Here is a 113,731-nt window from a genome sequence, read left to right as displayed (position 1 = left end):
TCGACCGTTGGAGAAGAAGAAAAACCCGGCAGAGACACAAAATCTGAAATTCCGAGCACACGAGCCTTATCCTGCAAGACGCCCCTAAGACCTCCTTCTCCGACTATGCGTAGGTTGGCTTTCACCCCTTTTCGCAGCACAAATGCAAAGGCTTCCAGCAGGACATCATACCCCTTTTGATAATCTAGACGCCCAAGGCTGAGAATGTTCGCTGTAGCTGACACGTTTTCCTTTGGTGGGCAATCTAAAGCAGCTATGGGCACTCCATTATTTATAGTCACCGTAGGCAACCCAGGCATAGCGGCGTCGACAAGCCCACGTACGGTACTGGATACGCAAACCACCGAACTGCAGTATTTATTTAAGGACCGGTATTCCAGATACAGCTTAAGTTGCTCCCGTAGCGTTCTTGGTTTGAAATGAGGATATTCGTTATGGATCGTTGCGACATGGACTTCATCTGGCAGAAAATGTCTGCTCAGGATGCCCGGAAAAAAACTGTGTGAATGAAGCAGTTCGGGTTTTAGATCATTTAGTTTCCGTTTGAATCCTGAAATAGATGACAGCGGGCTGATGTCGAAAGCAAAATTGGTGACTGACGCAGCACATTCAATCATGGTGTCGTTCTGATCACATGAATTGAGAATAAGCACGTGATGCTCGCTTCCCCGGCTGAAGTTTTGAATCAGCGAGTCGACAAATTTCAAGATACCACCATTGCAATAGTGCAAAGTATGAACGACCCTCATGGGAACCTCAGCCTAAAAGTTTGTGAAATAAGAAGCTCGCCTTTGCTCTCGTATTCCCCTTAAAAAAATTGCGTACGAAAAAACCTGTTTTCCTGATCTGAAATTCCTTTTCGAGATTGCGTTCAGCCCGATCGTGAGCAGCGTCAATACCCTCTAGGGACTCAGCGTCCATGAACTTTTTCAGCTCATCCAACCGCTCAACTGCGGCCTTGTTATCTGCCGAATTCAGCACGTGTATCTTTCCACCTCTGCATCTGCAGAAATGCAGATCCCAACTGGCCCTACTTCCCTTGGGCCCCAACCGGATTTCGGCAACCACCCCGAGTGAATATTGCGGTGACCATTCAAGGTCGAAAAGGAGGTTCCCCAAACTGTAGAAAATAAGGCCGTTTTCCCAGCGTTCTACCGGCCTGACGACATGAGAATGATGGCCAAGGATGACACTGGCCCCGCTTTCTATCAAATGACGTCCTAGGCTAATTTCTGCAGATGATGGAATGGATGGTCCTTCGGCCCCCCAGTGAATGGATACGATCAAATGATCCACGGTCGCAGCAACGCTGCTCACACAATCTGCAAGCTGTGCCACTTCTGGTTTGTCGTAGGTGAGCTCGACCGTGTTATGCCGTCTATCGGGAACAAGAGATACGGCGATGAAGCCAAGGTGCAAATTTGCAATATTGTGAAACGAAGGGTTTATGGCCTGTCCTTCAACCGAGTGTCCGACTGGCTGTATCCCCGCCTTTAACAGATTGTCCAACGTTTCCTCAAAAGCAGCTCTTCCATGCTGGAGGACATGGTTGTTTGCAACATGCAGCACCCCCACCCCCACCCTCTTGATAATGGGAGCAGCGGCTGGCGACCCAAGAAAAGCTTTTTGTTCATATATTTCCCTGGCTACGGTGCCCTTGGTTAGAGGGCATTCTAAATTGGCTATTGCAATATCCGCGCGCTGTAACAAGGGCGCAAGAGCCCCTAACCCTTCTTCGACTCTTGCTGGATCGGCAAAACCGTGCCCAAGCGTGAAGTAGTGATCAGCAGGGCAAAGGTCACCCGCTGCCATGAGTGTTACGGTTCGCCCCGTTGTGCCCGGCTTAGTCGCGTACATGGGAGATGACGGCTCTGAACTTTCCATTGGGCTCTCTTGGAATTGCATCTACTTTCTCAATTTTGATGGATAATTGCCCCCCCACCCTCGCCTTAAGCGCCAGGAGCAGTTTATCCTCGTCCTTTGCACAAAAATTCTTCGCCGGCACAAGGCGGACAAGCAAAGTGTCTTTCTGTGTTTGGACAACTTGTGTTTCTATGATATTGCTCAGCCCTTTAAAAAGGGGATCCATCCGGCCAACGATGCGCCCGTCGAGCGTACGAATGGCATCGTCTTTCCTGCCGAAAATTTGCTCGATCACGGGGAAATGCAGACCACATCCACAGGAGGATGGTTCGGGAGCTGTCACTAGGTCCCCCAGGCGGTACCGCAGCAGAGGCATTATTTTATTGACAAAGACGGTGCAAACAACTTCACCAAGCTGGCCAGATGGCGCTGCCTCACCTTGGGAATCCAAAACTTCGAGCAGACTGTAGTCCGAATTGAGGTGATATGAGCCGTAAGGACATTGGCTGACGAAGATGGCCATTTCGGTACAGCCATACTGGTCAGCCACTGGAACCTTAAATGCCTCTTCCATTGCAGACCGTTGGTCAGGCAACAGGGTTTCGGCGGACGTGAACACTGCATGAAGGCTTGGTAACGGAGGTAGACCGTGCTCTAGAATATACCGAGCAATCACCGCAATTGTCGAGGGATAGCCATCAAGGTATGCCGGCTGGTAACGGCGCAATCTCTCGAGGTAAAAGGGAATATTTGCATCGCAGATGTGATAAGAAGAAAATAGCAGATTATTCTGAACCGGGTCGTGACGCCAAAATGGGGCGGTGTTGTGCATTTGAGGGACGACCAGCCTGCCACAGAATGTCGCTCGGCGTGAGTTGCTTCCAACACCGTACCATTTGAGAAACCGTTCCCAGTAGGCATAATGGCGGCGACGGGACTCTGCGTCGCAAAAAATGGTCAGGGGCTTTCCAGTGGTGCCGCTTGTATGCAACTGGAACGTCCCCCGCTTTTTCAGAGATCCGTTCGCGCAGTAGATTTCGGGGTCGGTCCTTATAGCGTCCTTGTCGATGATAGGCAGGCATGCTATATCCCGGACGTGTTTCAGATCAGCGGGGTTGAGGTGGTTTCTTGAATTCCAGTCTCGGTAAAAAGGGACTGCGTGCAGGCAATAACCTACCAGGTCCCTCAGCAGTCTAAGCTGCAGCTCCTCTAAAAGCACAGCAGTGAGTTTCTCGGCCTCCAAAGCTTGTGCCAGATAGCGTTGGTACCCGCCTCCTTTGCGTTGCAAATGCAGGCGCAGCCCAGCCGCTGAAACGAGAACGTGCTGCAACCATACAGGTGAACCGTTATAGATGGCCTCTAACATAAGCTCCTCAGCTCAGCAAGACGCACCGAGAACAGTGCGATAAAGATGCTGGTACTTTTGCATCATGGTGGCAGATGAAAATGTTGACTTAGCGACATCCAACGCGTTCGCAGCACAGGTTCTGGCCTTGGAGCCGGCGCCATAAACGTCAACGATTGCAGTTGCCAGGGCCTGCGCATCACAGGGATCCACGAGAAATCCAGTTTCACCATCGTGGATGATTTCTTCCGGCCCCCCGCTCCGAGTCGCTATGACTGGGACCCCGCACGCCATTGCTTCGAGAGTTGATATGGAAAAGCCTTCTGTAACCGACGGCAACACGAAGATGTCCAGATTATTCAAAAAGGTAGCTACATCCGGTTGGTAGTCCAAGAAGAAGAAGTTTTTTTCAAGCATCAGGTCCTTTCTAAGCTGAAGCAGTTTGTCCCTTAGTCCTCCCCCTCCGCCCCCGGCTACTGCGAAATAGAATCTGGGGTTACTATCGACCACCCTTCTTGCGGCATTCAGCAGGTACTCATACCCTTTAGCAGTTCGGATGTTGCCGACCGACCCGACCAGAACGTCATCTGCGGATAAACCGATTGAAGTTCTGACACTGCTGTCGATGCATGGGCAGTACCTCGAAGTGTCGACACCGTTATATATGGTCACTGATTTCTCACGTCGGAATCCCTTCCGATCAATATAAAAGGCTCTCAGGTTGTCGGAAACGTAGACCAAAAAAGAAGCTCCGTTGTTGATGATAAATAATTTGACCCGTGCAAAGCGCTCGTTGGACTGGACATCTACAAAACCGTGAAAAGTCGCCACTACCGGAACACGGCACAGCAAGCCAGCCAGACTCGAATATAGGTTAGTCCCCAGCAGGTGGGACTGTACAACGTCTATCTTGTACTCACGTATGCACCGGACCAGTTGCCAGAGGTAAGAGAAACTCAGGGAACCTTTGGAGTTAATATATATTGGGGACACTCCTAATTTAAGCAACTCATCGTTGACCCAACCCGCCCCCCGTATCGCGACGAAACTGCGGAATTGCTTTGCATCGAGTCTTTTGACGAGATCGAGGAAAACCGTCTCCGCTCCGCCCGGACCCGTCGTATCTATGGTATGTAGTATGTTAATCACAGGTTTCACCTCAACAGGCTGCGGACGTATGCTCTGGTTTCAGCCATGATTGGGCCAAGATCGTCCAAGGCAAAGACGTCTGACGACCGGTCCTTACCCCACACGTTGAAAAGTTCATGCAGTACGTATCCATATGACGGCAGGGTCGCGTCATGGAAAAGGTTCCTGTTTTTAAGCCTGATGATCAAGTGATCCAATAGGCCTAAAAACCACTTCAACTTGTGGCCAGTCTTGTACATGGCTGAAGGGTTCAGACCATTTTTATGGAGGTAGTACTCAAGACAAAGAGCGGGGAAATCGACACCGGAGGCGATGGCTAATTGCAGCGATCCCCAGAACCGGCCGTTGATTTCCATCAGTTTGGGTTTGCCGTCCCTGCGGTCCCTCTTAAACTCAACCATGGCAACGCCCGTCCACCCTACCGAGGTTAACAGCTTGCTTGCTGCGTCAACCATCACGCCATCCAGGGGTATGCTTTCGCAAAGCACGCTCACCCCGCCAGATGGGGGCTTCTCAAGCAGCCTGCGATGGGAAAACAAGGCGAGATGATGGTCCCTGGAAAACAGGGTGAACAAGCCGCTCCCCTCCCCCTGAATCCTTTCCTGGATCACTGACGGAAATTTAAGCGCGGGGTTAGTGGAATAAAGCTCCATGAGCTGATCTTTGTCGTCGGCGTATGCCACGCCTGCGGCAAGGACTGTGTCTCCGTCCACAGTTTTTGAAAACGCGGGTTTTACCACGACCGGAAAAGATGGCAGTTTTTCTACTGCTTCATCTATATGCCCGGCCCCATCGACGTAGACGGTGAGCGGAATGTCTACTCCCAATCGATCCGCAAGCTTGTACAGCTCATACTTGTTTCTTATCGCCTCTATCTGGCTGTTCATTGGAGAGGCGATGATGACATTTCCGCCGACTTGACCTCTTATATTATTGATGCAATATGTTGATTCTTCAGTTATTGGGAAAACTACTGCTATCTTGTTGTTATTAATTATTTCCAGAATCACGTCAGTGTAGGAGGTCATTCCATAAAGGGGGCTTGGAGTGCATAGTGCCTTGTGGCAGAATTTCGAGGCGGCAGAGAGATTGCAGTTGCTTTTCCCACTTACATAAACTGCGTGCCCGAGCCTGCCAAGCGATCTCGTGACGGCAAGTGCGGCTCTGTTTTCCCCATCAGTAACTAATATATTCATTTAAAACTTCCCCAATAACAATCTCGACCGAAACCTGGGAATTGTGCTGGTGACATCCTGGTGTATGGCAACTCTGGGTATGGCAAACGGGTTGGTCGCCGAGGTCACAAAGCCCCTTGTTGTAGTTACAGCCGCGCTGTAACCGCTTGTGGCAACAACATCCTGCAGCCGCACATTGTTGTTGCCATTGGGAAAGGCGAAAATGTTCGAAACACAGCAGCACTTGGCGCGTAAAGCCGAACCTGAACCGGCAATTTCTTCCGCTGCGTGAATCGCATCTATTGAGTCAAGGATCCGGTGGTTGACAGAGTGAGCACCGAATCTCACCAGTCCAGTTTTACCCATTGCATCGACCTCTTCCCAATTCAGCATCAACCTGCCCGCATCACATGGTCCCAGCATCCGTCGAAAATCGGCAAGAGTATCCTTTCGTATTTGCTCCGGAGCCAGCTTCATATGCTCGATGAACCCCGCACAGAAGCTGTCGTCAAAGGCGGCACCGCTTGCTCCGAAATCATAAAACCAAGCGGCAAGTGAGGGCGGCATTTCGTCACGGCTCACCTTCTTCCCGGACAACCGCTTGAGATGGTACCAAAGTTCTTCCGGCCAGAAGATCGAATAGGTACCGATAAAGCCGGTGGCCAGAAAAATCGTGGCGGGGGCCCTGTGTCTCTCTAGCACAGGTAGCGCGTGTGTGTAGTTGTCAAGCCATCCATCATCAAACGTGACCGCACAGCAGTTGGCAACACTTTCATTTCTCAGAAGTTTGGCAACCAACTCATCGAGAAACAATACGTGAAAGTTATTCTTTAGATATCGGACATGCATATCAAAGGTGCCGACATTAACGTACATGCCTGGATGCACCTCCCCATCGTTGGTGTCACGATCAAGCACACGATGATACATGAGCACCAGGGCGCTTTCCTTAAGGCGCATGCGCTCCAGAAGGTAAAGCATGCCCGACTTCGAAAGAAAATCCGATACGATCTGCTTGCCCACGCATTTTACAGAATCAAACGATGGCTTCTGCATACAGCCTCTTCACCGTATCAGTCAGTTTGCTGATATGCTGTTCCAGCGAAAAGCTCTCCACGACCCTCTGCCGGGCGGCCCTCCCCATCCGGTCGCGCAATTCCTTGTCATCAAGCAAAACTTCGATCTTATCTGCCAGGGCCATGTGATCACCAGGCGTGACGAGAAAGCCGGTGCTTCCAGGTTCGACTGTTTCCTTCAGACCCTGCAAATCTGAAACGACAAGCGGCAGTCCGGAGGAAGCCATTTCCATAGAAGACATGGTGAAGGAATCCCATCCCGTCGATGCTATAACACCCGCGTAACAGGACGAATGGATGTGACTCACGTCGTTACGGTAACCACCAAAGGTTATGAAACCTTCCGCCTTGGTTCCAAGGTACAGCGATTCAAACCGTTTCTCCTGCCCGCTGACATTGCCGAGGATGAGAAAATGAACATCCTTTCTGTTTCTCGCTTCAACCAGTTCTTTGGCGCATTTGATAATTACTTGAACACCTTTTCGTTCCTCCATATGCCCTGAATAAAATAATATTTTGCGATCAGTGGGAATCTTGAAGCGATGGTAGGCATAATTCCATAGATGCACATCCGGCTTGTAAACGTTGGTGTCGACCGCGTTGTGAATAACACTCACGTTTTCAGCACTGATACCTCTGCCGAACACAGCAGAATCAGCCATGGCTTTCGACTGGAAGATGTAATGGTCAGGCTTGTAGCGCGTAAGACGGACCTGAAGGCGCTTCAACATCAGTTTCACACCACGATTGATACTGCTCATTGGCGCGCCCCAATAAGCTATTATCAATTTTACTCCTGCTCTTTTCATAACTTTATAGGACATGGACTCGACAGGCTGGTCAAATCCAAAGGCAATTTCTATGTTGTTTTGTTTAATGTACTGGTGAATAGTACCTAGATCCCGAACATCGCTAGGATCAAACTTTATTACGTTGCCGAATGAGTGAGGCAAGTATGTTGGAAACCCGCCATCAAGGCTTGTGTACCCGACATGAACACGACTCAGGTCCCCCGTCAACTGCTCCGCCATGGTCAAAAAATCCGGTTCATGTCGGCTTATGGCGTAGCCCGTATTTGACTTACAGTGATAATAAATCAATATGCCTGAGGGTCTCATCGCGCCCCCGCCTGCTGCAGCGACACCCCTGCATCGTGAGCGACGACCGGCACCGTTTCGACTCTGGATACTGCTACATTCCTCAGCGCCACGGTCATTGACAAGTTGATCCAGAAGTAGGGGTAGTAAAGTACCGTGACAAAGAAACCGCTGACAAGATATCCGACTAAAGCTGCATCGAGACCATCGGCCATCAGGGATAAAAATCTCCCGTCCGCGGAGGAACCGAGCAATTTTCTGCTTTGGTAGTTATTGTAAAAGGTGTAGCCGATTAAGAGGACAAAGCAGAGAAACCCGGAGAGGCCAAGTTCGGCCGCACACTCTATGAACACGTTGTGCGGCAACAATTGATTCTGCACTCCGTAAACCTCGGTCTGTGCAACTCCCCAATTCCTGTAGCCCACTCCCAGTACTGGATGGCGTCGTACCATATCAAGACCTACCCCCCATAGCTGCAACCGGCTGACAGAAGTGTTGTCTTGACCTGAGGCGACGAGTCTCTCTTTTTGTTTGTCTGGCAGCAAAACGTACACGAGGCAAATCGTTGTTATTACAATAAATAACACTTTGAGTTTATTTTTTGTCTTGAACAGCATGAACAAAAGAATGCTGACCACTCCGACTAAAGCACCACGAGAGGAACAGGAGATCGCCCCCGTAAGCGCTGTAAGCGGGAAAAGCAGAAAAAACCCTTTTTTCAGCCTTGACCAGTATTGGTGCAGTGCATAATAAAAGCATGACGCAAGCGGCAAAAATATACACATCTGTATGCCGAATTCACCGGAGTTGTTGAACCATCCGGGTCCGCCCCCCGTTCCCTCTCTGCGGAAACTGAAACCGGTCGCCACCCAGTTTAGAAAGGAAAACTGGGACATCTTGAAACTGTAGAGCAAAAATGCCAGCATGAAAATCAGAAACCTGTCCTCTGTATTAATGGCATTGACAATTATGAAATAAATAAATATCCATGAGATGAAATCGGAAACTTTGCTAAAAGCAATGCCTGGTGATAGAGCGTTGGCTGATGAAATCAATATTACCAATAACATCATAATCATTAACTTGTTTACCGGATTTTTTACGAACCTGTTAAGGTTGCCGAGTAAAAGAAAAAGCATACCTAAAGCGATTGTTATCCTTGCAAAAGGGATCACCGCAATCGAAGGGTAAAGCGTCTGTGGGCGCACATATTCGAGAAAGAGATATATGTTAGCCAACCAGAACAAAGTATCCTGGGCAGATACTGATTGCCATATATCCTTCATCCGGATGAAGTATAACTTACTCATATCCTTTGCCTTTCATTATGAGTTGCCTGTTCAGACTGTCCACCGCCCTCGCCACCTGCGAAAAGCAACTGGCCAATTCAGCCTCACCCAACCCAAAAGGGTCATAGATATTGCAGGTCAGCCGATACGGCAAAGGTGCAAAAGCTGACAACAAATATATCTTTTGGGCAAGTTCGGGAAACATGTTTCTAAGCCTGACAACGTGCTGATATTCCATGGCTATGACCATGTCCGCAGTTTGTATTCCAGTCGACAGGATTCCTTTGGAACGGTGTGTTTTCAGGTCCACACCAAAGAACTTGGCAACCTGGACAGCATCAGGAGGAGAAAGGGTCTCCCGCGTGACGTCCAGGCCGCAGGATTCAACCAAGATGGACATGTTAGACATGTTAGATATGACGGACTTGAGGTAGTACTCTGCAAACGCGCTCCGGCAGACGTTTCCTTGGCAAACGAACACGATGTGCTCCATCTTGCCTAAGTGAGGCATCTTCCGATTAACATGGTACCTGGCGAAATCCTTCAGGCTCAAGGCGGACCGACGCAAAAGACGCTTTATCTTAGGCACCCGTTGCGGGTTTGATATGTTTGGAAGCCTGAACATGTAGTTCCCCAACGCATTACCATAGAATTCACAACGTATTTCTAAAACCTTGCACGTCGGACTTGGCCATTGCATTGAAAATAGCAGACCCCGCTCGAAGTTCCTCGTAGGTGCCTGACTCGACAATGCGCCCTTTGTCAATGACGAATATGACGTCGCAGTCTCTCAGGGTCGTCAGCCTGTGAGCTATAGTGATGATGGTTTTTCTCCCGGCAAGGTTACGGATAGCTTGAATGACTGCCTCCTCAGTTATCCCGTCCAAGGCACTTGTCGCTTCATCCATGACAAGAACCGGAGGATCGTGATACAGTGCACGAGCAATGCCGATCCGCTGACGCTGCCCACCACTTAAGCGTATTCCCCGCTCACCGATTACCGTCTCATACCCCTCAGGGAGATCAGAAATGACGAAATCGTGCAGATTTGCAGTCCTGGCGGCGATTTCAACGGCCCGGTAGTCGATGTCTTCGCGGGGGACGCCCAACGCTATGTTGGCGGCAAGAGAATCATCGGAAAGGAACACGGATTGGGACACAAAGCCGATGTTTCTTTGCCACATAAGCCTGTTTCCCGGAGTGACCGCGATATCGTCCACGGTAAAAAGGCCCTTTTCCGGCGGCAACAATCCCAGAATAAGATCGACTAAGGTAGATTTCCCAGCCCCTGTTGGCCCCATCAACCCGATGCTCTGGTTTTTCTCGATAGTGAGAGACAGATCCTGGATCGTAGGGCACTCAGCGGAGGGATAGGTGAAAAAGACGGAAGACAACTGTATCTTCCTCTCGAAGGGAAGAGCATTTACTTCAGAGGTATTCCACTCACAGGGTACGTCCGCAACACCACAGAGACTCTCCTGGAGTGAATCAACCACCGCCACGTTGAAACGCAGCAGCGTGACTGCTGAAAATACGCCCTGCAGCGCCGGCATGAGCCGGTAGCCGGAAAAGGCATAAAGAGCAATGACGGCAAGGGTATTGCCGAGACTTTGTTTAACCAAAAGGAAATAAAGGACGATTATCAGGATTCCGCCAAACGTCAGACATTCCATGATGTAGCTTGGCAGATTCGAGACCAGGTTGCTGGTGGCCATGTTGTTTTCGATCTTGTAGGCATTGGCCGAAAAAACGTCGAAAAATGCCCGCTCACGGTTCAGCACCTTGAGCTCTTTTATCGCCCCGAAAACCTCTGTAACCACTTTGGATCTTATGACATTCGCCGCGAACCTTTCGCTGCCTAGTTTTGCGAGTCTGCTTTGAAACAAAAGGTATATAGCAAGATAGGAGCCGCCGAGTGTTGTTGTTATTATTACAGCTAAAATTGGATCTATAAAGAAAAGGAAACCTACAATGAAAACAACAACAAATAACCTTGAAAGTATTTGGGTCAACGGCATCAACACGTGATGGCAGAATAATGATACCTCTTGCAGTATGTTTTTGCAGAGGATTGCTGCATTCTGGTTCATGTAAAAAGTATAAGGTTGAAGAAGGTATGAGTATAAAAGTCTTCTTGAAACAGAATAAAGCCTAAAATGAACGAATTTTAACTGGTATTTCAACACCAATGCTTTGACTGAGTTACTGAATATTATCACTACAAAAACCAGTCCACCTAGAATCAGCAGGAAATCGTTGGTCGTCTTGGCTCCGGTAAACTTGTACAACTTAAAAAGCTTATCATTGCTGTTTATAACTTCTGGATTACCAACAACAGCCATGAAAGGCATAATAGACGCTACACCGGCTACGTCTATCAACGAAACAACCGCCATTGACAGAATCAGCCAACACAGTAACGTCCTGTCGTGCTTCGTCAACAACGACAATATTTTATGACAGGTTGAAAACATCGGGGCCGTATCCTTACATTCAGTCACTGTTCAATGGGCCAGTGTTGAGGCAAGAGATTTAGAACTTTCGCAGCAAATTTTTCAACCCGCTGTTTCTCCGCTGGAAAGGGTTTGTCAGACACCAGGGCACTTACCCGAACGAAGGCGCCGTCATTGCGATTGTCTATCACCCTGCCAAGGAAGCGCTCCAAATTCTGACGCAGCCCCGAGGAGACCACCTTGTCACCGGCGGTCTGGTACCAGTGCAGCATCATGATATTGAACTCGTTGCGCGCCAATATGTAGTTGACCTTCACCGGCGCCACGCCCGGTTTGACCGCAAGGAAGGCGTCCTTCGCCTCAAGAATCGTTATCCCGGCACCGGGAAGGCAGGCGTAGGGGTTGTGGCCGGTCCTTCCTCCCTTTGCCGTACCGTAATAGCCGATGTAGAGATCGATGACGCTGCCGTCGGCAGAGCGGTAGTGGCGATAAAGGTGCTTGTCGGCGTTCAACTCCTTGTACACCGACTCGGGAAACGTGTCTTCGACCGCTCGGTAACCGTCGATCTCCATCGGTAACTTTTCCAGGTTGGTAGCAACCACCACCGGGACGGGACGGTAGGTCATGAGGGTGCTGGCTGTGCCCGTCAGGAGAAGCAGGATCAACGCGGTCATGAAACTGGCGTTTCGCATCAGGCCACCTTTTTCGTGTTCAGCAGGGTGTACAAAAGCCCGAGAGCGGCCAGGCCGAAGGCGAAAACCACCAGACCGGAGAACTCGTGGAGAAAACCGCGGGCGACCCGGTCCCCGAAGAAGTTGGCCAAAACGCCGGTTCCGGTGATCCTCAGTATGTTGGCGATCATCGCGATCGGTACGGCGGCAAGCACAAGGGCGATGCGCCTGCCCCACCCCGTGCTGGACATATAGGCGAAGATTGTCCCCAGCATGGTGAGCGACATGATGGAACGGACCCCGCTGCAGGCCTCGGCAACCTCCAACTGGGTGCCCACGAAATAGAGCATATTCCCTTCGCGGTACACCGGGATGGAAAGGTGCTGAATGATCTGGGCGGAGAGTTTGGTGGCCATGAGTTGCATCGGCATGGAAACCAGGCCGACAACCGAGACCGGCACCGGGATCATAAAGAGCAGGAACAGGACCGGAAAAACGAGCAACCGCATCCATGCTCCCCCCAGGCAGTACCAGAGGAGGCCGAAAAGTGAAAACACCATGGCGACCCGCGCCGGGAAGCCCCCCCCGCCGGCAAAGCTCAAGAGAAAGATGACCAACCCCGCGACGAGAACCACCGCACCCCACTTCGAAGTATCAATCTGCAAGGAAAGTAGTTCGTCCTTTTTCTGCCGGATGAGGTACACCGTTATCAATGGGACCAAAAATCCATGGTTGTTGTCGGAATGTCCTGCCCACTCCCGCACCATCTCCGGCAGTATGGGATAGAAGACCAAGAACCACAGCGTGAGCAGCAGCGACAATTTGTATTTGTCCGTATGTCCTAAAGCCATGGCAGGTTCTCACTCTGTATGGACCGTCTAGACGGCTCTTTTAAGCATTTTAGACAACTGGTTCGACGGCCTCTCGATAAATTTCCAAAGGAGGTGAGCAGCAAAAAGTGACACGGATAGACCGGCAGCAAACAGCAGTAAAAATCCAGGCACATTAATTTTATACGGCAGAAAACGCTTTCCGACCGAAATCGCTTTCCAACCGATATCAGCATGAATTATGTATAGGCTGTAAGAAATAGACCCCAAATATTGAACCGGTCTGAAGTTGAAACCAGTTTGCAGCTTCCGCAGTTTAATAGCCGAATAGCAGAGTGCTGCAGTCATACAGCCGGCAACAACGTTTGCGTTTGTGTCAGATACAAGAAGTATCAGTGCTTCATAGCCAAGAAACAGAAACAACAATGGTGAAAACTTCTGATCAACAAACACCATGTATGAAAGAACACCCAGCAAAAAAAAGTGATAATACTGGATAAAAAGACCATGAATGCCGGTAGGCACCAATTGCGAGTACGCTGCAGCCGAGTACAAGCCAACAACTACATGCACAGTAAAATAAATGTAATTGTAATTGACTTTACATATCCTGGTAAGCCACAAAGCAATACCACTAAACAATATATATGCCAGATACAGTTGTATCTCCAAACACAACGTCCAATACACGGCAGACAACGGTTTGTAATGCAAAAGGTCTTGTGCATAGAACAGATGTGCCAGGATATTGTTTTTATCAGGCCAAACCTCGTTGCTGGAAAGACCAACGGAGCATGCCTTTAAATTTAGCAGCAGCAATGAAACAGCTATCGTGAACCAATAGGGAGGGTCTAAGCGAACCGCCCGTCTCAAGGCAAATCTTCCGGTATAGCCGGGGCTTATTTTTTGACAGTCGACGCTATGCGTGATGACGAACCCACTGATCACGAAGAATACTGGAACTCCCAAGTATCCATGCGTAAAGACCACATGCGCCGAGACCGGAAACCAGTCTTCAACATTTATGCTGAGATTCGCATACAGATGCTGAAAGACGACGGCTAAAGCAGCTATGCCGCGCAAGGCGTCAAGCATTAAAAACCTGCTACTTGGAGTCCCGACAGGAACGGAATGTTCCATATTGCCCTCAGAACATGGCAGCGCTTCAATCAACAAATGATTAAGCGGAATACCGTTTACAAAGTTCGTATATCCGTTTTATATCTGATGATGTGACGTAAGGATTAACCGGTAATGTCACGATCCTTTTTGCTACATATTCTGCGTGAGGAAACTCTGTTCCGACGCACCTGCCGTTAAGTTCGGGAATTTTAGACACCGTGCCGGGGTAAACCGCCGATATTCCGAGCCCCTGCAGTTCGCTTTGCGACAGCAGCCTATCTCGAGCATCAAAATCGTTAATCAGAACAGGAAATTTGATTATGTTAGCGGCACAAGGACCTGAAACAACCGGCCCGCAGATACCAGCTGTTATCATTGCGCTGACGCTCTTTGAACGTGCCTCACGCAGCGCGACTATCTTTTCCTGCCAGCCTTTGGAAAGGCCTGCCTGAAAGCCCCCAAGCCGCTTGAGTTCGAAACGGGCGTCGAAGATGGTTTCGCCCAGCTTCAAAAAAGGAACGGCTTTCGGTAGCCAGAAAAAACACGGTCTGACCAGCACAAGCAAGGCCAAGGCGTAGCAGATATTCTTCAAAGTCTCGCGGCAGCCTTCCACTGGAAGAGTCCGCACCACCCCTTCGATGGCCCCACCCAGTTCGTCGCTGCCGGTAAGGATTATCCCGCCGGATACGGTGCAAAGCGCCTTGCCTCTACCCAGGCTAAACAGTGCGACATCTCCCATGGTGCCGATCTTCCTTGAGCCGACCTCCCCCCCCATGGCCTGGGCAGCGTCCTCAATGACCGTCACGCCATGCCCGGCCGCCATCTGCTTCAGCCGTTCGACGTCGGCCGGCAGTCCGAAGAGATGGGTGGAGACGGCGCCTAAAAGCCGCCCACCCGCCATCGCCTCCTCGACCCGGTCCCAGTCGAAATCAAGCGTCTGCGGATCGATGTCGCAGGGGCGCACCTTGAGCCCGGCCCGGATGATTGCGGCCGGCACCGAGTAGCACGTGTAGGCCGGAACCAGCACCTCGTCACGGTCGGGGGTCAGTTCCTTCAGTGCCAAAAGAATCACCGCAAGTGCCGCCTTCCCTGATGAAAGTAGAAAGACGTGCGGCACCCGGTAGTATTCCCTGAGCTCCGCCTGGAACCTCTCCTGGGAGGCAGTGCCGGGAACGAGTGCTGCCAGGCCGGAGAGGATCTCCTTCAACGACAAAGGCGCCGCCGCCGGGGGGAGTGTTCTGCCGATGCGCATCGCTTCTCCTCTAGGGTATGTTCCTGACGATGGCCGGCCCAATAAACCTCGTGAGCGCCACGGGAAGCCTGCGCCATCCCTCGACCGCCAGGCGGAACTTGGGGTTCGAGGGGTTCAGCTCGGGGAGATGCGCCCCCGGTGCCAAGAGGTACTGCCAGTGCAGCGCGACGGCGCGGGCGCCCCACTGCTTCTTGAAGTGGTAGGTCCCTCCGCCGGGGGTGGAGCGCCCGAAGTCGAACGAGGCCGCCCCCTCCCCGATGGCGAGCCGGATCGCCTCCCAGTAGAGCAGGTTGTTGGGGCAGAGTTCCCGGTAGTCCCGGACCGAGGAGGCCCAGGGGACCTCGACCGTGTCCCGGAACCGGGTCATGATGCCGGAGGCCACGGTCTCGCCATCCAGAAAAACGGAGATTACCCGCGCCCGGAGCTCCCGCGCCTGCAGCACGTTTTCGAAGAACCCACGACCGTACACCGGTGTCCCGAGATCCCGCATGTTACGGGCGAAGACCCGGTAAAAGCCTTCCAGGAATTCACCTCCTCCGACGGCCACCTCTAGCCCGCTTTTCTGGGCCTTGCGCACCTGGTTGCGCAGCTTCGGGTTGAAGCCGCGCCACTGGCTGTCCGGGTCCTTCGCGAGGTCGAGGATCATGGTGACCTTGTGGCTGCGCGTGGCGAGCCCGGGGAGCGGTTCCCCGCGGTGGCGCAACTCCAGGTGCGCGGCGCCGCAGCGCGCCATGACCTTTCCCCCCTCATCCAGCAGGGGCTGCACCGCCGCCGGGTCCCCGGCCAGCACTCCGCCGTAGTTGAAGAAGGGGACCGAGACCAGGAAGTTGCCAAAGAGCACGCTTTTCATGTGGATGAGCGGCAGCACCCCGACCGGCTCGCCCCCCCGGCGGGCCATGAGGTAGTAGCCCGCGTGCCCGAAACTTTCCTGCACCACATCCTTCCAGAGGTGGCGGTGGTAGCTGGTCGCCCCGGGTTGGGTGGCGACGAAGCGGTCCCACTCCGCGCCGTCCCCCCGGTAGATTTCCACGGCGACCCCGCTCACGGGTACGCCCCGCATGGCGCCGCCGGCAGCGCGTCCTCCCCGTAGCGCGCCGCCATGGCCTCGCTCATGGTGCCAAACTCGAGAGCGCCGAGAAGGCGCCTCAACTTCCCCTCGGTATGCTTCAGGTTCAGGTAGTGCCTGAAGCGGCTCCTGGCACCGGCCCGGATGCGGGGCTGGTCCGGGTCGAACTCCCAGGGGTGGAAGTAGAGCACCGCGGGCTCCCCTTCCCTGCCGTTGATCGAGCCGATGCAGCGGGCCAGGAAGGAGGCGGGGAAGAGCCTCAGGTACCCCCCCCCCGCCACGGGAAGCCGGTACTCCCGCCCCGCAAGCCGCAGCGGGTACGTGGTGAGCGGGAACTCCCGGATCACCCCGGCCGGGCGCCGGATCAGGTGCGGAAAGCGCGGCGCGCCGGGGATGCCGTAGATGTCGTGGTAGACCGGGAACACGCTGGAATCGAATTCGAATCCCTCCTCGATGAGGACGTCCAGGGCCCACAGCGACCGCGCCGTGATCGAATAACTGGGGGCGCGGTAGCCGCGCACCCGGCAGCCGGCGGTGTCCTCCAAAAGGGCCTTGGCGCTGCGCACGTCCTCCCTGAAGGCCTGCGCATCGAGGTCGTAGATCAGCTGATGCCCATAGCCGTGGCAGGCGATCTCGTGCCCCCGCTCACCGATCCTGCGCACCAGGGCGGGGCAGCGCCTGGCCACCCACCCGAGCACGAAGAAGGTCCCCTTGACGCCGAAGCTGTCGAAGAGGTCGAGCACCCGGGCGGTGTTGTGCTCCACCCGCAGCGGGTAGTTGTCCCAGCCGCCGGGGTCCACGTGGCGCGCGAAGGCGGAGACCTGGAAATAGTCCTCTACGTCGACGGTGAGGGCGTTTAAAAGCGTCACCGCGACAGCCTCAGTTCGACGATGACGCGGTTCACGTCGATCCCCCCACGGCTGCTCCCCAGGTCGCTGCGGTAGCTGATGTAGCTGTAGTTCGCCCCCAAAACGGCGTGGCTCCCCAGGGTGTAGTCGACCCCGGCGCCGGCGTTTAAGTGGTAGGGAAAGTCGCTGCCGACGGTGCGGCTCAACCGGTCCCCCGAGACGCCCAGGTTGAGCCCGAGGTCGGGGCGCAGCTCGTAGCGCCCGTTCAGGGCGAGGAGCACCTTGTGCTGGACGTCGCGCACGGCAACCCCGTCCTTGTCGTACTTGCCGTAGGAGGCGTTGAAGCTCGCCGTGCCGCGCGAAAAGACCCGGCTCAGGGTGAGGTAGTGGTTCACGTTCCTGGTCGAGATGGTCTGCGGGTCCTCGGTGTACTGCACCCGCGTCCCTGCGGTCGCGGTCAGGAAGCCGAAGTCCCGGCTCACCCCGGCGTCCCAGAAGGGGTCGTTCCTGTTCCTGCCGTTGTCGATGCGCTGCCAGTCGTACCCCAGGTTGCCGTAGACGAAGCTTGCCGCGCTCCAGTCGTAGCGAAGTCCCGCGTAGGCCTCGTGGCGGGTCAGGGTATCGAGCTCCGAGGCGATGCGGGCATAGCTGTAGGAGGCCTTCAAGACGAGCCCGGCGGTCAGTTCGCGGCTCCACAGGGCGTAGCCGTCGTGCTCGGTCTTGTCGACCCCGCTGCCGCTCCAGTAGCGCACGTCCCGGTAGCGGTAGCCGGTGGTAAGCGTGGAGGCGCCGGGGAGGCGCCAGGTCAGGTAAGGGGAGACGAGGGCGCTGTTTTGCAGGGTCTGGTTCACGACGAGGCTCTCCGAGGTCACGTCGCGGGCGACGTTGGCGGAGACGCGGCTGTAGGTGTCGGAGAGGTCCAGGTGCAAAAAGTCCCCCGGCGCGCCAAAACCGGCCACCAGGGCCGCGCGGTGGTCAAACTGGTCGGCGCGGCTGTTTTTCGCGAAATAGCGGTAGTCGAACCCGTAGGAGAGGTCGGCGTTGAACCCTCCCCCCTTGGCGTTGAGGGCGAGGTTCGGCTGCACCCGGGTCACGTACTCGGTAACCGGGCGGGTCGAACTCTGGAACAGGTTGTCGTTATACTCCTCCCCGATCACGATCGATGGGGTGAAGCGGAATTCGGCGGCGCAGGCTGCGCCTTGGGCGAAAAGCGGCAGTGCGGCCGCCGCGAGGAGCGTGGTCAGGGGCGAGGGCTTCATTTCTTCGCCCCCATACCGAACCCCATGAGGCGCCGCGCGAAACCCACCGCCGCGGGACGGGCGGGGGGGGAGAGCACCAGGCTCTCGATGGCGCAGGAAACGGTCTCCACCTTCTCCCCGAGTTCGGCGACCTGCCGGTCCTGTTGCCCGATCCGGCCGGAGAACTCCGCCTGCATCCGCTGCATACCCTGTTCGACCCCGCTTAAAGCGCCTTCAAGCCGCGCGCCCAGTTCGCCGTCGATGGCGTCCAGACGCCGCTCGATCCGCTCCAGCGCGTCCCCCCCCGCCGCGGGGCCTGGCGCGTCCGGCTCCCGGGGCGACGCCGGCGCAGCCGTCCCCCAGTAGGTCCTTTCGAAGTCGAGGTCCTGCGCCACCTCGCGGGTCATCTCCTCGGTGATGACCCGGGTCTCGTCGGCGAAGGCGGCAAGCATGAGGAAGTCGCAGATGATGTTCACCAGGCGCGGGATGCCGCGGCTGAAGCGAAAGATCTGGTCCAGCGCCTGCTCGGCGAAGCTGACCGCGTCCCGGTTTCCCGCCACCGCGAGCCGGTGCCGGATGTAGGCCGCGGTCTCCGCCCGCCCCAGGGCGTGCAGGTGGCAGCTCACGCTGATGCGCTGGCGCAGTTGCATGAGCCCCGGGCTCGCCATGGTCTCGCGCAGCTCCGGCTGCCCCACCAGGATGATCTGCAACAGCTTGTTGTGCGAGCTCTCCAGGTTGGAGAGCAGGCGCACCTCCTCCAAAAGCCCCGCCTCGAGGTTCTGGGCCTCGTCGATGATCAGGATGGGGTGGTTGCCCGCGGCGTACTGTTCCAGCAGGAAGTCGTTCAGGTCGCGCAACAGCGCCACCTTGTCCTTGCCGTCGGCCTTGAGGCCGAAGTCGTCGTTGATCATGCTCAGAAGCTGCTCGACGCTGACGCGCGTGTTGAACACCTTGGCGAGCACCGCCCGCTCGTACTTCTTCCCGATCAGGTCCCGGATCAGGGTGGTCTTGCCGCTGCCCACGTCGCCGGTGAGCAGCAGAAAGCCCGCCCGCTCCCGGATGCCGTAGTCGAGGTAGGTGATCGCCTTCTTGTGCGAGCGGGAGAGGTAGATGAAGTCCGGGTCCGGAACCAGCTCGAACGGCTTTTTCTTGAAACTGAAGAACTCTTCGTACATGTCCGTTGGTCCCCCCCGGCTAGGACTGCGCCTGGGCCTCGTAGTACCTCGCATAGCTGTAGCGCTGGTCCTTCAGGGCGGATTGGGCCGCGTTGTAGACCACCCCGAGCACCGCCCCCTTCAGGTGATCGTAGGCCTCCTTGATCTGGGCCTGGCTGGCCAGGCGCTCCATGACCACGAAAACGACGCCGTCGACGACCGAGGTGAGCGCGCGGCTCTCCGCGAAGGGGAGCACCGGGGAGGTGTCGAAGATGAGGTAGCGGTCCGGGTAGCGGCTCTTCAACTCGTCGACGATGGCGCGCATCTTCTGCGAGGTGAAGAGCTCCACCGGGTTCTCGACCGGCGCGCCGCTGCCGATGACGGCGAGCTTGCCGATGCCGGTCTGGATGATGGTGTCCTCGATGGCCGCCTCCCCCTTGAGGACGTCGGCGAGCCCCGCCCGCGGTTCGAAGCCGAGGTAGCGGTGCAGGGAGGGTCGGCGCAGGTCGGCCTCCACGAGGAGCACCGTGTGGTCGAACCCCTGCGCGAGGCTGACCGCGAGGTTCAGCGCGGTGAGCGATTTCCCCTCGCCGGGGACGGAACTGGTGACCATGATGGCGTTTTTGAAGGGGTCGCCGTCGGTCAGATGCACCAGCACGCTCTTGAGCTTTCTGTACTCCTCGGCCGCCTGGCTGTGCGGCTCGTGGATGGTGACCAGGAAGGGGTTTTTCGGGGACAGCGCCTGCGCCGCGGGGACCTGCGGGGGAACCGCCTGCGCGCCGGTGGTCCGGGGTGCCTGCCGCGCGGGCTCCCCCTCCCCCTCCTGCCTCAGACGCGCCGCCTTTTCCATTGCCATTTCGATTCTGCTCATATCACCCTCGCTTTGTTGAGCTGCAACTCGTCAGGTCAGCGCACCAGCCCCCGGACCAGCTGGGGGGACACCGCCTGGGTCGCCCGGTCCAGGACCCGGTCCATGTAGGGAAGCCCCATGAGCTCCATGGCTGGAAAGGCCAGAAGGAGCAGGAAGTAGAGCGCGGCCACGGCGAACACCCCCTGGCTCTTCCTGCGCGCCCGGGCCACGTCCTCGCTCACCTGCATGCGTGGCACCACCGCGAGCAGCGGCGCCCCCAGCGACTTGGCGAAATCCACGTCCTTCGCCGAGGCGTCGAACTGGTCCAGCATGACCAGCAGGAACAGGCTTCCCGCCACCCCGCCGGCGATGCCCAAGAGCATGATCGCCAGGCGGTTGGGGCTCGCGGGGCGGGTGGGGAGCACCGCCGGGTCGACGACACGGAAGGTGGTGGACTTGTCCTGCACCTCCATCTGCTTGCTGACCTCGGACTGGCCGTGCCGGGAGTAGAGCTCGTCGTAGATCTTCTTCTGGTTTTCCCGCTCCACCTCGAGCTTGGCGAGCCCCGCCTTCGCCTCGGGGATGCGCTGCAGGGTGGCCCGGTTGGCGGCGATGTGGCGCCTGAGCCCCTCCTCGGTCACCCTGAGGGCGGCGATCTCGGAGTCGATCTTGGCCATCTCCTGCGGGTCCAGGGGCTGGGCCTCGGCGGCCCCGCGCGCCTTCATCTGCTCCCGGACCGCCTCGATGTCACCCTTCACGGTAACGACCTCGGGGTAGCCGTCGGTGTACTGCACCCGCAGGTCGTCCAGCCTCTTCTGCAGCGCGCCGAGCTTGGCCTGCAGCGGGTCGTTGGCCTTCCTGGTGACCTGCCGCATCCCCTCCAGCTGGCGGCGCCGCAGTTCCAGATCGTAGAGCTTTTGCTGGGCCACGTTGATCTCCTCGAAGAGCTTCCCCTCGTCGATGGAGATCACCCCCCCCTGGGACCTCTTGTAGCTGTTCACCTCGTCCTCGGCCTTTTGCAGCTTCTGGTTGAAGCTCTGGATCTGCTCGGAGAGGAACCTGGTGGCGTCGTAGGACTCGCCCCTTTTGGAGGAGGTCTTCTCCTCGATGTAGAACCGGACCAGCGTGTTCACCAGGTCGCGCGCGATGCGCGGGTCGTTGTGCACGAAGGAGATGGTGAAGAGGTTGTTCTTCTCCTTCACCTTGACGGTCAGGTTCTTCTGCAGGTCCTTGATGAGCTCCTCGTTCCCCTCCCTGCCGAGGTTCATGTCCATGCTGTCCACCACCCTGGTGAGCAGGGTGCGGCTGGTGATGGCGTAGGTGAGGACGTTGATGGTGTCGTCCATGGAGGGGGTCACCGTGAGCCCCTTCACCAGGTCGGAGATCACGTTCTTCTCGATGAATACGGTGCTCGACGACTCGTACTTTCTCGGCAAGAGGTAGCTCACCAGGAAGACCACGGTCATGATGACCAGGGCGCAGACGACGAAGAGCTCCTTGCGCCTGGCCACGAGCTGCATGTACTTGCTGTATTCCGATTCCTGCACGGCTTACCTCCTGTCCGCTAGAAAAACGCTTCCTTGACCATCACGTAGTCGCCGGCCTTCAACTCGATGTTCTGGGACAGGTCGCCCTCCTTGAAGAGCCTCTTCGCCTTCACCTCCAGGGCCTGGGCCTTGTCCCCGTCCTTTCTGCGCACCACCACGTCGTTTTGGTCCGCGAACCTCGTGAAGCCCCCCGCTTCGAGGATCGCCTCCATCACCTTCATCCCCTCGCGGTACTCGATCGCCTTGGGCACGGCCACCGCCCCCATGATGTAGACGCTGCGGTCCTGCAAAAGCGGCACGAAGAGCGAGTCGTTGGTCTCAAGCGGCAGGTCCTGGGTGGTGTCCCCCTGGATGAACAGGCGGTGCAGGTCGGTCTTCACCTTCTTGCCGTCGCGCAACAGGTAGGCGTTTCTCAGGTCGGCCGCCTTCACCTCGGGGAGGGTGCACAGAAGCTGGAGCAAGGTGGTGCGCCGGGACAGGTCGTAGACCGCGGCCTTCACCCCCGAGCCGAAGACGTAGACCTTGGAGTTGGTGATCTCCCGTACCGTCACGGTGACGATGGGGTTTTTCACCAGTTCCTTAAGGCGCCCCCCCAGCATGGTCTGGAGCTGGCTCGGGGTGGAACCGCTGGCCACCACCTCCCCCAGCCCCGGCACCGTGATCTTGCCGTCGGGGCGGACCTTCACCGGGAAGTTCAACTCCTTCACCCCCCACACGGAGATGTCGAGGCTGTCCCCTTCCCCGATCACGTAGTCCGCGCCCCTCACGCTCACGGGGGCGAGGGACACAAGGAGCAGCAAAAGCAAAAGCACGACTTTCATGACGTCCTCCCGATGCGGCACGCCGGCCGCCTTGTCAACCCAAACCTACCTGCCGCGTCCGAACAGGACCACCTTCACCGTCTCGAAGAGGATCTCCATGTCCAGGAGAAAGGAGAGGTTCTTGATGTAGTACAGGTCGTAGCGCAGCTTTTCGATGGCGTCCTCTACCGTGGCGCCGTAGGGGTAGCGCACCTGGGCCCAGCCGGTGAGGCCGGGCTTTATGGTGTGGCGCTTGGAGTAGTAGGAGATGCTGCGCTTCAGGTCCTCCACGAACTCGGGGCGCTCGGGGCGCGGGCCGATGAAGCTCATGTCCCCCTTGAGCACGTTGTAGAGCTGGGGGAGTTCGTCGATGCGCGAGTTCCTCAAGAAGGAGCCCACCCGCGTGATGCGCGGGTCGTTTCTGACTGCCCATACCGCCCCTTCGCGCTCGGCGTCCACCCGCATGGAGCGGAACTTGTAAAGGGTGAAGTGGCGCTCCCCACGCCCCACCCGGACCTGCTTGAAAAGTAGCGGCCCCGGCGAGTCCAGCTTGATGGCCAGGGCGATGAACGGGAACAGCGGCGCGGCCAGGATGAGACCGGCAAGCGCCAGGACGACGTCCATGGCGGGCTTGTACACCTTGGCGAAGGCGCTTCGGTGAAAACCGCTGGAGAAGATGATGAAGGAGGGGGTCATCTCCTCCAGAAGGAGCTTCCCCTGGACCATCTCGTAGAAAGCGGGGGCATCCAGCACCTCGACGCCGTTTAGCTTGCAGCGCATCATCTCCTGCAGGGGAAGGACGCCGCGCCTTTCCGCGAGCGCCACCACGATGGCCGAGGCCTTGTACTCGCCTGCGGTCTGCAAAAGATCCCCGCACCTGGGGACGACCTGGGAGCCGAAGAGCTCCTTTTGGTGCACCGTCTGCACCGGGCGCCCCTCTCCCTGGCACTCGAGGTACCCCGCCAGGGTGAAGCGACCCGGCTGGGAGGCCAGAAGCCCCCCCAGCTGGCAGGCAAGGTCGCCCGAGCCGAGGATCAGGACCCGCTTGGAGAAGGGGACCCTGCGCGCCCCGATCCCCGAGGCGGCGTACCAGCCGAACTGGAACAGCACGAAGAAGCCCAGCGCGAAGAAGAGCACCCCGCGCCCGAGCATCAGCTCCGGGGCGAGGTAGTACACCACGGAGAGGAAGAAGAAGGCGGCGCACCCCCCCTGGACGCAGGTGGCCAGGATGTCGCGCTTTCTGCTGTCCCTGGGGAGGGTGTACACCTCCATCAGGTACGAGGAGAACAGCGCCACCAGGACGAAGATGGCGCTGGCTTTTACGCCGGTGGTGAGATCCCACTCCCCGCGGGGGGTGAACCGACCGAAGCGGACCCCGGCTGCCAGCACCAGCGACATCAGGGCCAGCACAGCGTCGGTGCAGATGTAAAAGGGAACGCGCAGATCCATGGCTTCTCTAAAACGGCTAGCGCTTCAACTGGGCCAGGAGGGTCCTCGCCGCCGTGCTGTCCGGGTATTCCCCCAGGGAAAGGGAGTCCTGCAGCGCCTTCTGGGAACGGGCGCGGTCTCCTGCCTGGTGGTAGGCAAGCCCCAGGTGATAGCGCACCGTCGGGTCCTTGGGCAGAAGCGCCGCCGCCCGCTCCAGGACCTTGACCGCGTCCTGGCTGCGCCCGTTTTTGTACAGGGCGTACCCCACGGTGTCGGTGACGCTTGCGTTGCCCGGCTCGAGGCGGTAGGCATCGATGGCGTAGCGCAGCGCCTGCTCCCTGCTGCCGTAGCCGTCGGCGCTCAGGTAGGCCAGGTTGTTGAGCGCCGGCACGTACCTGGGGTTCAGCTCCAGGATGGCCCGGTAGCGCTGCGCGGCCTCCCGCTTCTTGCCGTTTCCCTCCAGGAGCGAGGCCAGGGCGAAGCGTGCCGGCACCGAGTCCGGCTGCACCTTGAGCGCACCCTGGAAACAGTCCTGGGCGGCCGGAAAGTCCCTCCTGGCGCGGTGCAGCTCCCCCTTGAGGATGCGGGCCTGGACGCTTGCCGGGTCGACCTCCACGGCGCGCGCGGCCTGGGCGAGGGCCGAGGCGGTGTCGCCGGTCCCCTGGTACACGCTGGCCAAAAGGAGATAGCCCCGCACCGAGTCGGGACGGCGCGCGATGTACCCCTTGGCCTGCTCCACGGCCTTGCCCCCCTGCTTCATGGCGAGGTAGGCGGCGACCCTCAGGAAGGCGCCCCGTTCCTCATCTATGGCCGAGAGATCCTCGAAGGCCCTGAGCGCCTTCTGGGGCTCCCCCTGGGAGAGCAGCAGGCGCCCCTTCGCCTCGACCGGTGCCGCGGAGCGCGGCTCGCGCTTGATCGCCTCCTCCAGGGTGGCGAGCGCCTTTTGCGGCGTTTTCTTCTGCTGGTAGGCGGCAAGGGCCAGGTAGCCGTCGAGCTTGCCGGTCGCCGCCCCCTTCTGGTACCAGGCCAGGGCCTCGGCGTCCCTGCCGGCGACCTCGTTCAGCGAAGCGAGCCCGAGCAGCGCCTGGAGGTTGCCGGGGACCCTCGACTGCAGCAGGGTGAGCTCGGCTATCGCCTTCTGGTAGTCGGCCTGGGAGGCGTAGACGCCGGCGAGGTTGTGGTAGCTCGCGGCAAGGAGCGGGTCCGCCTTCTTGGCCGCCTCGAGGCTTGCCACCGCCTCGTCCTTTTTCCCGGCGGAGAGCTGCAGCGCGGCAAGCGCGTTGTACAGGGGGGCGTCCCCCTTCCCCCCGGTGAGCCCCGCCTGCAACAGGGCGGCAGCCTTGTCGCTTTTGCCCAGGCGCCGGTAGTGCGAGGCAAGGAGGAGCCTGCCGGTCTGCGCGTCGGGGGAGGCCTTCACCGCGCTCAAAAGCTCGCTCTCACCCTGGGCTTCCTTCCCCTTGCTGAAGTAGAGGGCCCCCTTCCTCAGGTACGCGCTCACCTGCTTCGGGTCGAGCCTGGTCGCCCGGTCCAGTTCGCGCATCCCTTCCTCGAATTCCCCCTGGAGCACGTAGGCGCTCCCCAGAAGGTTGTGCGCCGTCGCGTCCGCGTCGTTGGCGGCGAGGACCTTCTTCACCTCGGCTGCGGCATCCTCGGTCCGCTTCTGCATCAGCAGGATCTGGGCGGTCATGAGCCGGGCGCGCCGGGAGTCGGGCATCCGGTCGAGGATGACGCGGAACTGTGACAGCGCGGTCTCCAGTTCCCCCTTGCTGTAGTAGCAAAGCCCCAGGAAGTGGTAGGCCTCGAGGGTGGGGGCGAGCTTGTTGGACTGCTGCAGCTGCGCGATGGCGTCGGTGTAGTTCTTGCGGTAGTAGCCGACCATCCCCTTCAGGAGATAGCCGTCCCCCCGCGTCGGGTAATCCTTGATGAGCTCGTCGGCTGCGGCGTCAGCCTTGCCCGGCTCCCCCTGCTCGAGCCAGATGGCCCCCAGCCTGAAGCGTGCGGGAACCTGGTTGCGGTCCTGCTTGATGATGCGCTCGTAGACCGCGGCGGCCCGGTCCCGGCGCCCCGCGGCGAGCTCGAGGTTCGCCTGCATGTAGAGCGCCTTCAGGTTGCGCGGGTCCGCTGCCAGCAACTGGCCCAGCTCCTGCCCCGCCGCATCGCTTCGCCCCATGGAGAGTTGCACCGTGGCGAGGGCGAGCCGCGCCGACGCGCGCCCGGGATCCGCCTTCACGGCGCGGGTCAGAAACGAGAGGGCCTCCTGGTACCTTTTGCCCACGGCGTGCGCCTCACCGGCTACCTCGAGTCCCTCGGGGCTCTCGGGATGCCGGGCAAGGTATTGTTGCGACAACTCCGCGGCGCGCTCTCCCTTGCCGGTGGTACTGGCAAGCCTGGCGAGTTCCAGGACCACCTCGTCCCGGGAGGGGTTCTGGGTGAGGACCTTGTTGAATTCCTTTTCCGCCTGCTCCGCCTTCCCCAGCGCAGCGTAGGCCTTGCCGAGCTGGAAGCGTGCCTCGAAGAAGTTGGCGTCCTTTTCCAGCGCGTTTTTAAGATAAACCACCGCCGCGCCCGGGTTGGACTGCATCTGTTTCACCCCCTCCTCATAGAGGGTCTCTTTGGTCTTGCTGCCACAGGCAGCACACGTTGCGACTACAACCAGAAGCAGGAGCGATATTCTCACAGCGGGACCTCCACTAAGGCAGCAGGTGTTGCCAAACAGTGAGCCGAAAAACATTAAAATCTATGTCGGAAAATTCAACACTTAATGGCAAAAACGCAAGCAAAATATTTGACGACCTGAGTGACAAGGGGGCGCAGATATGAGCAAACCTGTTCAATCACCGTACTTTTTAATACAGACTAAGAAATGCACAACCAGAGGGTTACACCGTCAGGCGCCTCCTTCCGGCACCCGCATCGATAAATTTTTTAACATTAATTTATCTCAATATTACGGACAGACCTCCCCCTCCCCACTATCTGTCGGGAATCTTTACATCCGCCTCGGCGCCGCTTCCCCGGCCCGGTGGCAAACGGCGCAGTTTCAGCAGGGTGCGCCGCATGGCACGCCCGTTGCTTTATTGGTGTTCGCACATTAACCCACGCAAAGGAGGACAACAATGAAACGGATAGCAGCAACACTCGCCGCCGTGCTCTGTTTGGCAGCAAACAGCGCAACAGCGACGGCCATCAATCCCTCAGGGGGGGGAGACGGCTCGGAATTCAACATGCAGCAGATCCTCGACGGCATCACCACAGGAGGCGTAAGCCGCGTCAACGCCTTCTCCGACTACATGCCGGACCGGCACGACGCCCTGTGGACCACCGGGGGGTGCGGCACGTCATCGGCGACCATGATCCTCGAGATCGCCGGCAACGCCCACGTGAACAGCTTCGGGATCTACGACGCAAGCAACGTCAACAACAGGGCCGAGCTCTTCAGCGGCAGGGCCGGCGCGGGGACCAGGGTCTCCTTCAGCTTCGACCGGGACCTCACCCTGACCGTGGCCGACTACGCGCGCAAAACCTTCACCGATCACCGCTTCGACTCCAACGTATTCGGCTTTTATTTCGACAACGGCGCCAACATCTTCTACAGCGACACCGCCCGCAACGCCGACGGGTTCGACCACATGGTGGCCTACGCGAGCCAAGGGGGGGCCGTGAGCCTCCCCGGCAGCCCGGCCTATACGCCCTGGCTCCCCAACGAGTACGTGCTCGGCTTCGAGGACACCTATGGCGGCGGCGACGGGGACTACAACGACATGGTGCTCATGGTTGAGTCGGTGGCGCCGGTTCCGGAGCCGGGGACCATGCTCCTGCTGGGGTGCGGCTTCCTCGGCCTGGCCGTCTACGGCAAGCGGCGCAAAAACGCCTGATGCACCCGGGCGAGACGGCCGCGGAGGGGGATCCCCCTTACCTCCCGCCGCGGCGCGGCAGGTCCCAGGGCGCCGGGGACCCTTCCCCGGCGCCCGCTCCCCGCGCCGCACGGACAGCGGCGCTGTCGGCGTCGAAGATGCCGGACCTGGTCCCGTTCAGAAGGAGCCGCGAGGCGCCCCGGCACTCCTGCTGCTCCCGGCCGCAAGGGCAGAAGTCCCCCAAGCGCACCTCCTTCAGGGTGCAGCACTCGATCCCGGTATCCCGGGCATAGCAAAGAAACTGCTCGAGGCTGTGGAAGAAACGCTCGGTATCGCCGTCGCGCTTGTTGAAGGGGGAGAGCCCCTTGACCAGCGTGTTCGAGTGGAAGAACAGGTTCAGGTAACCGATGCGCAGGGCCCGGAAGCGCTCGGCCAGCTTGACCATCATCGTTCCGGTCGCGGTCTCGGGGGAGAGCGCCACCTTGTTCAACAGCCTCAACCGGTCCAGGATGCCGCACAGCCGCATCTTCCTGAGCGGCGGTTGCTTCAGCAGTTCGTGCGCGCGGCGGCAGATCTCGAAGTCGTGCTGCAGGAAACCGACCGAGGCCGGGAACTGCAGGAGCTCGCCGCTGTCGTCGCTGAGAAAGATGTCACGGGAGGAGAAGCGGTAGGGGTGGGGGGGGACCCTGCTGTAGTCGACGCCGTTGGAGTCGGCCCAGCTGGTGTAGGAGGTGACCGAGGTATCTATCCTGAGGCCGAGCCTTTGGATCGAGCGCGCGGTGGCGCTGCCAAAGGCCCAGCGCCCGGCGCGAAACGATGCCGGGGCAATGCCCAGGTTGTCGCAGATGGCGTTTCTGAGCGTTTCCAGCTTGCGGAACTGCAACTGCTCGGGGAGGTTGCACAGCATGCTGTTGTAGGAGCACAGCGACTCCTCGAAGGGGGGGGTGTTCCAGGGGTGGCAGTGCATGCCGACCTCGCACCTGCCGCGGTCCAGCAGGTCGGAGAAGAGCTCGATGGCCATCGGGTCGGTGGCGACCGGGTAGTTGATCAGGTAGGTGGGGCGCACGCCGTAACGGTCGAAGAGGGCCTGAAGGTCGTGGATGCACTTCAGGTTCTCCAGCGAGTAGCTCCGGTCCGTGTAACCGCCCCAGTTGTCCTCTTCCGTGTCGATGGTGATGACCAGCACCATGATCCACCTCCCCTTCGGGGCCCAGCAGTTGTGGCGACGAGGAATGCCTCAGGGCGCGTCCGCTGCGCAGGCGCCCTTACTCCTGACCCGGTCGAGCCCGTAGCGGACCGGGGGTAATTTTTTCAGGAACTCCTTCCACCCGTAACGGGTCAGGTAGCTGAGCGTGCCCGAAAAGGAGGCGGGAAAGATCCTGACCGTCCCGCTCGCCCCGGTCCGGTCGGTCCATTCCATCTTCCAGGGCTCGCAGACCCCGCGCAGGTCGCAGACCCGGTACCCCCCCGCCTCCCGGCACCAGGTGAGCACCTCGGCCAGCAGCAAAAGCCCCGGGGCGAGATGCCGGTACCGCTGGTCGTAGCCGGTTTTCAGGATGAAGAGGGTGCCGCCCCGGGCCAGGCAGAAGCAGGCCGCGGTGACGCGCTCCTCCAGCCTGAGCAGGAACAAGACCAGCGCCCCGCTCTCCCCGGCCCACCGGGCCAGGGCACGGTAGTAGCTCTCCGCGTCGGCCCGGCACTTGATCGCCGTCCCCGCCTCCCCCTTCCAGCTGCGGTACTCGGCCTCGAACAGCTCGGAAAGGGTGGCGTCGAGGGCGTCGCCGCCGGTCACCGCCTGCAGGTGCACCCCTCCCTCCCGGGCGGCCCGCTTCCGGCTTTGCTTGAGCGATTTCTGCACCCTGCCCGACAGGCGCGCCAACAGCTCCGCCTCGCTTGCAGGCACCTCCAGGAAGGGGGCGCTGGGGTGGAAGCCATGCTGGGAACAGCCGCTTCTGCGCGAGAGCAGTTCCAGCAAGGGGGCCGTGTTCGGTCCGTCCGCGGGGAGCTTGTCGATCGTGATGGTCTCTCCCGGAAAAAGCCGCGCCGCCGCCAAAAGAAAGCCCGACAGCGCCGCGCTGCGCTCCTCGCCGGCCACCAGGAAGTCGTAACAGTGGGTCTCGCTGTTGGCGAGGGACCGGATGCCGTTGTCAAGCCCCTTGCCGTCGGTCACCAGGCGACAGGGGAATATCCCCTTCACCTCGCCCTCTCTCGCAAGGACGGTCACCAGGGGGCGCGCGGCGCCGCCGAAGGAGCGCCACCAGCAGGAGAAACTCTCGAAGGTGAGGAAGACACCGAGGTCGCCGTAGCCGTGCGCCAGGTCGTTCCAGCGGGGGGGCAGTTCCCGCGGGAAGGACCACTGCCGGTAGGCGGTCGCCTCCCAGCCGCCGGCAAGCGTGACGGTGAGCGGGGTGGAGTCCGTGGCCATGGTCAGCGTACCCTGCGCAGCCAGTCGGTCTTCCAGAAGTAGTAACAGCAGCGGTCGCACCCCTCCTTGTCATAGAGCTCGACGCCGTCGCAGATCACGTCCCGCAACACCACCGTATCCTTCACCCGGACCATCTTCCAGGCGCGCTCGTCGAACATGGTCCGCACCGGCTTCAAGACGGTGCACCGCTTCCCGGCGTAGCGCGCCATCCCCGGCATGAACTGCAGCCTGCCGCAGCAGCCGTTGCCGTCCAGGGTGCGCCGGATCTCCTCCATGGTGAGCACTTCGACCTCATCCCCGGGCTGGTAGCAGGCGCCGGGGGGGGAAAGGAGGCGGTTTGCGGCCCGGTTTATGGCGCTCGCCCCTGCCGCGCTCGCCTCTTCCATCGCGCTGAAGTGGTGCACCAGGCGCCTTTTAAGCGCGCTGTTCAGACGCAGCAGGAAGGTCCTCACCCGGTCGGAAAGGGTGAGGGGACCGCCCGAGTGGTACACCACCTGCAGCTGGCACCTGTCGTCCCCTTGCATGACACGCCTCCTTCCACGCTCCCTACCTGAGGAGCAGCTTTCCCGCCTGGCGGGCCATCCTTGCCAAGCCCGCGGCCAGGCCCAGGGGGGTCTTGCGCCACAACCTGACCTGCAGGCTGCGCCGCCCGCCTGCGGCCCAGTGGAACTTGTACGGCTCGCCTCCTTTTAAAAAATCGTAGCGGCGGTACCCCTTTTGCCCCGCGTCCAGGATGCACTTGCCCAGAAGGAGGTGTCCGATGCTGACCTTGGGGTTGAACGTCTTGTCCACCGCCACCAGGTACAGGAACAGGGAGTCCCGATACCGGAAATGAAGCAGGGAGGCGATCTCCTTTCCCTGCACGGCCAGGGTGTCGATCCTCACCCCCTCCCGGGGACCACGGCGCTCCAGGTATCCCTGGAGCAGGGAGATAAGCCTCGTGCCCGGCCTGCCGCTGACGGCACGGTAGAGGCGGAAGAAGCGCTCAAGCGACGCCGCACCGGCCTCTTCCTCCGCCAGGTGAACCACCTCCCCCTCCCGCTGCAAGAGGGCGAGTTCCTTTTCGTATTTCTTTTTACAGCCGGCGGAAGCCCGCCGCGGCCACCCGTCCTCCCGGCTCTCCTCCAACTCCAGCGCCGGACAGTAGGCGCCGGGGGCAAGCTCCAGGTACCGTCCCGCCTCGTCCACCCGTTCCAGGAAGCGGAGCAGGAAGACGGAGTCAGCGGGGATATCCTGCAGATGAAGGAGGTCCCACTCCCCCCTCCCCTCTTCCAAGAGGAACCGGTACAGCGCCCCGGCCACCTGCTCCTCGCATCCCCTGCGGCAGATCACGTCGAGGTAGTCGCTCCCCCCCTCCGGCGCCCCGAGAAAGCGGATGGTGCGCACCCCGAACGCCCCCTTGCGACGTTCCCGGTAAAAAGGGGCGATGCCGGCGGGGCGCTCCCGCTGCGAGAAGAAGAGGACGAAGAGCTCGCGCCCCTCTTTGAGGCAGCAGCCAAGCCAGGCCGACATCCACTCCCAGGTCAGGAACACGCCGTCGGCCGCAGACGCGGCCAGCAGTTCGTTCCACTGAGGCGCCAGCCCCTGCAGTTGCTCCGGCGTGTCGATGACGGTGACGGACAGCTCGCTCATTGCCTCTCGCGGTGATAGAACCTGTGCCTAAGGGTGCACTCTCGGGGACAAGGGCCGTTGTCTCAGAAAAATTCACTGAATGGATGGTGCTAATTCTACAACGCAGCTTGCTAAGATCAAGTTAACTAAATAACTATTTAATTACACCAATGAGAGCGGCCGTGTCATGGCGTTATCTATCACATATAGTGCAGGATTCAAACAGACAGTATTGGTAAATTCTTATTACCTATAAATAGTGAATCACTGCTTATTCTGCACTTTAAATTCATCCTGTTCCTGCTACAATTACTCCCGCGCTTTTGCCGACACCACGCTCTGAGGGAGAATCATGCCCCATTCCCCATTCCGGACACGGCTTCACGGAGAGGCGCTCTGCCGCGTCCTCCCCTTTGCGCTGTACATGGGGTTCATCGCCGTCCAGGAGGCGCTCGGCATGGCACAAAAGGCGGGGGTAGTGCACCTTCCCGCCGCGGCCCATCTTTACCTATACCCGGTCAAGATCCTGTCCGTGGCGGCGCTCCTCGTCGCCTGCCGGCACACGTACCGTGAACTATGCCTGGACGATCTGCGCAACGTAAAAAGCGGCGCCGCGGTCATTGCCGTCGGGGTGGCCACCTTCATCGCCTGGATCTTCATCACCTGGACCATGCCAATGGCCCCGCCTCCCCCTCCCTTTGCGCCGGGCCTTCTCCCGGAGGGTTGGGTGCGTGTCGTGATGACCGGCCTGCGCGTGGCCGGGGCCGTGCTGGTCGTCCCGGTCATGGAGGAGCTTTTCTGGCGCTCGTTCCTGCTGCGCTACCTGGTGCGTGTGCAGTTCAGCTCGGTGCGCGTGGGCGATTTCACCCTCTCCTCCTTTCTGATCACCACCTTGCTGTTCGGCCTGGAGCACCACCAGGTCCTGTCCGGCATCCTGGCCGGCGCCGTCTACAACCTCGTCTGCTACAAGACCCGCAGCATCACCCTGTGCGTCCTGGCACACGCCACCACCAACCTCGCCCTCGCCTGCTACATCCTTTGCACCGGCAACTGGCATCTCTGGTAAGGCTCTCTGTCGGAATCCATTACACCCCCGACCGGTACCCCCTGCGTCAAGTGGCCGGTTTAACAATCTTTTTGCTGGCCGGACCGTGACACGCTGTCGGTCACCTTTACACCTTGCCGGCGCAATCCAGCGCACATACTGTGATAACGGCGAGTTAGGTGATGGCCCGCAATTTGCTGCGACGTGGACACGTGGCCAAGCTTCATAAAAAGGAAAAGGAGGGTGTCATGAAAAAACTGCTTGTTCTGATCGGCATCGTGGCGATGTTCGGAACGTCCGCAGCTTTCGCTGTTTCGGTCCCCGACCCATTGGATCCTTCCGTCATGCACATCGGCAATCCCCCCGGCACCGGGGGGTATCTTTACAACGGCTCTGAACTCAGACCGATATCGAACACCCATCTGGGTATCCAGGAGAACGGCAACGGTCAGCCCGCGCTCGCCGACCCGCTTTTGATGATCATTGGGGTACCCGGGGCCGATAGCGGGTATCAGGCCCCCTCCATCACCCTCTCGACCGGGACGGGTGCCGCCGGCGGCGCCAACGCCTACTCGGGCACCTGGAACGTCACCACGGGCTATGCCGGCTCCTTCGGCCCCGCCAGCGACGATCTTTACGACTGGCTCGGCCTCAAGCCGAGCGGCAACGCGTCCAACAACTTCGGCAACTGGCATGACGCGGACCTCGCGGTGAACAACATCGACGCGGCCTTCTTCGGCATCTTCGTCTACACCCTGAACGACACCTTGATCACCGGCGGAAGCACCATCGGCGTCACCTTCGGCGCTCCGTTGGACAACGGGACCTTCGTGGTCGCCTACGGGCAGGATCTGCGCGAACGCCCGCACTCCTACACCACGCCGTTCACCGAGGCGGGGCTCACCACCACCACGCCGCCGGTCCCCGAACCGGGTACCATGATCCTGCTCGGCGCCGGGTTCCTGGGGCTCGCCGTCTGGGGCAAACGCCGCAGGAACGCATAAGTTGCAGCAGGACCAGGAAAGGCAGCGGGGGCGCCGCTAGGCGCCCCTTTCTTCGAAAGGGCCACTTTGCAGCCAAGGCTTAAGCGAATTCTCCACCAAAAACAAAAGGCGACGCCTTCCAGGCATCGCCTTTTGTTTGCACCTAAATGTGGAATGTTCGATTCACTTCCCACTGTTGTCAAGTATCTCGACACGGCTTACGGGTCGTGTCAAGGTATCCGACACTTGCCGTTACGCCGCGGCTCCCCCCATGTGCCTTCGTTCGGGGCCGCGATACCCCGCCTTGTTTTTCACCGACCGGATCGGGTCGACCCCCACCGTTACCCACCCGGAAGAGCGCAGAAACCTGGCGACGACGCCGGACTCGATCAGGCTGTCCAGCATGTAGTCCTTTACGTAGTCATACCTCTTGTTTGTCCAGTTCACTTGAACCAGCATAACCGCCCCCTCGTGCTGCGGCTTAAGCTACCTCAGCCAGTTTTTGGTGATGCCCCCTCAGGCTGAAGCGTCTGCAATTTTCAGACCCCCCTTAGTAAAAAAAACGCGCAGTTGTCGGCGAGTTACCGCCCCCCTAGAACTGTCCCAGGACCAACTGTGCCTGTCGCGACGAACTGGCCAAAGGCGTCTGCGCCTCTTGCTGGGACTGGACCAGGCGCAGCATGTTGGCCCCTTCCTCCCTGAGATCCACGGGGACCCCGCACTCTCCCCCGGGAGCTGTTGCCGCAGCACGCGCCCCGGGCTCACTCCCGGGTGGCGCGCTGCCCTGGGACAGGCGGCATGCCGGCATAAGCTGTGATTTTTTCATACCCGCTCCTTATCCCACGGTCTGCGTGGGAGCGGGATGGCTGGCGCCATCCCGCCCTGGAGAGACTAGAACAGCTTGAGGATGGACTGCGCGGCCGACGACGAGAGGCTGAGCGAGGTGGTGCCCAGCGACTGGCGGGTCTGCAGCATGAGCATGTTGGCACCCTCCTCGTTCATGTCAGCGAGGGTCAGGTTGTCGGCGCCGGTCTGCAGGGTGTTGATCATCTCGTCGGTGAAGCTTTGGCGCGTGGTGATGATGTTGAGGTTGGCGGCCAGGGCCTGGGTGTTGACCCTGAGGGTCGAGATGGCGGTATCCATCTTCGCCGTGTCGGTGGTGATATCGGAGACGGTCTGCCAGTTACCGCTGGCCTCGGAGAGGCTCAGGCCGCCCGAACTGGCGAGGAAGCCCACCACGTCCAGGGTGGAACTGGCGTCCTCGTTGAAGTTGACCGTGAGGGTGTTGATGGTGCTCAGAAGGTTCAGTCCGCGATACCCCGAGTCCGAGGAGATGTTGTCGATCTGGCTGCGGATGGTGTTGTACTGGCTGGCCAGCTTGGACTGGACGTTGGTGTCGCTGGTGGAGAGGGCGGACTGGGCCACACCCTTGGCGGCGTTGATCAAACCGGTGATGGCGGTGATGCCTGCGTTGGTAGCCTGTACCGTCTGCACCGCTTCCGACATGCCGTCCTTGCGGTCGGACAGGTCGCTGGCGCGCTGGTTGGCGTTTTGGGCCGCGAAGTAGTTGGTCGGGTTGTCCAGGGCGCTGTTGACCTTCTTGCCCGACGACAGCCTCTGCTGGGTACGGTTCAGCAGCTGGCTGGTGTTCTGCAGGTACAGAAGGTTGGTCCTCATGCCGGCGGTCAAAGAGATATCACTAACTGTCATGGCGTAGCTCCTTTTCTGGGCGACCCGGCGTTCTGCCGGTGGTTTTCCAACCGTTGGTGCTGTCTCGCACGGGAAAAAGGTCGCAGAGTGGCCAGTTCGGCGCCCCCTCCGCACGCACGATAGTCTGCTTATCGACGTCGGGAAGTATAACTTAAGCGATTTTTAATTCAAAAAATCAAACTTTTTTAGAGGGAAATGTGACGCGGGGACGATGGGAGCCTGCGGAGGGGGGGAACCGGCGCCCCCCGTGCAGGGAGGCGCCGGCAAGCGCTAGGGGGCGTACCCGGGGAAACGGACCACCGCCCCACCATCGGCGGGAGGAGCGGTGGCCTTGCGGCGGTTGGCGCCGCCGGAGAAGAGGAGGTAGCCGTATTTGCCGTAGTGGGTCACCTTGGGGCCGTACTGGACCGCTGCCGCGGGCGACCCCGGCTCGAACAGGGCGACCACGCCCTGCTCCGGGGCGCTGCGCTGCAGCACCGTGAAGGTTAGCGTGTCCCCCTGCTCCGTCGCTCCGCCCCGGCTGATGGTCTCGGCGCCGGCCGGCAGCAGCGCAGGGTCGCCGGGTAAGCCGCAAAAGAGGAGGTCGTGTCGCGCCGCCTGCCCGGGTTTCAGGTCCGCCTCGTCGACCACCGCAGCCTTGCCCTGGGACAGGGAAGCGAGAAAGGCGCGGAAGCTCCCCCGCTCCACTCGGCAGTTCCGGGTAATCACCCCGATCAGGTTGCCGGCCCCCTTGATGCTGTTGACGGTAGCCGGTATCTCCCCGGGTGAGAGGACGCGGAAGATTTCCGCATCAGGGTCGAGCAGCAGGCGCTGCGGCTGTCCCGGTGCGGCGAGGTCGAAGCTGGCGGCACCCTGCGCCGGGACAGGAACCGGCCGGGTGAGCGCCCCCGCCGCGGTCTCCAACCGCAGGGGAACGTCCTGCCCGAAATACGGCGGGGACTGCCTGAGCGTTCCGGTCACCTGCCATCCCGTTGCCAGGCGCCGGCTCTGCGCGCCGCTGAGGGCAAGCCGTGCCCCCCCCTTGCGCTCGATGAGGGGCCTGATCGGGGCAAGGTCTTGGCCCGAGGCACGCACGAAGGCAGCCAGCAGGTCGCTCCAGGAAGCGGAGCGGTACATGCGCTGCCGCGCCAGCTCCCGCAGCGCGCTGAAGAAGGCCTCATCGCCGATCCGGGACCGGATCATGTGGAACACCATGGCAGCCTTGCCGTAGCCGATGGCCCGGGAGGCGGGATCGTTGCGGCTCACGAAGGCGGTGAGCGGGAAGTCGTTTTCCGTGGTGACCAGGGAGGCGTAATCAATGAGGAGCTGCCTGCGGTATTCGGCGGCTTCAGCCTGCGAGCGGCGCTCCTTTAAGAGGTAGTCGGCCAGGTAGGTGACCAGTCCCTCGCACCAGTTGCCTTCACTGAGGTCGACATCGATGCCGTTACCCCACCATGAATGGGCGATCTCGTGGGGAAGGCTGGTGTCGACGATGAAGGGAAGCTTGATCACGGAGCCCCCCAGCAGCGTGAAGGAGGGAAAGCCGTAGCCGGTGGGGAAGAAGTTCTCCACCACCGCGAACTTCTCGAAGGGATAGGGGCCGAAGAGTTCCTGGTACAGGGTGAGGTACTTCGCGGCGGCGTCCAGGTAGCGTGGCGCGAGTTGGGCGTTGTCACGGTAGAAGTAGCTGTAGAGCGTGATGCCGGCCGCCTTGCGCTCCTCGACCAGGTACGGTCCGGCGCACAGCGACAGCCCCCCCACCGGCCTGGTCTCCTGCCACACCGAGCGGGTGACGCCGGCCGAGGTCTCCCGTGCCAGCCGGGCGCCGAAGGTGATCGCTTCGGTTCCGGCCGGTGCCGAGACGGTGACCTTGCGGCTGGCCGGGACCTGCTCCGGCACCGGGTACCAGTAGGCGCCCCCCCCGAGGAAGGTCCCCTCGCTGCCGATGGTAGCGTTGACGCCGTAGCTTGGGTCCTCGCCCGCGGCCGGATGCCGCGCCACCTGGTCGTTGAAGCTGGCGTGATAGGCGAGTGCCACGCTGGTTTCCCCCTGCGGAAGTTCCAGCTCGATGGCGCCGGAGCGGAAGGTGAAGGGAAGGTCGCGGCCTGCGCAACGCACCGAGTCTACTCGGGCCTGCTTCGCGAGCCTCAAGCGGACCTTGCGGCTGCCCGGGGCGAAGGCGATGCGGCTTTCGCCCCCCAACTCGTGCCGGGGTGGATCGAGGGTTACGGCGATGTCCTGGCTGAGGACGGCCGCAGCCCCGCTTGCGGCGGCCGGCTCGGCAGAAAACGCCAGTAGCAGCATGAAAAGAAGCGATGACAACATGGCAAACACCTGCACGCGCACCTCCAGCAAGCGCGGCACCCCGCGCCTTGGGCCTGTGGCAGGCAAGCCAGCAGGCAATTAAAGTTGTGATCTTACCGCCGTTGGTGTAGGCTGCAGCTTCCAAAACCAAACGGACCCAGGACCTTAGATGACCATGCCCAAGACCATCGCCCTGCTGTTAGTCGCCCTCTGCACCTTGGCTCTTCCCTTCAGCGCACGCGCCGGCCAGGCCATCACCCGCGTCAGCGACCGCCAGGCGGTCACCCTACAGCAACTGTGCGCCAAGGCCGAGGCCGCCGACCTGGTCATGATCGGCGAGGTGCACGATGCCGCCCCCCACCACGACCTGCAGCTGGAGGTGATCCGCCAGCTCAAGGCCCGCCAGCTCCCGTTGGCCATCGGGGTGGAGGTTATGCAGTCGGACAGCCAGAAGGAGTTGGACGCTTTCATAGCGGGAACCATGTCCGAAGCCGATTTCCGACAGGTGTTCGCCAGGAACTGGTCCTACGACTGGCGCCTTTACCGCGACATCTTCATGTTCGCCCGCGACAACAAGATCCCGATGATCGCCCTGAACGTCCCCAAGGAGGTGGTGATCAAGGTGTCGCGCCAGGGGTACGCCTCCCTCACTCCCGAGGAACGTAAAAACCTCCCTCAGGGGACCATGTGCGATCTCAACAACCCACACACCGAGTTCCTGAAGCAGTCCTTCGGCGAGGTCTTCAAGCACGTGGCCAAGGGGCGCGTCTTCGAGTACTTCTGCGAGGCGCAGACCCTGCGCAATTCCGGCATGGCCATGAACATCAGCCAGTACCTGAAGAAGTCCCCCAAAACCAAGATCGTCGCCCTGACCGGTGTCTGGCACGGGGTAAAGAACGCGGTCCCCGAGCAGCTCGCGCGCAACGGCGCCAAGCTTGCCAGCCTGGTGCTCATGCCCGAGATAAAGGAATTCAGCGGCGGCAAGGCTTCGCCCGATGCCATCGACTACCTGGTCAGCTTCCCCTCCCCTTGAGGGGAAGCGCTGCCACATTAAGGCCATTCCCCCCCGATTGCAAGCGTTCCCTCAGAAAAGCTTGTTCCAGATCAAGGTGACGCCGTTGCCCGAACGACCGTTGCGCATCACCCCCGACTCCCAACTCCAGGCCAGGTAAAGCGACGAATCCCAGACGAAGGCAGTGTCAACCGCGACCGTGGCGGCGGCGCCGTGCATCTCGTCGAAATCGACCCGGTTGTTGCCGACGGCGCTGGAGCGGTCCGCCCAGATGTAGGAGCCGAGCGTGCTCAGGTAGAGGAAAAAGGCAAGCTCGCGCCGGTAGCCGGCGCTGGCCGTGGCGTAACCGCGCGCGAGCACCCGGTCGTAGATGACGCCGGAGTAGTGCGGCCATGCGAGGTCGTACTGCTCGCTCGGGAAGGGGGCGCCGTCCAGGCGAAAGGCGTTGAAGCGGTCCCCCCTCCCCTGCGCGGTCATGCCGCCGTAGAGGCTGAACAGCAGCCGGTTGCGCTCGGAAAGCCCGGGCACCCCGCCCGCCGCTACCAAGTGTCCCTCAACCTGAGTGTAGTCGCGGTTGCCCCGGTCGCCCGCCCCCCTCTCCCCCTGCCACCGGTCCCGATGCAGGTAGTCGACGTCGAAGCCGGCCGCCACCCCCTGGTGCGGCAATTCCAGCAGGTTGCGCCGCAGCCCGTCGTAGCGGCAACGCAGCCGCGCCCCGTAGAGGGGGGTGTTGGGAGGAACCCACAGCCCCGGTGCCGTATCCTTCTCGGGGTGGGCGTAGAAGTACCCCCCCCGCCCCACCAGTTGCACCCTGAGGTCGTTGTCGACTTGGAACGGGTAGACAGGGGTGCGCCAGCCGACCCCGAGCGAGCCGAGCAGGACCCCGTGATAGAGCGCGGTGCCGCGGATCTCCTCGCCGTTACGCAGTTCCCGTCCCGCCACCGGGAGCGTGTCGTTTTCGAACTGGGCCACCACGTCCCATCCCCCCAGGTCGCGCAGGTAATCGAGCTCGTTGACGAAAACCGAAACCATGGCCCGGCGGTAGCTGTGGTCGGTAATGCGCCGGTGGTACAGGGCGGCCACCGGGATGATCGGGCTCTGCCCCTGGGCCGGCGCCAGCAACGAGGCCCCTACCGTGATCGAGGTCATATCGGCGCGGTCCACCGCCGGTATGTCCACGAGCTCGCCCATGAAGGTAACCCGTTTCGCCTCGCCGGCCAGCGGGGTGCGGTATACCGGCTCTTCGGCGGCCAGGCAGCACAGGCACGGCACCAGGGTGAGCCATGCCCCAAGCACGTAAAGAGCGAGAGCCGCCCTTGCACCGCGTCTCTTCCCTGCCGCCGGGCCAGTAGCGCTCCGACCATTCCCGCCCCCCCCCTGGGTGCCCCTTTTCTCCCCCCACGTTGCGCCCTTTGGTCGCCCCATCTCGTTTGCCATGGCTGCCTCCCTTTCAGTTGGACTGGCGCTGCAATTCCGGGAACAACGCTTCACTATAATTGGAAATCGCTAATACTCAAGAAGCCAGGCAACGCGCCATTTTGCAGTTGACAGCCAATGGTTACCACCTGGTAAGGTTGTCAACAGGTAACCAGGAGGTGGTTTTCATGGAGCAACTGACGTCACGACAACAGCAGGTGCTGGAGATCGTTTCCCGGCACATCGAGGCCTACGGCTACCCCCCCACCCTGCGCGAGATCGGCGCCAAGCTCGGGGTGAGCGGCACGCTGGGGGTACTGAAGCACCTGGAGGCCCTTGAGAAGAAGGGGTATCTGCGCCGCCAGGAAGGGAGCACCCGGGGGATTACCCTGAACCGGCAGGGACAGGGGGCGAGCCTCCCCATCGTGGGGACGGTGCGTGCCGGGGCGCTGCACCCGGCCATAGAGGACATCGAGGGGCACTTCACCATCGACCGCTCGCAACTGGACAAGGGGGGGACCTTCTTCCTGCGCGTGAAGGGGGACTCCATGATCCACGCCCACATCAAGGAGGGGGACCTCGCCCTGGTGCGCCCGCAACCCGACGCCCACAACAAGGACATCGTGGTCGCCATGGTGGCGGGCGAGGCGACCTTGAAGCGTTTTTACCGCGAGGCGAACCGGATCAGGCTGCAGCCGGAAAACCCCAACTACGATCCCATCTTCGTGCACGAGGGGGACGGTGAGGTCTCCATCGTGGGGAAAGTTGTTGGCATCTACCGGCAGATGGAGTAATTTCATGCAGCGCTTGTGCGACAGTGTCAGGGTCGCGGCCATCTTCGCCCCCGGCGCCGGGATCCGGCCGGTCTGGTTCGAGTGGCGCCGGCAAAAGTGCTGCGTCACCCGCCTTGCCTACTGCTGGCAGGACTCGTTGGGGGGAGCGACCCGGTTGCACTTCGCGGTCTGCGACGACTGCAACCTCTATGAACTTATGTACGACACCTCCGACCAGAACTGGACCCTCGTTGGGGTCGAGGAGCAGTAGCACTTGGCAGAGAACCGGATCATCCTGCACATCGACATGAACGCATTTTTCGCCTCGGTCGAGCAGCAGTCGAACCCCGCCCTGCAGGGGAAACCGGTGGCGGTGATCGGCGCGGCCAAGCGCACCATCATCACCACCTGCTCCTACGAGGCGCGCGCCTTCGGGGTCAGGACCGGGATGAACAGCTGGGAGGCGCGCCAGAAGTGCCCGGAGCTGATCTTCGTGGTCGGCAACAACAAGAAATACAGCTACACCTCGAAGCAGATCATCGGCATCATGCGCGAGTACACGCCGCTGGTGGAGGTATTCTCCATCGACGAAGCCTTCCTGGACGTGACCGGGAGCCTGAGCCTCTTCGGGGCGCCCGAGGAGATCGCCCGCATGATCAAGGAGCGCATCAGGGAACGCTTCGGCCTCACCTGCTCGGTGGGCATCGCACCAAACAAGCTCCTGGCGAAGCTCGCCTCCGACATGCAAAAACCCGACGGCCTCACCGTCATCGCGCCGGACCAGGTGGCCCGGGTCATGGAACGGCTGCCGATCCAGGAACTGTGCGGCATCGGGGCCAAGACCCAGCAGCGGCTGGCGGCCTTCGGCATCAGGACCTGCGGCGAACTGGCGCGGTTCCCGGTCGAGATCCTCAGGAAGAAGTTCGGGGTCACCGGAGAACGGCTGCACTACATGGGGCTCGGGGTGGACGATAGTCCGGTGGTCCCCGAGGAGGAGGCCGAGGAGGTGAAGAGCGTCGGTCACAGCACCACGCTGGACACCGACCTTTGCCAGCGCTCGGAGATACTTGCGGTGCTGCTGCAACTGTCCGAAATGGTGGGCAGACGCGCCCGAAAATACCGCGTCACCGGCAAGACGGTGACCCTTACCGTCCGCTATCCGGACTTCACCACGTTTTCGCGGCAGATGAGCCGTTCCGCCCCCACCAACAACAGCGACGAGATCTACCGCGATGCCGTGCAGCTGCTGGACCAGCTGGAACTGGCCCAGCCGGTGCGCCTTTTGGGCGTGCGCATCACCAACCTCACCCACCAGGCCGAACAGCTGCCCCTATTCGAAAGCGAGCGCAAAAAGGCGCTCCTGGCGAGCGCCATGGATCACGTCAACAACAGGTTCGGGGATTTCTCGGTTACCTTCGGCACCCTGCTCGGCAAGGAGTGCGGCGCCAAGGTGATTTCACCGGCCTGGAAGCCGGAGGGGGTGCGCAACGTGGACGCGGACTGAAGGCGTCCCCCTGCGCGTGAGCGGGTAAAGAGGGAAGGTCGCGGAAGCGGCGTGGACGCCGTCCAGGTTCCGGCGCCGGGTCAAAGCCTCCGGATCAGTTGCATCAGCAGGTTGCCGTTGGCGTTCGGGTCGAAGTAGCGCTTGCACTTGTCTGCCCCGCTCCGGCCGATCTTGGCCGCCGTCTCGGGATGGTCGAGGCAGTACTCGAGGGCGCCGGCAATGGCGGAGACGTTCCCCGGCTCGACGATGATGGCGTCCTCCATGTGACTGAGGTAGCGGCGCACGTCCCCCACGTCCGAGACGATGACCGGGTTGCCGGTGGCAAGGTACTCACCCAACTTGAAGGGGAAACCGGCGTTGGCGTAGGTTGAGCCGGTCCGGGTCACGCAGAGGACGTCCGCCCCCAGTAGGAAGCGATAGAAGGCGCGGTCTTCCAGGTAGCCGATGTACTGTATGGCGGGGTTGGCGGCGATGCGCGGCTGGTACAGCTTGACGCTCGCCCCGGTGCCGCAGAGCATGAGGGTGCAGTTGCCTTTCTTTTCCTGTACCTTCTCGAAGGCGTCCAGCAGTTGCTCGACACCGTCCTTCTTGGCGAAGGACCCCGCGTAGACGATCTTCATCGGCCCCGGCTCCCGCCCGGGGCGGTCCTCCTCCGCACACCGCGCCGAAATCGGGATCAACACCAGCGGCACCGACGCAGCCACCTTCTTTCCGTAGAGTTGTTTCAGGTAGTTGGAGATCACGACGACGCCGTCGGCAAGACCCAGGAAGAACCGGTCCAGGATCTCCCCCGCGGCCCACCTGATCTTTCCCGGTAGGCTCAGCTTGTCGTCGATGAAGGTGTTGTCCTCGACGATATCGAAGATGACCAGGTATCCCAGGCGCTTGGCGGCCAGGATGAAGAGAACGCTTTCCAGGGTAACGCCACCGTAACTGTACAAAACGTTTCTTCCGCCGGGAATGCGCCACCGCTTCAGTGCCCCGACCCCATCCTTCAGGTAGCGCAACAGTGCCGGAACCAGAAACAGGTTTAACTTCAGATCGGTGCCGATGCGCCGGTACTCAGTGCCCAGATAATGCCCCGCCTGCTCTTCGCCCGCGCCCTCACCCATCGTCCTGAACTGCAGCACCCTGGTCGTCGTCGACAAGCCGTTCAGGTAGTCCAGGAAGTGCTGGATCCGCTTGGTCGATGCCATGCCGGAGGGGTAACCGAATTTTCCCATGAAGACCACGTTGATGTCGTTTCCCATGACGAGCTCTCCCCTTTCCCCTTAGAACCCCGGCACACCGGTCGGGACCTGGTCCCAATAGGTGACCGAGCCGTTGTGCCAGCGCACGATCTGGACGCTTTCGTCCTGCGAGATGACGATGGCTATGGCCTGGTGCAGCCGCTGGCAGAGGCGGTAGGCTGCCCGGTGCCGGGTCCCCACCCCCTCGCTCAGTACCGACTCGCACTGCCCGCCTTCAGTGTCCAGGGCGTGCGCCACCATCCCCACGCTGTCCAGGTCCCCGGAAATGACCCCGCCGAAACCAAGCAGTTCCTGACGCTTGGTGATGACCACCGCACCGTCCACGGCGGAAAGGGCCGCGATGAAGTGGGCGACGTCGAAGATCGCCTCGTCGAGCAGGGCGATGTTCTCGTTCTTGCTGTTCACGTACTCGTGCCACCCCACCATCCTCCCCTCGGCAGCCGCGCTGCCGTTGATCACGGCCAGGGTGTTCATGATGCGCAGGGTGAGCGACAGGAAGCGCTGCCGCGAATCGAACTCCAGGAACTGGTACTTCAGGGTCAGGTACGGGTTCTGCTCCATGATCTCGTCGGCCATCTCGGCCGGCAGGTAGACCAGCAGCCCGCCGTGGTTGGAGTTCCTGATCACGCTGATGATGCGGCGGATCGCCTGCTGACCTATCTTGCTGCCGAATTCGGCGTCGAGGTCGGCCCAGGGGCCTTCCGCGCGCTGACGGGCCTTGCGGTGCAGGGCGAAGGTCTCGTCGTTGAGGGGGGAGAGGCTCTTTCTCATCCAGTCGGAGTTGAAGACGTCCAGGGTCGGACAGTTGATCTGTCCCCCGTTCAGCGACGCGATGATCTCGTCGCCGATGCAGACCGAGATCTGTCCCGGCCCGGTGACGTAGACCACCAGGCTCGGCGGCATGGGCGGCGAGGTCTTGCGGCCGCCGTAGACGGCATGCATCCAGCGGGTTCCTGAATGGAGCAGCCCCCAGATCTGGGCCCCGAGAGCGGGATCGATGAAGATGCCGATCAGGGTGCGGTAGAAGTCGGCAGCGGGGGCCAGGCGGTGCAGTTCATACTCGTTGAACGGGCGGGTCCTGGAGAAGATGAGGCGGTGCATCCCGGTAGGGGGGCCCTCCTGGGCCGCAAACAGGTAGGAGTCGCGGATGATGAGCCGGAACATGACCGGGCGCTCCTCCTCGCGCAAGAGGCTTGCCTGGTAGCAGGTGGAGATGACCTGCTCCAGCACTCCGCGCTCGGGAAGCTGCAGGCTCCCCTGCTCCCGCTCCGGGCAAACCCGGTCCAAGAAGGCCTCGTCCCGCCACCTGGCGTAGATGAAGGCGACCAGTTCCCTTGGGTAGCTGTGCCCCTCTCTCATCCCCTCCCCCCCATCGTTACAGGCACCAGACCCTGATCCCGGCGGCTGCCATCTGCCGGGTGTCGTAGATCCCCTTGACGTCGATGAGGACCGGGTTCTCCACCATGAGGCTGGCGAACTTGGCCGGGCTCCACTGCCGGTAGGCCTCGTGTGCCACGGCGGCGATCACCGCGACTGCCGGTTGCAGCCGGTCCGGGTCCTTGAGCGTCACCCCATAGGCGCTCCTCGCCTCGTGGGGATCAGCCATCGGGTCGCAGACCTGGACCTTGAGGCCGTAGTCGCCCAGCTCGGTCAGGATATCCACCACCTTGGAGTTCCTGAGGTCCGGGCAGTTCTCCTTGAAGGTGAGCCCCAGTACCGTGACGTAGGAGCCGAGCACGTGGTGCCCGGCCCTGATGATCTCCTTGACCGCGCGCTGGGCCACGAATTTCCCCATGCCGTCGTTGATGCGCCGCCCGGCCAGGATCACCTGCGGGATGTAGCCGATCTTCTCCGCCTGATAGGTCAGGTAGTAGGGGTCGACGCCGATGCAATGCCCGCCGACCAGCCCCGGCTTGAAGTTCAAGAAGTTCCACTTGCTCCCCGCCGCCGCCAGCACCTCGCTGGTATCGATGCCGAGACGATCGAAGATGAGGGCCAGCTCGTTCATGAGGGCGATGTTCAGGTCGCGCTGGGTATTCTCGATCACCTTGGCCGCTTCCGCGACCTTGATGGAGGGTGCCCGGTGCACCCCCGGGACCACCACCTCGGAGTAGACCGACGCGACTACGTCGAGGGTGCGGGGATCCTGGCCCGAGACCACCTTGAGGATGCTGGTGAAGGTGTGCTCCTTGTCGCCGGGGTTGATCCGCTCCGGACTGTACCCCACGGTGAAGTCGTCCGGGCTCTTCATCCCCGAGACCCGCTCGAGTATCGGCAGGCAGATCTCCTCGGTGACCCCGGGGTACACGGTGGACTCGTAGACCACGATATCCCCCTTCTTGAGCGCCTTGCCGACGGTCTCGGAGGCGCTGCACAACAGGGTGAGGTCCGGCTGGTTAGCCGGGTCGACCGGCGTCGGGACCGCCACCACATGGAAGTCGGCTTCGCGCAGGTCCTCGATCCTGTTGGTGTAACTGATGTCGGCGCTCACCAGCTCCTCGGAAGCCACCTCGCCGGTCCGGTCACACCCCGCGCGCAACTCGTCGATCCTCCTCGTGCTGATGTCGAAGCCGATGGTGCTGCGCACCTTGCCGAAGGCAACCGCCACCGGCAGCCCAACGTAGCCAAGGCCCACCACCGAGATCTTACGTCCGTGCCCCATGCTGCACCTCCCTTTGCCGGCATCCCTGGTGGTGCCGGTCCGCTATCGTCTGCGTCACCCTACGCCCTTGGCCGGCAGCCGAAACCGGTGGCCGCAGGGCGGGCGCCGCCCAGAAAAAACATTGGACAATTTTAAGGTATTTGTCGCAAAGCTCCAGAGAGCGAGTGTAAAAAAAGCTTTTTGGGGTTGCCGCACCCCGAAAGCTCGCCCGCGCCCTCACCGTCGGCTGTTTCCGCGCCGGTCCGGGCGGGGAAGCTTTACATGGACCGGCTATTTTGCTAAGATGCCGGCGTTTCTCTTCCCCCGAAAAGGTTTCCAAATGTCTGAAATGACGCCCATGATGCGGCAGTTCCTCGAGATTAAGGCAGAACACCCCGACGCCATCCTCTTTTTCCGATGCGGCGACTTCTACGAGATGTTCCTGGACGATGCGGTGAAGGCCTCCCGCATACTCGGTATCACCCTCACCTCGCGCAACAAAAATGCCGACGGTTCCGAGGTTCCCCTGTGCGGAGTCCCCTACCACTCCTGCGCCCCCTACATCGCCAAGCTGGTCGAGGCGGGCGAGAAGGTCGCCATCTGCGAGCAGGCAGAGGACCCCAAACTCGCCAAGGGGATCGTGAAGCGCGAGGTGGTCAAGGTGATCACACCGGGCCTCGTGGTCGAGGACGCCTCCCTTTCCCCCAAGGAAAACAACTACCTCCTGGCCCTTTGCTGCGACGGTGACTGCTACGGCCTCTCCTACCTGGACCTCTCCACCGGCGAGTTCCGGGTCACCGAGCTCTCCGGGCTGCAGGCCGCGCTGGCCGAGGTGGCGTGCATTGCGCCGCGCGAGATCATCCTCCCCTCCTCCTTCCGTGAGCCGCAACGCGCGAAAGAAATGGCAACCGCCGCCACCGACCGCAGCGTCACCTACTTCGAGGAGTGGGTCTACGACAGCGACTACTGCAACCGCCTGATCGGCAACCAGTTCAAGGGTGCCACCGCCGAAACCCTGGGATGCCATGCCCTGCCGGTCGCGCTCCTCGCCGCGGGCGCCGTGCTGCACTATCTGGTGGACACCCAGAAGGGGAACGCCCCGCACGTCACCGGGATCACCCCCTACAACCAGAATCAGCACCTACTCCTGGACGAGTCGACCCGGCGCAACCTGGAGCTGACCCAGACCATCTCCGACGGCAAGCGCAAGGGATCGCTCCTGGGCCTAATGGACCGGACCGTCACCGCCATGGGGGGGAGAAAGCTCAAGCAGTGGATCAACTACCCGCTCATGGACCAGGACAAAATCCGCGGGCGCCAGGACGCGCTGCAGGAACTGATCGAGTTCCCCGGGGTGCGCGCGGAGCTGAAGACCCTCCTCTCCGGGGTCTACGACCTGGAGCGGCTGAACGGGCGCATCAGCCTCGCCTCTGCCTCGGCCAAGGACCTGGCGGCGCTGAAGGCGTCGCTGTCCAGGCTGCCGGCCATCAAGGACCAGGTGGCGGCCTGCGCGGCGCCCCTTTTGAAGGAGTTGAACGACGGCATCGATCCCCTGGCCGAGATCTGCGACCTGATCACCCGTGCCATCGTCGAGGATCCACCCTTCGTGCTGCGCGACGGCGGCATCATCGCCGACGGCTACAATCAGGAGCTGGACGAACTGCGCGCCATCAGCCGCGAGGGTAAAGGGTTCATCGCCCGCCTGGAAGCCCAGGAGAAGGGGCGTACCGGGATCTCCTCGCTCAAGATCCGCTACAACAAGGTGTTCGGCTACTACATCGAGGTGACCAAGGCCAACGTTTCCGCCATCCCCGAGGACTACATCAGGCGGCAGACCCTGGCCAATGCCGAGCGCTACATCACCCCGGAACTCAAGGAATACGAGGAGAAGGTGCTGGGGGCCGAGGACCGCATCAAGGACCTCGAGTTCAACCTGTTCCAGGAGGTCCGCGAGGCCGCCGCGGCCCAGGGGGAGCGTATCGCCAGAAGCGCCGACCGCCTGGCCTGCCTGGACGTCTTGACCTCCCTCGCCGAACTGGCCCACGACAAGGGGTACTGCCGCCCGGAGGTGCACGAGGGGAGCGAGCTCTCCATCACCGAGGGGAGGCACCCGGTCATCGAGGACATGTACTCGTCCGAGCGTTTCGTCCCCAACGACACCCTGCTCGACAATGGCGAAAACCAGCTCATCATCATCACCGGCCCCAACATGGCCGGTAAGTCGACCTTCATGCGCCAGGTGGCCCTGATCACCCTGATGGCGCAGATGGGGAGCTTCGTCCCGGCGGAGAAGGCGCGCATCCCGCTGGTGGACCGCATCTTCACCCGCGTCGGGGCATCGGACAACCTGGCCCGCGGCCACTCCACCTTCATGGTGGAGATGATGGAGAGCGCCGCCATCTTAAGGGGGGCCACCGCCAAGAGCCTGGTGATCCTGGACGAGATCGGCCGCGGCACCTCGACCTTCGACGGGGTCTCCATCGCCTGGGCCGTCGCCGAATTCCTGCATGACAACAAGGCACACGCGGCCAAGACGCTTTTCGCCACCCACTACCACGAGTTGACCGAGCTCGCCGTCACCCGTCCCGGCATCAAGAACTTCAACATCGCCGTGCGCGAGTGGAACGAGCGCATCATCTTCCTGAGGAAGATCGTCCCGGGCGGCGCCTCGCACTCCTACGGCATCCAGGTGGCACGCCTGGCCGGCCTCCCCCAGGCGGTGATCGACCGGGCCAAGGAGATCCTCGCCAACCTTGAGAAGGGTGAGTACGGCGAGGGGGGCGTGCCGCGGCTGGCACGGGGCAAGAAGAACCCACCCCCCTCCCCCCAACTCTCGCTCTTCGGCGGGGGCGACGACCAGATCAGGGAAAGGCTGAAAGGCGTGGAAGTGGCGCTGTTGACGCCGCTCGAGGCGTTGAACCTGGTGGACGAACTGAAGAGGATGATCTAGATGGCACCAACGAGAGGTCAAGGCGCATGAAGCGTAGGGAGTTCGTCAAATACCTTGGGCTGGCCGCCCCCTACTGCCGCTGGCTCGCCTGCCAGGCGGTTGCGGCACAGGGCTCTTTGCTGCTCGCACCGCTTTGGAACGGTTCTGCTCAAGCAGCCCCCGGTGCCCCGCTGGTGCCGGTCACCGAGTTGAAGCACTGGTCCACCCCGGACTACACCAGGGTATCGATCACCCTCGACCAGGAGGTGCGTTTCGAGCACCACAAGCTCCCCAACCGGCTCTACCTCGACCTGCAGGGGGCCCACCTCAACCCCGGCGTCAAGGATCTCAACATCGGTGACGGGTTGTTGAAAAGCGTGCGCATCGCCCAGTTCGCTGCCTCCACCGTGCGCGTGGTGCTCGACCTGGACAGCATCAAGGAATACAAGGTCTTCACCTTTTCCGAGCCCTTTCGCGTCATCGTGGACGTGAAGGGTGACCGCCGGCAGGAGATCTCGGCGTCCAAGGAGGTCATCGAAAGCGCCCCTGCCGAGCCCAAGAGCGTGGAAAAGGTCAACCCGCCGGAGAAGGCCAAGCCGGTGGAGAAAGGGAAACAGGCGAAGTTCAAGCCGGGGCGGATCCGCAGGATCGTGATCGACCCGGGGCACGGCGGACACGACCCGGGGGCGGTGAGCCCGTCGGGGACACGTGAGAAGGACATCGTGCTGCAGATCGGTCTGGACCTGGCCCAGAAGATACGGGAGGAGTTGGGCATCGACGTGGTCATGACCCGCTCCACCGACGTCTTCATCGAGCTGCAGGAGCGGACCGCCATCGCCAACAAGGTGGGGGCGGACCTCTTCGTCTCCATCCACGCCAACGCCTCGTTGAACCGCAACGCTAACGGGATCGAGACCTATTACCTGAACCTCGCCAAGACCGAGAAGGTGGCCCAGCTGGCGGCCAAGGAGAACGGGACCTCCCTGGAAAAGGTCAGCACGCTGCAGGCGATCCTCTTCGACCTGATGGCCAACTACAAGCTGAACGACTCCGCCCATTTAGCCGACGAGGTACAGAAGGCGCTCTACAAGAAGGCGCAGACCGGCTACCCCGGCGTGAAGAACCTGGGGGTGAAGCAGGGGCCCTTCTACGTGCTGGTCGGCGCCACCATGCCGAGTATCCTGGTGGAGACCGCATTTTTGAGCAACGAAAAGGACGAGCAGAAGCTCAAGGACCCGCACTACCAGGCTCTCACGGCGGACGGCATCCTCGCCGGGATCAAGGGGTACATCACCAGCCTCAACAAGGCGTGAGCACCCAGCGCCCGTGTTCCCCTTCACGGGGAAGGCGATGCTATTGCGCTCCCGCTTGGCGCAGTCTGTCATCCCACCTCAAGCACCAGTAAGGCAAATCCCCCCTGTCCCCCCTTCGCAAAGGGAGGAACGTTGATTCAAGATGTTAGATAAACGTTGGCGGAGGGAAACAAGAAGTTCCAGAACGCAAAAAAGGCCGGCATATTGCCGGCCTTTTTTATTGTCGCATGGGATGGCTGTCCGGTTACTGTCCTGAGGCCACCGTGGAACCGACCACCTCGACGCCGAAATCGGCAGCCTCCTTGGGCACGTTGGCGATAGCCACCACGAAACCGATGGACTGGTCCGGCTTCACACCGAGGTTGGAGAGCGAGTCGCCGAACTGGTTGTTCATGATGGACTCGATCTTGGTCATGGGGAGCGTGCTCAGCTGCTCCGCCGACAGTCGGTTGCCGCAGTAGGCGGTCTTTTGCACCAGCACCTTGCCGGCCTTGTCGAAGATGCTCACCTTGACCTGGATGGAGGCACGCGCCTTGCGGTAGGAATTGACCGCTTCGCCGTTGACGACGAACAGCTCACCGGCCTCCTTGTTCTGGTGGAAGGATGCCAGGGCGTTCTTGATGGTGATGCGCCCCTCCTCCGGGACCTCCATGCCGAACCACTTGGCGACAAAACCGATGCCGTACTGGTCCAGCTTCTTCATCGCCTCGGGCCCGCTTTGCAGCAGGTACAGCCCGGCTCCGCTCAGCGCCAGCACCACGACCACGCAGATGGCAACGATGGCGATGGTGACCACGGAACGCCCCTTGCGCCGGGAGGAAATCGACAGCGGCGGCAGTTCCTCCTCGAACCCTTCCTCAGGAACGGCAGCCGCGAAGGACTTGTCGCCGAAGCTGAAGTCGAGGGAAGACTTTGCGGCCGGCTTCGCCTCGGGGCTTGCGCCGGGCGCGGCTGTCTCCTCGTGAGCGGCAGCGACTGCAGCCGCAGCGCCTGCCAGTCCCGCCGCAGCGCCTGCCAGTCCCGCCGCGGCAACAGCCGCCGGAGCAACATCCTGGCTTTCGGGCTCGGATTTGGGCGCTTCGGAAAAGGAGAAGTCACCGAAGCTGAATTCCTCGTCCTTGGCCGGGGCAGCCGGCTCCTCCTGATCGCTTACTTTGTCGAAAGCCGAACTTTCACCCGCATCCTCGCTGGGTGCTTCGGCCAGGGTGTCATCGAAGGAGAAGGTTCCGGTCTTCGGTCCGGCAGGCTCTTCCTCGGCCGGAGGTGCCGGCTCCTCGAAAGAGAAATCACCGAAATCAAAAGAATCTGCGCCAGCCGCAGGGGCAGGCTCTTCCTGGGGAGCCGCGGCGGGTGCCTCGAAGGAGAAGTCGCCAAACTCCGGGGCTTCAGCGGCAGGCGCCGCTTCCTCCTGGGCAGGTGCAGGTGCCTCATCAAAGGAGAATTCCCCGAAATCCGCGGCTGCGGCAGGCGCTTCCGATGGCGCCGCCTCGGCGGGGGCAGAGCTGTCCTCGAAGGAGAACTCGCCGAAGTCGAAGGCGTCGGCCGCGGGCCCGGCTGGGGCAGCTGCCTCCTCCTTGGCCGCAGGAGCAGTTCCTTCGAAGGACAATTCGCCAAACTCCAGCGCATCCGCTGCTGCCGGAGCGGCCTCCTCCTTGCTGGCTGCCGGGGCAGGCTCATCGAAGGAAAGCTCGCCGAAGTCGAGGGAAGCCCCTGCGGCCGCCGGCGCGGGTTCCTCTTTAGTCGCCGGGGATTCGTCGAAGGAAAACTCGCCGAAATCAAGGTCTGCCGCTGGCGCGGCCGGGGCCTTGGGTGCGGCAGTCACCGGCTCCTCGTTGAACTCGAACTCGCCGAAATCGCTCTCCGCGGGGGCGGCCGGAGCATCTTTCCCGGCCGGCATGCCGGTCTCGAAGTTGATGTCACCGAAATCGATATCGCCAGCGGCGGCTGCGGGCGCTGCCGGTGCGGCTGCTGGCGCGGGTGCCGCTGTGGGTGCGGGTGCGGGCTCGGGCTCAAAGCCGAAACCGGCAAGGTCGTCCTGCTCCGGCTTGGGAGCTTCAGCACCGAACCCGGGAGTAGGCGTCTCCTCGTCGGGCTGAGCGGCAGCCGGTTCCTGCCCGGCCTGTGCCGGGGCCTGTGCCCCGAGTCCGGACAAAAGGGCGTCGAAGTCCGACTCTTCCGCCTTCTGCTCGGCACCGGCCACAAAGACGTGACGGCACTTGGAGCAACGGACCTTGACACCGCCCGGCTTCAGCTTGGAATCGTCCAGCCTGAACTTCGTGTTGCACTGGTCGCATTGGAGAATCATCGACCCCTCCGGATTGTTTTGGATCTTCCATTAATTTTCTCAACGGTTTCCTATAACAGAAGCAAATTATAGTGTCAATGATTCTGGTCGCCCCGACACCTTTGTGGTATAAATAGCCGGTGTGCCGCATCCCAGCAATATCTCAAGAGGAACACCATGACCCAGCTCCGCTTTGCATACCTTTTGTTCTTGTTGATAACCGTGTGCAGCGCCACCATCGCCCTGGCGGCACCCGAACTGGTCGTCGATCGAGGCAGTTTCAACTTCGGCACGGTTGCCCAGGGCAAGAAAGTACAACATACCTTCACCATCAGGAACAACGGCGACGCCCCCCTTCAGATCAAGAAACTCGAGGCATCCTGCGGCTGTACCGCTGCCAAACCCTCCACGTCGGTCGTCTCCCCCGGCAAAAGCGCCGAGATAGAGGTGACTTTCGACTCCGGTTCGTTCTCGGGCAAGGTGGAGAAGACCGTGACCCTCACCAGCAATGCCGGCAAGACCCCGGCTTACACTTTTAAAATCGAGGGGACGGTACTGGAGCAACTCCAGGTAACGCCGCGACAGGTAAGTCTCGGCACCGTGAGCAGCAGCAGCGCCACCCAGGCCAAGGTAAGCGTCACCAACAACAGCAACGTGGCGGTAAAGCTCCTGAACGTGAGCGTCACCTCCGCCTCGTTGCAGATCAAGCCCACCATCAGGAAAGCAGAATTGAAACCGGGAGAGAGCGGCGTTATCGAGATTTCGGTGCTCGCCAAACCTGAGGCCAAGATCCTGAGCGGGTATCTGCATATCGGCACCAGCCATCCGCAGAAGAAAGAAATCACCGTGCCGGTGTACGGGTCCATCCAGAAGTGATTTTTTAAAAGTTTCATCTTGAGTTGGTTCTCAAAATAGTGTAGTAATGAGTTCTTTCCCGGGCGGGTAGCTCAGTTGGATAGAGTACTGGCCTCCGAAGCCAGGGGTCACGGGTTCGAATCCCGTCTCGCCCACCAGCTTAATTTCAGACATACAGTCTAGACAAAAGGCCCTGAGAGATCAGGGCCTTTTTGTTTATCGCCGGCAGCGTCAGACAGATTTGAATTGGTGGGCGAGACGGGAACACCCACCATTGAGCAAGGCCCCCTTTTCAAAGCAGGCCCGGCCCGAGTAACTAGGGTAGCATCGCGCTGAACTGCCGTTCGACCTCGTCCGGTGCATGCAGCAGGGCACGATGCACGTCCTGTGACATGGCATCGGGGAAAATGTACTCTTCGTCCCTGGCAATGCCATCCAGGATCATCGTGGCCACCTGCCCCGGGGTCGCCTTGGCCATCTCCTGGCCGGCGGTCATCCTGGTGTCGACGGGTCCCGGATAGACTCCGTACACCTTGACGCCGCGCGACGCCAGTTCGGCGCGCACCCCCTGCAGCAAGGAGTGACCGGCGGCCTTGGAGGCGGAATAGGTCCCGTTAACGGGGAGGTTCACGAGCCCGAGGATGGAGCAGACGTTGGCTATTGCGCCGCCCCGAGCGGTCAGTATGGGTGCGAAGGCGCGGCACATGGAGAGTGTGCCGAGATAGTTGACCTTGATCTCCTGCCGTGCGCTGTCGAGGCCATCAGCCGCGAGCAGGCTTTGGCACTGGTTGACACCTGCGTTGTTGATGAGCAAGTCGACATCCTGGCATTGCGCCGCCGCAGAGGCCACGCTCGTCTCGTGTGTCACGTCAACCCTCAGTGCGATCACTCGCCCCGGTTCGAATTTCGCCATTTCGGCCACTGCCTGGACGTTGCGGGCCGCTGCGTACACCTTGGCAGCCCCACGCTCCAGCAACTCCTGCACCAGCGCCCACCCGATGCCGCCGTTGGCACCGGTAACCAAAACCACCTTCCCAGCTACGTCCATTGTCCTTCTCCTTTACGTGTTACTGCATCTCCGTGCAAACCAGCAGTTCTTGGCGCAACTGCCGATCCCGGTTACGCTCCGCCCCCGGAACTGCTGTCTGCACCGGTCCTTTCGTCAGAGTGCTTACTTGCAAAACCTTGTACAAGGCGGATGCCGCCCGAGTGAGCAGCTCTTCGCCCTCCTGCTGCGGAGCGAGCGCCGCTAGCACCATCAACACCTCCCGGATGACCCGGTCGGAGGCGGGGGGAAGATCGTTGCCGGAGACTTTTTCCCTCAATGCTTTGATGCCAGCCGCAACGCCAAGCGCTGTCACCCCACCATCCACTGTCTTCTGATGCGCCGGGTCGTGCTGCACGGCCATGCCGACCAATCGGATCACCCTGTGCTGCAACCGCGCCTGTATCCGGCCCAGATCCCGGGATGAACCAGTCCGGGCCATGCGCCCCAGGTCACGGGATACTGCCGCAAGCACCGATTGCATCCGCCGAGCCGGGTTGATGGGGACCAGCAGGGCGTAAGATGCCCAGGCCATACCGACACCCGCCACCGCGGCTACCGCACCGAGAGCAAGATCGACAGGGGTCGCGTTGATGGCAGTTGCCGGCTGAACCACGAAGAGAAAGAAAAGGGTCGCGTCGGTCGCGGCCATAACGGTGGCAGGGTACTGCATGGCAATGAACCCCAGCAGTACGAAGGGAGCGATGGCGGCAACGGCAAGGTACGGGTCGCCCACGGCGGAGAGAAGAAAGATCCTGCATAAAACGGCGGTGGCCGAGCCGATCGCAGCACCCACGAAAATATTGCCGACAAAATGGGCCGGATGATCCTTGGTGGAGAATATGGTGATCATGATGGACAGTGCCATCAGCATGAGCGGTCCTTTGCTCCAGCCGGTGACACTCCAGACAAAGCCGACCACTGCGATAACGAGGCCGGAGCGGAAGGCTGCCCGGCCGGCTTCCATCCAGTCCCGGTGCCTGATGAGCCGATGCGGAGGCATCTGTTCACAACCGCCGGCACTCACCTGGTATCCCCCCAGGACATCCCCCAGCGCGTCAACCACCCCCCCGAGGGTTTCGCCCAGCAGAGGCAGGTGGGAGCGCGCGTGAGCGGTGATGCCCTCAAGCTCTGCATAAAAACTGTCGGCGGAGGTTCCAACTCTCCCGACAGCCTCACTCAGGCGGCGGGACAGCAGTTCGCGCCACCGTTGGTGGCTGCCATCGACATCTCTGTGGCAATTAAGGTGCTCCGCAGCGAGACGTCCTGCGGCAAGCAGGGAAAGCAAAGCAGAGATGAGAGCCTTCACCTGCCGCTTGCGTTTCCTGAAGCCTGGAGAGGCGGCCCCCACCGGATCCAGACACGCCTCAAGATCCGCCAACTCCATGAGCAGGGCGTGCTCGAGCCTGGCGACCTTCTCGTTGCGTCCCTGACCAAGCAGCGCCGCCAGCCAGAGCACGGCATCCGTGGTCACCGTCTCAAGGCGCCGCTCCACCTCCTGGCGGGGCGAGCGCGGTGTGAAGAGTGCGGTTACGACCGTGGTCACGAGGATACCGATCACAATGCAGGCGATTCGCCCGAAGACGATTTCGTGCACGCGCAACGGGTTCATGACCCCACTCATGACGAGGACGCCACAGGTGCAGGCGGCCATGAGGAAGGCGTAGGAGCGCAGGCCATAGAGGAGGTTGCCTATCCCGACACAGCCGGAGATCCAGATAACAAGGGCCAGCGTGAGCAGAAATGGGGAGGAGGTGGATTCTAGCAACAGCAGCGCGGCCAGAGAGCCTAAGACGGTGCCGACCAAACGGTAGAAGCTCTTTTCGAAAATGAGTCCGCGCGTCGGCTGGATGACGATCAAGGCCGTCATGGCAGCCCAGTATGGATTCTCGATCTCCAGAAACCGGGCCACGACCAGGGCGGTGAGCGCTGCCAGCGTACCGCGCAGGGCAAGGACGATCTTTTTGTTGTGGTGGGTACTCATGATTTAAGTGCGGAGCGCGTTTCCTGCAATCTCTTTTCCAGCCGCTCAACAAACCCGAACATGAGGTCGAGTTCCGGGTCAGTGAGCTCGCTGAGCAGGTCGTGCTCCAGGGCGGTGACCTCTTTGGTTATCCTGCTCACCATCTCGCGACCCGGGGGGGTGAGCGTGAGCAACTTGGCCCGGCGGTCGCTGGCGTCTTCATTGCGTTCGATGAGCCCTTTCGCGATCAACTGGTCCAGAATGCGCGTGAGCGAAGGTCCTTCGATGCCAAGCGATGCCGCCAGGTCCTTCTGCCTGATACCGTCACCCATGTGATGCAGGTGCAAAAGCGGACGCCACGCGGCATCGGTTAAGCCCAGCGACTGGAAAGCGCTGTCCAGCATCTGCCGCCAGCGCCTGGTCAGGAACCCCATGCGGTAGAGGAGGTTCTGCTTATCTATTTTCTTGTTTAGGATCGCCATAGATAATAGATAGCATGCTATTTATTATTACGCTATCTATTTTTTCGGTTCGGGCGGAGATTGTTGCCGAGCCCCCCCACGACGCCCGGCCGTAATCGTTGTTCATGAACATTTCCGCCAACTGTAACGAAGCTGTAACATCGATTCCCCAAACTGTGGGCGTATCAGAAGCGGTCCCCCAGGCAGACCAGGGAGACCATTCCCCTGGAGGAAAGTACGTGGAGTTAGAGATGGGTTCCTGCTGCACACATGAGACGGACCAGGCAGCCGCGACAGGCAAAAAGAGCGAGCCGGCCCAGGCCAGGAAGCTGGGCGGCGACGCCGTCTTCCGCTACCTGACCACCTTTTTCGCCTTCAGCATCCTCGCCATACTGGCGCTCATGCTGTACGAGATGGCCGGAGAGAGCCTGCCGGCGATCAAGGAGTTTGGCTGGAAGTTCGTGAGTTCGGAGGAATGGGACGCGGTGCAGGGACACTTCGGCGCCCTCCCCTACCTGTACGGGTCGGTGGTCTCTTCGGTGCTGGCCTTGCTGCTCGCCACCCCCCTGAGCATCGGCGCGGCGCTCTTCATAACGGAGGTAGCCCCAGGGCGACTGGGCTCCCTGGTGGCGCCGCTGGTGGAACTACTTGCCGCCATCCCCTCGGTCATCTACGGCCTTTGGGGCGTGCTGGTCATGGCGCCCTGGCTGCAGAGTACGGTCCAGCCGTTCCTGATCGAACATTTCGGCTTCCTGCCGTTCTTCGAAGGGGCGCCCTACGGCGTCAGCATGCTGGCCGCCATCTTCATCCTGATGATCATGGTGGTGCCCATCATCACCTCCATCACCCGCGAGGTGCTGCTGGCGGTGCCGCAGAGCCAGAAAGAGGCGGCAATCGCGCTGGGGGCCACCCGCTGGGAGACCATCAGGGTTGCCATCCTCCCCTACGGCAAGTCCGGCATACTGGGCGCCGCCATCCTCGGTCTGGGTCGGGCCATCGGTGAAACCATGGCGGTCACCATGGTGATCGGCAACGCGCCCAACATATCGCTCTCGCTGCTGTCGCCGGCCTACACCATGCCCAGCGTGATCGCCAACGAGTTCGCCGAAACGACCTCAAAGTTGCACGCCTCCGCGCTCATGGAGATCGGACTGATCCTGATGGTGGTCACCCTGGTCGTGAACGCAATGGCGCGGCTCTTGATCTGGAGCGTGTCCAGAAGCGCCAAGGGAGGTGCGGCATGATGCAGAGCGTTACCTACCGCAAGATAAAGAACCACCTGATGAGCGGGCTCATGCTGGCCTGCACGCTGGCCGTGCTGATTCCGCTGGGGCTCATCTTCTTCCACATCCTGAAGATGGGGGTGAGTTCGCTCTCCCTGGACTTCTTCACCCATGTGCCCGCGCCGACCGGCGAACCGGGCGGGGGCATGGCCAACGGCATGTTGGGTTCGGCTATCATGATCGGCGGAGCCTCCCTGATCGGGCTGCCCATCGGCATCCTCGGCGCCATCTACCTGTCCGAGTTCGGCGGCTCCAGGGTGTCCACCGTGATCCGCTTCGCCGCCGACGTTCTCTCGGGCACCCCGTCCATCATCACCGGCATGGTGGCCTACACGCTGCTCGTGGTACCGATGAAGGGCTTCTCCGGCCTGGCCGGGTCGGTGGCGCTGGCCATGATCATGATCCCCATCGTGCTGCGCACTACCGAGGAGCAGTTGAAGATGGTTCCGGGCTCGCTGCGCGAGGCCTCGCTGGCGCTCGGAGTCCCCTTCTGGCGCACTAGCCTCAAGGTCACCCTAAGAAGCGCCCTCTCCGGTGTGCTGACCGGCGTCCTTTTGGCCGTGGCCAGGATCGCAGGCGAAACGGCGCCGCTACTGTTCACAGCGCTGGGGAACCAGTTCTGGAGCAAGAACGTCCTGCAACCGATGGCGGCGCTCCCGCTGCAGATCTTCAGCTTCGCCATCGCCCCTTACGAGGACTGGCACCGGCTGGCCTGGGCCGGCGCCCTGGTGCTGGTAACAGTCATGTTCGCCCTGAGCCTCACCGCACGCTACTTCGGCAGGACCAGGCGGGCGGGGTAAAAGGCAGATTGAGATTAAGGTTGAGGTTGAGGTTGAGGCCGCAGTTGCGAGAGTTTCCGAGCTTCAACGTCTAACGGAATGCGAGAGGAAAAGATGAACAACAAGGTAAAACTGGAACAGGTCAACATACACTTCGGCAGGACCCACGCGGTACGCGACATCAGCATGACCTTCCCGGAAAACAGCGTCACCGCCATCATCGGACCTTCCGGTTGCGGCAAGTCGACACTGCTGCGCTCCATGAACAGGATGCACGACCTGGTCGCCTCGGCGCGGGTCACCGGCAAGATCCTGGTCGATGACGGCGACATCTACGAGAAAGGAGTGGACCCGGTAGCCATCCGGCGCCGCGTCGGCATGGTGTTCCAGAAGCCGAACCCCTTTCCGGCCATGTCCATCTACGACAACGTGATCGCCGGCTACAAGCTGAACGGCAGACTCCCCCGCGAGGAGGCGGACGAACTCGTGGAGAGTTGCCTGAAACGCGTGGCACTTTGGGACGAGGTGAAGGATCGCCTGAAAAGCAACGCCATGATGCTCTCCGGCGGCCAGCAGCAGCGGCTTTGCATCGCGCGCACCATCGCGGTGAAGCCCGAGGTAATCCTCATGGACGAGCCCGCCTCCGCCCTCGACCCCATCTCGACGCTGAAGATCGAGGAACTGATCGAGGAGTTGAAGGAGCGCTACACCATCATCATCGTCACCCACAACATGCAGCAGGCCGCGCGCGTCTCCGACTACACCGCCTTCCTGTACATGGGGGACCTGGTCGAGTGCGGCGAGACCAAGAAGATCTTCACCACCCCCGAAGAGAAACGGACCGAGGACTACATCACCGGGCGTTTCGGCTAGTGACGGCTAGAGACAAAGGGGACAGGCACGTTGCGGAGCCAGTCCCCCTCAAGACAGACAGGAGACACTATGGAGAGAGAGCATTTCAGCAAACAGTTCGACAACGAACTGAACGTGATACGCGAGAAACTGTTGGAGATGGGCGGCAAGGTCGAGTCCATGATCGCCAACGCCATGAAATCGCTGGTGGAGCGGGATACCGAACTGGCCGAACGCACCATCGCCTTCGACCACGAGATCAATACGCTGGAGATGGTGATCGACGAGAAGTGCCTGGAGGTCCTGGCGCGCCGGCAACCGGCGGCCCGCGACCTGCGCTTCATCACGCTGGCCCTGAAGATCGTGACCGACCTGGAACGGATCGGCGACCAATGCGCCAACATCTGCAAGCGCGCACGGGAGTTGAACCAGGAACCGTCTCTCAAGCCCTACATCGACCTGCCGCGCATGGCCAAGGCCGCATCGGACATGGTGAAGGAAGCGCTCGACGCCTTCGTGCGCGGCGATGATGCGCTGGCCATCAAGGTGTGCCAGGACGACCAGTGCGTCGACGAGTTGAACGAGCAGATCCAGCGGGAGCTTTTGACCTTCATGATGGGCGATCCGAAGACCATCAGCCGCGCCATGAAGATCATCCACGTTTCCAAATGCCTGGAGCGCATCGCCGACCACGCCACCAATATCGCGGAGATGGTCATCTTCATGATCAAGGGGAAGGACATCCGACACACCATAGCGTAGTCCGGCAATTGCGGGGAACGCGAGAAGTGTCAGCTACGAAGTGATGCACGTGACCTAAGGCTCCCCCCTTTGCGAAGGGGGGCGGGGGGGATTTGATCTCGTTCCCAAGGTCCGCCTTGGGAACGCAAAGCCTCACCGAAGTTCCTACTTCCCTCGGATGCAAAGCTGGAGCTATGCGCCATATGGGGTTCCCAAGCAGGAGCTTGGGAACCAGGAAAATATCTGTGCCCACCGAAAAAAGCCCGCGCTGGATGCGCGGGCTTTTTACATGTCGGTGCTGTCCTAGCAGTACTTTTTCGCGCCGGCACCGGCTGGCCGGTGTCGCGGCACGAACGGCCGGGCCTAGAACGCGGGGATGATGGCTGCGCCGTATTTTTCTTTCAGGAACTGCTTGAGCTCGGGGGACTGCAGCGCCGCTATCAGCTTCTTGATGTCGTCGCGGTTCTCCTCACCCTTTCTCACCACGACGATGTTGGCGTAAGGAGACTTGGCGTCCTCGCGCGCGATCGCGCTTTGCGGGTCGATCTTGGCGTCCAGGATGAAGTTGGTGTTGATCACCGCGCCGTCCACGTCCGGAAGGGTCCTGGTGAGCTGGGCCGCCTCGACCTCGACGAACTTGATCTTCTTCGGGTTCTCCACGATGTCCTGCGGCGTCGCCTGGAAGTTGGAGATGCCGGGCTTCAGCTTGATGAGCCCCTGTTTCTCCAGGAGCGCCAGGGCACGGTACTCGTTGGAGGGGTTGTTCGGGACAGCGATCTGGGCGCCGTTTTTCAGTTCAGCCACGGACTTGATCTTCTTCGAGTAGAGACCGATCGGCTCCACGTGGATGCTGCCGGCTACGTTGAACTGGTACTTTTTCTCCTTGACCACGGCCTCGAGGTAGGGGACGTGCTGGAAGTAGTTGGCATCGATCTGCTTCTCGGCAAGCGCCGGGTTGAGCTGCACCTCGTCGTCGAAGGTCACCACCTCGAGGTTCACTCCCTGCTCCTTCAGTTTCGGCACGACGAACTTGAGGATATCAGCGTGCGGCACCACCGCCGCCCCGACCTTCAAAGTCTTCCCTGCCACCGGGGCCGCGCCCTCGGCGCCTTTACCGGCCTCACCTTCCTTTTTCTTGCATCCCGCCGCGGCAACTGCAACCAGTGCCAGTGCGACCAGGGCCACGCCCAACCTGCCGGTAAATCTGCTTTTCATCTTTGTGTCCCTCCGTTGGTAATCAGGCCCTTAGCCGAGCCTATGTTGGTTTCTGTTGATCCGTCGCGCCAGCCGGTCGCCGCTCCACTGCACCCCCTGGACGAAGATGACGAGAATGAGGACGGTGGCGAACATGACGTCCTCGCGGTAGCGCATGTAGCCGTAACGGATGGCGAGGCTCCCTAGCCCCCCTGCCCCGATCGCGCCGGCGGTCGCCGTGAACCCGGTTATGGTGATGACCGCGAGGGTCACCCCCAGCACCAGCGACGACAGCGCCTCGGGGATCAACACTTTGCGCACGATCTGCAGCGGCGTCGCCCCCATGGCGAGGGCCGCCTCCACCTTGCCGCGGTCCACCTCCTTGAGGCTGTTCTCGATGATGCGCGCCAGGAACGGGGCCGCAGCAATCGAGAGCGGAACGCTGGCTGCCGTGGCTCCCAGCGTGGTCCCCACCAGAAAGCGCGACAGCGGCAGCAGCAGCACGATCATGATGATGAAGGGAAAGGAGCGGGTGACGTTGATCAGGGCGCCCAGGACGCGGTTCAGCCGCGGCGACTCCAGGACGTGGCCGGTGGAAGTAATCACCACCAGCACCCCGAGCGGGAGTCCCAGCACGATGGCCGCGACAGTGGACAGCACCACCATGTACAGCGTTTCTCCGAAGCCCGTGAGGAGCATCGGTATCAGGTCTTCATGCATCGTTATCTCCTCTCCCGCCCTAGATACCGGCGCCGTAGCCCTGTAAAAGCGCGCTGTGCTCCAAAAAGAGTTTCATTGTCGCGCTGGAAGGTGCGGAAAAGACCTGCTGCACCGCCCCGCACTCGACGATCTCGCCGCGGTCCATGACCGCCACCTTGCTGCAGATCTGTTTGATCACGCTCATCTCGTGGGTGATCAGGACGATGGTCAGCCCGAGCTTGCGGTTGATGTCGGCCAGCAGTTCCAGGATCGAGCTGGTCGTCTGCGGGTCGAGCGCCGAGGTGGCCTCGTCGCTCAGAAGCACCTCCGGGTGGTTGGCAAGGGCACGGGCGATACCGACCCGCTGCTTCTGGCCACCGGAGAGCTGCGCCGGGTAGTTGCCCGCCTTGTCCGAAAGCCCGACCAAGTCCAGGATCTCTTCGACCCGCTGTGCGATCTCCTTGCGCGGCCAGCCGGCCAGTTCAAGAGGGAAAGCCACGTTGCCCTGCACCGTCCTCGCATCGAGCAGGTTGAAGTGCTGGAAGATCATGCCGATCTTCTTGCGCGCCTCGCGCAGGTCGTGCGTTGCCAGCCGGGTGATCTCCCTGCCGTCGATGACGATGCTGCCGCTGTCAGGCTCCTCGAGCCGGTTCAGGCAGCGGATCAGGGTGGACTTGCCCGCCCCGCTCAGCCCGATAATGCCGAAGACGTCCCCCTTCTCAATCTGCAGGTTGACGTCGCGCAACGCGGTGAACGTGCCGCGCGGCGTATGGTACAGCTTGTTCAGGCTGTCGATGGTAATCACTTGCCCCCCCGGGGATACGAAATACGACGCTGATACCAAAAGAAGGCAGGGAAGTTACTTGTGCCTCCAGCTATCTGGTCGGCGTTGAGCACTTTTTGCTTTAATAAATTGTGGTGATAGGGATGTATCAAATTTGACCACTAAAGTCAAGTACACAATCAAATTAGCACAAACAAACACACACTGACAACTACAGAATACAATTTTATATTCCCACCCACTTCCCTAACCCAACCTGTACGCCGAGTCTCTATCTCTGCCTGGTGTCTCTGCAGCTGCCAGAGCACTCGGCTCACAAGAAAGAAAAAGGTGCACCGGCAAAGCGCCGACACACCCGTAAATAAAAAAGGACAGGCACCTTGCGGAGCCTGTCCCCTGTTGCCACTTGCTGTTTGCTACCGGACTACTTGATGGTCTTGATGGTGTGCTGCACCATCTTCACCACGCTCTCGGGAAGCGGAGCGTAGAGCATCGGGGCTGCCATTTTCTGCCCCTTGGTCATGCTCCAGTTCAGGAACTCGACCAGTTTCTTCCCTTTGGCAGGATCTTTCTGGTTTTCATACACCAAGAGCCAGGTGAATCCGACCACGGGGTAGGCATCCTTGCCGGGCTGATTTACCAGAGAGATCCGGTAATCGGCGGGCATGTGTTTCACGGCAGCCGCGGCAGCAGCGCTGGTGGACTTGATGGAAGGCGCCACGAAGACGCCGGCCTGGTTCTTCAGTGAGGCGTAGGGGAGCTTGTTCTCGAAGGCATAGGCAAGCTCGACGTAGCCGATGGAGTACGGCGTGGTCTTGATCTGCCCGGCGATGCCTTCGTTCCCCTTGCCGCCCAGGCCAACCGGCCACTTGACGGAGGCGCCCTTCCCTACCTTCTGTGCCCATTCTGAATTCACGCCGGCGAGGTAGTCGGTGAAGATGCTGGTGGTGCCGCTGCCGTCGGAGCGGTGCACCACGATGATCGGCTTGGCCGGCAGGTTGATGCCCTTGTTGTCATCGGCGATCCTCGGATCGTTCCACTTGGTGATCTTGCCCAGGTAGATGTTGGCCAGGTCCTCGGAGTTGAGCTTGATACCGGAAGGGACACCGGGGAGGTTATAGGTCACCACGACGGCACCCATGACGGTCGGGATGTGGATCAGTTTGCCGGGTGCCCCTTTCAATTCGGCATCGGTGAGGAACTTGTCGCTGGCGCCGAAGTCGACGGTCTGCGCAGTGATCTGCTTGATGCCGCCGCCGCTGCCGATGGACTGATAGTTGAATTTAACGCTCTTGTCGACCTTGGCGTACTCGCTGAACCACTTGGAATACAGCGGGTACGGAAAGGTGGCGCCGGCGCCGTTGATCAGGGTCTCGGCGGACACCTCGCCCGCCGCGCCGACTGTGGCCATCAGGGCCAGAGCCAGGAATGCTTTCTTAATGGTCTGAATCATCTTTTCCTCCTCATTGGTTTTGAAGCGACTATAGCGGCGTTATGTTGCAGTCCGGTTACAACCGGCGCAAGAGTTTGTAAAAAACAGGACCGCAATGGTAGGCCCGGTTCGTCCGCTGGGGCCGGCCTCAGAGTTTCCTCCTTGCCACGCAGAAATAAAACGGTATTAATAAAAAGTTTTAATTTGCTCGGCATCCTTCCGAAAAGGTTTAAGGAGAGCAGTGCAGCGGATGAGAGCGGGAGACACACGCGGCACGGTGCGTGGGGGAAGAGATGGCTACCGCCAGTGTACAAGCACAGAATCCAGAGCGGCAGCGCACGGCGCAGGGGTCAACCATTCTACTCGTGGATGACAGCCCGACCCAGACGAAACGCCTGGAACACCTGCTATCTGCCGAAGGTTATCGCGTGCTGCTGTCCCGTGATGCCGGCGAGGCACTGGCGGGCATAGACGAAACGCAGCCGGATCTCGTCATCAGCGACGTCGTCACGCCCGGCATGGACGGGTTCGAACTCTGCCGCCGGATCAGGGGGCTCAAAGAAGCGAGCCAGCTCCCGGTCATCCTGCTCACCCACCTCAACGACCCGACCCACGTTCTGCGCAGCCTCGAAGCCGGCGCCAACTACTTCATTTCCAAGCCCTACCATAACGGGATACTGCTGTCCCGCGTCGCTGCCGCCTTGCGGCGCGACCAGGGGTGCTGCGTGGCCGCAGACGACGACAGTGTCAGTTGCAACTACTACGGCAACCGGTACGCCATCGCGGCATCGAAACCGCAGATCATCGACCTGCTGCTGGCGACGTACGAGCTTGCGGTGGAGAAGAACCAGGAAATATCGAAGACCCACGACGCCCTCAGGCGGCTCAACGAAGAACTGGAAACGAGGGTCGCCAAGCGGACGGCGGAACTGAGAAACACCATCAGCGAACTGAGGCAGGAGATTGCCGATCGGGAAAGCGCGGAGGAGTGCGTGCGGCGGCTGAACCGGCTGCACTCAGTGCTCTCGGAGACCAGCAAAGCCGTGGTGCATATCAAGGACCGCCAATCGCTGTTCCACGACTTCTGCCGCATCGCGGTCGACCAGGGCTGTTTCAAGCTGGCCTGGGTGGGGCTGCTCGACAAGGTAGGGACGGTGGTGCAGGTTGCCGCCGCGCGCGGCACCATCGCCTACCTGGACGGCATCACCATCACGCTGGACCGGGAGCCGACCGGCAGCGGCCCGACCGCCAGCGCCATCAAGAACGGGAGCTTCTACATCTGTAACGACTTCCTCAATGCCGCCAACACCGCCCCCTGGCACCAGCGCGGCAGGGAGTACGGCATCCGTGCCTCGGCCAGCATCGCGTTGCAGCAGGAAGGACGGGTCATCGGCGCCCTCACCCTGTATGCCGACAAGAAGAACTACTTCGACCGCCCGCAGGTGGAACTCTTGCGCCAGATGGGAGCCGACATCTCCTTCGCCCTGGGCAACATGGAGCGGGACGACCGCAGGCTGGAGGTGGAACGGGCGCTCCTCGAAGAAACGTCACGCCGCCTGCAGGAACGGGAACAACACGCCCAGAAGATCGAGTATCTGGCACACTACGATCCGGTCACCAAACTCCCCAACCGCTTCAGCCTGATGGCCCGGCTGGGGCACTCCCTGGAACTGGCCAAACGGTGCGGCAGCCGGCTCGCGTTGATCTTCATCGACCTGGACCGATTCAAGAACATCAACGATTCGCTGGGGCACCACGTGGGCGACCAACTGCTCTTCCAGGTAGCGGGGCGCCTGCTGGAGTCGATCCGCAGCGCGGACATCGTGGCCCGCCTGGGTGGCGACGAGTTCGTGGTGGGGCTTCCCCTGATCCGCACCAATGTCTCGGCGGCGCACGCCATAGGGAAGATCCAGCACGCCCTGTGTCAGAGCTACTACGTCGAGGGGCACGAGTTGAGCGTCACCCCGAGTATCGGCATCAGCATCTTTCCCGACGATGGCGAGACGGTCCAGGAGCTTATGAAGAACGCAGACCTGGCCATGTACCACGCCAAGGCGGGCGGGCGTAACAACTTCCAGTTTTTTACCCAGGAGATGAACCGGACAGTGCAGGAAAGGCTGGTGCTGGAGGGGGATCTGAGGGTGGCCATCGAGCGGGGGGAATTCCTGCTGCATTACCAGCCGCAGGTTGAGATGAGCAGCGGCCGGGTGGTCGGCGTGGAGGCGCTGCTGCGCTGGCAGCACCCGGTGCACGGGCTGGTCGCGCCGGACCGCTTCATCCCGGTAGCCGAGGAAACCGGGATGATCGTCGCCATAGGGGAGCTGGCGCTGAGAAGGGCTTGTCGCCAGCTCGCCTCCTGGCTCGCAGAGGGGCTCCCGCCGCTCAGGGTTTCGGTCAACCTGTCGCCGCGCCAGTTCAGGCAGAACAACCTCCCCGCCCTCTTGCTGGAGATCCTCCGGGAGACCGGGATCAAGGCTCACCTTTTGGAGCTGGAGATAACGGAAAGTTCGGCGATGGACAACCCGGCAGAGGCGATCCTGCACCTGCAGGGGTTCAGGGAGATGGGGGTGGAGCTCGCCATCGACGACTTCGGCACCGGCTACTCCTCGTTGAGCTACCTGAAGCTCTTTCCGGTACACCGCCTGAAGATCGACCGCTCCTTCGTCAAGGACATCGACACCGACACCGACGATGCCGAAATCGCAGCGGCGACCATCGCCCTCGCCCACACCCTGGGCAAGGAAGTGGTGGCCGAAGGGGTGGAAACCGAGGCCCAGTGCCGATTCCTGCAGGGGCAGCGCTGCGATATCGTGCAGGGATACTACTTCAGCCGCCCGCTACCGCCGGAAGAGATCGTTCCCTACCTGCGCAACAACGCCGTCCCCTCCCCTCTCGTCCGGGGTTGATCTGCAAAGGCAAATCCCCCCTGTCCCCCCTTTGCAAAAAGGGGGGGGACCACAGGTCACCGGCAGCGGTTGGCGGCAAAGACAGTTGAACTTGCTAGCCGATGTTTAGAGGATGTAGTCGGTGGAGAGGAAGTGGGATTTTCTTTCCTTGACGATGCCGGTGATGATGTCGCGGTTGGCGTCGGTCTCGCGCGCGGCGACCACGATACGGATCGAGAAGACGCGCAAGGCGTCGGCGACGGACTGGGTCCCCTCGGCAGAGTTCTTGCGACCGTTGAAGGGGAAACTGTCCGGGCTTCTCTGGCACTTGCTGTTGATGTTGATGCGGCAGACCTGGTTCACCAGGGCGTCGATCAGCTGCGACAGCTGCTCCTCGTTCCTGCCGAAGATGCTCGCCTGCTGGCCGTAGTTGGACTGCACCACGTAATCGATGGTCTCCTTCAGGTCGTCGTAGACCACCACCGGGACCACGGGGCCGAACTGCTCCTCGTGGTAGACCCGCATCCGGTCGGTCACCGGGTAAAGCAGCGCCGGGTAGAAGAAGGAGCCGCTCCTCGTCCCGCCGCCGGGGTTCACCACGCCGGCGCCATAAGCCTCGGCATCACGCAGCAGCCCCTCCAGGTACTCCGGCTTCTCAGGCTCGGGGAGCGCCGTGATGGCGACGCCGTCCTGCCAGGGCACGCCGCACTTGAGCGCCGCGATCTCCCGGGCCATCCCCTCCAGGAACCTGTCGGCGATGTTGCGATGCACGAAGATGATCTTAAGTGCGGTGCAGCGCTGGCCGTTGAACCCCAGGGCACCGGAAACGCACTCTTCCACGGCGAGATCGAGGTCCGCGTCGGGGAGGATGATGGCGGGGTTCTTCGCATCCAGGCCGAGTACGCAGCGCAGCCGGTGCGGCCGCGGGTGGCTCGCGCGCAGCGCGTCGGCGACCTTACTGGTACCGATGAAGCCCAGCACGTCGACGCGGCCGGTGGCCATCAAGGGCGGCAGCACCTCCTCGCCGTCGCCGTACACCGTGTTGACCACGCCGGCCGGGAAGCAGTCGCGGAAGGCCGCCAAAAGCGGCTCGAACAGGAGGATCCCGAAGCGCGGCGGCTTGAGGATGATGGTGTTCCCCATGACCAGCGACGGAATGAGCGTGGTGAAGGTCTCGTAGAGCGGGAAGTTGTAGGGTCCCATGCAGAGCACGACGCCGAGGGGGGCGCGGCGGATCTGGCCGATGATACCCTGCTGGATCACGAAGCGGGAGGAGACGCGATCCAGCTCCTTGAGCGCCTCGACGGTGTCCTTCAGGTAGGCGAGCGCGCGATCGAACTCCGCCTCCGCCTCCTTGAGCGACTTGCCGATCTCCCACATGAGAAGCTTCACCACCTCGCTGCGCTTTTCCTGCACCGCGCGGCTGAAGCAGTTGACACACTGGATACGCTCGCCGACCGACATGGTAGGCCAGGCCCCTCTGCCGTTGTCGTAGGCGTTGACGGCGACGTCGAGCGCCTCGAGCGCGGCCGCCACGGTAAGGGCGGGCGCCTCCCCTACCCGCTGCGCCTGCGGCTCTGCGCCGCTTAGCACCTGCACCGGCGAGAGCACCTCCTGCATGGCGCCTTCCCAGCGGCGCAGTTCGCCGCCGATCAGGTAGTAGTCCTGGCGGATCTGGGTTTCTATGCGATAGGGAGCGGGGATTTCCTGCGGTAGCGGGGACAGACCTGCGATCTTCTTCTTCACTTTGCCTTCCTTGCTGACAGACGTGATTGCCGGAGCTACGGGTCCGGCCTCTGGTCGACGCGAACGTCACTCATGAGCTATACGCCAACACAGAAGCAGGGTCAACCTTTTGCTACTGTCTTAGGGCGCAGACGGCACTGATTGCGCAATGACAAAGCGCCAGTATACTCCTTTGAGTCTGGCGTTATTCCCACTGACACTACAAAGACCAAAGGAGATATGGGTATGGGATCTAAGGGACGTGAAATAGTCGGCATGGACGTCGAGGAACTGCTCAACCTCTTGAACCGCGCCTTCTGCGACGAGTGGTTTGCCTATTACCAGTACTGGCTGGGTGCCAAGCTGGTCAAGGGGCCGATGAAAGACGCGGTCGGCGCCGAGCTCTTGGTGCACGCCACCGAGGAACTGGCACACGCCGACCTGGTGGCGCTGCGCATCATCCAGCTGGGCGGCACCCCGGTTACCAAGCCCGAGGAATGGTACAAGTTCACCAACTGCGGCTACGACGCGCCCGATGATCCCTTCGTGAAGACCATCCTGGAGCAGAACATCAGGGGCGAGCAGTGCGCCATCGGCGTGTACAAGAAGCTTTTGGACCTGACCCGCGAGAAGGACCCGGTCACCTACAACATGGTGCTCACCATTTTGCAGCAGGAGGTCGAGCACGAAGAGGACTTACAGGCGCTGCTGGAGGATTACGAGCTGCTGGTGGGAGCAATGAGGGGATAGCCTCTCGGCTTATCTGTACAAAAAAGCCCCGTCCTATAGACGGGGCTTTTTTTCGTTTCGTCCTCTGCCGGCAATCCCGCTAGCCTTTACCCCTGCCATAAAATGGCAGGATCTGCTGGTTCGTTGTCCTTGAACGTGAGCCGGCGTTGTGCAATCATTCCGGCAGGCTAGCAAGGAGTAGAAACGAGGAGGTGCCATGGACGCGCCAATCACTATTGCGGTCGCCGCCTACGAAGGGGCGGAACTCTTGGACGTGACCGGGCCGATCGAGGTGTTCAACATGCTGAACCGATGTCTGGGCGAGTTGGAGCCGCAGCGCCCGGGCTACCGCATCGTCATCCTGGCCGAAAAGGAAGGACCGTTCACCACCTGCCCAGGGGTGCGCATCGTGGCGGACCACGCCTGGGAGGAGTTGCCGGAAAAGGCGGACACCATCCTGGTTCCGGGGAGCCCGGATGACGCGCTGGATCGGGTCATGAAAGACGAACGTTTCCTCTCTTGGCTGGCGACAGAAGGGCCGCGGGCGCGGCGGCTGGTTTCGGTCTGCACTGGAGCGCTCATTCTGGCCGAGGCCGGGCTCTTGCAAGGAAAACGGGCGACGACGCACTGGATGGACCTGGAGCGGCTGCGCAACTACCAGGAGGTGCAGGTGGAAAACGACGCCATCTACACCCGGGACGGTTCGGTGGCGACTTCGGCCGGGGTGACCGCAGGCATGGACCTGGCACTGGCCTTGGTGGAGGAGGATTTCGGCAAGAAGCTGGCGCTGACAGTGGCACGGCGCCTGGTGATGTTCCTGAAACGTCCAGGGGGGCAGGCCCAGTTCAGCACGCAACTGCGGGCCCAGATGGTCGAGGGGGGGCAGATGGCGCCGCTCCTTGCCTGGCTCAGGGAGAACCCGTGCAGCAAGGCGACGGTGGAGGACCTGGCACAGCGGGCGGCGATGAGCCCGCGCAACTTCGCCCGTGTGTTCCTGCGCGAGACCGGGAAAACACCGGCCAAGTACCTCGACCAGCTCCGGCTGGAACACTCGGTAGCCCTACTGGAGGAAACTACCCTGCCGCTGGAACGCGTGGCCCGAGACAGCGGCTTTACCTGCGCCGAACAGATGCGGCGCGTCTTCATCCGCGAGGTCGGGGTCACCCCGCTCGCCTACCGGACCAGGTTCTGAAGAGTTCATCGCCCCAGCAGCAAATCCCCTCTGTCGCCCCTTTCCCTGGTTCCCAAGCTCCAACTTGGGAACCCCATATGGCGCAAAGTTCCAGCTATGTATCCAGAGGGAAGCTGGAGCTTCTGAGAGGTTTTGCGTTCCCAAGGCGGACCTTGGGAACGAGATCAAAGGGGGGAACGTCAGGCCGCGTGCAGCGCTTGTGAACAGCAGTTGGGGTGACGCCGGAATGCACTATTGAACAGGTTGAAAGAAGTTTTGAGAGGAGGTTTTCATGCGTTACCTGTTGGCTAAAGGAGAAATCATCACGCTGCAGGCGGATGACGCCATCGAGTCGCTGTCGCTGGTCGCCGGAGCGATCTGGCTCACCCGCTCCTCGGATACCCGGGATTACTGCCCGCAGGAGGGGACGCGTCTGACGGTGGTGCGCGGCGAGACACTGATCATCGAGGCGCTCACCCCTGTCACCATAACAGTCAACTGCCGTGAACGCCGTGCCGCGCTGCACATCACCACGGCCTGGCCCCATACCTCTCCCCGCACCGCCTGAACAGCGCCTTTATCCTTTCACGGCCGGGGCGACCGGCCAACTGATGATGATCACGCCCAGGATGCAGGTGGCGATACCGACCAGGCGCAGCCAATGCATCTCCCCCCCCAGGAACCACCAGGAAAGCAGCAGCACCAACGCGGACTGGCAGCCGATGATGGCCAGCGCGTAACCCGCATTGGCGCTCGAGGAGGTGGCCATGAACATGGCCCAGTTGCCAAGCACGCTGCACGCTCCCGCCGCCAACAACAGAGGCACCGCGGACTTCCAGGCCGGCCACATGCCCCAGTCTCCCGCCGACCAGGCGGCGAAGCTCACCGTGAGCACCAGCGAGAGCACCAGCATGGAAAACTGCACCGAGACGCCGCGCTTCACGGCGGCGGTCATGAACAGCACCATGAAAGCGAAGCACACCAGCGCGGTGAGGGCCTGGGTTACGTAGTTCCACATGCCTGACCTCCTTATGGTTAACGCTTATCGGGTTTGTGATCCAGCACCTGGCGGATGGTCCTCCCCAGGGTGCGCGACGTGTACGGTTTCATCAGGCAGGCACGGATGCCGTACTCGGCATCTCTTTCGTCGACGGTCTCTTTGAAACCGGTGCAGAGGATGATGGGGATGTCGGGGCGCAGCGTGGAGATCTCCTTGGCCAGGGACTTCCCCGACAGTCCCGGCATGGTGAGGTCGGTGATCACCAGGTCGAAGCGGGAGGGATCGGCCCGGAAAAGATTCAGTGCAGCCGCGCTGCTGCCGGCGGTGACCACGCTGTAGCCCAGGCTCTCCAAGATCCCCTGGCCCAGCACGGTGAGAGACTCCTCGTCGTCCACGAACAGCACCCGCTCGTTTCCCTGCAGCAGTTGCTCCGGCACCTCCTCTTCGCGCTGGATCTCCAGGGAGACGGCCGGGAGTAAAACCTCGAAGCAGGTGCCCGCACCCGGCTCGCTGTGCACGGTGATGACGCCGCCGTGATTCTTCACGATACCCTGGACCACGGCCAGGCCGAGGCCGGTCCCCTCCCCTGCCGGCTTGGTGGTGAAATAGGGGTCGAAGATCCGCTCCAGCATGCGGCTTTCCATGCCGCGGCCGGTGTCGCGCACGCACAGATGCAGGTGATCCACGGGGTCGAGGAAAGGATACGGGGCCAGTTGGGGAGAGCCGGCCGCAACCGCCTGCAGCGAAACAGTCAGGGTGCCACCTTCTGGGAGCATGGCATGGGCGGCGTTGGTGCCGAGGTTCATCAGCACCTGGTGCAACTGGGTGGGGTCGGCGAGCACCTTGTCGTCGTCGGGCGCAACCTCGATCTCCTTGACCATGGCGATGGAGGTGGGGAGCGAGGAACGCAGCAGGCGGAAGGCGTCCTCGATGACGGCCGCCAGGTGCACCGGCTTTTTTTCCTGCTCGGTGTGCCTGCTGAAGCTGAGGATCTGGCGCACCAGGTCCGCCGCCCGCTGCGCCGCGATGAAGACCTGCTGCATTTCCGACCGCCCCACGCCCCCTTCGGGCACCTTGTGCAGCACCATGTCGGTAAAGCCCAAGATGGAGGTGAGGATGTTGTTGAAGTCGTGGGCGATACCGGCGGCGAGCGTGCCGATAGCCTCCATCTTCTGCGCCTGGCGCAGGTCCTTCTCGGTCTTGCGCAGTTCGGCGGTGCGGGCCTCGACCCGCATTTCCAGCAGGTCGTTCGCTTCCAGGACGGCGCGCGTCGCCACCTCGGCCCGCTCCTTGGCCGCCACCAGTTCCTCGGTCCGTTCCCGGACCAGATCCTCCAGGTGATCACGGTACTTGATCAGCTCGGCCTCGGCTACCTTCTGCTCGGTGATATCGGTGCCGCTGCCGATCCAGCGCACGATGCGGCCGTCGGCATCCTTCTGCGCGATTGCCCGCGACAGCACCCAGCGGTACTGCCCGTCGAACCTCCGGTTGCGGTGCAGGCAGCTGTAGGGCTCCCCGGTCTCAAGAGAATGCTTCCATTTTTGTGCGGTGATTTCGACGTCGTCGGGATGGATGATGCTGCGCCATGGCTCCGGGTCGGGCTCGCCGGGAATCAGGCCATTGAACTCGTACCAGCGCAGGTTGGCGAAGTCCTGGGCGCCGTCGGGCCTGGCTGTCCAGACGATCTGGGGAATCGTATCGATGATGAAGCGACACAGTTCTTCGCTGGGGTTGAGAGGATCTGTCACTCGGCCCTCTGTTATAGACAATCTCTTACATCGGGATCAGACGAGCGGCTACTTGTGATTGGGAAAATATACAGAGATTTTATGACACTTCAAGCCTCCTTCAATGTTTACAGGAAGGAGACTTGACAGTATTTGAAAGAAGATCGTGCGGGGGCCGACAAATGATACCCGCCCACTCACTTTAAAAGCGTGTGCTCCAGCAGGATCTTGAGACCGATCAGGCAAAGCACCACCCCGCCGCATACCTCGACGCGCTTGCCCCAGTTGTCCCCAAGCCGGCGCCCCAAGAGCATGCCGGCCACGGTCAACACCGCCGCGACGAGACCGATGACCACGCAAGGGACCCACACGCTCACCCCGAGCATGGCCAGCGACAACCCGACCGCGAAGGCGTCGATGCTGGTGGCGACCGAGAGCATCACCATGGTGAGCCCCTTGGTCGGGTCGGAGGGCGAATTATCCTCGTCCTCCTCGAAGGCCTCCACGATCATCCTGCCGCCGACATAGGCCAGGAGGCCGAAGGCGATCCAATGGTCGTAGGCGGTGATCCACTTCTGGACCGTGAGGCCGAGCAGCCACCCCGCGATGGGCATGAGTGCCTGGAACAGGCCGAAATGAAAGCCGAGGCGGAACAGGTGCCGCCCGGTGACCGGGTTCAATACCGCGCCGGTAGCCAGGGCGACGGCGAAGGCATCCATGGCCAGGGCCAGGGCGATGCCGAAGATGCTGATCCAATCCATCAAAACTCCGGAGGGGGACTGGCTCCGCAAGGTGCCTGTCCCCTTGTAATTTCTGTCCCCTTTATGTTGAAAGTCCCCCTTCAACAAAGGGAAATGGAAAAAGTCCCCCCTTTCACAAAGGGGGATTTAGGGGGATTTGCTTTTGATGCTTTGGGGCCGAGAGAGGGAAATCCCCCCTGTCCCCCCTTCGCAAAGGGGGGAACCTCGGGTCGCGTGTCACGCTTTGTGGCAGCTGCTCCTCGTTACCCGGAACTACCGGGACAACTTCTCTTTCGGTGAATTCTAGTAACCGTAATCGAGGCTCTGGATGCGGGAGACGCGGCCATCCTGCAGTTCCAGCTGGTACTGAAACTCATTGCGGCCGAAGTTGAAGATCCAATTGTCGACGATGATATTGGTAATGCTCTTGGTGGGGCCGGACTGGTCCTTCTGCACCACCTTCTTGGAACTCTGCGTCGTCGTGGCGGGTTGGCCGCACTTGGCAAGCACCTCTCCCGCAGAGTCGCCGACGGACACGATGCCACCTTTGCACCTCACGGTGTCGCTGTCGGCATAAGCGGCGGCAGACAGCACCACGACGGCCGAGAGGGCGGCGACCAGGTTAACGGCTTTTTTCATGCTCTTTCCTCCTTGTTCTTCTGTTGGCAAAACAGACAGGAATATAAGGTACAAGCGATCTTTTGCAAAGCGCTATTTACGCGGCCCGCCTGCGGATGAGATGAACCGAGGTGGCCTTGAAGGAGGCGTAGACATCCCTCCCCTCGCACAGCTCGAGCTTGGCGAACGATTCACGGGTCACGTAGGAAGTGAGCGGAAAGCCGCAATCCAACTGCAGCCGCAGAAACGGCCCCATGGAAGCCACGTCCGTGACCCGCCCAGGGTACAGGTTCCTCGCGCTGCTTTTTTCGTCGGGGTGGCTCACGCTGATGGTGACGTTTTCCGGCCGGATGCAGCAGTAGACCTGGGCGCCGGGCTCAGCGTCCCCGATGGTGTCCACTTCCCGTCCGGCCACCATCACGGCCATCTGCTGATCGTTGTTTCTGACAACCTCCCCCTCCAGGATGGTTTCCATCCCGACGAAGTTCGCCACGAACTCGTTCACCGGGTGGTTCATCACCTCCGCAGGGGTGCCCTGCTGCACGATGCTGCCGCGATTCATCACCACGATGCGCTGTGACATCCTGAGCGCCTCGGACTGGTCGTGGGTGACCAGGATGGCGGCGATGCCCCGGTCCCGGATGATGCGGTCCATGTCTTCGGTGAGGGCCTGCCGGGTGGGAGGGTCGAGGTTGGCGAAGGGTTCGTCGAAGAAAATCACCTCGGGCTCCACCGCGAAGGCTCGCGCGAGGCTCACGCGCCGGGCCTCGCCGCCGGAGAGTTTGCGCGCCGAGCGTTGCCCCATGTGGGCGAGGTTGAAACGCTCCAGGTAGGTGGCGACGCGGGTCTTGATCTCGGCGCGCCCCAATCCCCTGAGCTTGAGGCCGCTGGCCACGTTTTCGAAGACGGTGCTATCGAAAAGAAGCGGCTCCTGCAGCACCATGGCAATGCGGCGGCGCAGCTCCAGCCACTGTGCCTCGGACGAGACGGCGCCCCCCCGGTAGGTGACGGTGCCGGTCTGATGCTTCATGAGCCCCAGAAGCGACAGGAGCAGGGTCGACTTGCCGGCACCGTTGGGGCCGATCAGGGAAACGAATTCGTTTTGTGACAAAGAAAAAGAGGGTATGTCGAGCACGGTCACGCCGCCTCGATCAACCCTCAGCTCTTTCAGGTCGAGCAGGTTTTGTTGCTGGGTCATCTGGGCCTTTCCCGCTGCTGGATGTAGGTGAGGATGTAGTTGACGGCGAAGCAGAATAGCAGAAGTATCACCGACAGGGCAATGGCCATGTCGAAGTTGCCCCTACCCGTCTCCATCACCGTGGCGGTAGTGAGCACGCGGGTGTAGCCCCGGACGTTGCCGCCGACCATGATGGAGGCGCCCACCTCGGAGATGACCCCGCCGAAGCCCGCCATAACGCCTGCCATGAGCGGCAGCCGCGCCTCCTTGATCAGCATCCAGACCATCTGCGCCCGGGTGGCGCCCAAGGCTAGAATCTGGAGCCTCAGGTTCGCCGGAAGGTTCTGCATGGCGCCGATGGTGACCCCCATGACGATCGGGGTCGCGATCACGGTCTGCGCGATGATGATGGCAGTCGGCGTGTAGAGGAGTTCCAGGTAGCCGAGCGGGCCGTTTCTCCAGAGCATGATGGATACGAAGAGGCCCACCACCACCGGCGGCAGCCCCATCCCCGTGTTCACCACGCTCACCAGGATCTTCTTGCCCGGGAAGCTGGAGAGCGCCACCAGCGTCCCCACGGAAAGACCGATTACCAGCGAGAAGAGCGTCGCGAGCCCGGAGACCTTGAGCGACAGCCAGGCGATGCCCAGCACCTCGCGATCGAGCGATGCGAGGAGCTGGAACGCCTTAGTGAGACCTTCAAGAATTACATCCATTCAGCTTCCTCCGTGAGGGGACTGGCTCCGCCAGGTGCCTGTCCCCCTTTGTGCTTCACGGGGACTGGCTCCGCAGGTGCCTGTCCCCCTTTGTGCTTCACGGGGACTGGCTCCGCAGGTGCCTGTCCCCTTTGTACTTGGAAAAGCTGGCCTCGGCTGAAAGGAGCGTTCCGCTAAAGGGACAGGCACCTGCGGAGCCTGTCCCTTCTGCCGTCCCTTCTGCCGCCCTCTCTCAGACGGTGGGGGGATTTGCCTTACAGCCCCAGCGATTCCGGCTTCTTCCCAGCATCCGGGAAGAACAGCGGCGAGCCGAACTCCTTCTTGCCGAAGGTGGAGATGATCTCCTGGGTCTTCTTGGAGACCATGAAATCGGCGAACGCCCTGGCGCCGGCGTTGTTCACCTTGGGCCACTTGGCCGGGTTCACCTCGATGACGTGGTAGATATTGAGGAGTTTGGGCTCGCCCTGGACCATGATGTTGAGCCCGAGATGCGCCTTCTTGTTGAGCGCCAGGTAGGTGCCGCGGTCAGCCAGCAGGTACCCCTTCTTCTCGGCGGCAACGTTCAGCGTCTCGCCCATGCCCAGGCCGGTCTGCTGGAACCACTTCTGGCCTTCCGGGTTGATACCGGCGGCCTTGAAGAGCCCCTTCTCCTTGGCGTGGGTGCCGGAGTTGTCTCCGCGGGAGAGCCACAGCGCGTTGGCCCTGGCGATGGCCTTGATGGCGTCGGCAGCGGTCATGGCGCCGCGGATTCTGGCCGGGTCATTGGCCGGTCCGAGGACGATGAAGTCGTTGTGCATGACCAGTTTGCGGTTCACGCCGAAGCCGTCGGCCATGAACTTCTTCTCTGCGTCCGGGGAGTGCACCAGCAGCACGTCGGCCTCGCCCTTCTCACCCATCTTCATGGCCTGGCCGGAACCGACCGAGATGGTCTTGACGAAGTAGCCGGTCTGCTTCTCGAAGATCGGGATCAGCACGTCCAGAAGGCCCGAGTCCTGGGTGGAGGTGGTGGTGGCGAGGATCAGGTTCTTCTGCTCGGCGGCCCAACCGGTGGAGACCGAGGCGACTGCGGAGAAGAGGAACAGGGCAACAAACAGCGGCAAGGTTCTGAGAATTCGGTTCATCGTCTAACTCCTATTGTTGATGTTATCATGGGATGGCATCGACCGTTATGGCGTTTCAACTACAGCGGTTGACCGTAAAAAGGGACGGCAGACCGCCCCTTTTTACTATCGCTGCATTCAGTGTTGCACTTTATCCCCCCTCCCCTTGCGGGAGGGGGAGGAGATTATTCAGCTGACACCTAGGATGACGCTGGAGGCTTTGAACAGGGTGCAGGCGTGTGCGCCGACCTTGAGGCCGAGGGTGGCGCCGCTTTCGTGGGTGATGACGGCGCTGATGGTGTTGCCACCGCCGACCTCTACGTCCACCTCGGTGGACACCGGCCCTTCCACGATCTTGGCGACGGTGCCGCACATGACGTTGCGGGCGCTGATCTTGGCGTCGTGCAGGTCGGTGCCGACCATGACCGAGCTGGCCTTGATGATGGCGTAGGCGGAGCTTCCCGCCTTGAGGGCCAGGTTCTCCACGGCGCCGTTGGTGATGACGGCGACCAGCGGCGCGCCGCCGGTGAGGGCAAGGGTGACCTCCGCGTTCACCGCTCCCTTGGTTATCTTGGTGATGGTTCCGGACAATACGTTACGGGCACTTACTTTCATGGATATCCTCCGTAACAAGTGGTAGAGGCTGGCACTGTCACCGAGCCGCCCCTCCAGGTTCTCCAGGAACCTGCGGTGCTCTTCCTGGAGTACGCCGTACTGCTTGACCACTTCCTTGCCATAGGCGGTGAGAGTCGTCCCCCCGCCCCCCCTGCCGCCGGTCACCCGCTCCACCAGCGGCTTTTCCGCCAGGTTGTTGACCATATTGACCAAGTCCCAGGCATTCTTGTAGCTGATACCGACGGCCTTGGCGGCCTTGGTGATGGAACCCAGTTCGTCGATCCTACTCAAAAGCGCGATTCGATCGAGCCCCAGGAACTTCTGCTCATCCTTGTGAAACCAGAGAGCCCCTTCGAGCTCTATGCCGCGTTTGACGCCACGACTCAAGACACACCTCGTTCAGGAGTAGAGACTACTATTCTACCGTTATATCACAAACGACATAACGTAAACAGGAAAAGTTACGCGCCTTGCGTATACCTTTTTCAGTCAGCAGAACAGGCGGCTGGATGACTGAGGGGACTATGCCATAGGGTCATTGCGGCTCATTCACCGGCGTTGGTGGCTGAAAGATATTCCGAGCGGTTCCAAGTTGTCATGCAGGAAGGATGCTCCGGGTCGGGGTGGCAGAGGTAGATCTCGTCTCCTGGGTAGCCGGCAATCTTCAGCCCCGCCGAGCGGAGCATCGCCTCCACCCCGGCGTGGTTGGCGATCCACCAGTTGGTCGGATCCCCGGCGAAGCGCTCCTCGATGAAGGCCATCTTGGGCCACCCCGCGTCGTGCAGGGCGTCGCGTTCGTTGATCCAGAAGTCGTGCTGTCCGGCAACCCCGCGGCCGGGCATGGTGATGGTCTGGAACAGCATCATCCCTGCCGTCTTCTGCGCCACGATATCGAGCGCCAGCAGCGGGTAGCGCAGGTGGTAGAACACCCCCATGAAGAGCACCAGGTCGAACTTCCCCTTCACCCGCGCGAGATCGTAGACCTGCATCTGCCGGAACTCCACCAGGCTTTGCAGGCCGTACTGCACCGCCGCCCAATTGGCCTGGTCCAGGTAATGGTTGTCGCAGTCGATGCCGAGCACCCGGGCGCCGCGGCGCGCAAGTTCGAAGGAGTAAAAGCCGGCGTTGCAGCCGATGTCGAGGGCGCTCCAGCCGGTCAGGTCATCGGGGATGCAGCCGGATATCTCGCGCCACTTGAAGCTGGGGAAGTCCCCCAGGAAGTGGTCGGGGGCCGTCTCGGTGCCATCGGGCAGGTGCAGGTTGTGGAACCAGGGGGACAGGTCCTTTATGTCGTCTTCCAGCGTTCTTGCTTTGGCGTGCGTCATGCGTTGTTTCTCCTTCACAGCGCGGTCAGGTACTCCTCGAGCTCCTCGGCGCGGCAGGATGCCGAGTGGGACTGCATCACCCGGGCGCGGGCACGCTCGCCGATGGCGCGACGCTCCTCGTCGGGGAAACGCTGCAGGATGCGCAGCATCTCCTGGCTGCCGGAGGCGAGCAGGATCTCCTTACCCGGCACGAAGAACTGCTCCAGCCCCGGCCAGTGGTCGCTCACGATGGGGACGGCACAGGCCGCGGCTTCGAAGAGGCGCACGCTGGGGGAGTAGCCGGCGATCTGCATCTGTTTCCTGGTCAGGTTCAGGGTGAAGCGCTGCGAGCTGTAGAACTCGCTGTGGCACTCCGGCGGCAGGTGCTCGATGCGGTGCGTGTTCTTGGACCACTTGATTTCCGAGGGGTATTGGGCGCCGGCAACCACGAAGCGCCCCTTCTCCCACATAGAGGCCGGCTGGCCCAGCAGCAGGTCCAGGCCGGGCTGGCGGTCCCGGCTGTAGGTTCCCAGGTAACCCAGGTCCCAGCGTGGGGTGATCTGCATCGGGTAGTGCACCAGGGGATCGACCGAGCAGTACAGGGGGCGCGCTGCCCGCGAACCGTAGCGGCGCTCGATGTGGTCCAGGGTCGGGCCGCCGGTGAAGGAGAGGTAGAGGTCGTAACAGGGGATGAGATCCTCGCTCAGGTACTGGCACTCGCCCCGGTCCAGGGCGGCCAGCGTCACCGGCGTATCGATGTCGTAGAAGGCCTTGATCCCCTTGGCGTGTTTGCTGACCCATTTGCCCACCTCGATCCCCTGGTAGACGTAGGAGCCCACGATGACGCAGTCGGCATCGCAGATCTCGGGGCCGTACTCGGAGAAGAGTTCGTCCAGCGACTTGTAGATCAGGGTGTTGCAAAAGGGGGGCTCGGGAAGGTCACGGTGGGCCTCGTACCAGGTGGCGTCCCGCTCCAGGAACAGGATCTCGTGACCGCGCCGGTCCATCTCCCGCAATAGCCCCCGGTACGTAGTGGCGTGACCGTTGCCCCAGGAGGAGGTGATGGACAGGCCGAAGACGACGATTTTCATGGCGCACCTCCAATGTAAGCCCGGCGGATTGGCCCGGCAGCAAAGATCTCCTGGAACTGCCGGGCCCGGTGCGCGTAGGTGTGGTGCGCCCGCACCCGCGCCAGCGCCCGCACGCCCATGGCCGCAGCTATCGAGGGGGTGAGCCGCTCCAGGATCTGCGCCACCTCGTCGCCGTTGCGCGCCACACAGATCTCCCGCTCCGGTTCGAAGAAGTATTCGATCCCGTCCCAGTGGTCGGTGATCATGCAGGCGCCGGCGCCCGCCGCCTCGAAGACGCGGGTGGCCGGCGAGAAACCGTTGCGCGCCATGCCGTCGCGACTCACGTTAAGGATGGCCATGGCGCTGCAGTTGAAGGCGTTATGGTCACCAGTCCCGAGGTGTCCCAGGTAGTGGACGTTGCCGGCGCGCTCCTTGTCCTCCCAACCGCTGCCGGCCAGCAGGAAACTCCGGTGGGGAAGCTTGTCGGCGACGGTGAGGAAGAACTCGTCGACCCGGCGCTCGCGGTCCGGCAGGCGGTTGCCCAGGAAAGAGAGGTCCGCCTTGAGCCGCGGCTCGGGCGGGACCGGGTAATGGGTGTCGGGGTCGAGGGCGTTGTAGATGGGGATGCATTTGCGGGCGCCGAAGCCGCGGTAGGCGCGCACGATAGGGTCGCCGCCGCCGTAGGTGAGCACCAGGTCGTACTGCGGGATCAGGCTCCGGAACGGGTCGGCGGGGTCGTTGCCGATGCGTTCCAGGGTCGCCGGCGCGTCGACGTCCCAGAAGATCACCTGGGTCCCCGGCCGCTTCAGGCGCAGCACCTCGCGTTCCAGCAACCCGTCGAAGACTCCGACCCCGCTCGCCTTGATGATCAGGTCGGAGCCCCGGGCCGCTTCCAGCGAGCGCATCACCCCCTGCTCGGTGGCCGGGTAGACCACCACGGTGGCCCACTCCGGGTCATCGATGTCCCGGTGCGCCTGCCGGTTGTAGGCGTCGGGTTCGTAGAAGGTGATGCGGTGCCCCAGGCGGGAGAGCGCCCGCACCATGCCGCGGTAGTAGGTGGCGGCGCCGTTCCAGTAGGCGGAGACCAGGCTCGAAGCGAAGAAGGAGATGTTGAGTTGGGCAGCCATGGAGGTTCCTTTCATCAAAGAGTAGATTTACAGCGCGAAACCTATCTGCTGTTCAGCTGTTCACTAAGCGCTGCACGTGAACCCGCGTCCTCCCCTTTGTTGAAGGGGAGACAGAGGGGATTTGCCTTGGTGTTTGACCAGGCAGTGACCAGTTGATCTCGTTCCCAAGGTCCGCCTTGGGAACGCAAAGCCTCTCCAAAGCGCCAACTTCCCTCAGATGCAAAGCTGGAGCTTTGCGCCATATGTGGTTACCAAGCGAGAGCTTGGGAACCAGGAAAAGGGGGCATTCCGACAAGAGCAAATCCCCCCTGCCCCCCTTCGCAAAAGGGGGGGACGTTACTTCACGTGTATCGACCATCGTCATCATTCGCCGTTCTTCAGGCCGAGCTCGCGACAGATCTCCAGCAGTTCCTCCACGCGGTGGCGGCAGGTGTGCCGGGCCATGATGGTTTCCCTGCCGTGCTCGGCAAGACTCTGCGCCAGCGCCGGGTCATGCAGCAGGCTCCGCATCTGCTGTTCCATCTCTCGGCCGTCACGGGCATAGAGGAGGTCGACGCCGTCGGTGAAGAGCCGGTCGCTGTCGACCCAGGGGGCGGAGACCAGCGGGATACCGCAGGCCAACGCCTCAAAAGGTCGGATGGTCGGGATGCCGGGGAGGGCCTCCACGTAGGGGCGGCGCGGGATGTGAACCGTGAGCCGGAACCTACTGAACACCCGGGGCACCTCGAAGTTGGGGAGCCAGCCGCCGTAGCCGATCCCCGCCTCGGCCAAAAGCTGCAGCGCCTGCTTCGGGTAGCGCACTCCGTAGACCACCCCTTTCAGGTGCAGCCTGCGCACCGGCTCCACAAAGAACTCCCGGATCTCCCGGGCACGTTCATCGTCCCCCCAGTTGCCGATCCAGACCACGTCCCCCACCTTGTCCGGCGACTGCAGCGGCTGAAAGACCCGCACGTCCGCGGCCTCGTGCCAGAGCCAGACCCGCTTGGCCCACCCCCGCGCCAGGTAGATCTCCCTGATGCGGGCGCCGTAGGCGAGCACGCCGTCGAAACCGGAGAGGTCGTAGGCGGCCATGGCGGGCTCGTCGGTGACGCTCCTGTGGTGGGTGTCATGGAACAAAAGGCGATAGCTACCGCCGCTTTTGCGGTGCTCCCCCAGGCGCCGGACCAGTTCATGGTCGCTCCACTCGTGGACGATGACCAGATCGGCGTCGGATAGGGTCCGGTCCAGGTCCAGCTCCTCCAATCGGTAGCGGGTGCCGGTAAGCCCGGGGTAGGCGCGCTCGAAGTCCCGCACCGCCGCCTCGCCGCTGTCGCGCAGCATGTTGCTGTAGCTCCAACCGTTTTCCGGCTCGTAGACCGTCACCGTGTGCCCGAGTTGCCCCAGTTCCGTGACGATGCCCCGCAGAAAATGGGCGTTGCCGTGGTTCCAGTCGGAGAGAATGGAATGGTAAAACATCGCGATGCGCATCGTTGGGTCTGCCTCCATTTCTGGGCGTTGCCCCCCTCCCAACCTCCCCCCTCCGGGGGGAGGAGCGGAACGGCCTCCTAGCTGGAGAGCGGCTCGTTGCGCAGTCACTGGCAGCCTCGTCCCCGCCCCCGGAGGGAGAGGAGCGGAACGGCCTCCCACCTGGAGAGTGGCTTGTTCCACAGTCACTGGCAGCCTCGTCCCCGTCCCCGGAGGGGGAGGGCCAGGGAGGGGGATTTCCGTCATTGCCGGCTCAGATCAGCTCCCCCGCGCAGCCTCTGGTACAGCGCCAGGTAACCATCAGTCATCTTGGCGGCGGTGAAGCTGCGGCTCCGCTCCAGCGCCTTCTCCCTGAGGCTCGCCTGCCGGTTGCGGTCGGCGCAGAGCGCGCGCAACTGCTTTTGCAGGTCCATGGCCGAGTCGGGATCCACGAACAAAGCCGCCCCGTCCCAAAGCTCACGCAGACTTGGGATATCCCCGAGCACCAGCGCGCAGCCCGACTGGGCCGCCTCGAGGACGGTGAGGCCAAAAGGCTCGTAGCGCGCCGGGAGGACGTAGATGGCGGCCGCGGCGTACCAGGGGGCCAGCGATTCCGGCGCCAGGAAGCCGAGCCGGTTGACGCCGTCGACGTTAGCCGCCCCACCACCGGGCTGGTTGATCTCCCCCGCCACGTACACCGGCCAGGGGAGATCGTAGGCGTTGCGCACCAGCGCCCCGATGTTCTTGGCCTCGTCCCAGACCCGCCCCACCGAGAGAATGAAATCCTCCTTCATGCCGGGACGAAACCGGGTGCGACCGCGAGCATTGTAGACCACCTGCGCGTCGGGCAGCGGCAGGTAGAGCCTCCTGATGCAGTCCAGCATCGCCGAGGAAGGTGCCGCCACCAGGTCCGCCGCGGCCAGCCCCCGGGACACGCGCACCCGGTAGTCGTCGAGCCGCTGCGGCGCCTGCTCGCCGCGCACCGCCTCCCACCAGGACAGAACGCAGGAGTGGGCCACCACCAGGCACGGGCTGCGCCAGGGAAGCGCCGCGTGGACGTAGCCGTTCAGGTGCACCAGGTCAGGTTTCAGCTCCGCCTCCAGGGCCAGCAGCCACTCGCCGCTCTTCTCAACGTCGACCCAGGGGTCGTCCATCCACTCCAACCGATAGCCGCTTTCGAACAGGGTGACGTTGGCCTCGTCCGCCACCTCCCGGCGCTGCCCCGGCGAAAGCGGGCGCCCCATGGTGGCGAGCGCGATGCGCACCCCGTACTGGGCCAGGCCTCGGCTGAGTTCCAGGACGTAGTTCCAGACTCCGCCGATGGGATCCGCGGTCATGAGTATCAGCCCCGGCGCGTTGGCAGGGGCGTGATCGTCTCCGGCTGTTGTAGGCGCGGCTTTATTCATGAATAAAAAATCCCTGCTGCAGCACTGTTGAAGAATCGCCTGAAAAATTAGGTACTAAACCGTCGTCATCTCATGAGATGCAGTGGCCACTTCAGGCGAAGCGACAGCCCTTCCCATGGCCCGGCTCAGCCGGGGGGATGTACTGAAGCGCCGCCTGGCGCGACGTATCGACTTATCGGTGTATTGATTTATCTGCTTACCGGTTTACCTTGATCATCTACCGTAGGCGGCGTCGAGCACCTCGGCCACACGGACCAGTTGCTCCGCCTGAGGATCGAAACCGTTGCCTCCTAATCTCAACTGGCGCGCCCAGGCCACGGCGCACCTCCCCCCCCACTCGTCCGGGGGAGCAGCGATGGTTTCCGACGAGGTCCCGCGGAAGTGTTCGGCGACGAAGTCGTAGAAGGAGCCCTGCACGTTCTTGAAGCTGACGCCGCCGTTGGTCCCGTAGAAACTCGATTCGATGACGGCGTCGCGTCCCGCCGAGACGTTCCAGGAGCAGGCAACGCGCACCGCGTGGCCGTCCTCGAGCACCAGGGAGACCACCGCGTAGTCCTCCACCTTGCCTGAGCCGACCTTGAGCCGTTCGCCGCCGGCAAAGATGGAGCTGGAGACGCTGCGCACCTCGGGGTAACCGAAGAACCAGAGTGCCAGGTCGACCAGGTGGCTGCCGAGGTCCATCAGGCAGCCGCCACCGGAAAGTTCCGGGTCGTAGAACCAGTCCTTGTCAGGGCCGTAGGCGTTGTGGAAGACCAGGTCGGCGGCGTACACCTGCCCCAGCTCCCCCGAACTCACCAGTTGGTGCATCTTCTGGATGGCGTCGGTGTAGCGGTAGGAAAAATCGACCCCCAGGAGCCGGTTCACCGCCCGTGCCGCCCCCACCACGAGCTGCGCCTCTTCCGCGTTTCTCCCCAGTGGCTTCTGGCAGAACACGGCCAGTCCGCGGTCCAGAGCGCGCAGTGCCTGGTAGCAGTGTCCGGCGCTGGGCGTCGCGATGACCACGCCGTCCAGCTCTAGCTCCAACAGCTCATCCAGCGACTCCATCAGCGGTGCCTGCGGCGCGAGCTTGCCAGCCTCCTGTGCGTTCTCCGGGCAGAGGTCCGCGATGGCGGCCACCTCGGCCTCCCCGCTTTTTACGATGGCCTCCATCCGGTGTCGGCCGATCCAGCCGGTGCCGAGAAAACCAAGCCTTGGTAATGCCTGTTTCTTCTTCATCCCTTCCCCTTTCCTACTGCTCGATGCGAATCATCCCTTTCAGGAAACCGTCGGGACGCCCTTCCAGCGCCCGGTAAGCGCGCCCCAGTTCTTCGAGGCTGAAACTGTGGGTGATCAGATCCTTGAGCGGGAACATCCTGGACTCGACGGCGGCAATGCCGGCGCGCATTCCCTCCAGGTAGACCCGCGGGTCGCGCTCGTGCGCGTTGATGACGTCGATCCCCTTCCAGTTCCAGAGCTGGACGTTGACCTGGCGCAGCCCGTCCTGGTGGTAGCCGGCGATGACGATCTTGCCCCCTTCCCGCACCAGTTCTCCGGCGAGATCCAGCGGCCACTGGTGCCCGGTCGCCTCCACCACCCGGTCGCAGCCCCGCTCACCGGCCAACTGCCGCACCCGGTCCATGACGCGCTGGTGGTCGTCCAGGACCACGGTCTCCTCGGCGCCGCAGCGCTTGGCGAGCTCCAGCGCAAAGCCGCGGCGCGAGATGGCGATCACGTGGGCCCCGCGCGCCGTAGCGAGCGCGGTGAAGATGGCGCCCAGGAACCCCGCCCCGATCAGGGCCACGGTCTGTCCCGGCTCGATGGCGGAACGACGGAAGACGTTCATGGCGCAGCCGACCGGCTCTCCCGGAAAAGGCTGCCCTTCCAGCGAGGCAGGGATCTTGACCAGGGCGTCGACGCGCACCATGTCGTACTGGGCGTAGGCGTTGTAAGAGAGGAAGGTGACCCGGTCGCCGATCTTTACCCCCTGCACCCCGTCGCCCAGCGCCTGCACCCTGCCCCACCCTTCGTGCCCGGGGGCGCCGGGAAGCGCCGGGTAATTGAACCAGCTGCGCCCCTGCCACAACGGCAGGTTCGAGGCGCAGACGCCGCACCCCTCCAGGGCCACCAGCACCTCTCCCGCCTGCGGTTCCGGACGGGGCACCAGTTGCACGGCCGCCTCGCCCGGGCCGGTAATCACCGCCGCCTGCATCATCTCGCTCATCACATGGCCTCCATACCCGGAGCCGGGTAGCTTTTTCTCTGCTTTTCTTCAGTGCTTTCGGCGCCGCGAGCCGGGGTGCCGATGGACTGGCACAGCCAGCGGTACAGCCGCTCCACCCCCTCCCGCACGGAGTGGCGCGGGGCCCACCCGGTCGCCGCCGCGAATTTCCTCGTGTCGGAGACGTAGTAGCGCTGGTCGCCGGTGCGCCAGTCGTCGAAGCTCACCTGCGGCAGGGAGCCGTGCAGGTCGCGCAGCAGCTCCAGAAGTTCCAAAAGGCTCGCGGCTCGCTCCGGGCCGCCGCCGATGTTGAAAGCCTGCCCGGAGATCTCCGGCATCACCGCACCGGCGCGGCACATGGCGTCCACCAGGTCCTCGACGAAGAGAAGGTCACGCACCTGGTAGCCGTCGCCGTAGAGGGTGATGGGCTCCCCCTTGAGGGTCCGGATGGCGAAGTGCGCCACCCATCCCTGGTCCTCGGTGCCGTACTGGTGCGGCCCATAGATGCAGCTCATGCGGAACACGGCGGCGTTGATGCCGAAGCTGCGGGCGTAGTCGAGCACGTACTGATCGGCACACCCCTTGGAACAGCCGTAGGGGCTCAGGAAATCGAGTGGTGTCCCCTCGCCGAAACCGTAGCGCCTGAGTTCCGGGTCGAACGGCTGATAGCGGGTGCCGTTCTTGCGGATGCGGCACCCCTCGATGCCGCCGTAGACCTTGTTGGTCGAGGTGAACAAGAGAGAGGGCCGCTCCTTCGCGGTGCGGATCGCCTCCAAAAGGGCGAAGGTCCCCTGCCCGTTGATGGCGAAGTCGGCTGCCGGGTTGTCGATGCTGGTGGTGACCGCAACCTGGGCGGCGAAGTGGTACACGTGGGAGCACTGGGCGATGGCGTCGTGCAGCGCCAGGTGGTTCCTGGTGTCTGCAATCCTCACTTCGAGGCGGTCGCCGCAGTTCTCCCTGAGCCAGATCAGGTTCTCCTCGACGCCGGGGCGGGACAGGTTGTCGTAGACGATGACCCTTTTCCCCTCGCGGGCCAGGTGGTGCACCAGGTTGGTGCCGATGAAGCCGGCCCCGCCGGTAACCAGGATCGCCTTGTCCCCGGCCGAACCGGTCCGTGCCGGTGCCGCTGTCGCCACTTCCCCGACCTTTCTCAGGGCCGTCACCTTCCCCTCCTCGAGCAGGCGGTAGAGCAGCTTCGGTGAGCCGTCCGCCTTGCGGAAGCCGAAATAGTATTCACGCTCGTCCAGGTGAAACCGGTCCACCGCGGCCAGCCCCGGGTCCAGGTCGTCGGCACCGTACCAGTACAGCCGCTGTGCCGGCGCCTCCAGGAACTCCAGGAAGACCCGGGCCTGCTTGAACTCGTCATGCTGCCAGGTGGAGAATCCCGCCTCGGTGACCCAGATCTCGCAGGGGGAGTCGTGCTGGTCCAGGATCTCCCGCACCATGGCGACGTTTCGTGCCCACCCTTTCCAGGTGTAGTCGAAGATGTCGGGGAAGCCGTGGATCCCCACCACGTCGATGTAATCCATGACGCCTAGGTCGAACATGCGGCACAGCCAGTGCCCGTCGATGGGGCTCATCCCGCCCAGGACGGTCTTCTTGCCCCGCTGCCTGGCCCAGTAGGCCGCGGCCCCGATCATCTCGCCGAAAACAGTCCAGTGCGGGTCCAGGGTCCAGTCCCATTCGCTCAGGTTGTTGGGCTCGTTCCACAGTTCCACGTATTCGAAGTGGTCCCCGAAGGCGGTGATGAAAAGATCGATGAAGTCGGCGTAGTCGAGGGCCCTCTTGGGGGGCGACGAGGTCTTCGGCTCCAGGCCGATGGAGGGGGGCGTGTAGAGCACGCAGGGCAAAAGCTCCACCTCGCTGGAAAGGCGCGGCACCAGCCAGTCGAACCACTCTCTCCCCTCGCTGGTGTACCAGTCGGCCCAGGAGATGCCGGTGCGCAGCCGCCTCGCACCCAGCCGCTTCATGTCGGCGAGCACCCGCTCCACCCGTTCCCGTTCGCCGGGACGGAACCACTCCACCATGCCGAACTTCTCCGGCAACGCTTCGACACCCGGGCGGCTCATAGCGTCAGTCCCCGCTGGGTCAGCTCGGCGTGCGCCTGGGCGACCCGGTCTATCGCCACTTCCCCTTCCAGCCACCCGGCCAACTCCCTGAGCCCCTCCTCGAAGTTGACGCGTGGCGCGTAGCCCAGCACGTCGCGGGCGCTGGTGATGTCGGCGAAGCAGTGGCGGATGTCGCCGGCGCGGTAGCTGCCGGTGATCTCCGGTTCGATGGAATCCATGTCGAGCACCTGGCAGAAGCGCTCCAGAACCTGCAGCACCGAGATGTTGGCGCCGCTTCCTATATTGAAGAGCTGCTGCTTCTGCTGGTCCACCTCCAGCGCCAGGCGACAGGCGGTGACCACGTCGTGCACGCTGACGAAGTCGCGCTGCTGCCGGCCATCCTCGAAGATGCGCGGCGGGTTGCCGTTCATGAGCCGGGAGGCGAAGATGGCCAGGACCCCGGTGTAGGGGTTGGAAAGGGCCTGCCTGGTGCCGTACACGTTGAAGAAACGGAGCGCAACCACCGGAATCCGGTAGCATCCCCCCACGATGAGCGCCATGCGCTCCTGGTCGTACTTGGAAAGGGCGTACACCGAGGCCAGCGACGGTGCTTTCTCCTCCGGCGTCGGGACCGGAATGAGCGGCTCGCTCTCCCCGAGCAGCGGCTCCCACTTGCCCCGCTGCAACTGCCCGACCTCCCTCATGACGTTGTCGTAGTAGGCGCCGCTTCCGTCCCGGTAACGCCCTTCCCCGTAAATACTCATACTGGAGGCGACGATGAGCTTTCTATCTCCCCGGGCCTGTGCCATCGCCTCGAGCAGCACCGCCGTACCGCAGTTGTTCACCGAGGTGTAGCGCTCGATCTCGTACATGCTCTGCCCCACCCCGACCATGGCGGCGAAATGGAACACGGCATCGGTTCCCACCAGCGACTTTTGCACCGCCGCCGGGTCCCGCACGTCCCCCTTGATCAGTTCGACTTCGGGGTCCAGGTAGGCCGGACGGTCTGCATCGGGGCCATGGACCTGCGGCACCAGGCTGTCCAGCACGCGCACCCGGTAGCCGTGACGCAGCAGTTCGTCGGCCAGGTGGGAACCGATGAAACCGGCCCCCCCCGTAATAAGAACGCTCCCTGACATAGGATCCTCCCTGGGGGGTGAGATATCTGCGGTAGCGGTCATCTAATTAACATAAAGTTAATTCATTCAAATTAACAAAACTCAATACTAGCAGTGACGGATTTTCTGTCAAACCACTTCACCCAAAAAAGTGCTCTTTCCACCAGTAAGTTGGCGGAGATGGGCGACCTGCATCCCCTTCCCGCCACTGACACTTGCGTCATTCGACAGGTTGCGGCGACAGAAATAAACGCACATGAAGATGGTGCGGTGCCGCTTCGGTTTTAAAAATCGCGGAGTGTGTTATTTTAAAGCGTGTTAATTTTTCACTACACTTCTAACGGCAAAGAGACTGTGACATCGCCCCCCCTCCCGCAAGGGGAGGGGGGACAAGGGGCCTGGGTTGATCTCGTTTGATCTCGTTCCCAAGGTCCGCCTTGGGAACGCAAAGCCTTTCAGAAGCTCCAGCTTCCCTCGGATACATACCTGGAGCTTTGCGCCATATGGGGTTCCCAAGCTGGAGCTTGGGAACCAGGAAATACCAACAGCATTCGCTAATACAGCCTTTGCAAAAGGGGGACGCGAGGTCTCCTGCAACGCTTTGTGGCTCGGGAGGGGCGATGGCTTCGGTACAGAGAAGGATGCCGATCGGCGCGGAGGTGGTGCCAGAAGGGGTGCACTTCCGGGTCTGGGCGCCGGGACACATGGAGGTAGAGGTGGTGCTCGAGGGGGCCCCGTCGCCGCAGGCAACGCTGCTTGCCCCGGAGGAAGGGGGCTACTTTTCCGGCATCTGCCGCGAGGCCGGTGCCGGCTCCCGCTACCGTTACTGCCTGGACGGCGGTGAGTGTTTCCCCGACCCGGCCTCCCGGTTCCAGCCCGAGGGGCCGCACGGCCCCTCCCAGGTCATAGACCCGGCAACCTTTATCTGGAGCGACCAGGGGTGGACCGGCGTTGAGCGCGAGGGGCACGTCATCTACGAACTGCACCTGGGCACCTTCACCATGGAGGGGACCTGGCGCACCGCCCAGGAGCAACTCCCCGCGCTCAAGGACCTGGGCATCACCCTGGTCGAGGTGATGCCGGTGGCGGACTTTCCCGGCCGGTTCGGCTGGGGCTACGACGGGGTGAACCACTTCGCCCCCACCAGGCTTTACGGGACGCCCGACAACATGCGCAGCTTCGTGGACCGTGCCCACAGCCTCGGGCTCGGCGTGCTGCTGGACGTGGTCTACAACCATTTCGGCCCCGAGGGGAACTACCTCGCCCGTTACTCGGACTTCTACTACGGCGACAAGGAGAGCGACTGGGGCAAGGTGATGAATTTCGACGGCAGGCAGTGCGGCCCGGTGCGCGAGTTCTTCATGTCCAACGCCGCCTACTGGATCGACGAGTTCCACGTCGACGGCCTGCGCTTCGACGCCACCCACGCCATCATCGACAACTCCGAGATCCATATCCTTGGGGACATCACCAGCCGGGTCCGGGAGCGCGCCGGCAAGCGCGGACTGCTGCTGGTGGCCGAGAACGAGGAGCAGGACTTCCGCTGCCTGCGCCCCCGGGAGCAAGGTGGCTTCGGCATGGACGGGGTCTGGAACGACGACTTTCACCATAGCGCCCACGTCGCCCTCACCGGCTACAACGACGCCTACTACTCGGAATACTACGGCTCCCCACAGGAGATGATCTCCTGCGCCAAGTGGAGCTACCTCTACCAGGGGCAGTTCTACTTCTGGCAAGGGAAGCGGCGCGGCTCCCCCACCATGGGCCACAACCCGAGCTGCTATATCAACTACATCCAGAACCACGACCAGATCGGCAACTCGGCCTGGGGCATCCGCATCGACCGGCTCACTAACCCGGCGGGGCTGCGGGCAATGACCGCGCTGCTGTTCCTGCTCCCCCAGACGCCGATGATCTTCCAGGGGCAGGAGTTCTCGGCTAGTTCCCCCTTCCTCTACTTCGCCGACCTGAGTCCCGAGACCTCGCAGCAGGTCCACGCCGGCCGCATCGAGTTCCTCAAACAGTTCACCAATGTCGATTCCCCCGAGGTGATCGACACTATCGATAAGCCTTACGAGTTGGAGACCTTCCAGCAGTCGCGCCTCGACCTGAGGGAGCGCGAGCGCCACGACAAGGTCTACGCGCTCTACCGCGACCTGATCCGCCTCAGGCGCGAGGACCCGGTCTTCAGCCGCGGCTACGACTGCCATATCGAGGGGGCGGTGCTGGGGAGGTCGGGATTCCTGCTGCGCTACTTCCTGGAAGAACAGCAGCGCCTGGTGCTGGTCAACCTGGGGCGCGAGCAGCACCTGGCACCGATCCCGGAGCCGATGCTCGCCCCGCCCCTGGGATGCAGCTGGCAGATACTCTGGAGCAGCGAAAAGATAGAGTTCGGCGGTTCCGGCACGCCGAAGCTCGACACGGAGAAATTCTGGCGCCTGCAGGGGTACGCAACGCTGGCACTGATTCCGGTGCCGGAAGGAGGGAACCAGCCATGACCACGGTGACACGGGAATTCCATTTCGACCGCCACGACGAGGAAGCGAAGACGCGGCAACTCTTGGAGCAGGAGTGGCTTGTCACCAATGGCCTGGGAGGATACGCCTCGGGAACGGTCTGCGGCGCGCTCACCCGACGCTATCACGGCCTGCTCATCGCCGCCTACCCCTCCCCGCTGGGGCGCATTGTCGTGCTGAACCGGCTCACCGAGGCGATCCGCTTTGCGGACGGGAGCATGGTGCGTTTCGGCGGCGACCAGAAGGAGGAGGGGCTCGACTTCCACGGCATGGAGTACCTGACCGGCTTCCGCCTGGAGGACGGCCTGCCGGTCTGGCGCTACGACATCAACGGGACCGTGATCGAGAAGCAACTGGTCATGGTGCACCGGCAGAACACGATGCACCTTATCTACCGCCTCCTTTCCGGAGAGAAAATGGTGCGCTTGAAGCTGCAGCCCTACCTGCAGTTCCGACACCACGACGCCTCGGTCGATTCGGTCGCGGACGAACCTTACATGTTCACCGCCGTGCAGAACCGCTACCAGATCTCCTCCGGTACCAACTCACCTCAGTTACGGCTGGTGATCAACGGTGGCAGGGGGAACTTCACCTTGGAGGAGAAACACAGCACCGACATCTTCTACAACGAGGAAAGCGCCAGAGGCTATGAATCGCTGGGGACGCTGTGGACCGCCGGCTACTTCGCCGTCGACCTGGGCATAGGGCATGATGCCGCCCTCACTGCCTCGACCGAGACCTGGGAAACGATCGCGGCGCTCCCGCCGGCGGCGTCGCTGGAGATGGAGCGGGAGCGGCGCCGGTTGCTCTTGGCTGCTGCCGACCCGAGGGCGCGCCAGGGGCTTCCCGCGGAACTTGTGCTGGCCACCGACCAGTTCATCATCACCCCGGCCGGACGGCACAAGGAAAGCGTGCGCGCCCACGCCATGGGGGACGAGGTCTGCACCGTAATCGCCGGCTACCACTGGTTCACCGACTGGGGGCGCGACACCATGATCTCGCTGGAGGGGCTCACCCTCGCCACCGGGCGCCACACCGAGGCGGGATGGATCCTGCGCACCTTCGCCCACTACGTGAAAAACGGCCTGATCCCCAACCTCTTCCCCGAGGGGCACAGCGAGGGGCTCTACCACACCGCCGACGCGAGCCTGTGGTTCTTCCACGCCCTGAACCGCTACCTCGAATACACCAACGACCGGGCCACGCTGCACATGATCATGCCCCAGATGCGCGAGATCATCGACCGGCACCTCTCTGGCACCAGCTTCGGCATCGGCGTCGACCCCAGCGACGGCCTGCTGAAGCAGGGGGCCGAGGGATACCAGCTCACCTGGATGGACGCCAAGGTGGGTGACTGGGTGGTCACGCCCCGGCGCGGCAAGGCGGTGGAGCTGAACGCACTCTGGTACAACGCCCTGCGTCTGATGCAGCAGTGGACCGAGCAGTTGGGAGACGAGCAGTACTCGCGCCAGTTGGGCGGCTACGCCGACCAGACCTACCGCTCCTTCAACCAGCGCTTCTGGTTTGCCGACGGCGGCTACCTCTACGACGTGGTGGACGGCGAGCTGGGCGACGACAGCGCCTGCCGCCCCAACCAGCTCTTCGCCATCTCGCTCCCCTACCCGGTGCTGGAGCGGGACCGCTGGCCCAACGTGCTGGACACGGTGCGCCAGCGCCTGCTGACACCGGTGGGGCTGCGTACCCTCGCCCCCGGGCACCCCGACTACAAGCCGACCTATCACGGCGACCTGCGAGCCCGCGATGCCGCCTACCACCAGGGGACTGTATGGCCCTGGCTCATCGGTACCTTCATCGACTCCTGGATGAAGCTCTACCCCGACCAGGTCGGCGCGGCGCGCGGCTTCCTGGAAGGGCTGGTGCAGCAGCTGAACCAGCAGTGCATCGGCTCCATCAGTGAGATCTTCGACGCCGAGCAGCCGTACAGCCCGAGGGGATGCATCGCGCAGGCCTGGAGCGTCGCCGAGATGCTGCGCTGTTGGCTCAAGACGGCACAGTGACGCGGGATGCGCGTCTTCCAGATCACGGCGCTTCTGACCACGCTCACCGCGGCCTTCGCCTACATCAACTACCGCTTCCTTAAACTGCAGCCCACGGTCGGGCTCATGCTGCAAAGCCTGCTCTTTTCCCTTTTGCTGTGGCTTTTGCTGGCGCTGGGGATCGACGTGGTGACCCCGGCGCAGCGGATCATGAGCCGCATCGACTTCGACGTCCTGTTCCTGCAGGGGATCCTGAGCCTGCTCCTCTTCGCGGGCGGGCTCTTCGTCAAGGTGGAAGAGCTCCTCAACGTGAAGCTCAGCATCGCGCTCTTCTCCGTGGCCGGGGTGCTGGTTTCGGCCGGGGCCATCGGTGCCGGGTTTTACGGCATCACGCTCCTTCTGGGGCTCAAGGTCGGGCTGGCCCAGTCGCTGCTCTTTGGCGCCATCATGTCCCCCACCGACCCGGTGGCCGTGCTCCCCACCCTCAGGAGCCACGGCATCCCGGACCGGCTCAACTCCTGGATCGCCGGGGAAGCGCTTTTCAACGACGGCATCGGCATCGTGCTGTTCCTGACCCTGTTGGCGGTGGCGCAGGGGACGGCGCAGCCGACGGCGAGGATGGTCTTAGACACCTTCATCAGGGAGGCTGCCGGGGGGATCGCCTTCGGGACCGTGCTGGGGTGGTCCGGGTATCTCATCATCAAGGCCGTCGACAACTACCGGTTGGAGATCCTGATCACGCTGGCGCTGGTGCTGGGCGGGTACTCGTTCGCGTTGCTGGTCGGGGTGTCCGGGCCGCTGGCGATGGTGGTGGCCGGCCTGTTGATCGGCGGCCGGGGCAGAAAGCTCGCCATGACCGAACACACCCGGGAGCACCTGGACCAGTTCTGGGACTTGGTGGAAAAGTACCTGAACGCGATCCTGTTCACCCTGATCGGGCTGGAGGTGCTGGTGCTGAGCAACCGGCTCAGCCTGGTCCACATTTCCACCGGCCTCATGGTCATCCCCGTGGTGCTGCTGGGGAGGTTCCTCTCCGTGCTGGCCGTCGGGGGGCTGGTGCGGCTTCGGGAGCCGTTCTCGCTGCGCGACGCCACCATCATGACCTGGAGCGGCCTGCGCGGCGGCATCGCCATCGCGTTGGCCATGTCGCTCCCCAGGGTACCGGGAGTGCACGTCCTGGTCATGGCCACCTATATGGTGGTGCTCTTCTCGATCCTGGTGCAGGGTCCCACCCTCGGGCGCCTCTTGAACCGGCGCTAGAACTCCCCCTCCCTTGACGGGCCTGCGCGCCGAAGCGCTTCGTCCCGCGAAGGCGGGAGGGGGTTGGGGGGTGGGTGAAGCCGCAAGCGACAGAGGAATTTTATTCATGAATAAAAAAGCCGTCGTCACCGCTGCCATCACCTGGCTCCTCTTTCTCGGGCTGTACATGCTCTTTTGCGCCAAGGCCGACCCGGCCGAGGCGGTCACCGGGGGAGTTGCCGCCCTCCTTGCCCTCTGGCTGGTCGGCCTGCTGCGCGATTCCTTCCGCAGCCCATTGCGCCTGAAGCCGTCCTGGCTGCTCCTGCTCTGGCGTATCCCGTCCGCGATGTTGTCGGAATCGTGGCTCCTGCTGGTCGCCTTGCTGCGCCGGCTTGGCGGCCGGGAAGAGGACGGCGTCATGATCGAGCACCGCTTCGACTTCCCGGAGGACAAGCACGAGTCGGCCCGGCGCGCCTGGATGACGTTCGGCGTCTGCATCACGCCCAACAGCTACCTGGTCTTCCTCGACAAGAAGAAAAAGAAAGTACTGATCCGGCAGTTGGTGGGGAAGGAACTTTCCACCACCGACCGCCTTTTCGTGGAGCTGCCATGAATATCTGGCTCATCGCCGCCCTGGCACTGGTACTCCTGATGCTCCCTTGCGGGTGGCTCTGCTATACCGGCTCGCTCATGGAGCGCTTCGTGGCGTTGCAGATGGCGCAGCTTTTCGCCGTGCTGGGCATCCTGCTACTGGCCGAAGGGTACCGCCGCTCCATCTACTTCGACCTGTCACTGGTGCTCGCGGTCCTCTCCCTTGCCTCGGGGCTGGTCTATCTTCGTTTCCTGGAGCGTTGGCTATGAGTCCCGATCTCCCGGCAGGAATCGGGGTCACCCTGCTCACCTGCTTCGCGCTGGCGGTCTGTGCCTTCTCCTGCCTGGGATTGCTGGTGATGAGGGGGCTGTACCGGAAGTTGCACTACCTGGCGCCTCCGGCCGTGCTGGGGTGCGCGGCGGTCACGGCGGCCATAGCCGTGCAGGAAGGGATGGGGGCGGCGACCATCAAGGCGGGTCTGGTCCTCCTGGTGCTGGTGATCGGCAACCCCGTGATCACCTTCGCCGCCGCCCGGGCCCATTATCTGCGCGAGGAGCACGCGAAGCACCAAAAAGAGGGAGGCAGGTAAGGGGACTGGCTCCGCAGGTGCCGGTCCCCCTTCGGCAGTCTGCTTCGGTAAGGGCCGGGGCGGGAGCTTGCCCCGGAAAAGGAGTGACACGTGGACCCTTTGCAGGTTGGCATCTTTCTTCTCGTGGGGGCATCGGGCTGGGCGGTGGTGACGACGCGCGCCCCCCTGCACCAGTCGCTGGTGGCGGGCTTCTTCGGCCTCACGCTGAGCCTGCTCTTCGTCGTACTGCAGGCACCGGACGTCGCGCTTTCCGAGATGGTGGTGGGCGCCGTCGCCTTCCCGCTCATGGTGCTGCTCACGGTGGCGAAAACCCGCGCCGGTGACGGCAAATGAGCAGCAAACTGCGCCATTTCCCCTTCGTGCTGGGAACCCTCGTTTTTGCGGGCTTCCTGTTGCGCGCGCTCTGCGCCCTCCCCCCCTTCGGCGAGTACCGCGGCGCCTACGGTCCGGCCATACTCAGCACCATGGAACCGCTGCGCCACGCCCAGCAGGCGGTCGCGTCGATCACCTTCGACTACCGAGGTTTCGACACCCTCGGTGAAGAATTCATACTCTTTGCCGCCGTCGCGGGAGGGCTGCTGCTTTTACGGCGGCAGGAATCCGAGGCGGCACACGACCCGGTGGACCAATCCGGCGACCGCGGCGGCATCGAGCCCGCCCCCGCCGTGCTCGGCCTGGGCGTGTTGATGTTCCCCTTCACGCTGCTGCTGGGCATCTACGTCGTGCTGCACGGGCACCTGACTCCCGGAGGCGGCTTCCAGGGGGGCGTGCTGCTGGCGACCGCCTTCTACTACGTGTACCTGAGCGGCGAATACCACGACCTCCTGGGGATGTCGCGCGGCCATATCGTCTCCCACCTGGAGGCCGCCGGCGCGGCAGGATACGTGATCATCGGCCTGCTCGCGCTCCCGGCAGGATTACACTACCTGCACAACCTGCTCCCCCTGGGTGATAAGGGGAACCTCCTGTCGGCGGGGACCCTCCCCTTGCTCAACATCACGGTGGGAACCGAGGTGGCCTCGGCCTTCCTGCTCCTCATCGCGGCCTTTCTCAGGCAGGTGCTCGTGATCCGCAGGGAGAAGAAGCCATGACCGTCCTCCCCTACCTCATTGTCATCGAGCTGCTGCTGGTCGGCCTCTACGGCATCGCCACCAGCAGGAACACCATCCACCTGGTCAGTTGCCTCTTCGTGGCCCAGTCGTCGACCTATCTGCTGCTCCTCTCCGTCGGGTATCTGCGGGGAGGAACTGCGCCCATCACGGACGAGATCCCGGCCAACGCGCGCATGGTCGACCCGGTGGTCCAGGCCCTCACCCTGACCGACATCGTGGTAGGGGCCACCGTTTCCGCCCTGCTGCTCGCCTTCGCCCTGCAACGGCACAAGCTCACCGGGACGCTCGATCCGCGCAAAGAGCCGCCCCAGCGGGGTTAGCCATGTCACTTGCCCCCTTTCCCGTCATCACCGCGCTGTTCATGGCAGCCTTGCTGGCTGCCCTGGAGCAGTTGAGCTCCCGGCGCCGCCTGCTGGACGTGCTCTCCCTGGCAACCGCCATGGCCGTGGCCATTTTCGACTGGCAACTCCTTGATGCATCCCTCGCCGGCACCATCGTCTACTGGTTCGGCGACTGGAAACCCATGGGCGGTTTCCCGGTCGGGATCGCTTTCGTCATCGATCCTGCCTCTGCCGGCCTTGCGCTCCTGTCGGCCCTGCTCACCCTGGCGGCGCTGCTCTTCTCCTGGCACCATTTCCACGCCGTGCGCACCTACTACCACACGCTGATGCTCCTGTTCCTCGCCTCGCTGCAGGGCTTTGCCCTGACCGGCGACCTGTTCAACATGTTCGTTTTCTTTGAGCTGATGGGGGTGGCTGCCTACGCCCTGACCGGCTACAAGATCGAGGAGAGCGGTCCCCTGGAAGGGGCGCTGAACTTCGCGGTGATGAACAGCGTCGCAGGGCTCATGGTGCTACTGGGTATCGCGCTGCTCTACGCCCTGACCGGCGGCCTGAACCTCGCCTGGGCGGGCGCCGCGCTCTCGGGCAAACCCGCCGGCACGGCGGTCAGCGCGGCCTTCATCCTGCTCGCCGTAGGCTTCCTCACCAAGGGCGCCGTGCTCCCCTTCCATTTCTGGCTTCCCGACGCGCACTCCGTGGCCCCTACTCCGGCGTCCGTACTGTTTTCCGGGATCATGGTGCAGCTTGGCCTCTACGCGGTGGCCCGCATCTACTGGGTCGTCTTCAGCACCACCCTCGATCCCGATCTGCTGCGCCAGATGCTGCTTGGCTTCGGTGTCGCCACGGCCCTGGTCGGAGGGGTAATGGCCTGCCTGCAGCGGCATCTGAAACGGCTGCTGGCGTACTCGACGGTGAGCCACAGCGGCATGATGCTGGCGGGCATGGCGCTCCTGGACCGGCGTGCCTTGCAGGGAACGCTTCTGTACATCGCCGGCCACGGATTGGTGAAGGGGGCCCTCTTCATCGGCACGGGGGTGCTGGTGTACCACCACCGCTCGGTCGACGAGAAGGAGCTGCACGGCAGGTGCCGTCACCTACGCGTGACCGGCGTTCTCTTCTGCGTGGCCGGCCTGGCCCTCTCCGGGCTCCCCCCGTTCGGTACCTGGACCGGTAAAGGGATCATCAAGGAGACGGCATCAGATCTCGGCTACCAATTCCTGCCGCCGCTCCTGTCGCTTTGCTCTGCCCTCACCGCGGGGGCCGTACTGCGCGCCGCCGGCGGCATTTTCTTCGGCCTGGGGCATTCCGACCCTTTCTCCAGTTCGGCCCCCGCCACCGGCGAAGAAGGGTCGGAGACCGGTCACTCCCGCGGCCCCACGCCGCGCATCATGCTGGTCCCACTGGGCCTGCTGCTGGTAGCCTCGCTGGGAGTGGGTATGCTGCCGCAGGTGCAGCAGGTGGCCGATCAGGCCGCCGGGCGCTTCATCGACCGCGCCGCATATCAGGCGTTGGTCCTTCAAGGGACTCCGCTCCCGCTGCCTCGGCCGGCGCCGCAGGCAAGACCGGGAGTGACGGTTTCCTTCGTTACCACGGCTGCGGCGTTGGTGGTTGCCGCCCTCTTTCTCGGTCCCGGTCCGCTGCGCGGGCGTGGCCGGGAAAGCGTGAAGGTGCTGCTGCGAGGACCGGTGCGCCTTTTGCGCCGCGTGCACAGCGGCTACATCGGCGATTACGTCACCTGGTTCATATGCGGCACCGGTATCATGATGGCCCTGGCCCAGTTCTGGTTTTGACCTGTTGCAGTGACGTATGTACGGGATTTTTGTGTTGATTAAAAAAAACCAATTCAATACAATCGACTTGTGATCAGGAACAAATAATTCAGCAGAAGGAGGAAGTTATGGCAACCAGGGGTACTGGTCATTCACCGGCCAATGTGACAAAACATCTCAAAGGCATAGACTTCCCGGCTGAGAAACAGGACCTTCTCAAACATGCTCAGCACATGAAAGCTGAGAAAGTGGTCCTCGATGAAATCCAGAAAATGGAAGACCGGGAATACGGCAACATGGCCGACGTAATGAAGTCCTTCGGGAAAGAGCGCGGCGGTGAAGAACCCGGACAGTCCGGCAAATCAGGCAGGGCGAAACAACAAACAGGCGGGCAGGCAGGCCAGGGTAAATCCCACAGCAGGGCACATCACTAGACAGCAATGCCCCCTCCCTTGCGGGAGGGGGCTTTTTTTTGTTCCGCTACTTGGTGATCAGGTCATTCTTCACTTCCCTTACTCCCTTCACACCGCGGGCGATATCACCAGCCCTTCTCGCGTTTTCAGCAGAGTCAACGAACCCGCTTAACTGCACCACCCCTTGATAGGTGGTCACGTTGATCTGGAAGGTCTTCAGCGCCAGTTCGTCAAAGATGGCAGCTTTGACGCGGGTGGTGATGACCGAGTCATCGACGTATTCACCTGCCGTTTCATGCTTTGTGGTGTGGGTGTGGCTGCACCCGGCCAAGGAAGTGAGCAGGCAGGCGCTGATGAGGACCGTGACAATGCGTTTTGCTTTTCCCATGACGATCTCCTTTCTCAGAAATTGGCCACCCAAAAACCGATTAAGGATAACTAATCAAGCATAGGAGTCAAGAAAGAAGGGTTGGGGTGGTTTGAATTATCTAATCACGAATCTATACTTGGCGGGGTAATTCGAGGGGGAGGCGACACTGTCACTGGAGGTGATCCATGAAACGGATGCTGCTGGTTCTGATTTTCCTGCTCGTAGTCGCAACGGAACAGGCAGTGGCCCTGGATGCGAGTATCTGCAACGCCGGGTCCGACATCATCTACTATCCCAACGGCGATCTCAGATCGTGCAACCTCGGTGACATCACCATCTTGAGCGGCGTGCCCTGCAACATGCTGTCGACAGCGGAGTTCTACGAACAGGGCATGCTCAAAAGTTGTGTCACCAAGAACTTTTTCTATTACGAAGGATTGGTCTGCAACGAGTATGGCTTGATCAGCTTCTACCCCTCCGGCAAGTTGGAGAGCTGTGTCCTGGCCACGCGGGTCGAGGTGGACGGCAAGATCTGCGTTGAGCAGCAGCCCATCGCCTTGTTCGAGACCGGCAAGTTGAAGTCGTGCACCAACCCGCGCTAGCCCGCCCCGGCCAGGCGGCGCATCACGAGCTTCATGTCCTCCCAGACGTGGCGCTTCAGCCCCTCGTCAGCCAGCAGGAGTTCAGGGTGCAGGGTCGGCATAACCGCCCTGCCCCGGACGTCCTGCCATTGGCCGCGCACCTGCTCCAGAGAAGTCTTCCCGCCGAGGACGAGGCCGGTCGCCTCTTCGCCCAGCGTGACCACAACCTCCGGTGCCACGGTCTCGATCCTCTGGGCAACGCTCTCCGCCACACCTGCGCTCTCTCCCCCTGCATCGAAACTCAGCAGGCAGACCTGGTCCGTTTTAAATTTCATGGCGCCGATGATCTTGGCCAGCAGGTCCCCCGCCGCTCCTGCATACCCGGGGCCCGTCATCAGGAAGAGCAGGCGCGCCTGCGGGTTCCCCTCCTGGCGGAACGCTGCTGCTACGTCAGGGGGTGCTGCGGAAACGGCGGCTGTTGCAGCGGCGGCTGTTGCAGCGGCGGCGGGTAAGGCAGACTCGGCCGGCGCCGCGACTTCGGCGGGAGCGGGAGCCTGAGCCTGAGCCTGAGCCTGAGCCTGAGCCTGAGCCTGAGCCTGAGCCTGAGCCTGAGCCGGGGCTGGGGCCGGGGCGGCTGCGTTCGCAGCAGCGGACACAGCGGAACACGCTGCAGCCGAAGACGCAGCGATCCCGGTGCCGTAGGCGAGTTCATCCACGCCGCTATCGACCAGGTCCACCAAGTACCCCTTCAGCGAGCGCAACAACAGCTCCCGCTCCTCCATCTCCGCCATCCTAAACCCCTTTACATTTCCGGTTTCATTAATTATGCTCGAAGGCATGCCGCTTTTACTTCTCGTCACATCCCTGCTGGTTTTGGCGCTTCCCGAGCAGGCCCTGGCCTGGGGCGCCGGCGTCCATCTGCAACTGGGCATGAACGTGCTCAACAACCTCGATGCCCTGAAACCGGCAGTCGCCGCCATCATCTCGGCACATCCCTACGACTTCCTCTACGGCACCATCGCCGCCGACATCACCCTGGGCAAGAAGTTCACCCACTACCTACAGCATTGCCACCGCTGGCGCATCGGGCACCGGGTCCTCGACAAGGCGGGCGACCCGGCGCAGCAGGCCTGCGCCTACGGGTATCTCTCCCACCTGGCCGCGGACTGCATCGCCCACAACTACTACGTCCCCTACAAGGTGATGCGCAGTTTCTCGTCGCTCACGTTGAAGCACGCCTATTGGGAGATGCGCTTCGAGAACTACGTGGAAAAGGAGATCTGGGAGACCGCGAAGAAGGTTTCGCTGGAACACTTCAGCAGCAACGACCAACTGCTGCGCAAGGTCCTCTCGGACACCATTTTCTCCTTCGGCACCAACAAGAAGATCTTCAACTCCATCCTGCTGGTAAGCCGCCTGGAGAAATGGCAGGGCATCCTGCAGACCCTGTCCGACACCTCGCGTTACGCGCTCGAGGAAAACGACCGGGAGGAGTATATGCAGTTGGCCCAGGAAGCGGTGTTCGACTTCCTGAACAACGACGAATCCTCGCGCTTCTTCCATGCCGACCCGACCGGTGAGCGGGCGCTGGCGGCCGCGGAGGCGGTGCGCAAGAACCTGAGGCTTCTGTACCGCACCGGCAAGATCACCAAGCCGCAGGCCTACGCCGAACTCGACGAGTTGAAACTGAAGCTGAAGGAAGCGATCTGCGAGCCGGAACTGCTACTGCAGATCCTCTCCAAGTAACCCTCCCTCCCTGAGCATCTCCCGCCTCCACAAACATCTCCCGCCCCCGGAGGGGGAGGGTCGGGGAGGGGGAAGTCTCGGGGCGAATGATTATTCGCCCCTACAGCAGGAGCGCCCTCACCCCTGCCCCTCTCCCAGAGGGCGAGGGGGTGGACAGTCCTGCTGTTACCCCTTCGCCGCGCCGCGCTTTTCCCCGCGCAACGTCTCCACGTTTTCCAGAATCACCCCTGCCAGTTCCTCTTTCCCCATCATCGGGAGTTCCTCGACGCGTCCATCACTGAACAGGAGCTTGGCGATGTTGGTGTCCACGTTGAAACCGGCCCCTTCCTGGGAGACGTCGTTGGCCACCACCAGGTCCAGGTTCTTGGCCTTGAGCTTCGCCCCGGCGTTGCGCACGAGGTCCTGGGTCTCGGCGGCGAAACCGACCAGGATGCGTTCCCCCTTGTCGGCGCCCAGCTCGGCCAGGATGTCCGGGTTCTTCTCCAATTCGATGCAGAGGCTCTCCTTGCTCTTCTTCACCTTCTCGCCCGCCCGGGTCTTGGGCCGGTAATCCGCCACCGCCGCCGCCTTGATGACGACATCGATGCGCGGCAGGCACCCCTGCACCGCGTCCCGCATTTCCTGCGCACTCTGGATCCGGATCACCTCAACACCCAGCGGCGGGGTCAGGCAGCTCGGCCCGGTCACCAGCGTCACCTCCGCCCCCCTCAGGCGCGCCTGGTGCGCGATGGCGTAGCCCATCTTGCCGGAGGAGTGGTTGCTGATGTAGCGCACCGGATCGATCTCCTCGAGCGTCGGCCCCGCGGTGACCAGTATCCGCGCTCCCGCTAACCGCTTCGGCGTCAGGGCAGCCACGGCCTCCTCGAAGATCGCCTCGGGGGCCTGCAGTTTCCCCTCCCCTTCGTACCCGCAGGCGAGCATGCCGCAGGCGGGAGCGACGAAGAGGTAGCCATGGTCCTTCAGGCGCGCCTCGTTGTCACGGTAGATGGTGTTCCGGTACATGTTGACGTTCATGGCCGGCGCGATCAGGACCGGCGCCCTGGTCGCCATGACCGTGGTGGTCAGGAGGTCGTCGGCGATGCCGTTGGCCAATTTGCCGATGCAGTTGGCCGTGGCCGGGGCGATGATGTAGAGGTCAGCGCGGTCGGCCAGTGCGATGTGCCCGATCTTCTCTTCAGAAATCAGGTTGAAGAGCTCCAGGTGCACCGGGTTGCGGGACAGGGTCTGGAAGGTGAGCGGCGTGACGAATTCGGTGGCCGACCTGGTCATCACCACGTGCACGTTGGCGCCCGCCTTCACCAGCAAGCGCAGCAGTTCCACCGCCTTATAGACGGCGATGCCGCCGGTCACCCCGAGAACGATCTCCTTGCCTTTCAGCATGTGCTCCCCCTACTCGTTGAGGTACGGGTTGAAGCTGCGCTCCTGCCCGATGGTGCTGGAGGGGCCGTGGCCGGGCCAGACAACGGTATCGTCGGGAAGCGGCATGAGCTTGCTCTTGATCGAGTCGATCAGCTGGTCATGGCTTCCGCCGGGGAGATCGGTGCGGCCGACCGAATCGGCGAAGAGGGTATCGCCGGTGATCAAGAGCTTCTCGTTGGCGAGGTAGAGGCAGCATCCCCCCTGGGTGTGCCCGGGGGTGTGCAGCACCTCGATCACCCGACGGCCAAGCTCCAGCTTCATGCCGTCGGTCAGGAAGGCATCCGGCTCCGGCGAGTTTTCCACGGTCAGCCCGTATTTCTGGGCCGAGCGCGCCGCATTGACCAGGAACGGGACGTCCTCCTTGTGGGCCAAGAGCTGCGCTCCCGTCTTCTCTTTCAAGGTGCGGTTGCAGCCGATATGGTCGAAGTGGCCATGGGTATTGACGATGTACTTGACCTGGATGCCGAAATGGCTCACCGCGGCGAGTATCATGTCGCAGTCGGCGCCGGGATCTACGATCATCCCTTCGTTGCTCTGTTTATCCCCGAGGATGAAGCAGTTCACCCCCAGGGGCCCCACCACTATGGTCTCAAATAACATGACAATTCCTCCCTATTACTTCTTCAGGACGGCAAACGGGTTGTTGCTGAATGACTTGCGCCCCTGGTCGCCCCCGCGCGGTTCCTGGCGCGGCTTTTCCTGTGCGGGCCGTGCCGGCTCGCTGGCCTGCGGGGCCGGAGCCGGAGCCGGCACCGTTTCCGGCATCAGCTCCGAAGGTTCCAGGCAGTCGGCCAAGCCTTCGGGGCCCTCGGCGTGCTCCCCTCCCCCCGGCTCGGCAAGCGGCTTCTCCTTGAAGAAGTAGCGGTCGTAGAGGCGGTGGTACGAGGTCCAGCGCGACGGGTTGTCCGGCTCCTTGCGGATGTGGGTCCTGATGCCGTTGATCTTGGAGTCGAGGTCGTCCAGGTAGTTCAGGATGGTCGCCTCCAGCGTCTTGGGGCGCTTGGGGGAGCCGTACTCGTACTGGCCGTGGTGCGACAGGATCATGTGTTTCAGGAGCATGGCGAGCTCGACCGGGAAGCCCGGGAGTTGCGTGATCCGCTCCTGCAGCATCTCGACGCCGATGGTGATGTGGCCGAGCAGCTTACCCTCGTCGGAGTAGTCGAAGCAGCGCAGGTAGGTCATCTCGCGCACCTTGCCGATGTCGTGCAGGAGCGCGCCGGTCACGAGGAGGTCGCGGTTCAGCCCCTGGTAGAGCGGTACCATGGCGTCGACCAGCTTGGCCACGGCGAGCGAGTGCTCCAGGAGCCCCCCCAGGTAGACGTGGTGCATCCCCTTGGCCGCCGGGGCCGTGCTGTACTGGGCCAGCAGCTCCGGATCCTCGAAGAAGGAGCGCAAAAGCCGCGCCAGGTCCGTGTCGGTGAGGCTCTCCACCAGGGCGTGCAGTTCGGCGAGCATAGCCTGGATGTCGCTCTCCGTCTCGGGGAGGAAGTCGGCAAGGTGCACCGATTCCTCGGGGACCCGCTTCAGCTCGGAGACGATCAGCTGCATCTTGCCCAGGTAGACACTCGCCTTCCCCTTGACCGCCAGGAAATCGTTGCGGTCGAACAGCGAGCCGACCTGGTCGGCGTTGTCCCAGACCTTGGCGTCGACCTCCCCCGTCTTGTCCATCAGCTTCAGGGTGAGGTAGGGCTTGCCGTTCTTGGCCATGGCGACGATCTTCTCCTTGACCAGGAAGACCGCTTCTACGATGTCGCGGTCCTTTATTTCGGCAACGGTTTTTTTCAAAGTAAGGCTCCTTGTGTTGAAAGCTCCATCAAAGTCAAAAGCAGTTACGCAAAGCACGCCAGGTATGCGCAGAGTACACGAAGAAAGCTTTTTGTTGTTGAACCTAAAGGCTCTCTTTCCGTTCTTCGCGGATACTTCGCGTTCTTTGCGATACCGCTTTTAGCTACCGGCGATCCTCGCCGCGATGGCGTCGGCGACGCGGATGCCGTCCAGGGCGGCACTCATGATGCCGCCGGCGTAGCCTGCCCCCTCACCGGTCGGGTAGAGGCCGCGGTGGCTCAGGGACTGCAGGTCCCCCCCACGTACGATGCGCAGCGGCGCTGAGGTCCGGGTCTCGACCGCGGTAAGGGTCGCCTCGGCGCTGACGAAACCGCGCATCTTGCGGTCGAAGTGCTCGATCCCTTCCCTCAACGTGGCGGCAACCGGCGTCGGAAGCAGCGAGGCAAGGTCGTATTCGGTGACACCGGGACGGTAGCTGGAGAGGATCCTCCCCCCGCCCCGCCCGATGAAGTCGAGCAGGCTCTGGGCCGGTGCCCGGTAGCTTTCCCCTCCCGCCACGAACGCGCGTCGCTCCAACTCGCGCTGGAACTCCACTCCGGCCAGCGGGGAGTTGCCGGTGAAATCCGCCGGCCCCACGGTGGCCACCAGCGCGCTGTTGGCGTAGGGGCCGTTGCGGCGGTAGCCGCTCATGCCGTTCACCACCACCCCGCCCGCCTCGGAGGCGGCCGCGACCACTACCCCGCCCGGGCACATGCAGAAGGAGTAGGCGGAGCGCCCGGTGGTCTCGTTGTTGTAGGTCTGCGCGTACTCTGCGGGCGGCAGCGCGGGATGCGCGTTGCGGCCGTACTGGATCTCGTTGATGAGCGCCTGCGGGTGCTCCACCCGGAGCCCCACCGCGAACGGCTTCTGCTCCAGGGTGACCCCCAGCCGGTGTAAAAGCGCGTAGGTGTCGCGCGCGCTGTGCCCGGGCGCCAGGACAAGGGCGTCGCAGGGCTGCTCGTCGGCATCGTTCACCACCACGCTGGTCACCCGCCCCTGGCCGATGCCGATGCCGGTCAACCGGCTCTCGAAGCCGACCTGGAACCCTGTCTCGATCAGGCGCTCGCGGATGCCGCGCACCACCGCCCGCAGCCGGTCGGTGCCGATGTGGGGCTTGGCAGCGTAGAGGATTTCCGGGGGCGCACCGAACTCGACCAGGCGCTCAAGTACCCAACCGCAGTTGGGGTCCTTGACCCTCGTGGTGAGCTTGCCGTCGGAGAAGGTCCCGGCTCCCCCTTCGCCGAACTGCACGTTGCTTTGTGGGCACAGTTCGCCCAGGCGCCAGAAACGCGACACGTCCGAGGCGCGCCGGTCCACGTCGCGCCCGCGCTCCAGCACTCGTGCAGTCAGACCGTACTGCGCCAGCCGCAAGGCCGCGAAGAGTCCGGCCGGCCCCATGCCGACGATGACGATGCGCTCGGAAGAGGTGAGCTTCGGGAAACGGAGCGGCGCGGCCGTCTCGACCCGCGCCACGTCGCCGTGGGGGCGCACCCGCGCCTCGTCCCTGAGCGTCACCTGCACCGTGTACACCAGTTTGATGGCACCCTTTTTCCTGGCGTCGACACCCTTTCTGACCAGGGTGAGCGCCGTGATCTCGGCTTCGCGCACACCCAGCTTGGCCGCGGCCAGCGGGCGTAGCGCACTCTCCTCCACCCCCGGGCTCAGGGTGAGGTTACGTAACAGAAATGGCATGGGGTGTCCGTCAGGCGGCGCCGGTGTCGCGCCGTTTTCTTTCCAGGAGCTGTTCGACGATGATGACGATGTCCAACGGAGGGGTGGATTTCGGTATGTGCACCTTGGCGCCCATCTCGGGGATGGGGTGCTCGTGCGGGGCGCCCTGGAACATGGAGGTCAGCATGATGATGATCGGGTCCACCTCCTTGGCCAGACGCCCGATCTCCAGGGAAGCGCTCACCCCTCCCATCCGGGGCATGACCAGGTCGAGGATGACGGCATCGAAGGTAGCGGCTGCGTAGGCCTCGACGCCGAGGACGCCGTCCTCTGCGGTCACCACGGTAAAGCCCGCGCCGGTGAAGGCATCGGACATCACCTTCAGGAAAAACTTGTCGTCGTCTACCAGGAGTATTTTGCCCCTGTTATCTGCTGTCATCTCGACCTCAAGGCATGATGGAATGGGACATCATACAAAAATGCGGCCGAAAAGGGAAGTGGAAACCACCCCTTACCTCGGTGCGTTGAGCGGAAGACGCACGGCAAAAGTGGTGCCGCTGGGGTCGCTTTTCTCCACCTCGATCTTGCCCCGGTAGGTCTTGACGATACGCAGCACCACCGAGAGACCGAGACCGGTGCCGCGGCTGTTGGTGGTGAAGAAGGGGTCGAAGATGTTGGGGAGGTTCTCTGGGGGAATGCCGGGGCCGGTATCGGTCACCCTGAGCTTGATGTAATCCTGGTCCTGGTCCAGTTCCACGGTCAGGGTCCCGTCCTCTGGCATGACGTGGATCGAGTTCAGGAACAGGTTGGTGAAGATCTGCTCGATCTCCATCGGGTCGGCCTTGATGGCGGGGGGGATGTTCCGGTAGTCGCGCACCACCTTGATGCGCTTCTGGCGCAGCTGCGGCGTGAACGCCTCCAGGGTGTGCTCGAGAACGCGGTCCATGCGCACCTCGCTGATCTCGAAGCGCGGGCGCTTGGAGGCGTCCAGGAGTTTGCCCAGGATGTTGTCGATCCGGTCAACTTCCTTCAGGATCTTGTCCACGTACTCCTGGCGCTCCGGTTCGTCCAGCCCCCCCTTGATGAGTTGCACGAACAGCGCGATGGAGTTGAGCGGGTTGCGGATCTCGTGTGCCATGCCGGCGGAGAGGTAACCAAGGGAAGCAAGCTTCTCGGACTGGACCACCTCGGCCTGGGCGCGGGACAGGGCCTCGCTCTTCTCCTGCACGCGGGCTTCGAGTTCGCGATTCCAGTCCGCGATCTCGGCCAGAAGCCGTTCGCGCTCGCTCAGCAGGGCCTTGTTCTGCAGTTCGATACCGCGCAGCTTCAGGACGCTCTCGATCCTCTCCACGAGGTCCTGGTTGTTGAACGGCTTGAGGATGTAGTCGGAGGCGCCGGCCTTCATCAACTCGACGGCGATCTCCTCGCTCCCCTTGCCGGTGAACATGATCACGTAGGTGTCGGGGTAGAGCCTCTTGATCTCCTTGAGCGCGGTGAGGCCGTCCATGTTGGGCATCATGTAGTCCAAAAGGACCAACTCGGGGCGTTCGACCTCTATGGTCGCCAACCCGTCCTGCGCACTCAGGGCGGTAAAGACTTCAAAGCCGCGATTTTTAAGAATGATACCGGTAAGGTCGAGGATGACCTTTTCGTCATCGACGATCAGCACGCGGCCGCGCGGCTCTTTCTCTGTGGTGGTCATATCGGGGCCTGCTCCTTCCCATTGAGATCACATTCATCAAAAAAAAGGGGCAGCGAACGCTGCCCCGCATGGATATATGCCGCTGCCGTCAGGGAAGCCTGACGGTCACTACCGGACAGTGGGCCTTTCGCACCACGCGCTCGGCGGTGGAACCGAACAGCAGGTGGTCGATACCGCTTCTCCCCTGGGTGCCCAGCACGATGCAGGAGGAGCGGTCGGTCTCTGCCCGCTTGAGAATCTCCTCCCACGGCACGCCGGTCACGATGGCGGTTTCGTAGTTGTTGAAACCGGCGACGTTGCTGGTCACGAAGGTGGCCATCATCTTCTGCGCCCCTTCCTCGATCTCCTTTTCCAGGTTTTCGAAGGAGACGTGCGGCACGTAGAAACCGCGCAGGTCCACGGGTTCGTTGATGACGTGGATGATGGTCAGCCGGCTGTTGAACTGCTTGGCCAGGGTGAGCGCGTACTCGAAGGCGTGGTCGGAGTTTTCGGAAAAATCGGTGGCGAAGAGAATCTTGTCGAAGTTTGGCATCTGCTCCCCCCGTTCTGCCATTGGGTCAGTGGCTCAGTGGCTCGTTTCCTTGAAGATCTTTTTCAGGATCGACTTCAACTCGTCGATCTTCACCGGCTTGTTGATGTACTCGAAAGCGCCCAGGTTCATCGCCTCGATGTAGGACTCGACACCGCCGTAGGCGGTGATCATGATCACGTTGCTCGCCGGGTAGCTGCGGTTCAACTCCTTCAAGAAGGTGATGCCGTTCATCTCCGGCATGTTGATGTCGGTGACGATCAGGTTCACCTCCTGCTCGCGCAGGTAGTTGAGCGCCTCGAATCCGTTTGCCACACTGTCTACCAGGAACCCTTCCTTGGCCAGCAACCGGGAGAGGCCGATGCGCGCATTCTCCTCGTCGTCTACTACCAGTATTCGCTTCGGCTGCTTTGGCAAGATCGGCTCCAGATTCTTATTAAAAACTGCAGGATTGATTCTAACACTGCGGCCAGATGTGTCAAGCGTGGTTGCGCGCTGCGCGCGCGATTATCTAGCACCGGGTTAACTGCTTGGAAAGCCAAGAGGTTACAATTTTGGCGGGAAAATCGCTCCTTCAGGTGCTGGGTGTGCCGTCTCTCATCGTTCCCATTAAGCGCATTGGATGCCGCTTCGCATCACGGCGCCGGCTGGTCGCTCTTAAGCTCCACGTGGGCCGGCTTGCCCGCCTCGCCCAGCGCCTTCAGCGGACGGCCGTTGAACTCCCCTTCCACGGCAGCACCGTCGCCTAAATCCAGCGCAAAGGAGCGCTGCCCCTTCCACTCTATGATGTCGCCCGCTTTCAGGTCGTAGCGCTGGGTGATGCTGTCGTCTATGGTGATGCTGAGCCAGCTGTCGCGGTTGAAGCGCAGTTTCAGCACTATCCCGCTTTGCTTGCCGGCAGGTGCCGCCGCGGGGGTCTCGGTCCCGGCCGGCACCGGGGCAGCCGCGTTCTGCGCGCTGCTCATCGGTTTCTGCACGGTTTGTGCGACCGGTGCCGGGGCCGGGGGTGCGGCCGGGGCGGGAGTGCCGGGGGGAGCCTGCACCCTGGGCTGCTCGCCCTCGGTAAAGAAGAGCGCCGCGACCACCACGGCGCCCAGAAGCAGTGCCGGGACCACCCAGCGGCCGGGGGTGCGCATCTTGGCCCGCTCCAGGGTGTCGATCCCGGTCTGCGGCGCCATCCCCTGCGAACGCGGTGCGTGCGTGGTGCGCGGGGCGCTCACCTCGGGCTGCATCCCGGGCGGCGTGGTAAGCCCCTTCTCGTAGAGCGCCACCACCTCGTCCCCGGAAAGGGCGAGAAAGCCGGCGTAGAGCCTCAGGAAACCCTTGATGTAGGCGGCGTTGGGGAGCTTGTGAAATTCACCATGCTCGATGGCGGCAAGGTAGTTCTTGCCGATCTTGGTGACGCGCGACGCTTCCTCGAGCTCAAGCCCCTTCGCCTCACGAACACCGCGCAGGTATTCCCCAACCGGTACTTCCGTGCCGCTGTCAACCTCTGGCTCAGCCACGTTACCTCACCTTGAGCAGGTCCAGGTACTCCCTGGAGAGCTGCCCCATCTCGGAATCGGGGGCGATCCGTACCACTTCCTGGAAAGCGCTCTTGGCGGCTTCGGCATCCTTCAGCTTCATCAGCGCCAGCCCCAAATGGTAGTGGGCGCTCGCGTAGGAACCGTTCAGGCGCAGCGCCTTCTGGTACTCGTCAACGGCCAGTTCGGTCCGGTCCATGGCGAAGTAGACCCGCCCCAGGTTCACCCGGGTGCGCGGATCGTTCCCGTTTTTCGCCACCAGGCCGCGCAGCACAGCCAGAGCCTGCTGGTAGTCCCCCTTCCCCAGGTAGGCCAGCCCGAGGTTGCCGGCGGCGTTATCCTGTCCCGGGAAGAAGAGGTCCTCCTGGACGATCTTGAACTGGGCGATGGCGTCGTCCCAGCGCTTCATCTCCAGGTAGTTGACGCCGAGGTTGTTGCGCGCCTCGGAGTAGTTCTCCCGTTGATCGATCGCTTTCAGGTATTTGGCTTCCGCCAGTTCATAGCGGCC

104 protein-coding genes and 1 tRNA gene (2 of these 105 cut by a window edge) are annotated in these 113,731 nt (G+C 62.0%); 32 read left to right on the top strand and 73 right to left on the bottom strand.

The window, feature by feature from the left end; translation table 11 throughout:
- The 23 genes from JFN91_RS06365 to prsT form a co-directional block, all read right to left on the bottom strand.
- On the bottom strand, positions 1 to 707 hold the 5' portion of the coding sequence (locus JFN91_RS06365; protein ID WP_199388345.1) for a glycosyltransferase family 4 protein. The gene continues 331 nt to the left of window position 1, outside the view; 707 of the gene's 1,038 nt are visible here — the first part of the coding sequence; the start codon lies at positions 705 to 707; its stop codon lies beyond the left edge, outside the window.
- 49 nt (positions 708 to 756) lie between these two features.
- A complete protein-coding gene (locus JFN91_RS06360; protein ID WP_199388344.1) occupies positions 757 to 1,884 on the bottom strand; it encodes a CapA family protein in 1,128 nt (375 codons plus the stop codon).
- The gene (locus JFN91_RS06355; protein WP_199388343.1) at positions 1,844 to 3,229 is read right to left on the bottom strand and encodes a phenylacetate--CoA ligase family protein; all 1,386 of its coding nucleotides are present in this window, start codon (positions 3,227 to 3,229) and stop codon (positions 1,844 to 1,846) included. Before JFN91_RS06355 ends, JFN91_RS06360 begins: the two co-directional genes overlap by 41 nt.
- A gap of 12 nt (positions 3,230 to 3,241) precedes the next feature.
- Complete coding sequence (locus JFN91_RS22245; protein WP_199388342.1) at positions 3,242 to 4,357, bottom strand: glycosyltransferase; 1,116 nt, start codon at positions 4,355 to 4,357, stop codon at positions 3,242 to 3,244.
- A 5-nt stretch (positions 4,358 to 4,362) separates the two neighbouring features.
- Positions 4,363 to 5,553 carry a carboxylate--amine ligase gene (locus JFN91_RS06345; RefSeq protein ID WP_199388341.1) on the bottom strand — a complete coding sequence of 397 codons (1,191 nt, stop codon included), beginning with the start codon at positions 5,551 to 5,553 and terminating at the stop codon, positions 4,363 to 4,365.
- Entirely contained in the window at positions 5,554 to 6,588 is a 1,035-nt protein-coding gene (locus JFN91_RS06340; RefSeq protein WP_199388340.1) for a polysaccharide deacetylase family protein, read from the bottom strand.
- Positions 6,569 to 7,639: a glycosyltransferase family 4 protein gene (locus JFN91_RS06335; RefSeq protein ID WP_199388339.1), complete on the bottom strand. Its 1,071-nt coding sequence runs from the start codon at positions 7,637 to 7,639 to the stop codon at positions 6,569 to 6,571. Before JFN91_RS06335 ends, JFN91_RS06340 begins: the two co-directional genes overlap by 20 nt.
- Before the next feature lie 83 nt (positions 7,640 to 7,722).
- On the bottom strand, positions 7,723 to 9,015 hold the full coding sequence (locus JFN91_RS06330) for an O-antigen ligase family protein (protein WP_199388338.1): 1,293 nt from the start codon (positions 9,013 to 9,015) through the stop codon (positions 7,723 to 7,725).
- Positions 9,008 to 9,619: an arsenate reductase/protein-tyrosine-phosphatase family protein gene (locus JFN91_RS06325; RefSeq protein WP_199388337.1), complete on the bottom strand. Its 612-nt coding sequence runs from the start codon at positions 9,617 to 9,619 to the stop codon at positions 9,008 to 9,010. Before JFN91_RS06325 ends, JFN91_RS06330 begins: the two co-directional genes overlap by 8 nt.
- Positions 9,620 to 9,647: 28 nt before the next feature.
- On the bottom strand, positions 9,648 to 11,375 hold the full coding sequence (locus JFN91_RS06320) for an ABC transporter ATP-binding protein (protein ID WP_236014983.1): 1,728 nt from the start codon (positions 11,373 to 11,375) through the stop codon (positions 9,648 to 9,650).
- 116 nt (positions 11,376 to 11,491) lie between these two features.
- Positions 11,492 to 12,139: an exosortase C-terminal domain/associated protein EpsI gene (locus tag JFN91_RS06315; protein WP_199388335.1), complete on the bottom strand. Its 648-nt coding sequence runs from the start codon at positions 12,137 to 12,139 to the stop codon at positions 11,492 to 11,494.
- Positions 12,139 to 12,969, bottom strand: coding sequence for an exosortase A (xrtA, locus tag JFN91_RS06310; protein ID WP_199388334.1), 831 nt, complete (start codon positions 12,967 to 12,969; stop codon positions 12,139 to 12,141). Before xrtA ends, JFN91_RS06315 begins: the two co-directional genes overlap by 1 nt.
- A gap of 27 nt (positions 12,970 to 12,996) precedes the next feature.
- On the bottom strand, positions 12,997 to 14,088 hold the full coding sequence (locus tag JFN91_RS06305) for an acyltransferase family protein (protein WP_199388333.1): 1,092 nt from the start codon (positions 14,086 to 14,088) through the stop codon (positions 12,997 to 12,999).
- A 40-nt stretch (positions 14,089 to 14,128) separates the two neighbouring features.
- Positions 14,129 to 15,322 carry a DegT/DnrJ/EryC1/StrS family aminotransferase gene (locus JFN91_RS06300; RefSeq protein ID WP_199388332.1) on the bottom strand — a complete coding sequence of 398 codons (1,194 nt, stop codon included), beginning with the start codon at positions 15,320 to 15,322 and terminating at the stop codon, positions 14,129 to 14,131.
- Between the two features lie 10 nt (positions 15,323 to 15,332).
- The gene (locus JFN91_RS06295) at positions 15,333 to 16,382 is read right to left on the bottom strand and encodes a FemAB family XrtA/PEP-CTERM system-associated protein (protein WP_199388331.1); all 1,050 of its coding nucleotides are present in this window, start codon (positions 16,380 to 16,382) and stop codon (positions 15,333 to 15,335) included.
- Positions 16,364 to 17,257 (bottom strand): XrtA system polysaccharide deacetylase, encoded by an 894-nt coding sequence (locus JFN91_RS06290; RefSeq protein ID WP_199388330.1) that lies wholly within the window; start codon positions 17,255 to 17,257, stop codon positions 16,364 to 16,366. The genes JFN91_RS06295 and JFN91_RS06290 overlap by 19 nt, the downstream gene beginning before the upstream one ends.
- Positions 17,254 to 18,495 (bottom strand): TIGR03016 family PEP-CTERM system-associated outer membrane protein, encoded by a 1,242-nt coding sequence (locus JFN91_RS06285; RefSeq protein ID WP_199388329.1) that lies wholly within the window; start codon positions 18,493 to 18,495, stop codon positions 17,254 to 17,256. The genes JFN91_RS06290 and JFN91_RS06285 overlap by 4 nt, the downstream gene beginning before the upstream one ends.
- On the bottom strand, positions 18,492 to 19,649 hold the full coding sequence (locus JFN91_RS06280; RefSeq protein ID WP_199388328.1) for an XrtA/PEP-CTERM system-associated ATPase: 1,158 nt from the start codon (positions 19,647 to 19,649) through the stop codon (positions 18,492 to 18,494). Before JFN91_RS06280 ends, JFN91_RS06285 begins: the two co-directional genes overlap by 4 nt.
- A gap of 19 nt (positions 19,650 to 19,668) precedes the next feature.
- Positions 19,669 to 20,499: an XrtA-associated tyrosine autokinase gene (locus tag JFN91_RS06275; protein ID WP_199388327.1), complete on the bottom strand. Its 831-nt coding sequence runs from the start codon at positions 20,497 to 20,499 to the stop codon at positions 19,669 to 19,671.
- A gap of 35 nt (positions 20,500 to 20,534) precedes the next feature.
- Positions 20,535 to 22,025, bottom strand: a complete 1,491-nt coding sequence (locus JFN91_RS06270) for an XrtA system polysaccharide chain length determinant (RefSeq protein ID WP_199388326.1) — start codon at positions 22,023 to 22,025, stop codon at positions 20,535 to 20,537.
- Between the two features lie 17 nt (positions 22,026 to 22,042).
- Positions 22,043 to 22,846: a polysaccharide biosynthesis/export family protein gene (locus JFN91_RS06265; RefSeq protein WP_199388325.1), complete on the bottom strand. Its 804-nt coding sequence runs from the start codon at positions 22,844 to 22,846 to the stop codon at positions 22,043 to 22,045.
- A 45-nt stretch (positions 22,847 to 22,891) separates the two neighbouring features.
- Positions 22,892 to 24,274 (bottom strand): TIGR03013 family XrtA/PEP-CTERM system glycosyltransferase, encoded by a 1,383-nt coding sequence (locus JFN91_RS06260; protein ID WP_199388324.1) that lies wholly within the window; start codon positions 24,272 to 24,274, stop codon positions 22,892 to 22,894.
- 16 nt (positions 24,275 to 24,290) lie between these two features.
- Positions 24,291 to 26,984 carry an XrtA/PEP-CTERM system TPR-repeat protein PrsT gene (gene prsT / locus JFN91_RS06255; RefSeq protein ID WP_199388323.1) on the bottom strand — a complete coding sequence of 898 codons (2,694 nt, stop codon included), beginning with the start codon at positions 26,982 to 26,984 and terminating at the stop codon, positions 24,291 to 24,293.
- 385 nt (positions 26,985 to 27,369) lie between these two features.
- On the opposite strand from prsT, the gene JFN91_RS06250 reads away from it, so the two are divergent.
- Entirely contained in the window at positions 27,370 to 28,128 is a 759-nt protein-coding gene (locus JFN91_RS06250) for a DUF4114 domain-containing protein (RefSeq protein WP_236014981.1), read from the top strand.
- Between the two features lie 37 nt (positions 28,129 to 28,165).
- Here the strand turns inward: JFN91_RS06250 and JFN91_RS06245 are convergent, their stop codons facing one another.
- The 4 genes from JFN91_RS06245 to JFN91_RS06230 are packed head-to-tail and all read right to left on the bottom strand — an operon-like array spanning position 28,166 to position 32,164.
- Positions 28,166 to 29,296: a polysaccharide deacetylase family protein gene (locus JFN91_RS06245; protein WP_199388322.1), complete on the bottom strand. Its 1,131-nt coding sequence runs from the start codon at positions 29,294 to 29,296 to the stop codon at positions 28,166 to 28,168.
- 48 nt (positions 29,297 to 29,344) lie between these two features.
- Positions 29,345 to 30,532: a GNAT family N-acetyltransferase gene (locus JFN91_RS06240; protein ID WP_199388321.1), complete on the bottom strand. Its 1,188-nt coding sequence runs from the start codon at positions 30,530 to 30,532 to the stop codon at positions 29,345 to 29,347.
- Positions 30,533 to 30,534: 2 nt separating this feature from the next.
- Entirely contained in the window at positions 30,535 to 31,056 is a 522-nt protein-coding gene (locus tag JFN91_RS06235; RefSeq protein WP_199388320.1) for a hypothetical protein, read from the bottom strand.
- 22 nt (positions 31,057 to 31,078) lie between these two features.
- Complete coding sequence (locus JFN91_RS06230) at positions 31,079 to 32,164, bottom strand: GNAT family N-acetyltransferase (RefSeq protein ID WP_199388319.1); 1,086 nt, start codon at positions 32,162 to 32,164, stop codon at positions 31,079 to 31,081.
- A gap of 331 nt (positions 32,165 to 32,495) precedes the next feature.
- On the opposite strand from JFN91_RS06230, the gene JFN91_RS06225 reads away from it, so the two are divergent.
- Both JFN91_RS06225 and JFN91_RS21990 read left to right on the top strand, forming a co-directional pair.
- Positions 32,496 to 33,209 carry a CAAX prenyl protease-related protein gene (locus tag JFN91_RS06225; protein WP_199388318.1) on the top strand — a complete coding sequence of 238 codons (714 nt, stop codon included), beginning with the start codon at positions 32,496 to 32,498 and terminating at the stop codon, positions 33,207 to 33,209.
- A 227-nt stretch (positions 33,210 to 33,436) separates the two neighbouring features.
- Positions 33,437 to 34,192 (top strand): PEP-CTERM sorting domain-containing protein, encoded by a 756-nt coding sequence (locus tag JFN91_RS21990; RefSeq protein ID WP_236014979.1) that lies wholly within the window; start codon positions 33,437 to 33,439, stop codon positions 34,190 to 34,192.
- Positions 34,193 to 34,423: 231 nt separating this feature from the next.
- Here the strand turns inward: JFN91_RS21990 and JFN91_RS06215 are convergent, their stop codons facing one another.
- The 4 genes from JFN91_RS06215 to JFN91_RS06200 form a co-directional block, all read right to left on the bottom strand.
- Complete coding sequence (locus JFN91_RS06215; protein WP_199388317.1) at positions 34,424 to 34,630, bottom strand: GSU3473 family protein; 207 nt, start codon at positions 34,628 to 34,630, stop codon at positions 34,424 to 34,426.
- 133 nt (positions 34,631 to 34,763) lie between these two features.
- Entirely contained in the window at positions 34,764 to 34,997 is a 234-nt protein-coding gene (locus JFN91_RS06210) for a hypothetical protein (RefSeq protein WP_199388316.1), read from the bottom strand.
- A gap of 65 nt (positions 34,998 to 35,062) precedes the next feature.
- Complete coding sequence (locus tag JFN91_RS06205; RefSeq protein ID WP_199388315.1) at positions 35,063 to 35,881, bottom strand: flagellin N-terminal helical domain-containing protein; 819 nt, start codon at positions 35,879 to 35,881, stop codon at positions 35,063 to 35,065.
- Between the two features lie 270 nt (positions 35,882 to 36,151).
- Positions 36,152 to 38,185, bottom strand: coding sequence for a M1 family metallopeptidase (locus JFN91_RS06200; RefSeq protein WP_199388314.1), 2,034 nt, complete (start codon positions 38,183 to 38,185; stop codon positions 36,152 to 36,154).
- A 148-nt stretch (positions 38,186 to 38,333) separates the two neighbouring features.
- Here JFN91_RS06200 and JFN91_RS06195 point away from each other — a divergent pair, with 148 nt between their 5' ends.
- Complete coding sequence (locus JFN91_RS06195) at positions 38,334 to 39,197, top strand: ChaN family lipoprotein (protein ID WP_236014977.1); 864 nt, start codon at positions 38,334 to 38,336, stop codon at positions 39,195 to 39,197.
- 51 nt (positions 39,198 to 39,248) lie between these two features.
- Here JFN91_RS06195 and JFN91_RS06190 read toward each other — a convergent pair whose 3' ends face one another.
- Complete coding sequence (locus tag JFN91_RS06190; RefSeq protein ID WP_199388313.1) at positions 39,249 to 40,613, bottom strand: porin; 1,365 nt, start codon at positions 40,611 to 40,613, stop codon at positions 39,249 to 39,251.
- 167 nt (positions 40,614 to 40,780) lie between these two features.
- On the opposite strand from JFN91_RS06190, the gene lexA reads away from it, so the two are divergent.
- From lexA to dinB, 3 genes are read left to right on the top strand one after another with little or no spacing between them, the layout of a single operon-like run.
- The gene (gene lexA, locus JFN91_RS06185) at positions 40,781 to 41,386 is read left to right on the top strand and encodes a transcriptional repressor LexA (protein WP_199388312.1); all 606 of its coding nucleotides are present in this window, start codon (positions 40,781 to 40,783) and stop codon (positions 41,384 to 41,386) included.
- Positions 41,387 to 41,390: 4 nt separating this feature from the next.
- A complete protein-coding gene (locus JFN91_RS06180) occupies positions 41,391 to 41,636 on the top strand; it encodes a hypothetical protein (RefSeq protein WP_199388311.1) in 246 nt (81 codons plus the stop codon).
- Positions 41,637 to 41,639: 3 nt separating this feature from the next.
- Positions 41,640 to 42,869: a DNA polymerase IV gene (gene dinB / locus JFN91_RS06175; protein ID WP_199388310.1), complete on the top strand. Its 1,230-nt coding sequence runs from the start codon at positions 41,640 to 41,642 to the stop codon at positions 42,867 to 42,869.
- Between the two features lie 80 nt (positions 42,870 to 42,949).
- Here the strand turns inward: dinB and JFN91_RS06170 are convergent, their stop codons facing one another.
- From JFN91_RS06170 to JFN91_RS06160, 3 genes are read right to left on the bottom strand one after another with little or no spacing between them, the layout of a single operon-like run.
- A complete protein-coding gene (locus JFN91_RS06170; RefSeq protein WP_199388309.1) occupies positions 42,950 to 44,119 on the bottom strand; it encodes a glycosyltransferase family 4 protein in 1,170 nt (389 codons plus the stop codon).
- A gap of 21 nt (positions 44,120 to 44,140) precedes the next feature.
- Complete coding sequence (locus tag JFN91_RS06165; RefSeq protein ID WP_199388308.1) at positions 44,141 to 45,478, bottom strand: putative sensor domain DACNV-containing protein; 1,338 nt, start codon at positions 45,476 to 45,478, stop codon at positions 44,141 to 44,143.
- 16 nt (positions 45,479 to 45,494) lie between these two features.
- Positions 45,495 to 46,781, bottom strand: a complete 1,287-nt coding sequence (locus tag JFN91_RS06160) for a nucleotide sugar dehydrogenase (protein ID WP_199388307.1) — start codon at positions 46,779 to 46,781, stop codon at positions 45,495 to 45,497.
- Between the two features lie 319 nt (positions 46,782 to 47,100).
- Between JFN91_RS06160 and mutS the strand changes: the two genes are divergently transcribed.
- Positions 47,101 to 49,710 (top strand): DNA mismatch repair protein MutS, encoded by a 2,610-nt coding sequence (gene mutS, locus JFN91_RS06155; RefSeq protein WP_199388306.1) that lies wholly within the window; start codon positions 47,101 to 47,103, stop codon positions 49,708 to 49,710.
- 26 nt (positions 49,711 to 49,736) lie between these two features.
- Positions 49,737 to 51,002, top strand: a complete 1,266-nt coding sequence (locus tag JFN91_RS06150) for an N-acetylmuramoyl-L-alanine amidase (protein ID WP_199388305.1) — start codon at positions 49,737 to 49,739, stop codon at positions 51,000 to 51,002.
- A 244-nt stretch (positions 51,003 to 51,246) separates the two neighbouring features.
- Here JFN91_RS06150 and JFN91_RS06145 read toward each other — a convergent pair whose 3' ends face one another.
- A complete protein-coding gene (locus JFN91_RS06145) occupies positions 51,247 to 53,307 on the bottom strand; it encodes a DUF3426 domain-containing protein (RefSeq protein ID WP_199388304.1) in 2,061 nt (686 codons plus the stop codon).
- A gap of 156 nt (positions 53,308 to 53,463) precedes the next feature.
- Between JFN91_RS06145 and JFN91_RS06140 the strand changes: the two genes are divergently transcribed.
- Both JFN91_RS06140 and JFN91_RS06135 read left to right on the top strand, forming a co-directional pair.
- Positions 53,464 to 54,162: a DUF1573 domain-containing protein gene (locus JFN91_RS06140; RefSeq protein WP_199388303.1), complete on the top strand. Its 699-nt coding sequence runs from the start codon at positions 53,464 to 53,466 to the stop codon at positions 54,160 to 54,162.
- Between the two features lie 60 nt (positions 54,163 to 54,222).
- Positions 54,223 to 54,299: transfer RNA gene (locus JFN91_RS06135), tRNA-Arg, on the top strand.
- Between the two features lie 158 nt (positions 54,300 to 54,457).
- On the opposite strand, the gene JFN91_RS06130 is transcribed toward JFN91_RS06135, so the two are convergent.
- From JFN91_RS06130 to JFN91_RS06120, 3 genes are read right to left on the bottom strand one after another with little or no spacing between them, the layout of a single operon-like run.
- Positions 54,458 to 55,189, bottom strand: a complete 732-nt coding sequence (locus tag JFN91_RS06130; RefSeq protein WP_199388302.1) for an SDR family oxidoreductase — start codon at positions 55,187 to 55,189, stop codon at positions 54,458 to 54,460.
- Between the two features lie 19 nt (positions 55,190 to 55,208).
- Positions 55,209 to 57,170: an FUSC family protein gene (locus JFN91_RS06125; protein WP_199388301.1), complete on the bottom strand. Its 1,962-nt coding sequence runs from the start codon at positions 57,168 to 57,170 to the stop codon at positions 55,209 to 55,211.
- Complete coding sequence (locus JFN91_RS06120; protein ID WP_199388300.1) at positions 57,167 to 57,631, bottom strand: MarR family winged helix-turn-helix transcriptional regulator; 465 nt, start codon at positions 57,629 to 57,631, stop codon at positions 57,167 to 57,169. The genes JFN91_RS06125 and JFN91_RS06120 overlap by 4 nt, the downstream gene beginning before the upstream one ends.
- Positions 57,632 to 57,849: 218 nt before the next feature.
- Between JFN91_RS06120 and pstC the strand changes: the two genes are divergently transcribed.
- The 4 genes from pstC (at position 57,850) to phoU (ending at position 61,286) form a co-directional block, all read left to right on the top strand.
- A complete protein-coding gene (gene pstC, locus JFN91_RS06115) occupies positions 57,850 to 58,854 on the top strand; it encodes a phosphate ABC transporter permease subunit PstC (RefSeq protein ID WP_407932148.1) in 1,005 nt (334 codons plus the stop codon).
- Entirely contained in the window at positions 58,851 to 59,693 is an 843-nt protein-coding gene (pstA, locus tag JFN91_RS06110; protein WP_199388299.1) for a phosphate ABC transporter permease PstA, read from the top strand. The genes pstC and pstA overlap by 4 nt, the downstream gene beginning before the upstream one ends.
- A 93-nt stretch (positions 59,694 to 59,786) precedes the next feature.
- The gene (gene pstB / locus JFN91_RS06105) at positions 59,787 to 60,545 is read left to right on the top strand and encodes a phosphate ABC transporter ATP-binding protein PstB (protein ID WP_199388298.1); all 759 of its coding nucleotides are present in this window, start codon (positions 59,787 to 59,789) and stop codon (positions 60,543 to 60,545) included.
- 69 nt (positions 60,546 to 60,614) lie between these two features.
- Positions 60,615 to 61,286 (top strand): phosphate signaling complex protein PhoU, encoded by a 672-nt coding sequence (gene phoU, locus JFN91_RS06100; protein ID WP_199388297.1) that lies wholly within the window; start codon positions 60,615 to 60,617, stop codon positions 61,284 to 61,286.
- A gap of 342 nt (positions 61,287 to 61,628) precedes the next feature.
- On the opposite strand, the gene JFN91_RS06095 is transcribed toward phoU, so the two are convergent.
- The 4 genes from JFN91_RS06095 to pstS all read right to left on the bottom strand — a co-directional run bounded on the left by JFN91_RS06095 (position 61,629) and on the right by pstS (position 65,395).
- A complete protein-coding gene (locus tag JFN91_RS06095; RefSeq protein ID WP_199388296.1) occupies positions 61,629 to 62,480 on the bottom strand; it encodes a MetQ/NlpA family ABC transporter substrate-binding protein in 852 nt (283 codons plus the stop codon).
- A 30-nt stretch (positions 62,481 to 62,510) separates the two neighbouring features.
- Positions 62,511 to 63,179 carry a methionine ABC transporter permease gene (locus tag JFN91_RS06090; RefSeq protein WP_199388295.1) on the bottom strand — a complete coding sequence of 223 codons (669 nt, stop codon included), beginning with the start codon at positions 63,177 to 63,179 and terminating at the stop codon, positions 62,511 to 62,513.
- 19 nt (positions 63,180 to 63,198) lie between these two features.
- Complete coding sequence (locus JFN91_RS06085) at positions 63,199 to 63,963, bottom strand: methionine ABC transporter ATP-binding protein (protein ID WP_199388294.1); 765 nt, start codon at positions 63,961 to 63,963, stop codon at positions 63,199 to 63,201.
- Positions 63,964 to 64,366: 403 nt separating this feature from the next.
- Positions 64,367 to 65,395: a phosphate ABC transporter substrate-binding protein PstS gene (pstS, locus tag JFN91_RS06080; protein WP_199388293.1), complete on the bottom strand. Its 1,029-nt coding sequence runs from the start codon at positions 65,393 to 65,395 to the stop codon at positions 64,367 to 64,369.
- A gap of 272 nt (positions 65,396 to 65,667) precedes the next feature.
- On the opposite strand from pstS, the gene JFN91_RS06075 reads away from it, so the two are divergent.
- A complete protein-coding gene (locus JFN91_RS06075) occupies positions 65,668 to 68,280 on the top strand; it encodes an EAL domain-containing protein (RefSeq protein WP_199388292.1) in 2,613 nt (870 codons plus the stop codon).
- 105 nt (positions 68,281 to 68,385) lie between these two features.
- On the opposite strand, the gene JFN91_RS06070 is transcribed toward JFN91_RS06075, so the two are convergent.
- Positions 68,386 to 70,005, bottom strand: coding sequence for an NADP-dependent glyceraldehyde-3-phosphate dehydrogenase (locus JFN91_RS06070; protein WP_199388291.1), 1,620 nt, complete (start codon positions 70,003 to 70,005; stop codon positions 68,386 to 68,388).
- Between the two features lie 225 nt (positions 70,006 to 70,230).
- On the opposite strand from JFN91_RS06070, the gene JFN91_RS06065 reads away from it, so the two are divergent.
- From JFN91_RS06065 to JFN91_RS06055, 3 genes are all read left to right on the top strand, one after another.
- The gene (locus JFN91_RS06065; protein WP_199388290.1) at positions 70,231 to 70,734 is read left to right on the top strand and encodes a ferritin-like domain-containing protein; all 504 of its coding nucleotides are present in this window, start codon (positions 70,231 to 70,233) and stop codon (positions 70,732 to 70,734) included.
- Positions 70,735 to 70,930: 196 nt separating this feature from the next.
- A complete protein-coding gene (locus tag JFN91_RS06060; RefSeq protein ID WP_199388289.1) occupies positions 70,931 to 71,905 on the top strand; it encodes a GlxA family transcriptional regulator in 975 nt (324 codons plus the stop codon).
- Positions 71,906 to 72,176: 271 nt separating this feature from the next.
- Entirely contained in the window at positions 72,177 to 72,452 is a 276-nt protein-coding gene (locus JFN91_RS06055) for a DUF2917 domain-containing protein (RefSeq protein WP_199388288.1), read from the top strand.
- Positions 72,453 to 72,461: 9 nt separating this feature from the next.
- Here the strand turns inward: JFN91_RS06055 and JFN91_RS06050 are convergent, their stop codons facing one another.
- The 17 genes from JFN91_RS06050 to JFN91_RS05970 all read right to left on the bottom strand — a co-directional run bounded on the left by JFN91_RS06050 (position 72,462) and on the right by JFN91_RS05970 (position 91,311).
- A complete protein-coding gene (locus JFN91_RS06050; protein WP_199388287.1) occupies positions 72,462 to 72,902 on the bottom strand; it encodes an EamA family transporter in 441 nt (146 codons plus the stop codon).
- Between the two features lie 17 nt (positions 72,903 to 72,919).
- A complete protein-coding gene (locus JFN91_RS06045) occupies positions 72,920 to 74,632 on the bottom strand; it encodes a hybrid sensor histidine kinase/response regulator (RefSeq protein WP_199388286.1) in 1,713 nt (570 codons plus the stop codon).
- Between the two features lie 176 nt (positions 74,633 to 74,808).
- Positions 74,809 to 75,372: a manganese efflux pump MntP gene (locus tag JFN91_RS06040; protein ID WP_199388285.1), complete on the bottom strand. Its 564-nt coding sequence runs from the start codon at positions 75,370 to 75,372 to the stop codon at positions 74,809 to 74,811.
- 282 nt (positions 75,373 to 75,654) lie between these two features.
- Positions 75,655 to 75,990, bottom strand: a complete 336-nt coding sequence (locus JFN91_RS06035; RefSeq protein ID WP_199388284.1) for a DUF2845 domain-containing protein — start codon at positions 75,988 to 75,990, stop codon at positions 75,655 to 75,657.
- Positions 75,991 to 76,066: 76 nt separating this feature from the next.
- Entirely contained in the window at positions 76,067 to 77,167 is a 1,101-nt protein-coding gene (locus tag JFN91_RS06030; protein WP_199388283.1) for an ABC transporter ATP-binding protein, read from the bottom strand.
- A complete protein-coding gene (locus JFN91_RS06025) occupies positions 77,164 to 77,862 on the bottom strand; it encodes an ABC transporter permease (protein WP_199388282.1) in 699 nt (232 codons plus the stop codon). The genes JFN91_RS06030 and JFN91_RS06025 overlap by 4 nt, the downstream gene beginning before the upstream one ends.
- Positions 77,863 to 78,116: 254 nt before the next feature.
- The gene (locus tag JFN91_RS06020; RefSeq protein WP_199388281.1) at positions 78,117 to 78,983 is read right to left on the bottom strand and encodes a substrate-binding domain-containing protein; all 867 of its coding nucleotides are present in this window, start codon (positions 78,981 to 78,983) and stop codon (positions 78,117 to 78,119) included.
- Between the two features lie 168 nt (positions 78,984 to 79,151).
- A complete protein-coding gene (locus JFN91_RS06015) occupies positions 79,152 to 79,964 on the bottom strand; it encodes a TOBE domain-containing protein (protein WP_199388280.1) in 813 nt (270 codons plus the stop codon).
- A 158-nt stretch (positions 79,965 to 80,122) separates the two neighbouring features.
- Positions 80,123 to 80,902, bottom strand: a complete 780-nt coding sequence (locus JFN91_RS06010; protein WP_199388279.1) for a TIGR04290 family methyltransferase — start codon at positions 80,900 to 80,902, stop codon at positions 80,123 to 80,125.
- Positions 80,903 to 80,916: 14 nt separating this feature from the next.
- Positions 80,917 to 81,972 carry a CgeB family protein gene (locus JFN91_RS06005; RefSeq protein ID WP_199388278.1) on the bottom strand — a complete coding sequence of 352 codons (1,056 nt, stop codon included), beginning with the start codon at positions 81,970 to 81,972 and terminating at the stop codon, positions 80,917 to 80,919.
- Positions 81,969 to 83,078, bottom strand: coding sequence for a CgeB family protein (locus tag JFN91_RS06000; protein WP_199388277.1), 1,110 nt, complete (start codon positions 83,076 to 83,078; stop codon positions 81,969 to 81,971). The genes JFN91_RS06005 and JFN91_RS06000 overlap by 4 nt, the downstream gene beginning before the upstream one ends.
- Before the next feature lie 363 nt (positions 83,079 to 83,441).
- A complete protein-coding gene (locus JFN91_RS05995) occupies positions 83,442 to 84,545 on the bottom strand; it encodes a CgeB family protein (RefSeq protein ID WP_199388276.1) in 1,104 nt (367 codons plus the stop codon).
- A 239-nt stretch (positions 84,546 to 84,784) separates the two neighbouring features.
- Positions 84,785 to 85,927: a glycosyltransferase family 4 protein gene (locus JFN91_RS05990; protein ID WP_199388275.1), complete on the bottom strand. Its 1,143-nt coding sequence runs from the start codon at positions 85,925 to 85,927 to the stop codon at positions 84,785 to 84,787.
- A 213-nt stretch (positions 85,928 to 86,140) separates the two neighbouring features.
- Entirely contained in the window at positions 86,141 to 87,142 is a 1,002-nt protein-coding gene (locus tag JFN91_RS05985; protein ID WP_199388274.1) for a Gfo/Idh/MocA family protein, read from the bottom strand.
- A gap of 13 nt (positions 87,143 to 87,155) precedes the next feature.
- Positions 87,156 to 88,127: an MDR/zinc-dependent alcohol dehydrogenase-like family protein gene (locus tag JFN91_RS05980; protein WP_199388273.1), complete on the bottom strand. Its 972-nt coding sequence runs from the start codon at positions 88,125 to 88,127 to the stop codon at positions 87,156 to 87,158.
- Entirely contained in the window at positions 88,127 to 90,193 is a 2,067-nt protein-coding gene (locus JFN91_RS05975; RefSeq protein ID WP_199388272.1) for an NAD-dependent epimerase/dehydratase family protein, read from the bottom strand. Before JFN91_RS05975 ends, JFN91_RS05980 begins: the two co-directional genes overlap by 1 nt.
- Positions 90,190 to 91,311 (bottom strand): NAD-dependent epimerase/dehydratase family protein, encoded by a 1,122-nt coding sequence (locus tag JFN91_RS05970; RefSeq protein ID WP_199388271.1) that lies wholly within the window; start codon positions 91,309 to 91,311, stop codon positions 90,190 to 90,192. Before JFN91_RS05970 ends, JFN91_RS05975 begins: the two co-directional genes overlap by 4 nt.
- A gap of 599 nt (positions 91,312 to 91,910) precedes the next feature.
- Between JFN91_RS05970 and treZ the strand changes: the two genes are divergently transcribed.
- The 11 genes from treZ to JFN91_RS05915 all read left to right on the top strand — a co-directional run bounded on the left by treZ (position 91,911) and on the right by JFN91_RS05915 (position 101,879).
- Positions 91,911 to 93,788, top strand: a complete 1,878-nt coding sequence (gene treZ, locus JFN91_RS05965; protein WP_199388270.1) for a malto-oligosyltrehalose trehalohydrolase — start codon at positions 91,911 to 91,913, stop codon at positions 93,786 to 93,788.
- Positions 93,785 to 95,824 (top strand): amylo-alpha-1,6-glucosidase, encoded by a 2,040-nt coding sequence (locus tag JFN91_RS05960; protein ID WP_199388269.1) that lies wholly within the window; start codon positions 93,785 to 93,787, stop codon positions 95,822 to 95,824. The genes treZ and JFN91_RS05960 overlap by 4 nt, the downstream gene beginning before the upstream one ends.
- A gap of 6 nt (positions 95,825 to 95,830) precedes the next feature.
- Positions 95,831 to 97,063 carry a cation:proton antiporter gene (locus JFN91_RS05955; protein ID WP_199388268.1) on the top strand — a complete coding sequence of 411 codons (1,233 nt, stop codon included), beginning with the start codon at positions 95,831 to 95,833 and terminating at the stop codon, positions 97,061 to 97,063.
- Positions 97,064 to 97,169: 106 nt separating this feature from the next.
- Positions 97,170 to 97,655, top strand: coding sequence for a hypothetical protein (locus JFN91_RS05950; RefSeq protein ID WP_199388267.1), 486 nt, complete (start codon positions 97,170 to 97,172; stop codon positions 97,653 to 97,655).
- The gene (locus JFN91_RS05945) at positions 97,652 to 97,903 is read left to right on the top strand and encodes a monovalent cation/H+ antiporter complex subunit F (RefSeq protein ID WP_199388266.1); all 252 of its coding nucleotides are present in this window, start codon (positions 97,652 to 97,654) and stop codon (positions 97,901 to 97,903) included. The genes JFN91_RS05950 and JFN91_RS05945 overlap by 4 nt, the downstream gene beginning before the upstream one ends.
- A complete protein-coding gene (locus JFN91_RS05940; protein WP_199388265.1) occupies positions 97,900 to 98,223 on the top strand; it encodes a cation:proton antiporter in 324 nt (107 codons plus the stop codon). Before JFN91_RS05945 ends, JFN91_RS05940 begins: the two co-directional genes overlap by 4 nt.
- A gap of 90 nt (positions 98,224 to 98,313) precedes the next feature.
- Positions 98,314 to 98,556, top strand: coding sequence for a Na(+)/H(+) antiporter subunit B (locus JFN91_RS05935; protein ID WP_199388264.1), 243 nt, complete (start codon positions 98,314 to 98,316; stop codon positions 98,554 to 98,556).
- Positions 98,553 to 99,314, top strand: coding sequence for an MnhB domain-containing protein (locus tag JFN91_RS05930; RefSeq protein ID WP_199388263.1), 762 nt, complete (start codon positions 98,553 to 98,555; stop codon positions 99,312 to 99,314). Before JFN91_RS05935 ends, JFN91_RS05930 begins: the two co-directional genes overlap by 4 nt.
- Positions 99,311 to 99,655, top strand: a complete 345-nt coding sequence (locus tag JFN91_RS05925; protein ID WP_199388262.1) for a sodium:proton antiporter — start codon at positions 99,311 to 99,313, stop codon at positions 99,653 to 99,655. The genes JFN91_RS05930 and JFN91_RS05925 overlap by 4 nt, the downstream gene beginning before the upstream one ends.
- Positions 99,656 to 99,657: 2 nt before the next feature.
- The gene (locus tag JFN91_RS05920; RefSeq protein ID WP_199388261.1) at positions 99,658 to 101,466 is read left to right on the top strand and encodes a complex I subunit 5 family protein; all 1,809 of its coding nucleotides are present in this window, start codon (positions 99,658 to 99,660) and stop codon (positions 101,464 to 101,466) included.
- Between the two features lie 107 nt (positions 101,467 to 101,573).
- Entirely contained in the window at positions 101,574 to 101,879 is a 306-nt protein-coding gene (locus JFN91_RS05915; protein WP_199388260.1) for a DUF2795 domain-containing protein, read from the top strand.
- A gap of 46 nt (positions 101,880 to 101,925) precedes the next feature.
- Here JFN91_RS05915 and JFN91_RS05910 read toward each other — a convergent pair whose 3' ends face one another.
- The gene (locus JFN91_RS05910) at positions 101,926 to 102,246 is read right to left on the bottom strand and encodes a BON domain-containing protein (protein ID WP_199388259.1); all 321 of its coding nucleotides are present in this window, start codon (positions 102,244 to 102,246) and stop codon (positions 101,926 to 101,928) included.
- A 167-nt stretch (positions 102,247 to 102,413) separates the two neighbouring features.
- Between JFN91_RS05910 and JFN91_RS05905 the strand changes: the two genes are divergently transcribed.
- Entirely contained in the window at positions 102,414 to 102,830 is a 417-nt protein-coding gene (locus tag JFN91_RS05905; protein WP_199388258.1) for a hypothetical protein, read from the top strand.
- Here JFN91_RS05905 and JFN91_RS05900 read toward each other — a convergent pair.
- The gene (locus JFN91_RS05900) at positions 102,827 to 103,600 is read right to left on the bottom strand and encodes a uracil-DNA glycosylase family protein (RefSeq protein ID WP_199388257.1); all 774 of its coding nucleotides are present in this window, start codon (positions 103,598 to 103,600) and stop codon (positions 102,827 to 102,829) included. The two genes, JFN91_RS05905 and JFN91_RS05900, sit on opposite strands and share 4 nt — an antisense overlap.
- 46 nt (positions 103,601 to 103,646) lie before the next feature.
- Between JFN91_RS05900 and JFN91_RS05895 the strand changes: the two genes are divergently transcribed.
- Positions 103,647 to 104,555 carry a zinc dependent phospholipase C family protein gene (locus tag JFN91_RS05895; protein WP_236014976.1) on the top strand — a complete coding sequence of 303 codons (909 nt, stop codon included), beginning with the start codon at positions 103,647 to 103,649 and terminating at the stop codon, positions 104,553 to 104,555.
- A gap of 165 nt (positions 104,556 to 104,720) precedes the next feature.
- Here the strand turns inward: JFN91_RS05895 and coaBC are convergent, their stop codons facing one another.
- The 10 genes from coaBC to JFN91_RS05845 form a co-directional block, all read right to left on the bottom strand.
- Positions 104,721 to 105,935 (bottom strand): bifunctional phosphopantothenoylcysteine decarboxylase/phosphopantothenate--cysteine ligase CoaBC, encoded by a 1,215-nt coding sequence (gene coaBC / locus JFN91_RS05890; RefSeq protein ID WP_199388255.1) that lies wholly within the window; start codon positions 105,933 to 105,935, stop codon positions 104,721 to 104,723.
- 9 nt (positions 105,936 to 105,944) lie between these two features.
- Entirely contained in the window at positions 105,945 to 106,574 is a 630-nt protein-coding gene (locus JFN91_RS05885; protein ID WP_199388254.1) for an MBL fold metallo-hydrolase, read from the bottom strand.
- Between the two features lie 15 nt (positions 106,575 to 106,589).
- Positions 106,590 to 107,759, bottom strand: coding sequence for a 3'-5' exoribonuclease YhaM family protein (locus JFN91_RS05880; RefSeq protein ID WP_199388253.1), 1,170 nt, complete (start codon positions 107,757 to 107,759; stop codon positions 106,590 to 106,592).
- Positions 107,760 to 107,918: 159 nt separating this feature from the next.
- Positions 107,919 to 109,490 carry an NAD(P)/FAD-dependent oxidoreductase gene (locus JFN91_RS05875; RefSeq protein ID WP_199388252.1) on the bottom strand — a complete coding sequence of 524 codons (1,572 nt, stop codon included), beginning with the start codon at positions 109,488 to 109,490 and terminating at the stop codon, positions 107,919 to 107,921.
- Positions 109,491 to 109,500: 10 nt separating this feature from the next.
- Entirely contained in the window at positions 109,501 to 109,908 is a 408-nt protein-coding gene (locus tag JFN91_RS05870; protein ID WP_199388251.1) for a response regulator, read from the bottom strand.
- Between the two features lie 72 nt (positions 109,909 to 109,980).
- A complete protein-coding gene (locus tag JFN91_RS05865; RefSeq protein WP_199388250.1) occupies positions 109,981 to 111,171 on the bottom strand; it encodes a hybrid sensor histidine kinase/response regulator in 1,191 nt (396 codons plus the stop codon).
- An 88-nt stretch (positions 111,172 to 111,259) separates the two neighbouring features.
- Positions 111,260 to 111,703 carry a universal stress protein gene (locus tag JFN91_RS05860; protein ID WP_199388249.1) on the bottom strand — a complete coding sequence of 148 codons (444 nt, stop codon included), beginning with the start codon at positions 111,701 to 111,703 and terminating at the stop codon, positions 111,260 to 111,262.
- A 33-nt stretch (positions 111,704 to 111,736) separates the two neighbouring features.
- The gene (locus JFN91_RS05855) at positions 111,737 to 112,117 is read right to left on the bottom strand and encodes a response regulator (RefSeq protein WP_015719816.1); all 381 of its coding nucleotides are present in this window, start codon (positions 112,115 to 112,117) and stop codon (positions 111,737 to 111,739) included.
- A 218-nt stretch (positions 112,118 to 112,335) separates the two neighbouring features.
- The gene (locus tag JFN91_RS05850) at positions 112,336 to 113,205 is read right to left on the bottom strand and encodes a helix-turn-helix domain-containing protein (RefSeq protein WP_199388248.1); all 870 of its coding nucleotides are present in this window, start codon (positions 113,203 to 113,205) and stop codon (positions 112,336 to 112,338) included.
- 1 nt (position 113,206) lies between these two features.
- Positions 113,207 to 113,731, bottom strand: the 3' portion of a protein-coding gene (locus JFN91_RS05845) for a tetratricopeptide repeat protein (protein WP_199388247.1). It continues 228 nt past the right edge of the window; 525 of the gene's 753 nt are visible here — the last part of the coding sequence; its start codon lies beyond the right edge, outside the window; its stop codon occupies positions 113,207 to 113,209.

The sequence above is a fragment of the Geomonas anaerohicana genome (assembly GCF_016458305.1).
Lineage (GTDB): Bacteria > Desulfobacterota > Desulfuromonadia > Geobacterales > Geobacteraceae > Geomonas > Geomonas anaerohicana.
The sequence above is the reverse complement of the archived record's forward strand: the minus strand, read 5'-3'. Positions and strand labels throughout refer to the sequence as shown.

Excerpts from the sequence above, each read along its gene's own strand:
- JFN91_RS05950 (WP_199388267.1), top strand. The coding sequence starts at position 97,170 with ATGAATAAAAAAGCCGTCGTCACCGCTGCCATCACCTGGCTCCTCTTT.
- JFN91_RS21990 (WP_236014979.1), top strand. The coding sequence starts at position 33,437 with ATGAAAAAACTGCTTGTTCTGATCGGCATCGTGGCGATGTTCGGAACG.
- JFN91_RS06005 (WP_199388278.1), bottom strand. The coding sequence starts at position 81,972 with ATGAAAATCGTCGTCTTCGGCCTGTCCATCACCTCCTCCTGGGGCAAC.
- JFN91_RS06190 (WP_199388313.1), bottom strand. The coding sequence starts at position 40,613 with ATGGCAAACGAGATGGGGCGACCAAAGGGCGCAACGTGGGGGGAGAAA.
- JFN91_RS06000 (WP_199388277.1), bottom strand. The coding sequence starts at position 83,078 with ATGGCTGCCCAACTCAACATCTCCTTCTTCGCTTCGAGCCTGGTCTCC.
- JFN91_RS06275 (WP_199388327.1), bottom strand. The coding sequence starts at position 20,499 with ATGAGCAGAATCGAAATGGCAATGGAAAAGGCGGCGCGTCTGAGGCAG.
- JFN91_RS05875 (WP_199388252.1), bottom strand. The coding sequence starts at position 109,490 with ATGCCATTTCTGTTACGTAACCTCACCCTGAGCCCGGGGGTGGAGGAG.
- JFN91_RS06025 (WP_199388282.1), bottom strand. The coding sequence starts at position 77,862 with ATGGATGTAATTCTTGAAGGTCTCACTAAGGCGTTCCAGCTCCTCGCA.
- JFN91_RS05920 (WP_199388261.1), top strand. The coding sequence starts at position 99,658 with ATGTCACTTGCCCCCTTTCCCGTCATCACCGCGCTGTTCATGGCAGCC.
- JFN91_RS06305 (WP_199388333.1), bottom strand. The coding sequence starts at position 14,088 with ATGGAACATTCCGTTCCTGTCGGGACTCCAAGTAGCAGGTTTTTAATG.
- JFN91_RS06235 (WP_199388320.1), bottom strand. The coding sequence starts at position 31,056 with ATGCAAGGGGACGACAGGTGCCAGCTGCAGGTGGTGTACCACTCGGGC.
- JFN91_RS05910 (WP_199388259.1), bottom strand. The coding sequence starts at position 102,246 with ATGGGAAAAGCAAAACGCATTGTCACGGTCCTCATCAGCGCCTGCCTG.
- JFN91_RS06230 (WP_199388319.1), bottom strand. The coding sequence starts at position 32,164 with ATGAGCGAGCTGTCCGTCACCGTCATCGACACGCCGGAGCAACTGCAG.
- JFN91_RS05930 (WP_199388263.1), top strand. The coding sequence starts at position 98,553 with ATGAGCAGCAAACTGCGCCATTTCCCCTTCGTGCTGGGAACCCTCGTT.
- pstB (WP_199388298.1), top strand. The coding sequence starts at position 59,787 with ATGAACAACAAGGTAAAACTGGAACAGGTCAACATACACTTCGGCAGG.
- JFN91_RS06215 (WP_199388317.1), bottom strand. The coding sequence starts at position 34,630 with ATGCTGGTTCAAGTGAACTGGACAAACAAGAGGTATGACTACGTAAAG.
- JFN91_RS06150 (WP_199388305.1), top strand. The coding sequence starts at position 49,737 with ATGAAGCGTAGGGAGTTCGTCAAATACCTTGGGCTGGCCGCCCCCTAC.
- JFN91_RS06285 (WP_199388329.1), bottom strand. The coding sequence starts at position 18,495 with ATGAAGCCCTCGCCCCTGACCACGCTCCTCGCGGCGGCCGCACTGCCG.
- JFN91_RS06055 (WP_199388288.1), top strand. The coding sequence starts at position 72,177 with ATGCGTTACCTGTTGGCTAAAGGAGAAATCATCACGCTGCAGGCGGAT.
- JFN91_RS06315 (WP_199388335.1), bottom strand. The coding sequence starts at position 12,139 with ATGCGAAACGCCAGTTTCATGACCGCGTTGATCCTGCTTCTCCTGACG.
- JFN91_RS06210 (WP_199388316.1), bottom strand. The coding sequence starts at position 34,997 with ATGAAAAAATCACAGCTTATGCCGGCATGCCGCCTGTCCCAGGGCAGC.
- JFN91_RS05985 (WP_199388274.1), bottom strand. The coding sequence starts at position 87,142 with ATGAAGAAGAAACAGGCATTACCAAGGCTTGGTTTTCTCGGCACCGGC.
- xrtA (WP_199388334.1), bottom strand. The coding sequence starts at position 12,969 with ATGGCTTTAGGACATACGGACAAATACAAATTGTCGCTGCTGCTCACG.
- JFN91_RS06280 (WP_199388328.1), bottom strand. The coding sequence starts at position 19,649 with ATGTACGAAGAGTTCTTCAGTTTCAAGAAAAAGCCGTTCGAGCTGGTT.
- JFN91_RS06325 (WP_199388337.1), bottom strand. The coding sequence starts at position 9,619 with ATGTTCAGGCTTCCAAACATATCAAACCCGCAACGGGTGCCTAAGATA.
- JFN91_RS06205 (WP_199388315.1), bottom strand. The coding sequence starts at position 35,881 with ATGACAGTTAGTGATATCTCTTTGACCGCCGGCATGAGGACCAACCTT.
- JFN91_RS06125 (WP_199388301.1), bottom strand. The coding sequence starts at position 57,170 with ATGAGTACCCACCACAACAAAAAGATCGTCCTTGCCCTGCGCGGTACG.
- pstA (WP_199388299.1), top strand. The coding sequence starts at position 58,851 with ATGATGCAGAGCGTTACCTACCGCAAGATAAAGAACCACCTGATGAGC.
- JFN91_RS06330 (WP_199388338.1), bottom strand. The coding sequence starts at position 9,015 with ATGAGTAAGTTATACTTCATCCGGATGAAGGATATATGGCAATCAGTA.
- JFN91_RS06060 (WP_199388289.1), top strand. The coding sequence starts at position 70,931 with ATGGACGCGCCAATCACTATTGCGGTCGCCGCCTACGAAGGGGCGGAA.
- JFN91_RS05915 (WP_199388260.1), top strand. The coding sequence starts at position 101,574 with ATGGCAACCAGGGGTACTGGTCATTCACCGGCCAATGTGACAAAACAT.
- JFN91_RS06065 (WP_199388290.1), top strand. The coding sequence starts at position 70,231 with ATGGGATCTAAGGGACGTGAAATAGTCGGCATGGACGTCGAGGAACTG.
- JFN91_RS06145 (WP_199388304.1), bottom strand. The coding sequence starts at position 53,307 with ATGATTCTCCAATGCGACCAGTGCAACACGAAGTTCAGGCTGGACGAT.
- JFN91_RS06120 (WP_199388300.1), bottom strand. The coding sequence starts at position 57,631 with ATGGCGATCCTAAACAAGAAAATAGATAAGCAGAACCTCCTCTACCGC.
- JFN91_RS06345 (WP_199388341.1), bottom strand. The coding sequence starts at position 5,553 with ATGAATATATTAGTTACTGATGGGGAAAACAGAGCCGCACTTGCCGTC.
- JFN91_RS05870 (WP_199388251.1), bottom strand. The coding sequence starts at position 109,908 with ATGACAGCAGATAACAGGGGCAAAATACTCCTGGTAGACGACGACAAG.
- JFN91_RS06295 (WP_199388331.1), bottom strand. The coding sequence starts at position 16,382 with ATGCGGGGCGTACCCGTGAGCGGGGTCGCCGTGGAAATCTACCGGGGG.
- JFN91_RS06265 (WP_199388325.1), bottom strand. The coding sequence starts at position 22,846 with ATGAAAGTCGTGCTTTTGCTTTTGCTGCTCCTTGTGTCCCTCGCCCCC.
- JFN91_RS05960 (WP_199388269.1), top strand. The coding sequence starts at position 93,785 with ATGACCACGGTGACACGGGAATTCCATTTCGACCGCCACGACGAGGAA.
- coaBC (WP_199388255.1), bottom strand. The coding sequence starts at position 105,935 with ATGCTGAAAGGCAAGGAGATCGTTCTCGGGGTGACCGGCGGCATCGCC.
- JFN91_RS05970 (WP_199388271.1), bottom strand. The coding sequence starts at position 91,311 with ATGTCAGGGAGCGTTCTTATTACGGGGGGGGCCGGTTTCATCGGTTCC.
- JFN91_RS05980 (WP_199388273.1), bottom strand. The coding sequence starts at position 88,127 with ATGAGCGAGATGATGCAGGCGGCGGTGATTACCGGCCCGGGCGAGGCG.
- pstS (WP_199388293.1), bottom strand. The coding sequence starts at position 65,395 with ATGATTCAGACCATTAAGAAAGCATTCCTGGCTCTGGCCCTGATGGCC.
- mutS (WP_199388306.1), top strand. The coding sequence starts at position 47,101 with ATGTCTGAAATGACGCCCATGATGCGGCAGTTCCTCGAGATTAAGGCA.
- JFN91_RS06020 (WP_199388281.1), bottom strand. The coding sequence starts at position 78,983 with ATGAACCGAATTCTCAGAACCTTGCCGCTGTTTGTTGCCCTGTTCCTC.
- JFN91_RS05945 (WP_199388266.1), top strand. The coding sequence starts at position 97,652 with ATGAATATCTGGCTCATCGCCGCCCTGGCACTGGTACTCCTGATGCTC.
- JFN91_RS05925 (WP_199388262.1), top strand. The coding sequence starts at position 99,311 with ATGACCGTCCTCCCCTACCTCATTGTCATCGAGCTGCTGCTGGTCGGC.
- JFN91_RS06140 (WP_199388303.1), top strand. The coding sequence starts at position 53,464 with ATGACCCAGCTCCGCTTTGCATACCTTTTGTTCTTGTTGATAACCGTG.
- JFN91_RS05995 (WP_199388276.1), bottom strand. The coding sequence starts at position 84,545 with ATGCGCATCGCGATGTTTTACCATTCCATTCTCTCCGACTGGAACCAC.
- phoU (WP_199388297.1), top strand. The coding sequence starts at position 60,615 with ATGGAGAGAGAGCATTTCAGCAAACAGTTCGACAACGAACTGAACGTG.
- JFN91_RS06010 (WP_199388279.1), bottom strand. The coding sequence starts at position 80,902 with ATGACGCACGCCAAAGCAAGAACGCTGGAAGACGACATAAAGGACCTG.
- JFN91_RS06075 (WP_199388292.1), top strand. The coding sequence starts at position 65,668 with ATGGCTACCGCCAGTGTACAAGCACAGAATCCAGAGCGGCAGCGCACG.
- JFN91_RS05975 (WP_199388272.1), bottom strand. The coding sequence starts at position 90,193 with ATGAGCCGCCCGGGTGTCGAAGCGTTGCCGGAGAAGTTCGGCATGGTG.
- JFN91_RS06090 (WP_199388295.1), bottom strand. The coding sequence starts at position 63,179 with ATGCATGAAGACCTGATACCGATGCTCCTCACGGGCTTCGGAGAAACG.
- JFN91_RS06260 (WP_199388324.1), bottom strand. The coding sequence starts at position 24,274 with ATGGATCTGCGCGTTCCCTTTTACATCTGCACCGACGCTGTGCTGGCC.
- JFN91_RS05905 (WP_199388258.1), top strand. The coding sequence starts at position 102,414 with ATGAAACGGATGCTGCTGGTTCTGATTTTCCTGCTCGTAGTCGCAACG.
- JFN91_RS06040 (WP_199388285.1), bottom strand. The coding sequence starts at position 75,372 with ATGGATTGGATCAGCATCTTCGGCATCGCCCTGGCCCTGGCCATGGAT.
- JFN91_RS06225 (WP_199388318.1), top strand. The coding sequence starts at position 32,496 with ATGCCCCATTCCCCATTCCGGACACGGCTTCACGGAGAGGCGCTCTGC.
- JFN91_RS06245 (WP_199388322.1), bottom strand. The coding sequence starts at position 29,296 with ATGGTGCTGGTCATCACCATCGACACGGAAGAGGACAACTGGGGCGGT.
- JFN91_RS06050 (WP_199388287.1), bottom strand. The coding sequence starts at position 72,902 with ATGTGGAACTACGTAACCCAGGCCCTCACCGCGCTGGTGTGCTTCGCT.
- lexA (WP_199388312.1), top strand. The coding sequence starts at position 40,781 with ATGGAGCAACTGACGTCACGACAACAGCAGGTGCTGGAGATCGTTTCC.
- JFN91_RS06340 (WP_199388340.1), bottom strand. The coding sequence starts at position 6,588 with ATGCAGAAGCCATCGTTTGATTCTGTAAAATGCGTGGGCAAGCAGATC.
- JFN91_RS05955 (WP_199388268.1), top strand. The coding sequence starts at position 95,831 with ATGCGCGTCTTCCAGATCACGGCGCTTCTGACCACGCTCACCGCGGCC.
- JFN91_RS06095 (WP_199388296.1), bottom strand. The coding sequence starts at position 62,480 with ATGAAAAGCAGATTTACCGGCAGGTTGGGCGTGGCCCTGGTCGCACTG.
- JFN91_RS05885 (WP_199388254.1), bottom strand. The coding sequence starts at position 106,574 with ATGTTATTTGAGACCATAGTGGTGGGGCCCCTGGGGGTGAACTGCTTC.
- JFN91_RS06300 (WP_199388332.1), bottom strand. The coding sequence starts at position 15,322 with ATGCGCATCGGCAGAACACTCCCCCCGGCGGCGGCGCCTTTGTCGTTG.
- JFN91_RS05860 (WP_199388249.1), bottom strand. The coding sequence starts at position 111,703 with ATGCCAAACTTCGACAAGATTCTCTTCGCCACCGATTTTTCCGAAAAC.
- JFN91_RS06170 (WP_199388309.1), bottom strand. The coding sequence starts at position 44,119 with ATGGGAAACGACATCAACGTGGTCTTCATGGGAAAATTCGGTTACCCC.
- JFN91_RS05900 (WP_199388257.1), bottom strand. The coding sequence starts at position 103,600 with ATGGCGGAGATGGAGGAGCGGGAGCTGTTGTTGCGCTCGCTGAAGGGG.
- JFN91_RS06165 (WP_199388308.1), bottom strand. The coding sequence starts at position 45,478 with ATGAGAGAGGGGCACAGCTACCCAAGGGAACTGGTCGCCTTCATCTAC.
- JFN91_RS05865 (WP_199388250.1), bottom strand. The coding sequence starts at position 111,171 with ATGACCACCACAGAGAAAGAGCCGCGCGGCCGCGTGCTGATCGTCGAT.
- JFN91_RS05940 (WP_199388265.1), top strand. The coding sequence starts at position 97,900 with ATGAGTCCCGATCTCCCGGCAGGAATCGGGGTCACCCTGCTCACCTGC.
- treZ (WP_199388270.1), top strand. The coding sequence starts at position 91,911 with ATGGCTTCGGTACAGAGAAGGATGCCGATCGGCGCGGAGGTGGTGCCA.
- JFN91_RS06035 (WP_199388284.1), bottom strand. The coding sequence starts at position 75,990 with ATGAAAAAAGCCGTTAACCTGGTCGCCGCCCTCTCGGCCGTCGTGGTG.
- prsT (WP_199388323.1), bottom strand. The coding sequence starts at position 26,984 with ATGTTTTTCGGCTCACTGTTTGGCAACACCTGCTGCCTTAGTGGAGGT.
- JFN91_RS06355 (WP_199388343.1), bottom strand. The coding sequence starts at position 3,229 with ATGTTAGAGGCCATCTATAACGGTTCACCTGTATGGTTGCAGCACGTT.
- JFN91_RS06200 (WP_199388314.1), bottom strand. The coding sequence starts at position 38,185 with ATGTTGTCATCGCTTCTTTTCATGCTGCTACTGGCGTTTTCTGCCGAG.
- JFN91_RS05895 (WP_236014976.1), top strand. The coding sequence starts at position 103,647 with ATGCCGCTTTTACTTCTCGTCACATCCCTGCTGGTTTTGGCGCTTCCC.
- JFN91_RS06160 (WP_199388307.1), bottom strand. The coding sequence starts at position 46,781 with ATGGGGCACGGACGTAAGATCTCGGTGGTGGGCCTTGGCTACGTTGGG.
- JFN91_RS05990 (WP_199388275.1), bottom strand. The coding sequence starts at position 85,927 with ATGAATAAAGCCGCGCCTACAACAGCCGGAGACGATCACGCCCCTGCC.
- JFN91_RS06360 (WP_199388344.1), bottom strand. The coding sequence starts at position 1,884 with ATGGAAAGTTCAGAGCCGTCATCTCCCATGTACGCGACTAAGCCGGGC.
- JFN91_RS06240 (WP_199388321.1), bottom strand. The coding sequence starts at position 30,532 with ATGGCCACGGACTCCACCCCGCTCACCGTCACGCTTGCCGGCGGCTGG.
- JFN91_RS06180 (WP_199388311.1), top strand. The coding sequence starts at position 41,391 with ATGCAGCGCTTGTGCGACAGTGTCAGGGTCGCGGCCATCTTCGCCCCC.
- JFN91_RS06130 (WP_199388302.1), bottom strand. The coding sequence starts at position 55,189 with ATGGACGTAGCTGGGAAGGTGGTTTTGGTTACCGGTGCCAACGGCGGC.
- JFN91_RS06030 (WP_199388283.1), bottom strand. The coding sequence starts at position 77,167 with ATGACCCAGCAACAAAACCTGCTCGACCTGAAAGAGCTGAGGGTTGAT.
- JFN91_RS06195 (WP_236014977.1), top strand. The coding sequence starts at position 38,334 with ATGACCATGCCCAAGACCATCGCCCTGCTGTTAGTCGCCCTCTGCACC.
- JFN91_RS06335 (WP_199388339.1), bottom strand. The coding sequence starts at position 7,639 with ATGGCGGAGCAGTTGACGGGGGACCTGAGTCGTGTTCATGTCGGGTAC.
- JFN91_RS06250 (WP_236014981.1), top strand. The coding sequence starts at position 27,370 with ATGAAACGGATAGCAGCAACACTCGCCGCCGTGCTCTGTTTGGCAGCA.